Source organism: Flavobacterium sp. FG19 (genome assembly GCF_057809475.1).
In genome coordinates this window covers 115,344-230,686 of the sequence record NZ_JBMDKA010000004.1, presented here as the reverse complement: position 1 = coordinate 230,686, position 115,343 = coordinate 115,344, and the positions used below count along the sequence as shown (strand labels likewise).

The 115,343-nt window shown below is 35.5% G+C and carries 116 protein-coding genes and 2 pseudogenes (2 of these 118 cut by a window edge); 49 read left to right on the top strand and 69 right to left on the bottom strand.

From position 1 onward, the window contains the following. Positions 1–885 carry the 3' portion of an oxygen-independent coproporphyrinogen III oxidase gene (gene hemN, locus ACODST_RS06425; protein ID WP_488931292.1) on the top strand. 480 nt of this gene lie to the left of the window's left edge, so the window shows 885 of its 1,365 coding nt (coding positions 481–1,365); its start codon lies off the left edge, out of view; its stop codon occupies positions 883–885. Here hemN and ACODST_RS06420 read toward each other — a convergent pair. From ACODST_RS06420 to ACODST_RS06385, 8 genes are all read right to left on the bottom strand, one after another. Then, complete coding sequence (locus ACODST_RS06420; RefSeq protein WP_488931291.1) at positions 882–1,583, bottom strand: sulfite exporter TauE/SafE family protein; 702 nt, start codon at positions 1,581–1,583, stop codon at positions 882–884. The two genes, hemN and ACODST_RS06420, sit on opposite strands and share 4 nt — an antisense overlap. Before the next feature lie 234 nt (positions 1,584–1,817). Continuing rightward, the gene (locus tag ACODST_RS06415; RefSeq protein WP_488931290.1) at positions 1,818–2,267 is read right to left on the bottom strand and encodes a FixH family protein; all 450 of its coding nucleotides are present in this window, start codon (positions 2,265–2,267) and stop codon (positions 1,818–1,820) included. 13 nt (positions 2,268–2,280) lie between these two features. Next, positions 2,281–3,699 (bottom strand): cytochrome c oxidase accessory protein CcoG, encoded by a 1,419-nt coding sequence (gene ccoG, locus ACODST_RS06410; protein ID WP_488931289.1) that lies wholly within the window; start codon positions 3,697–3,699, stop codon positions 2,281–2,283. A gap of 15 nt (positions 3,700–3,714) precedes the next feature. Further along, positions 3,715–4,653, bottom strand: coding sequence for a cbb3-type cytochrome c oxidase N-terminal domain-containing protein (locus ACODST_RS06405; RefSeq protein WP_488931288.1), 939 nt, complete (start codon positions 4,651–4,653; stop codon positions 3,715–3,717). Position 4,654: 1 nt separating this feature from the next. Next, positions 4,655–4,849, bottom strand: coding sequence for a CcoQ/FixQ family Cbb3-type cytochrome c oxidase assembly chaperone (locus ACODST_RS06400; RefSeq protein ID WP_488931287.1), 195 nt, complete (start codon positions 4,847–4,849; stop codon positions 4,655–4,657). Positions 4,850–4,856: 7 nt separating this feature from the next. Beyond that, the gene (gene ccoN, locus ACODST_RS06395) at positions 4,857–7,043 is read right to left on the bottom strand and encodes a cytochrome-c oxidase, cbb3-type subunit I (protein WP_488931286.1); all 2,187 of its coding nucleotides are present in this window, start codon (positions 7,041–7,043) and stop codon (positions 4,857–4,859) included. 3 nt (positions 7,044–7,046) lie between these two features. Further along, positions 7,047–7,238, bottom strand: coding sequence for a cbb3-type cytochrome oxidase assembly protein CcoS (ccoS, locus tag ACODST_RS06390; RefSeq protein WP_488931285.1), 192 nt, complete (start codon positions 7,236–7,238; stop codon positions 7,047–7,049). 118 nt (positions 7,239–7,356) lie between these two features. Next, complete coding sequence (locus ACODST_RS06385; RefSeq protein ID WP_488931284.1) at positions 7,357–9,741, bottom strand: heavy metal translocating P-type ATPase; 2,385 nt, start codon at positions 9,739–9,741, stop codon at positions 7,357–7,359. Positions 9,742–9,948: 207 nt separating this feature from the next. On the opposite strand from ACODST_RS06385, the gene ACODST_RS06380 reads away from it, so the two are divergent. After that, the gene (locus tag ACODST_RS06380) at positions 9,949–10,629 is read left to right on the top strand and encodes a Crp/Fnr family transcriptional regulator (RefSeq protein WP_488931283.1); all 681 of its coding nucleotides are present in this window, start codon (positions 9,949–9,951) and stop codon (positions 10,627–10,629) included. 4 nt (positions 10,630–10,633) lie between these two features. Here the strand turns inward: ACODST_RS06380 and mazG are convergent, their stop codons facing one another. The 3 genes from mazG to def form a co-directional block, all read right to left on the bottom strand. Continuing rightward, a complete protein-coding gene (gene mazG / locus ACODST_RS06375; protein WP_488931282.1) occupies positions 10,634–11,404 on the bottom strand; it encodes a nucleoside triphosphate pyrophosphohydrolase in 771 nt (256 codons plus the stop codon). A 101-nt stretch (positions 11,405–11,505) separates the two neighbouring features. Then, entirely contained in the window at positions 11,506–11,991 is a 486-nt protein-coding gene (locus ACODST_RS06370) for a DUF5606 family protein (protein WP_488931281.1), read from the bottom strand. Positions 11,992–12,049: 58 nt separating this feature from the next. Continuing rightward, on the bottom strand, positions 12,050–12,640 hold the full coding sequence (def, locus tag ACODST_RS06365) for a peptide deformylase (RefSeq protein ID WP_488931280.1): 591 nt from the start codon (positions 12,638–12,640) through the stop codon (positions 12,050–12,052). Positions 12,641–12,839: 199 nt separating this feature from the next. Here def and ACODST_RS06360 point away from each other — a divergent pair, with 199 nt between their 5' ends. Further along, the gene (locus ACODST_RS06360; protein ID WP_488931279.1) at positions 12,840–15,062 is read left to right on the top strand and encodes an FUSC family protein; all 2,223 of its coding nucleotides are present in this window, start codon (positions 12,840–12,842) and stop codon (positions 15,060–15,062) included. Positions 15,063–15,096: 34 nt separating this feature from the next. On the opposite strand, the gene ACODST_RS06355 is transcribed toward ACODST_RS06360, so the two are convergent. The 6 genes from ACODST_RS06355 to ACODST_RS06330 form a co-directional block, all read right to left on the bottom strand. Further along, on the bottom strand, positions 15,097–15,666 hold the full coding sequence (locus tag ACODST_RS06355) for a cysteine hydrolase family protein (protein ID WP_488931278.1): 570 nt from the start codon (positions 15,664–15,666) through the stop codon (positions 15,097–15,099). A gap of 81 nt (positions 15,667–15,747) precedes the next feature. After that, positions 15,748–17,241, bottom strand: a complete 1,494-nt coding sequence (locus ACODST_RS06350; RefSeq protein ID WP_488931277.1) for a malate:quinone oxidoreductase — start codon at positions 17,239–17,241, stop codon at positions 15,748–15,750. A gap of 125 nt (positions 17,242–17,366) precedes the next feature. Further along, the gene (gene ruvX, locus ACODST_RS06345) at positions 17,367–17,783 is read right to left on the bottom strand and encodes a Holliday junction resolvase RuvX (RefSeq protein ID WP_488931276.1); all 417 of its coding nucleotides are present in this window, start codon (positions 17,781–17,783) and stop codon (positions 17,367–17,369) included. A 21-nt stretch (positions 17,784–17,804) separates the two neighbouring features. Continuing rightward, the gene (locus tag ACODST_RS06340) at positions 17,805–18,083 is read right to left on the bottom strand and encodes a type II toxin-antitoxin system RelE/ParE family toxin (RefSeq protein WP_488931275.1); all 279 of its coding nucleotides are present in this window, start codon (positions 18,081–18,083) and stop codon (positions 17,805–17,807) included. Further along, positions 18,061–18,339 (bottom strand): hypothetical protein, encoded by a 279-nt coding sequence (locus ACODST_RS06335; protein ID WP_488931274.1) that lies wholly within the window; start codon positions 18,337–18,339, stop codon positions 18,061–18,063. Before ACODST_RS06335 ends, ACODST_RS06340 begins: the two co-directional genes overlap by 23 nt. Positions 18,340–18,480: 141 nt before the next feature. Continuing rightward, a complete protein-coding gene (locus tag ACODST_RS06330) occupies positions 18,481–19,113 on the bottom strand; it encodes a PAS domain-containing protein (protein WP_488931273.1) in 633 nt (210 codons plus the stop codon). A 274-nt stretch (positions 19,114–19,387) separates the two neighbouring features. Between ACODST_RS06330 and ACODST_RS06325 the strand changes: the two genes are divergently transcribed. The 3 genes from ACODST_RS06325 to ACODST_RS06315 all read left to right on the top strand — a co-directional run bounded on the left by ACODST_RS06325 (position 19,388) and on the right by ACODST_RS06315 (position 22,151). Next, positions 19,388–20,203: a 2,3,4,5-tetrahydropyridine-2,6-dicarboxylate N-succinyltransferase gene (locus ACODST_RS06325; RefSeq protein WP_488931272.1), complete on the top strand. Its 816-nt coding sequence runs from the start codon at positions 19,388–19,390 to the stop codon at positions 20,201–20,203. Between the two features lie 106 nt (positions 20,204–20,309). Further along, entirely contained in the window at positions 20,310–21,374 is a 1,065-nt protein-coding gene (locus tag ACODST_RS06320) for a glycosyltransferase family 9 protein (protein ID WP_488931271.1), read from the top strand. Positions 21,375–21,377: 3 nt separating this feature from the next. Next, positions 21,378–22,151 carry a glycosyltransferase family 2 protein gene (locus tag ACODST_RS06315; RefSeq protein ID WP_488931270.1) on the top strand — a complete coding sequence of 258 codons (774 nt, stop codon included), beginning with the start codon at positions 21,378–21,380 and terminating at the stop codon, positions 22,149–22,151. Here ACODST_RS06315 and ACODST_RS06310 read toward each other — a convergent pair. Further along, positions 22,139–22,915 carry a Kdo domain containing protein gene (locus ACODST_RS06310; RefSeq protein WP_488931269.1) on the bottom strand — a complete coding sequence of 259 codons (777 nt, stop codon included), beginning with the start codon at positions 22,913–22,915 and terminating at the stop codon, positions 22,139–22,141. The genes ACODST_RS06315 and ACODST_RS06310 overlap by 13 nt on opposite strands. 85 nt (positions 22,916–23,000) lie before the next feature. Here ACODST_RS06310 and ACODST_RS06305 point away from each other — a divergent pair, with 85 nt between their 5' ends. Then, positions 23,001–24,074 (top strand): glycosyltransferase family 4 protein, encoded by a 1,074-nt coding sequence (locus tag ACODST_RS06305; protein ID WP_488931268.1) that lies wholly within the window; start codon positions 23,001–23,003, stop codon positions 24,072–24,074. Here ACODST_RS06305 and ACODST_RS06300 read toward each other — a convergent pair. Further along, positions 24,066–24,944, bottom strand: coding sequence for a hypothetical protein (locus tag ACODST_RS06300; protein WP_488931267.1), 879 nt, complete (start codon positions 24,942–24,944; stop codon positions 24,066–24,068). The two genes, ACODST_RS06305 and ACODST_RS06300, sit on opposite strands and share 9 nt — an antisense overlap. Before the next feature lie 140 nt (positions 24,945–25,084). On the opposite strand from ACODST_RS06300, the gene ACODST_RS06295 reads away from it, so the two are divergent. After that, positions 25,085–26,092: a glycosyltransferase family 2 protein gene (locus ACODST_RS06295; protein WP_488931266.1), complete on the top strand. Its 1,008-nt coding sequence runs from the start codon at positions 25,085–25,087 to the stop codon at positions 26,090–26,092. 2 nt (positions 26,093–26,094) lie between these two features. Here ACODST_RS06295 and ACODST_RS06290 read toward each other — a convergent pair whose 3' ends face one another. The 8 genes from ACODST_RS06290 to ACODST_RS06255 are packed head-to-tail and all read right to left on the bottom strand — an operon-like array spanning position 26,095 to position 33,019. Beyond that, a complete protein-coding gene (locus tag ACODST_RS06290; RefSeq protein ID WP_488931265.1) occupies positions 26,095–27,063 on the bottom strand; it encodes a glycosyltransferase family 2 protein in 969 nt (322 codons plus the stop codon). A gap of 7 nt (positions 27,064–27,070) precedes the next feature. After that, on the bottom strand, positions 27,071–28,240 hold the full coding sequence (locus ACODST_RS06285) for a glycosyltransferase family 4 protein (RefSeq protein WP_488931264.1): 1,170 nt from the start codon (positions 28,238–28,240) through the stop codon (positions 27,071–27,073). A gap of 6 nt (positions 28,241–28,246) precedes the next feature. Then, entirely contained in the window at positions 28,247–28,882 is a 636-nt protein-coding gene (locus ACODST_RS06280) for an acetyltransferase (RefSeq protein ID WP_488931263.1), read from the bottom strand. Continuing rightward, positions 28,882–29,892, bottom strand: a complete 1,011-nt coding sequence (locus ACODST_RS06275) for a 3-oxoacyl-ACP synthase III family protein (protein ID WP_488931262.1) — start codon at positions 29,890–29,892, stop codon at positions 28,882–28,884. The genes ACODST_RS06280 and ACODST_RS06275 overlap by 1 nt, the downstream gene beginning before the upstream one ends. Before the next feature lie 7 nt (positions 29,893–29,899). Continuing rightward, positions 29,900–30,643, bottom strand: a complete 744-nt coding sequence (locus ACODST_RS06270) for an SDR family NAD(P)-dependent oxidoreductase (RefSeq protein ID WP_488931261.1) — start codon at positions 30,641–30,643, stop codon at positions 29,900–29,902. After that, complete coding sequence (locus tag ACODST_RS06265; protein WP_488931260.1) at positions 30,643–31,731, bottom strand: aromatic ring-hydroxylating oxygenase subunit alpha; 1,089 nt, start codon at positions 31,729–31,731, stop codon at positions 30,643–30,645. The genes ACODST_RS06270 and ACODST_RS06265 overlap by 1 nt, the downstream gene beginning before the upstream one ends. Continuing rightward, positions 31,728–32,783, bottom strand: coding sequence for a 3-oxoacyl-ACP synthase III family protein (locus ACODST_RS06260; protein ID WP_488931259.1), 1,056 nt, complete (start codon positions 32,781–32,783; stop codon positions 31,728–31,730). The genes ACODST_RS06265 and ACODST_RS06260 overlap by 4 nt, the downstream gene beginning before the upstream one ends. Positions 32,784–32,788: 5 nt before the next feature. Further along, positions 32,789–33,019, bottom strand: coding sequence for a phosphopantetheine-binding protein (locus ACODST_RS06255; RefSeq protein ID WP_488931258.1), 231 nt, complete (start codon positions 33,017–33,019; stop codon positions 32,789–32,791). Between the two features lie 252 nt (positions 33,020–33,271). On the opposite strand from ACODST_RS06255, the gene ACODST_RS06250 reads away from it, so the two are divergent. Next, positions 33,272–34,348, top strand: a complete 1,077-nt coding sequence (locus tag ACODST_RS06250) for a DegT/DnrJ/EryC1/StrS family aminotransferase (RefSeq protein ID WP_488931257.1) — start codon at positions 33,272–33,274, stop codon at positions 34,346–34,348. Positions 34,349–34,381: 33 nt separating this feature from the next. Beyond that, the gene (locus tag ACODST_RS06245) at positions 34,382–34,954 is read left to right on the top strand and encodes an L-threonylcarbamoyladenylate synthase (RefSeq protein ID WP_488931256.1); all 573 of its coding nucleotides are present in this window, start codon (positions 34,382–34,384) and stop codon (positions 34,952–34,954) included. Positions 34,955–34,992: 38 nt separating this feature from the next. Here the strand turns inward: ACODST_RS06245 and ACODST_RS06240 are convergent, their stop codons facing one another. Beyond that, positions 34,993–36,117 carry a cysteine desulfurase family protein gene (locus ACODST_RS06240; RefSeq protein WP_488931255.1) on the bottom strand — a complete coding sequence of 375 codons (1,125 nt, stop codon included), beginning with the start codon at positions 36,115–36,117 and terminating at the stop codon, positions 34,993–34,995. 86 nt (positions 36,118–36,203) lie between these two features. On the opposite strand from ACODST_RS06240, the gene ACODST_RS06235 reads away from it, so the two are divergent. After that, complete coding sequence (locus ACODST_RS06235; protein ID WP_488931254.1) at positions 36,204–37,187, top strand: hypothetical protein; 984 nt, start codon at positions 36,204–36,206, stop codon at positions 37,185–37,187. 128 nt (positions 37,188–37,315) lie between these two features. Here the strand turns inward: ACODST_RS06235 and ACODST_RS06230 are convergent, their stop codons facing one another. Both ACODST_RS06230 and ACODST_RS06225 read right to left on the bottom strand, forming a co-directional pair. Beyond that, entirely contained in the window at positions 37,316–37,879 is a 564-nt protein-coding gene (locus ACODST_RS06230) for a DUF8465 domain-containing protein (protein WP_488931253.1), read from the bottom strand. Then, entirely contained in the window at positions 37,869–38,054 is a 186-nt protein-coding gene (locus ACODST_RS06225) for a hypothetical protein (RefSeq protein WP_488931252.1), read from the bottom strand. The genes ACODST_RS06230 and ACODST_RS06225 overlap by 11 nt, the downstream gene beginning before the upstream one ends. A gap of 104 nt (positions 38,055–38,158) precedes the next feature. Here ACODST_RS06225 and ACODST_RS06220 point away from each other — a divergent pair, with 104 nt between their 5' ends. Then, positions 38,159–38,443 carry a DUF2752 domain-containing protein gene (locus ACODST_RS06220; RefSeq protein WP_488931251.1) on the top strand — a complete coding sequence of 95 codons (285 nt, stop codon included), beginning with the start codon at positions 38,159–38,161 and terminating at the stop codon, positions 38,441–38,443. Positions 38,444–38,459: 16 nt separating this feature from the next. Here ACODST_RS06220 and ACODST_RS06215 read toward each other — a convergent pair whose 3' ends face one another. Then, a complete protein-coding gene (locus ACODST_RS06215; RefSeq protein WP_488931250.1) occupies positions 38,460–39,161 on the bottom strand; it encodes a DUF1003 domain-containing protein in 702 nt (233 codons plus the stop codon). 191 nt (positions 39,162–39,352) lie between these two features. Between ACODST_RS06215 and ACODST_RS06210 the strand changes: the two genes are divergently transcribed. The 4 genes from ACODST_RS06210 to ACODST_RS06195 all read left to right on the top strand — a co-directional run bounded on the left by ACODST_RS06210 (position 39,353) and on the right by ACODST_RS06195 (position 42,778). Beyond that, entirely contained in the window at positions 39,353–40,144 is a 792-nt protein-coding gene (locus tag ACODST_RS06210) for a serine O-acetyltransferase (RefSeq protein ID WP_488931249.1), read from the top strand. Positions 40,145–40,146: 2 nt separating this feature from the next. After that, positions 40,147–41,034, top strand: a complete 888-nt coding sequence (gene cysM, locus ACODST_RS06205) for a cysteine synthase CysM (RefSeq protein WP_488931248.1) — start codon at positions 40,147–40,149, stop codon at positions 41,032–41,034. 106 nt (positions 41,035–41,140) lie between these two features. After that, positions 41,141–42,127, top strand: a complete 987-nt coding sequence (locus ACODST_RS06200; protein ID WP_488931247.1) for an aldo/keto reductase — start codon at positions 41,141–41,143, stop codon at positions 42,125–42,127. A 255-nt stretch (positions 42,128–42,382) separates the two neighbouring features. Beyond that, positions 42,383–42,778 carry a hypothetical protein gene (locus ACODST_RS06195; protein WP_488931246.1) on the top strand — a complete coding sequence of 132 codons (396 nt, stop codon included), beginning with the start codon at positions 42,383–42,385 and terminating at the stop codon, positions 42,776–42,778. A 225-nt stretch (positions 42,779–43,003) separates the two neighbouring features. On the opposite strand, the gene ACODST_RS06190 is transcribed toward ACODST_RS06195, so the two are convergent. Then, the gene (locus ACODST_RS06190; protein ID WP_488931245.1) at positions 43,004–44,017 is read right to left on the bottom strand and encodes a sensor histidine kinase; all 1,014 of its coding nucleotides are present in this window, start codon (positions 44,015–44,017) and stop codon (positions 43,004–43,006) included. A gap of 196 nt (positions 44,018–44,213) precedes the next feature. Between ACODST_RS06190 and rlmD the strand changes: the two genes are divergently transcribed. From rlmD to ACODST_RS06175, 3 genes are read left to right on the top strand one after another with little or no spacing between them, the layout of a single operon-like run. Continuing rightward, the gene (gene rlmD / locus ACODST_RS06185) at positions 44,214–45,626 is read left to right on the top strand and encodes a 23S rRNA (uracil(1939)-C(5))-methyltransferase RlmD (protein ID WP_488931244.1); all 1,413 of its coding nucleotides are present in this window, start codon (positions 44,214–44,216) and stop codon (positions 45,624–45,626) included. A gap of 14 nt (positions 45,627–45,640) precedes the next feature. Next, positions 45,641–46,189 carry a DUF6452 family protein gene (locus ACODST_RS06180; RefSeq protein WP_488931243.1) on the top strand — a complete coding sequence of 183 codons (549 nt, stop codon included), beginning with the start codon at positions 45,641–45,643 and terminating at the stop codon, positions 46,187–46,189. Beyond that, positions 46,170–46,985 (top strand): DUF6048 family protein, encoded by an 816-nt coding sequence (locus ACODST_RS06175; RefSeq protein ID WP_488931242.1) that lies wholly within the window; start codon positions 46,170–46,172, stop codon positions 46,983–46,985. The genes ACODST_RS06180 and ACODST_RS06175 overlap by 20 nt, the downstream gene beginning before the upstream one ends. Before the next feature lie 69 nt (positions 46,986–47,054). Here ACODST_RS06175 and ACODST_RS06170 read toward each other — a convergent pair whose 3' ends face one another. The 3 genes from ACODST_RS06170 to ACODST_RS06160 form a co-directional block, all read right to left on the bottom strand. After that, positions 47,055–47,747 carry an aspartate/glutamate racemase family protein gene (locus ACODST_RS06170; RefSeq protein WP_488931241.1) on the bottom strand — a complete coding sequence of 231 codons (693 nt, stop codon included), beginning with the start codon at positions 47,745–47,747 and terminating at the stop codon, positions 47,055–47,057. A gap of 17 nt (positions 47,748–47,764) precedes the next feature. Continuing rightward, complete coding sequence (locus ACODST_RS06165) at positions 47,765–48,001, bottom strand: hypothetical protein (protein ID WP_488931240.1); 237 nt, start codon at positions 47,999–48,001, stop codon at positions 47,765–47,767. 343 nt (positions 48,002–48,344) lie between these two features. Next, positions 48,345–49,502 (bottom strand): THUMP domain-containing class I SAM-dependent RNA methyltransferase, encoded by a 1,158-nt coding sequence (locus tag ACODST_RS06160; RefSeq protein ID WP_488931239.1) that lies wholly within the window; start codon positions 49,500–49,502, stop codon positions 48,345–48,347. A gap of 133 nt (positions 49,503–49,635) precedes the next feature. On the opposite strand from ACODST_RS06160, the gene ACODST_RS06155 reads away from it, so the two are divergent. Beyond that, complete coding sequence (locus ACODST_RS06155) at positions 49,636–50,400, top strand: class I SAM-dependent DNA methyltransferase (protein ID WP_488931238.1); 765 nt, start codon at positions 49,636–49,638, stop codon at positions 50,398–50,400. A 92-nt stretch (positions 50,401–50,492) separates the two neighbouring features. Further along, positions 50,493–51,161: a ZIP family metal transporter gene (locus tag ACODST_RS06150; protein WP_488931237.1), complete on the top strand. Its 669-nt coding sequence runs from the start codon at positions 50,493–50,495 to the stop codon at positions 51,159–51,161. Positions 51,162–51,247: 86 nt separating this feature from the next. Here the strand turns inward: ACODST_RS06150 and ACODST_RS06145 are convergent, their stop codons facing one another. Both ACODST_RS06145 and ACODST_RS06140 read right to left on the bottom strand, forming a co-directional pair. Continuing rightward, entirely contained in the window at positions 51,248–53,638 is a 2,391-nt protein-coding gene (locus ACODST_RS06145) for a TonB-dependent receptor (RefSeq protein ID WP_488931236.1), read from the bottom strand. Positions 53,639–53,791: 153 nt separating this feature from the next. Continuing rightward, on the bottom strand, positions 53,792–54,934 hold the full coding sequence (locus ACODST_RS06140; protein ID WP_488931235.1) for a helix-turn-helix domain-containing protein: 1,143 nt from the start codon (positions 54,932–54,934) through the stop codon (positions 53,792–53,794). 165 nt (positions 54,935–55,099) lie between these two features. On the opposite strand from ACODST_RS06140, the gene murQ reads away from it, so the two are divergent. The 5 genes from murQ to ACODST_RS06115 all read left to right on the top strand — a co-directional run bounded on the left by murQ (position 55,100) and on the right by ACODST_RS06115 (position 57,341). After that, positions 55,100–55,912, top strand: coding sequence for an N-acetylmuramic acid 6-phosphate etherase (murQ, locus tag ACODST_RS06135; RefSeq protein WP_488931234.1), 813 nt, complete (start codon positions 55,100–55,102; stop codon positions 55,910–55,912). A gap of 90 nt (positions 55,913–56,002) precedes the next feature. Continuing rightward, complete coding sequence (locus ACODST_RS06130) at positions 56,003–56,224, top strand: DUF6095 family protein (protein WP_488931233.1); 222 nt, start codon at positions 56,003–56,005, stop codon at positions 56,222–56,224. Positions 56,225–56,251: 27 nt separating this feature from the next. Next, positions 56,252–56,482: a hypothetical protein gene (locus tag ACODST_RS06125; RefSeq protein WP_488931232.1), complete on the top strand. Its 231-nt coding sequence runs from the start codon at positions 56,252–56,254 to the stop codon at positions 56,480–56,482. Beyond that, positions 56,467–56,781: a type II toxin-antitoxin system RelE/ParE family toxin gene (locus ACODST_RS06120; RefSeq protein ID WP_488931231.1), complete on the top strand. Its 315-nt coding sequence runs from the start codon at positions 56,467–56,469 to the stop codon at positions 56,779–56,781. The genes ACODST_RS06125 and ACODST_RS06120 overlap by 16 nt, the downstream gene beginning before the upstream one ends. After that, positions 56,769–57,341 (top strand): pentapeptide repeat-containing protein, encoded by a 573-nt coding sequence (locus ACODST_RS06115; protein WP_488931230.1) that lies wholly within the window; start codon positions 56,769–56,771, stop codon positions 57,339–57,341. Before ACODST_RS06120 ends, ACODST_RS06115 begins: the two co-directional genes overlap by 13 nt. Positions 57,342–57,445: 104 nt before the next feature. On the opposite strand, the gene ACODST_RS06110 is transcribed toward ACODST_RS06115, so the two are convergent. Continuing rightward, the gene (locus ACODST_RS06110; protein ID WP_488931229.1) at positions 57,446–58,249 is read right to left on the bottom strand and encodes a DNA alkylation repair protein; all 804 of its coding nucleotides are present in this window, start codon (positions 58,247–58,249) and stop codon (positions 57,446–57,448) included. A 130-nt stretch (positions 58,250–58,379) separates the two neighbouring features. Here ACODST_RS06110 and ACODST_RS06105 point away from each other — a divergent pair, with 130 nt between their 5' ends. From ACODST_RS06105 to ACODST_RS06080, 6 genes are all read left to right on the top strand, one after another. Next, positions 58,380–58,730 (top strand): winged helix-turn-helix transcriptional regulator, encoded by a 351-nt coding sequence (locus ACODST_RS06105; protein ID WP_488931228.1) that lies wholly within the window; start codon positions 58,380–58,382, stop codon positions 58,728–58,730. A gap of 10 nt (positions 58,731–58,740) precedes the next feature. Continuing rightward, positions 58,741–59,316 (top strand): DUF1572 family protein, encoded by a 576-nt coding sequence (locus tag ACODST_RS06100; protein ID WP_488931227.1) that lies wholly within the window; start codon positions 58,741–58,743, stop codon positions 59,314–59,316. Positions 59,317–59,329: 13 nt separating this feature from the next. Then, on the top strand, positions 59,330–59,794 hold the full coding sequence (locus ACODST_RS06095) for a hypothetical protein (protein WP_488931226.1): 465 nt from the start codon (positions 59,330–59,332) through the stop codon (positions 59,792–59,794). Positions 59,795–59,937: 143 nt separating this feature from the next. Further along, positions 59,938–60,309 carry a DNA topoisomerase IV gene (locus ACODST_RS06090; protein WP_488931225.1) on the top strand — a complete coding sequence of 124 codons (372 nt, stop codon included), beginning with the start codon at positions 59,938–59,940 and terminating at the stop codon, positions 60,307–60,309. Positions 60,310–60,454: 145 nt separating this feature from the next. Then, positions 60,455–62,377 carry a DUF294 nucleotidyltransferase-like domain-containing protein gene (locus tag ACODST_RS06085; protein WP_488931224.1) on the top strand — a complete coding sequence of 641 codons (1,923 nt, stop codon included), beginning with the start codon at positions 60,455–60,457 and terminating at the stop codon, positions 62,375–62,377. A 1-nt stretch (position 62,378) separates the two neighbouring features. After that, on the top strand, positions 62,379–63,011 hold the full coding sequence (locus ACODST_RS06080) for a 3'-5' exonuclease (protein WP_488931223.1): 633 nt from the start codon (positions 62,379–62,381) through the stop codon (positions 63,009–63,011). Between the two features lie 233 nt (positions 63,012–63,244). Here ACODST_RS06080 and ACODST_RS06075 read toward each other — a convergent pair whose 3' ends face one another. The 13 genes from ACODST_RS06075 to ychF all read right to left on the bottom strand — a co-directional run bounded on the left by ACODST_RS06075 (position 63,245) and on the right by ychF (position 77,459). After that, entirely contained in the window at positions 63,245–63,400 is a 156-nt protein-coding gene (locus ACODST_RS06075) for a hypothetical protein (RefSeq protein WP_488931222.1), read from the bottom strand. Between the two features lie 178 nt (positions 63,401–63,578). Beyond that, complete coding sequence (locus ACODST_RS06070; protein ID WP_488931221.1) at positions 63,579–66,293, bottom strand: DNA gyrase/topoisomerase IV subunit A; 2,715 nt, start codon at positions 66,291–66,293, stop codon at positions 63,579–63,581. Between the two features lie 36 nt (positions 66,294–66,329). Then, entirely contained in the window at positions 66,330–66,893 is a 564-nt protein-coding gene (locus ACODST_RS06065; protein WP_488931220.1) for a hypothetical protein, read from the bottom strand. 3 nt (positions 66,894–66,896) lie between these two features. After that, positions 66,897–67,910, bottom strand: coding sequence for a PDDEXK nuclease domain-containing protein (locus ACODST_RS06060; RefSeq protein WP_488931219.1), 1,014 nt, complete (start codon positions 67,908–67,910; stop codon positions 66,897–66,899). A 123-nt stretch (positions 67,911–68,033) separates the two neighbouring features. Then, on the bottom strand, positions 68,034–68,633 hold the full coding sequence (locus ACODST_RS06055; RefSeq protein WP_488931218.1) for a hypothetical protein: 600 nt from the start codon (positions 68,631–68,633) through the stop codon (positions 68,034–68,036). Between the two features lie 22 nt (positions 68,634–68,655). Continuing rightward, the gene (locus tag ACODST_RS06050) at positions 68,656–70,524 is read right to left on the bottom strand and encodes a DNA topoisomerase IV subunit B (RefSeq protein WP_488931217.1); all 1,869 of its coding nucleotides are present in this window, start codon (positions 70,522–70,524) and stop codon (positions 68,656–68,658) included. Positions 70,525–70,686: 162 nt separating this feature from the next. Next, positions 70,687–71,862: a nicotinate phosphoribosyltransferase gene (gene pncB, locus ACODST_RS06045; protein WP_488931216.1), complete on the bottom strand. Its 1,176-nt coding sequence runs from the start codon at positions 71,860–71,862 to the stop codon at positions 70,687–70,689. Positions 71,863–71,938: 76 nt separating this feature from the next. Continuing rightward, positions 71,939–72,919 carry a transglutaminase domain-containing protein gene (locus tag ACODST_RS06040; protein WP_488931215.1) on the bottom strand — a complete coding sequence of 327 codons (981 nt, stop codon included), beginning with the start codon at positions 72,917–72,919 and terminating at the stop codon, positions 71,939–71,941. Then, on the bottom strand, positions 72,920–73,444 hold the full coding sequence (locus tag ACODST_RS06035; RefSeq protein WP_488931214.1) for an NADPH-dependent FMN reductase: 525 nt from the start codon (positions 73,442–73,444) through the stop codon (positions 72,920–72,922). It lies immediately after the preceding gene. A 109-nt stretch (positions 73,445–73,553) separates the two neighbouring features. Further along, on the bottom strand, positions 73,554–74,468 hold the full coding sequence (locus ACODST_RS06030; RefSeq protein WP_488931213.1) for a YihY/virulence factor BrkB family protein: 915 nt from the start codon (positions 74,466–74,468) through the stop codon (positions 73,554–73,556). Between the two features lie 147 nt (positions 74,469–74,615). Next, positions 74,616–75,290 carry a hypothetical protein gene (locus tag ACODST_RS06025; RefSeq protein WP_488931212.1) on the bottom strand — a complete coding sequence of 225 codons (675 nt, stop codon included), beginning with the start codon at positions 75,288–75,290 and terminating at the stop codon, positions 74,616–74,618. Between the two features lie 7 nt (positions 75,291–75,297). Beyond that, a complete protein-coding gene (locus tag ACODST_RS06020) occupies positions 75,298–75,975 on the bottom strand; it encodes a TIGR02117 family protein (RefSeq protein ID WP_488931211.1) in 678 nt (225 codons plus the stop codon). A gap of 389 nt (positions 75,976–76,364) precedes the next feature. Further along, the gene (gene ychF, locus ACODST_RS06015; RefSeq protein WP_488931210.1) at positions 76,365–77,459 is read right to left on the bottom strand and encodes a redox-regulated ATPase YchF; all 1,095 of its coding nucleotides are present in this window, start codon (positions 77,457–77,459) and stop codon (positions 76,365–76,367) included. Between the two features lie 297 nt (positions 77,460–77,756). Here ychF and ACODST_RS06010 point away from each other — a divergent pair, with 297 nt between their 5' ends. Then, positions 77,757–80,390, top strand: a complete 2,634-nt coding sequence (locus ACODST_RS06010) for a TonB-dependent receptor (RefSeq protein WP_488931209.1) — start codon at positions 77,757–77,759, stop codon at positions 80,388–80,390. A 58-nt stretch (positions 80,391–80,448) separates the two neighbouring features. Here ACODST_RS06010 and ACODST_RS06005 read toward each other — a convergent pair whose 3' ends face one another. The 3 genes from ACODST_RS06005 to ACODST_RS05995 form a co-directional block, all read right to left on the bottom strand. Then, positions 80,449–82,113 carry a leucine-rich repeat protein gene (locus ACODST_RS06005; protein WP_488931208.1) on the bottom strand — a complete coding sequence of 555 codons (1,665 nt, stop codon included), beginning with the start codon at positions 82,111–82,113 and terminating at the stop codon, positions 80,449–80,451. Positions 82,114–82,259: 146 nt separating this feature from the next. Next, complete coding sequence (locus ACODST_RS06000) at positions 82,260–83,420, bottom strand: hypothetical protein (protein ID WP_488931207.1); 1,161 nt, start codon at positions 83,418–83,420, stop codon at positions 82,260–82,262. A 170-nt stretch (positions 83,421–83,590) separates the two neighbouring features. After that, complete coding sequence (locus ACODST_RS05995) at positions 83,591–83,941, bottom strand: 4Fe-4S dicluster domain-containing protein (protein ID WP_488931206.1); 351 nt, start codon at positions 83,939–83,941, stop codon at positions 83,591–83,593. Between the two features lie 138 nt (positions 83,942–84,079). Between ACODST_RS05995 and ACODST_RS05990 the strand changes: the two genes are divergently transcribed. The 6 genes from ACODST_RS05990 to ACODST_RS05965 all read left to right on the top strand — a co-directional run bounded on the left by ACODST_RS05990 (position 84,080) and on the right by ACODST_RS05965 (position 89,041). Further along, complete coding sequence (locus tag ACODST_RS05990; protein ID WP_488931205.1) at positions 84,080–85,144, top strand: acyl-CoA reductase; 1,065 nt, start codon at positions 84,080–84,082, stop codon at positions 85,142–85,144. A gap of 93 nt (positions 85,145–85,237) precedes the next feature. Then, on the top strand, positions 85,238–86,308 hold the full coding sequence (gene serC, locus ACODST_RS05985) for a 3-phosphoserine/phosphohydroxythreonine transaminase (protein WP_488931204.1): 1,071 nt from the start codon (positions 85,238–85,240) through the stop codon (positions 86,306–86,308). A gap of 118 nt (positions 86,309–86,426) precedes the next feature. Further along, positions 86,427–87,377, top strand: a complete 951-nt coding sequence (locus ACODST_RS05980; RefSeq protein WP_488931203.1) for a D-2-hydroxyacid dehydrogenase — start codon at positions 86,427–86,429, stop codon at positions 87,375–87,377. 104 nt (positions 87,378–87,481) lie between these two features. Continuing rightward, a complete protein-coding gene (locus tag ACODST_RS05975; protein WP_488931202.1) occupies positions 87,482–88,045 on the top strand; it encodes a hypothetical protein in 564 nt (187 codons plus the stop codon). Positions 88,046–88,275: 230 nt separating this feature from the next. Continuing rightward, complete coding sequence (locus tag ACODST_RS05970; RefSeq protein ID WP_488931201.1) at positions 88,276–88,707, top strand: DUF6146 family protein; 432 nt, start codon at positions 88,276–88,278, stop codon at positions 88,705–88,707. Between the two features lie 31 nt (positions 88,708–88,738). After that, complete coding sequence (locus ACODST_RS05965) at positions 88,739–89,041, top strand: DUF6787 family protein (RefSeq protein ID WP_488931200.1); 303 nt, start codon at positions 88,739–88,741, stop codon at positions 89,039–89,041. Positions 89,042–89,184: 143 nt separating this feature from the next. Here the strand turns inward: ACODST_RS05965 and ACODST_RS05960 are convergent, their stop codons facing one another. Both ACODST_RS05960 and ACODST_RS05955 read right to left on the bottom strand, forming a co-directional pair. Then, entirely contained in the window at positions 89,185–89,484 is a 300-nt protein-coding gene (locus tag ACODST_RS05960) for a hypothetical protein (RefSeq protein ID WP_488931199.1), read from the bottom strand. A 93-nt stretch (positions 89,485–89,577) separates the two neighbouring features. After that, positions 89,578–90,297, bottom strand: a complete 720-nt coding sequence (locus ACODST_RS05955) for a phosphodiester glycosidase family protein (RefSeq protein ID WP_488931198.1) — start codon at positions 90,295–90,297, stop codon at positions 89,578–89,580. A 113-nt stretch (positions 90,298–90,410) separates the two neighbouring features. Between ACODST_RS05955 and ACODST_RS05950 the strand changes: the two are divergent. The 4 genes and pseudogenes from ACODST_RS05950 to ACODST_RS05935 all read left to right on the top strand — a co-directional run. Then, a pseudogene (locus ACODST_RS05950) lies at positions 90,411–90,623 on the top strand (ATP-binding cassette domain-containing protein); the annotation flags it as partial. Positions 90,624–90,839: 216 nt separating this feature from the next. Continuing rightward, positions 90,840–91,289: pseudogene (locus tag ACODST_RS05945) on the top strand (ABC transporter ATP-binding protein); the annotation flags it as partial. A 138-nt stretch (positions 91,290–91,427) separates the two neighbouring features. Continuing rightward, positions 91,428–92,192 (top strand): TIGR02757 family protein, encoded by a 765-nt coding sequence (locus ACODST_RS05940; RefSeq protein ID WP_488931197.1) that lies wholly within the window; start codon positions 91,428–91,430, stop codon positions 92,190–92,192. 102 nt (positions 92,193–92,294) lie between these two features. Continuing rightward, positions 92,295–93,644 (top strand): DEAD/DEAH box helicase, encoded by a 1,350-nt coding sequence (locus tag ACODST_RS05935; protein WP_488931196.1) that lies wholly within the window; start codon positions 92,295–92,297, stop codon positions 93,642–93,644. Positions 93,645–93,717: 73 nt separating this feature from the next. Here ACODST_RS05935 and ACODST_RS05930 read toward each other — a convergent pair whose 3' ends face one another. After that, the gene (locus tag ACODST_RS05930; protein WP_488931195.1) at positions 93,718–94,833 is read right to left on the bottom strand and encodes a lactonase family protein; all 1,116 of its coding nucleotides are present in this window, start codon (positions 94,831–94,833) and stop codon (positions 93,718–93,720) included. A 390-nt stretch (positions 94,834–95,223) separates the two neighbouring features. Between ACODST_RS05930 and ACODST_RS05925 the strand changes: the two genes are divergently transcribed. From ACODST_RS05925 to ACODST_RS05910, 4 genes are all read left to right on the top strand, one after another. Beyond that, a complete protein-coding gene (locus ACODST_RS05925; RefSeq protein ID WP_488931194.1) occupies positions 95,224–97,152 on the top strand; it encodes a BatA domain-containing protein in 1,929 nt (642 codons plus the stop codon). Between the two features lie 133 nt (positions 97,153–97,285). Further along, entirely contained in the window at positions 97,286–98,536 is a 1,251-nt protein-coding gene (locus tag ACODST_RS05920) for a dihydroorotase (RefSeq protein WP_488931193.1), read from the top strand. Positions 98,537–98,540: 4 nt separating this feature from the next. Continuing rightward, a complete protein-coding gene (locus ACODST_RS05915; RefSeq protein ID WP_488931192.1) occupies positions 98,541–98,867 on the top strand; it encodes a hypothetical protein in 327 nt (108 codons plus the stop codon). A gap of 113 nt (positions 98,868–98,980) precedes the next feature. After that, complete coding sequence (locus tag ACODST_RS05910) at positions 98,981–99,625, top strand: alpha/beta hydrolase (RefSeq protein WP_488931191.1); 645 nt, start codon at positions 98,981–98,983, stop codon at positions 99,623–99,625. 86 nt (positions 99,626–99,711) lie between these two features. Here the strand turns inward: ACODST_RS05910 and ACODST_RS05905 are convergent, their stop codons facing one another. From ACODST_RS05905 to ACODST_RS05895, 3 genes are read right to left on the bottom strand one after another with little or no spacing between them, the layout of a single operon-like run. After that, positions 99,712–100,143: a hypothetical protein gene (locus ACODST_RS05905; RefSeq protein WP_488931190.1), complete on the bottom strand. Its 432-nt coding sequence runs from the start codon at positions 100,141–100,143 to the stop codon at positions 99,712–99,714. A gap of 48 nt (positions 100,144–100,191) precedes the next feature. Continuing rightward, positions 100,192–100,695 carry a hypothetical protein gene (locus ACODST_RS05900; protein WP_488931189.1) on the bottom strand — a complete coding sequence of 168 codons (504 nt, stop codon included), beginning with the start codon at positions 100,693–100,695 and terminating at the stop codon, positions 100,192–100,194. Between the two features lie 12 nt (positions 100,696–100,707). Beyond that, positions 100,708–101,472 (bottom strand): MBL fold metallo-hydrolase, encoded by a 765-nt coding sequence (locus tag ACODST_RS05895; protein ID WP_488931188.1) that lies wholly within the window; start codon positions 101,470–101,472, stop codon positions 100,708–100,710. 90 nt (positions 101,473–101,562) lie between these two features. Here ACODST_RS05895 and ACODST_RS05890 point away from each other — a divergent pair, with 90 nt between their 5' ends. Continuing rightward, positions 101,563–103,023 (top strand): TonB-dependent receptor, encoded by a 1,461-nt coding sequence (locus ACODST_RS05890; RefSeq protein ID WP_488931187.1) that lies wholly within the window; start codon positions 101,563–101,565, stop codon positions 103,021–103,023. Positions 103,024–103,102: 79 nt separating this feature from the next. Here ACODST_RS05890 and bcp read toward each other — a convergent pair whose 3' ends face one another. Then, positions 103,103–103,555, bottom strand: coding sequence for a thioredoxin-dependent thiol peroxidase (gene bcp, locus ACODST_RS05885; RefSeq protein ID WP_488931186.1), 453 nt, complete (start codon positions 103,553–103,555; stop codon positions 103,103–103,105). Positions 103,556–103,857: 302 nt separating this feature from the next. On the opposite strand from bcp, the gene ACODST_RS05880 reads away from it, so the two are divergent. Next, the gene (locus ACODST_RS05880; protein ID WP_488931185.1) at positions 103,858–104,514 is read left to right on the top strand and encodes an endonuclease III domain-containing protein; all 657 of its coding nucleotides are present in this window, start codon (positions 103,858–103,860) and stop codon (positions 104,512–104,514) included. A 14-nt stretch (positions 104,515–104,528) separates the two neighbouring features. Here the strand turns inward: ACODST_RS05880 and ACODST_RS05875 are convergent, their stop codons facing one another. The 8 genes from ACODST_RS05875 to ACODST_RS05840 form a co-directional block, all read right to left on the bottom strand. Continuing rightward, positions 104,529–105,593, bottom strand: a complete 1,065-nt coding sequence (locus tag ACODST_RS05875; RefSeq protein ID WP_488931184.1) for a tetratricopeptide repeat protein — start codon at positions 105,591–105,593, stop codon at positions 104,529–104,531. 544 nt (positions 105,594–106,137) lie between these two features. Beyond that, the gene (locus ACODST_RS05870; RefSeq protein WP_165608771.1) at positions 106,138–106,281 is read right to left on the bottom strand and encodes a hypothetical protein; all 144 of its coding nucleotides are present in this window, start codon (positions 106,279–106,281) and stop codon (positions 106,138–106,140) included. Between the two features lie 50 nt (positions 106,282–106,331). Beyond that, positions 106,332–106,916, bottom strand: a complete 585-nt coding sequence (locus ACODST_RS05865) for an RNA polymerase sigma factor (RefSeq protein WP_488931183.1) — start codon at positions 106,914–106,916, stop codon at positions 106,332–106,334. A 309-nt stretch (positions 106,917–107,225) separates the two neighbouring features. Further along, positions 107,226–107,984, bottom strand: coding sequence for a glycoside hydrolase family 16 protein (locus ACODST_RS05860; protein ID WP_488931182.1), 759 nt, complete (start codon positions 107,982–107,984; stop codon positions 107,226–107,228). 78 nt (positions 107,985–108,062) lie between these two features. Beyond that, on the bottom strand, positions 108,063–109,727 hold the full coding sequence (locus ACODST_RS05855; RefSeq protein ID WP_488931181.1) for a family 16 glycosylhydrolase: 1,665 nt from the start codon (positions 109,725–109,727) through the stop codon (positions 108,063–108,065). An 11-nt stretch (positions 109,728–109,738) separates the two neighbouring features. After that, on the bottom strand, positions 109,739–111,337 hold the full coding sequence (locus tag ACODST_RS05850) for a hypothetical protein (RefSeq protein WP_488931180.1): 1,599 nt from the start codon (positions 111,335–111,337) through the stop codon (positions 109,739–109,741). A gap of 12 nt (positions 111,338–111,349) precedes the next feature. After that, positions 111,350–112,849, bottom strand: a complete 1,500-nt coding sequence (locus ACODST_RS05845; protein WP_488931179.1) for a RagB/SusD family nutrient uptake outer membrane protein — start codon at positions 112,847–112,849, stop codon at positions 111,350–111,352. Positions 112,850–112,860: 11 nt separating this feature from the next. After that, positions 112,861–115,343, bottom strand: the 3' portion of a protein-coding gene (locus ACODST_RS05840; protein ID WP_488931178.1) for a SusC/RagA family TonB-linked outer membrane protein. The gene runs 553 nt beyond the window's last position; the window shows 2,483 of its 3,036 coding nt (coding positions 554–3,036); its start codon lies off the right edge, out of view — the gene reads right to left on this strand; the stop codon is at positions 112,861–112,863.

Here is a 115,343-nt window from a genome sequence, read left to right as displayed (position 1 = left end):
GATTTGGGTTTTCGCCGGGTAAGTTTTGGTGTTCAGGATTACTCCGAAAAAGTCCAGAAAGCTATTAATCGTATTCAGCCTTTTCACAATGTGGCTAAGGTAACTTTCTGGGCCAAAGAAATTGGTTATAAATCTATTGGACATGATATTATTTTTGGTCTGCCATTTCAGACTCTGGAAGATGTAATTGATACGGTCGAAAAAACAAATTCAGTAAAACCCGACAGGCTGGCATTTTACAGCTATGCCCATGTGCCGTGGATTAAAGGAAACGGACAGCGCGGCTTTAACGAAGAGAATCTTCCTAAAGATGCTGAAAAAAGAAAACTGTACGAAACTGGAAAGCAGCTGCTTTCTGCCAACGGTTACCATGAAATAGGAATGGATCATTTTGCCCTTCCTTCCGACAGTTTATTTCATTCGGCACAAAACAAATCCCTGCATCGAAATTTCATGGGCTACAGCGCTTCAAAAACACAGCTTATGATTGGTCTGGGTGTTTCCTCGATCAGTGACAGCTGGTATGCTTTTGCCCAAAACACCAAAAATCTGGAAGACTATTACCAATTACTGGAATGGGACCAGCTTCCGGTTGTAAAAGGTCATATTTTGAATAATGAAGATCTTATCATCAGAAAACATATCTTAAACTTAACCTGTGAACTTGAAACTTCCTGGAGTCATGATTCTTTATATTTTGAAGAATTACCGGAAGTTTTAATGTCTTTAAAAGAAATAGAAAATGACGAGTTGATTGTAATTGAAAACAATACCATCAAAATCACTGAAGCCGGAAGGCCTTTTGTACGTAATATTTGTATGGCTTTTGATTTACATCTAAAAAGAAAGTCACCGGAAACAAACCTGTTTTCGATGACAGTTTAATGGCAGTTAGGAGTTCCCTGAACAAACAAACTCATAGTAGAGGGAGATAAATAGGGAATTCCTAATCCCAAACCTCTTAAAATAAACAAAACACCAATAATTACGGCCACATACGGAATTGCTTTCTGAATTTTATTTCGAAACGGAAGTTTTAGAAGTGAATTGATATACACTACTACCGTCATTAACGGAATAGTTCCTAATCCGTACAGCAACATATACAAAACTCCGTAGCCGGCGCTCTGCATGGCAATAGCCCCAAACAAGGCCACATATACCATTCCGCAGGGCAAAAATCCGTTTAACAAACCAATTGTAAAGAGCGATTTGTAGCTTTTCTTTTTAAACTGACTTCCTAAACTTGATTTTATTTTTGAAATTATCCTGTAAACCGGTTTTGAGAAATTATATCTGGCAAATACTTTTTCCGGAATTAAAACAATCAGGATCATAGCAATACCTATAAAAACAGACATTCTTTGCTGCATTCCGGCCAGAAAAAATCCTCTTCCGAGCAGTCCGAAGATTAACCCTATTGTAGAATACGCCGTTAATCGGCCCAGGTGATATGTTAAAATCTGAGTTACTTTCCTGGTTTCATTCTGATGATCCACAGGAAGCATCATGGCAATAGGGCCGCACATTCCTACACAATGCAGACTGCTTATAAGACCTAATATAAATGCAGAAAATAACATTTTAGCTGTTTTGATTTGATTTATGTATATTGACGTGAAGTCTTTTCAGGACATTTTTTTGTCGATGTCATTTTTTGCTACCCGCCTTTTGCTTCTAAAGAAGTAAATATACTGTCTTCATTTCTTTTGTTCTTTACCTGGACAGATCTCATAGAATTTTATATAAGACAGAGAAAAAGTGACCGTCTTTTGTCCGCAGGGACTATGTATCTAATCCTGAGCTCAGAATCGGAATCAGTTTACGTAAATGACCTCTTTAGTTAAATATTTTTTGCCGTCGTACTGCCATTCCATATTTACGTCCCAGCGGCCTTTGATCAACTTTTTGTGCGGAATAACTATAGAAGAATTATTTAAAGCAATTTGGGTATTAAAGTCAAACTTTTTGTTAGAAGGTCTGTACAGTAAAATATTTCCTTTTACTTTATCATTGTCAAAATTGGCAGGAAAAGTCACTTTTACGCCTTCTTCTTCAAACTTAATAACAGGTTTGTGCTGCAGATCATGCGCATTCTGAATACGTGCCATTTCTTCCTGAAAGTGGGAATCATGTTTGTAATATTCTTCTACAACCAGATCGTTATCATATTTACTATTTGACTGTACTTCAAAAACAAAGTATAAAATAAAGGTCATAAACAATCCAAATGCTATGACAATGGCGGTTCCCCAGTTAATTTTCATAATAATGCTGTTTTTAATTAAAACTTCGTGGTCCTAAGAAATTGGTTTTGGTAGTCTGAAGGAGTTCTTTTCCGTTATAGACTCCAATTTTTATATTGGTTTTATCGCTTTCTAACAGTACTTCATTTATTTCGATGAACAAAGTTCCCTGTGAAATACCTTCTCTTGGAACTTTGAAATGTGTTTTCCCAACATTTTTGATCTCACCTTTCTGATCGATCAGCTCAAAATGAATATCATTGTAATCTTTCATCGTTTTATTAACGATCTTATAGGTATATACATTACTGATTTTATCTCCTTTGTGCTGGAAAAGCTGACCAGGCAGACGCAGGATAACAGCCTGCACATCGGCTCTTAAAAACAGCATCCCCACAAAAATACTTAATAAGATACAAAGAACTGCTGTGTAACCTTTCATTCTGGCTGTAAACCTGAATGGTTCTTTTTTTGCAATTTCATCTTCAGAAGCATATCGAATAAGGCCTTTGGGCAGACCAACACTTTCCATAATATGATCACATTCATCTATACAGGCGGTACAATTGGTGCACTCCAGCTGCGTTCCGTTTCTGATATCGATTCCCATTGGGCAGACGTGGACACATTGCAGGCAGTCGATACAATCTCCTTTTCCGGTTAAGGCCCTGTCTTCTTTTTTATTAATTTTGGCACGCCCGGTTTCTTTTTCACCTCGTACAAAATCGTAAGCTACGTTTATAGATTTATTATCTAAAAGAACGCCCTGAAGTCTTCCGTACGGACAGGCAATAATACAAACCTGTTCACGAAACCAGACAAAAACAAAATAAAAGACTCCCGTAAAAATCAGCAGGGCAATAAAATTACTAGCCTGCTCAATAGGCCCCTGTTCCACCATTAGCAGTAAAGCATCGCTTCCTACTAAATAAGCCAGAAACACATTGGCAATAAGAAAAGAGATCAAAAAGAAAATTATCCATTTGGTTATCCTTTTCCTGATTTTTTCAGTATTCCATTCCTGTCTTGCCAGACGCTGCTGTGCGCCCCGGTCACCATCAATCCAATATTCAATACGTCGAAAAACCATTTCAAGAAAGATAGTCTGAGGACAAATCCATCCACAAAAAATCCTTCCAAAAACTACTGTAAAGAGTATTATAAACACAACCCCTACCAGCATTGAAATTACAAAAAGATAAAAATCCTGAGGCCAGAAAGGGAATCCAAAAATATTAAAACGACGTTCGAGTATATTGAACATCATAAACTGATTGCCGTTTACTTTAATAAAGGGATTTATAAATAAAATAGCCAGCAGTACATAACTGACTATTTTACGGTAATCATAAAATTTACCAGACGGTTTTTTAGGAAAAATAAATTTCCGTTTACCACCCTCATCTATAGTTCCAATGGTATCTCTAAAAGCTTCGTCTGGTAAATTTGACATGGTATTGTATTCTAATTATTTTTTAACTGCGGTACTATCTGCTGGTTTTGCTGCAGCGGCATCTGTTTTGGGAGCACTTTCATCAACCCACACATCCCCTTCAGGTTCTTTTGGATCTTTTGGATTACTTCCCTGTAATGAGAGAATATAACTTGCGACTTTTTGGATTTCTTTCGGTTTTAAAGTTCCTTTCCAGGAAATCATCCCTTTTCCGTCCCGGCCTCCGTTGGTAATCGTATGGAAGAGGTTTTTAATTCCTCCTCCTAAAATCCAGCGGTCATCGGTTAGGTTAGGCCCAATCTGTCCTCCGGCATCAGCTCTGTGACAAGCCGCACAGTTTGTGGTGAAGATTTCTTTTCCTGCTGCGAGACTTGGTTCATCCGTTAATAAAACCACTGTTTTTTCATCCATTAAATCAGGAGCTGTTTTTAGATATTCTTCAACATCAATTTTAGCCTGAGCCATTTCTTTTTTAAGCTCCATTTCCTGGTTATCCGCCCCTAAAACATCGTAACGAATCACATAGATTACACCAAAAATGATACAGATATAGAACAGATACACCCACCAAGGCGGTAAATTGTTATCCAGCTCTTTGATTCCGTCATAATCATGATCCATCAAAAGTTCACCTTCTTTTTCTATTGGTGATGTTTTAGTCAGCTTTTGCATCAGGTTTTTAAACCAGGTGCTTTCTTTTAAGCTTAGACTTTCTTCATATTCCTGTTTTGCTTTTTCTTCCGGTGACATTAACTGATACATCACTCTGTTTACAGCACTAAGTGTTATTTCAATTGCAATTAAAATGAAAAGAAAAACAAACAAAAAGACTGATATCATTGGATATTTTACAAACGCAGGTCTATCTCCTGAGTCAACAAAATATTCCATCAAACCAAAGACGATGAAGAAAATCAATGGCACTCTAACATATACTGGGAAAAACTTTTTCATTTTATCTATCTTTTGTAATTACAACAAGCCCTTCATCTAAAGGAATACTACTCATTTCCTGAATTTTATCTTTTCTATAGGAGAATACCCAAAAGCCTAATCCTACAAAGAAAAAGAAGAAAATCAGGAGGGAAATAATCGGGTATAATTCTACACCCGATATTGTTTCCATATTGTGTTTTATCTGCTCAAACATAATGCTGTTATTTAGAAGTTTCTTTTACTTTAATATCAGTACCCAGTCTTTGAATGTAAGCAATCAAAGCCACGATTTCCCTTTCGTTCATTGGAACGAATTTCTCTCCTTTTACAGCGGCTTTTTTACGGCTGTCTTCATAACTTTTTACAAAGTCAGGATCACTTTCAAGGCTTTTTTCGATTTTAAGCGCCTGATCTCTTAATGTTTTCTGAGCATTTGCAATATCAGCATCTTCATAGGGAACACCTAATGTGCGCATGGCTTTCATTTTTTTCTCTATCAGGGAAATATCTAAAGCTTTATTATCGAACAGCCATTTATAACCTGGCATTATTGAGCCGGCAGAGGTGCTTTGCGGATTCCACATATGGTTAAAGTGCCAGTTATCATTGTACTTACCACCTACTCTTAATAAATCCGGTCCTGTACGTTTTGATCCCCATAAGAATGGATGATCGTAAACAAACTCTCCTGCTTTTGACTGTACTCCGTAACGTTCTACTTCACTTCTAAACGGACGAACTGATTGTGAGTGGCAGCCTACACAGCCTTCTCTGATATATAAATCACGTCCTTCGAGCTCTAAAGGTGTATATGGTTTTACACTGGTGATGGTTGGTATATTGGATTTAACCATTATAGTAGGTACAATCTGGATAATACCTCCTATTAAAATCGCAATTGTAGCCAAAATGGTCAACTGGATTGGTTTTCTTTCTAACCAGGAGTGGAATTTTTCTCCTCTTACTCTTCCGCTGCTGATTCTTTGCAATGCAGGAGCCTGAGCTAATTCGTCTTCTACCGGAGCACCTTGTCTAACTGTCATAATAATGTTATAAACCAATGTCAGCATACCTACTAAGTACAAAGTACCTCCGATAGCTCTCATCCAGTACATTGGCATAATAGCCGTTACGGTTTCAAGGAAGTTCCCGTAAGTTAACGTTCCGTCCGGATTAAACTGCTTCCACATAGAAGCTTGTTGAAAACCAGCCACATACAACGGAATTGTATAAACAATAATCCCTAAAGTTCCAATCCAGAAATGGAAGTTTGCCAGTTTCTTAGAGAACAATTCACTCTTAGTCATTCGTGGAATCAACCAATAAATAATCGCAAAAGACATAAAACCATTCCAGGCTAAAGCTCCAACGTGTACGTGGGCTACGATCCAGTCTGTATAGTGCGCAATAGCATTTACATTTTTAAGAGATAACATTGGTCCTTCAAAAGTGGCCATTCCGTAACCTGTAATCGCTACTACAAAGAATTTCAAAACGGGTTCTTCACGAACTTTATCCCAGGCACCTCTTAGCGTTAAAAGACCGTTAATCATACCTCCCCATGATGGAGCGATTAACATTACTGAGAAAGCTACTCCTAAATTCTGTGCCCAGTTTGGCAAAGCAGAATATAATAAGTGGTGCGGCCCGGCCCAGATATAGATAAAAATTAAAGACCAAAAGTGAATGATTGATAATCTATAAGAATATACAGGTCTGTTGGCAATTTTAGGAACGAAATAATACATTAATCCTAAAAACGGAGTAGTAAGAAAGAATGCTACCGCGTTGTGTCCGTACCACCATTGTACCAAAGCATCCTGAACACCGGCATAAACAGAGTAACTCTTAAGACCTGAAACCGGAATCTCAATATTATTAAAAATATGAAGTACCGCAACCGTTACAAAAGTAGCCAGGTAAAACCAGATGGCTACATAAAGATGGCGTTCTCTTCTGCGCAGCATGGTTCCTATCATGTTAATTCCCATTACGACCCAGATCAGGGCGATGGCAATATCAATAGGCCATTCAAGTTCCGCGTATTCTTTTGAAGAAGTATAACCTAATGGTAACGTAATGGCTGCAGCGACAATGATGAGCTGCCAGCCCCAAAAATGCAGGTTACTTAAAAAGTCACTGAACATTCTTGCTTTTAATAAGCGCTGCATTGAATAATACATTCCTGCAAAAAAGGCATTCCCAACAAAGGCAAAAATAACGGCATTAGTGTGCAAAGGCCTTAAACGCCCGTAACTAAGCCACGAAATCCCGTCTGTTATATTGGGAAAAAGGTACATAACCGCTAAGGTCAGTCCCACTAACATACCCACAACCCCAAAGAGGATGGTGGCGTAAATGAATTTTTTTACAATTTTGTTGTCGTAATAAAACTGTTCCATTTCCATAATTTATACTTGTTTTTCTTCTGTTGGTGAATTATTATTTTGGGAAGTAATTTTGGTCTCGTCATCAAAGAGAATTCTGACTGAGGGCGTATAATCGTCATCATATTGTCCTGTTTTGACCGCAACAATAAAGGCAATAAAGAAACAGACTGCCACGAAAATACTTACTGAAATTAATAGATAAATAACACTCATACCGTAAATTTATGTTAACAAAATTACAAGGTCATCGGCGTTTAAAATATGATAATTATCATAGTCAAAGAAGAATGTTAAAAATAACAAAAATATCTTTACAAATTACTTTTAAAAATTATAATTTTCTGTTACTGAAATAGTTAGACATAAAAGTAACAAAACTTACAATGGTAATTGTACTCAATGGCATGATGATCGCAGCTACCAGCGGAAGAAGGTTTCCGGTGACTGCAAATGTGAGGCCGATAACGTTATACAGCAGTGATAAACCGAAGCTCATTTTGATGATCAAAATCGATTTATGAGAAAGCTTTAAGAAGTACTTTAATCGTGAAAACACTCCTGCATCCAGAATAGCATCACAGGCTGGTGAAAACACATTTACATTTTCGGAAACGGAAACGCCCACATTACTCTGCGCCAAAGCTCCGGCATCATTTAAACCGTCTCCAACCATCATTACATTATGGCCGGATTCCTGCAGTTTTTTAATAAATTCCAGTTTTTGTTCCGGTTTCTGATTAAATACCAGTTCAGTCCCTTCTGGCAGAATAGCTTCAAGGTTTTGCCGTTCGCCGTCATTATCCCCGGAAAGAACTTTAATATTATATTCTTTACTCAAAGAAGCAAATAATTTTTCCAAACCTTCACGATACTGGTTCTGAAATATAAATTTCCCCAGATACACCGTATCAATTTTGATATGCAGCGCTGTTCGTTCTATCTCTGATACTTCAGGAACAGGGCTTTCAACAAATGATGAAGATCCAATTTTTATTTCTTTTCCTTCAACAGAAGCTAAAATTCCTTTTCCGGTGATCTCCTCAAAATCATCTATTTTAATTCGTTTATACTCTGGTAAAAAATCATAGAGCATTCGGCTTAAAGGATGATTGGAACCTCTAAGGACATTTTTAATCAGCAGGAAATTTTCATCAGAAACTTTCGTTCCTTCATATACAATATTTGACTTTTTATTGGTCGTAATGGTTCCGGTTTTATCAAAAACAATGGTATCTACTTTGGCCAGCTGTTCAATCACAAGGGCGTTTTTGAGATACATTTTTTGTTTTCCCATTATTCTCAGGATATTACCAAAAGTAAACGGTGCCGTTAAGGCCAGTGCACAAGGACAGGCTACAATTAAAACGGCAGTAAAAACATTAAAAGCGGTATTAGCATCAAAGAAAATCCAGTAACCAAAACCGGCAAAAGCGATCAGTAATAAAATAGGCGTAAAATAGCGGCTTATGGCATCGGTAATGGTTTTATGTTTTTGCAGCACTTTTTTCTGAAATACTTCATTACTCCATAACTGTGTCAGATAACTTTGGGAAACCGAATGTAAAACTTCCATTTCAATCACTTTCCCGATCTGTTTTCCTCCGGCAAATACTTTATCGCCTGATTTTTTTGTAATGGGAACTGCTTCTCCGGTAACAAAGCTGTAATCAATCTCTGTTTTTTCGCTAATCAGGATACCGTCTACCGGAATCAGCTCCTGGTTTCTAATCAGTAAACGATCCCCTTTTAATACGTCGTAAATAGGTACACTTTCTTCAGACAAATCAGAATTAATTCGGGTAACAGCAATGGGAAAATAGGATTTAAAATCTCTTTCAAAACTTAAAAAACTATAGGTCTTGATCTGAAACATTTTTCCCAGCAGCATAAAGAAAACCAAACTTGCGAGACTATCAAAAAAACCGGGGCCATGATCCATAAGCATGTCATAGCTGCTGCGGATAAACATTACAATAATTCCGAGCGCTATGGGAATATCAATGTTGAGCATACCGCTTTTGATACTTTTATAAGCCGAAACATAATAACCGCTTGCTGAATAAAAGAAACTTGGCAGGGCCAGCAGAAAAATCAGTAACCTGAAGAATGGTTTATAACTGTCTAACCAGAATTCTTTCATTTCGAAATATTCCGGAAAAGAAAGCAGCATAATGTTTCCAAAACAGAAAAAAGCGACCCCGAGTTTGTAGGTCAGACTTCGGTCTACTTTTGTCTTTCCTGTTTCGTAATTTTCTAAACTAATATAAGGTTCATATCCTATCGAACTTAATAAATCAGCAATTTCTTTTAATGAAACGGTTTCGGAATTAAAGGTAATACGAACTCTTTTTTCAGGAAAATTAACCTGCGAAGAGCTTATTCCGTGCTGTAAACGGTTAAGGTTTTCCAGAATCCATATACAGGAACTGCAGTGAATATGAGGGATATTTAGGGAAACTATCGATGTATTTCCTTCCTGAAATTCAAGAATTTTAGCTTTTATAGAATCGTTATCCAAAAAGTCGTATTTGCCTTTGATATCGGATGGAGTGGCTCCGGGCGATTTTTCAAAATCATAATAACAGGTTAAATCATTCAGACTAAAGATTTCATAAACGGTTTTACAGCCTGTACAGCAAAACGTTTTTTCATCAAAATTGATTTCTTCATCTTTAGGGATTTCAAGTCCGCAATGAAAACAAGTCTGCTCACTCATAATTTGTTTTTTTAGTGGAACAAATATTCAAAATAAGTGCTGATTATAAATATGATAATTATCATATAAAACCGAAATCAAAATGCAATTCTAAGGTATGGAAATAAAGCCTTTAAATTGCATAATTCTAATTTTTGCAGATTTTTAATACCCGAAAGTAACTTTGAACCGCAATATTCGTTAATTTTGCACCAAACTTTATCTGCCATGAATAAATGTGATCAATGCATCGTTAGACAACTTTCATCATTAAAAGCCCTTAATAAAGAGGAAGTTGTAAAACTCGCTAATAGCAAAACAACCTATACCATTAAAAAAGGGGAAGCTATTTTTGAGGAGGGCGAAGTCACTAACGGCGTTTTTTGTGTAAAGGACGGTGTAGGAAAACTTTCTAAATTAAGTGCCAACGGAAAAGATCAGATCGTAAAACTTGTCAAATCCGGTGAGCTGCTGGGACAACGTTCTATGATTAGTAACGAACCTGCTAATTTAACCGCAAAAGCCATTGCAGATATGGAAGTCTGTTTTATTCCCAAAACAGAAATCATTCATTTTTTTAATAACAACAATCAGTTTTCTTTAAATTTAATGCAGTCTGTCTGCGAAGATTTAAAGGAATCAGAAAATGATAAAATTGCTTTAGTACAAAAAACGGTAAAGCAGCGTTTAGCAGAAACATTACTTCAGCTGCACGATGATTTTGGCGAAAACCCGGACAAAACACTAAAAGTACAGCTTACCCGGGAAGAACTTGCCGGAATAATCGGAACCGCAACCGAAAGCTGCATTCGTTTGTTATCTGACTTTAACAAACTGGAACTAATTGAATTAGCAGGTAAAAAAATTATATTAAAAAACGTAAAAGCCTTAAAAAAACTGGCTGATTAATTTTTTACTGTTTTTTAGCTTCATTCCAGAAAACATCCATTTCGGCCAGGGTCATATCCATTAACGGCTTTCCTAATTCGCTGGCTTTGTTTTCCAGATACTGGAAACGTTTTATAAACTTTTTATTGGTGCGTTCTAAAGCATCTTCAGGATTTACGTTTAAAAAACGGGCATAATTTATCATGGAGAATAAGACATCTCCAAATTCAGCTTCTATTTTATCCTGATCACCTGCCGTTACTTCAGCCTGCAGTTCGTTTAGTTCTTCCTGAACTTTATCCCAAACCTGATGCGGTTCTTCCCAGTCAAAACCTACACCCTTTACTTTATCCTGAATGCGGCTTGCTTTTACTAATGCCGGAAGACTTCTTGGAACACCTTCCAAAACCGATTTTTTGCCTTCTTTTAATTTCAGCTTTTCCCAGTTTTGTTTCACTTCTTCTTCATCCTTCACTTTAATGTCACCGTAAATATGAGGATGGCGGTGAATTAATTTATCGCAGATTTCATTGCAGACATCGGCTATGTCAAAATCATGGGTCTCTGAGCCAATTTTAGCATAAAAAACGATATGCAGTAATAAATCACCAAGTTCTTTTTTAACTTCATTCAAATCATTGTCCAAAATAGCGTCACCTAATTCATAAGTTTCTTCAATAGTAAGATGTCTTAGGGTCTGCAGGGTTTGTTTTTTATCCCACGGACACTGCTCACGAAGTTCATCCATTATAATTAATAATCTTTCGAAGGCTTTTAACTGAAGTTCTCTGCTCATTTTTTGAAGTTTTTTTTGAGATTGAAAGAAGTTGTAAAAATAAAAAATCCTGTCAAGAAAATCATCTTAACAGGATTAATATATTTTAATGCAGCCGACTGCTATTCTTCTTTTTTAGCTTTTGCTTTTTTAGCAGCAGGTGCTTTTTTAGGTTTTTCCTCAACAGCAGGAGCTTCTTCAGGAGTTTCAGCAGCTGCAGGAGCTAAATCTGTTACTAAACCTTTAGCCTGAAGCGTGTTGTACCAGCTTACTACTTTTTTAATATCAGAAGGATACACTCTCTCTTCGTCGTATTCAGGCAGAATTTCTTTAAAATAAGCACTCAAAGTTGCATTATCTTCTTTGTGAGATATCGCCTGACCTTTGTTTTCTTTAGCCGCAATTTTCTGCATTACCTCAGTCAACGGTTTTTCCCCTTCGTATGTATAGATCGAAATTTCAGATAATAAGCTTACGTTACTTTTTAAGTTTACTGTAATTTTTTTTCCATCCAATAATGATTCTGCCACAAAACCTGTACGAGTCTGTACTTTCAATACATATAAACCTGGTTTCCCAGAAATGGCTAAAATTTTGTCTAAATTCATGTTTATTAAAATTAGTATTAAGAATTTTTAATATTTTTTGATGTTCATCAGCAGAACATTATCTCCCTTTTTTAGCGGCGGCAAATTTCATTCGGTAATCCTGAAATGTTTTACCCTCAGTAATATTTTTTAATTTCTTCTGGATCAAACGCTTTTTCAAAGAAGAAATTTTATCTGTAAATAAAACCCCTTCTATATGATCGTACTCGTGCTGGATAACTCTAGCAATCAAACCGTCAAAAACTTCTGTTTTCATTACAAAATCTTCTTCACAATATTCAATGGTCACCGTTGGTTTTCGGTATACATCTTCACGTACATCCGGAATGCTCAAACATCCTTCGTTAAAACTCCATTCTTCCCCTTCTTCCTTAACGATTTTAGCATTGATAAAAGTTTTTTTAAATCCTTTTAAATCCTTTTGCTCATTCGCCGGCAGATCCTCATCATCGCTAAAAGGGGTTGTATCGATCACAAATATACGTACCGGAAGACCTATCTGCGGTGCAGCAAGTCCAACTCCGTAAGCATTATACATGGTTTCGTACATGTTTGCTATTGTTTCTTTTAAGTTAGGATACTCAGGCGTAATGTCTGTACCTACTTTTCTTAAAACAGGATCACCATATCCTACAATTGGTAAAATCATTTGTTTTTATTTAATGTTTTTGTAACGAAAACCAAATAAAATGGTTCTCATAATTCAGCTGGCAAAAATAATAAAAAATAGTCAACGAATGGTGTCAAAGCTATATTATAACATAATTTTTATGCGCCTCGGAAAACTCAACTATAATTATGCCAAAATATTTCGTACAATTCTTAACTTTGCTTGTAAACCTCATTATATGTTTGACCGCATCTCAAAATTCACAAACAGTACTTCTTTTTTAAACGCTTCAAAAGTAACAATTGCTTCGGTTGTGCCTGTTTTAATTTTGAATTTCCTGGGTCATTTCGAAATTGGTTTTACAATTGCCCTTGGAGCATTTTATACTTATCCCAGCGATATTCCGAGTTCGTTAAGCCATAAAATAAAAGGATTAATCGTAGCTTCACTTATTGTTTCAGGTGTTAATTTATTGGTAAACCTTGCTTACCCTTATCCTTTTTTATTTTACCCTTTTTTAGGTTTCCTGTTATTCCTTTGTTCCATGATTTCGGTTTACGGGCAGCGTGCCACATTGGTTTCGTTTTCTGCTTTGTTATCCATTTCACTATCATTTGGTCATTTGCATGAGGGCTGGGAAGCTTTTGAATATTCCGGTTTTATTTTTATAGGAGGAATTTTATACCTGATTGTTTCTCTTGTTTTTCATTTTGTACAGCCTTATAAATATATCGAACTGCAAATTGCAGAAGGGATAAAACTAACAGCAAAATACTTAAAACTGCGGGGTGATTTATGGAGTCCGGAGGCCAATCGTCAAAAGATAATTGAAAAACAATTAGCCATACAGGTAGATCTGAACCTGATTCATGAAGATCTGCGAAAAATGCTTATTGGCAATCAAAATACATCGGCTGCCACGAGCCAGAACCGTAAAATGCTTTTGGTTTTTATTACGCTGGTCGAAATTCAGGAACTGGCTTTATATACTTCTTTTGACCACAGTAAACTTCATGAAAAGTTTGCCAGACATCCCGAGGTACTGCGTACCTATCAAAATGTAGCTTATAAACTGGCTTCAACACTTAAGAAACTTTCTAAAAACGTACATCATATTGCCGTTTATGTCGATAAAAACGATTTGAAAAACGAGTTAGATGCCCTGGAATTTGCCATTTTTGATTACGAGAAAACTTTAGGAAAAGAGGAAGCGGCAGAAGGCGTTTTAATGCTTACCAATATGCTCAAATATGCCAAGAACCAGGTTGGCAAAATTAAAACTATTCAGCGAGCCTTATCGCTGGCGATGCAGTCTTATAAACTAAAAGACAAAGACAAGGAATTAGAAAAATTCTTAACACCACAATATTATCCAATACGAACGCTTATTGAAAATTTAAGTTATTCTTCTTCTATTTTCAGACACTCTATTCGTTTAACCATTACTATTTTGCTTGGTTTTATTCTGGGACAGTTTTTACATCTTCAAAATAATTACTGGATCCTGCTTACTATAGTGGTTATCATGCGCCCCGGTTACGGACTGACGAAAGAACGGTCTTACAACCGAATTTTCGGGACTATTTTAGGGGGAATTCTGGCTTTTGGAATTGTATCTGTTATTCAGAATCATGTTGCTTTAAGTATTTTCTCAATTGTCTGTATGCTTTTGGGAATTTCCTTCACGCAGATCAACTACAAAATAAGCGCAACATTTGTAACAATGTATGTGGTTTTTATTTACGGAATTTTAACTCCAAATGTGGTAGAGGTAATTCAGTTCAGAATTTTAGATTCTCTTGCAGGAGCGACTCTGGCTTTTCTGGCCAATCAGTTTTTATGGCCTGCCTGGGAGTTTATAAACACCCCTATCCATATTGAAAATGCGATCAGGGCAAACCGCAGTTATCTTAAAGAAATTGCTGATTTTTATAATCAGAAAGGCGAAGTACCTACTTCTTACCGATTATCGAGAAAAAATGCTTTTGTTGAAATTGGAAATTTAATGACGTCTTTTCAGCGTATGATGCAGGAACCTAAATCAAAGCAGAAAACAATGCCTTTGGTTAACAAACTGGTGGTTCTAAATCATTCGCTTTTGTCTGCATTAGCCTCCTTATCAACTTACATCCAATCGCATCAGACTACATCTGCTTCAGATTCCTTCAACTATATTATAAAAACCATTTTATCTAATCTGGACAACTCTATTTCTATTTTAAGAAACGAAACGATCATAACCGATACTTTTTTTGATAAAGAAGATGTGACCTTACAGTTTGAAGAACTGAAACGCAGAAATTTTACACGTCTGGCAACAGATGACGAACTGGACAAAGAAACCCGTCAGGCGAAAATGCAGGAAGCTTCAATGGTAATTGAGCAGTTAATCTGGATGAGCAACCTTGCGGAAAAAATTCTGAAAATAACAAAAGAATTAAAAGCGGTAAAGAACGATTAAAACCTTCAATTCTTCTGTTTACTTTATTTTTCATTTAAATACTCTGCTTTACAAAAGCTGTGATTACTACAGCAGCAAACTCATTATTTAAACTTGCCAGAGCAGTTTCATGAATTAATTCTGCCGAAAACTCTTTCCCGTCGGCTCCTTTTTTATTAAAGGCCGCCGTCGCATCCGAAACAACGAAAACATCATACCCAAAATTCCCGGCCATTCTTGTTGTTGTCGAAACACAATGATCTGTTGTTAAACCAACAATTACTACTGTTTTAATTCCAGTATTATCCAGCTGCTCTTTTAAATTTGTTCCAATGAAGGCACTGTTTACATTCTTTTTAATAACAATTTCATCTACAGTTGGTTTTACCAAATCTTTAAATGCATTTCCTGCGTTATTTTCATTTAATAATGAATCTGGATTTGAAGAGCAATGCTGAATATGAAAAACAGGAAGATTATTATCTCTCCATAATTTTAAAATTGCAGCTACATTCTCTTCTGCATTTATATTATTCCTTTGTCCGCCCCAATATTCAATATCATCAAATCCTTTTTGAATATCAATTAAGATTAATGCCGGATTAATTGTTTTTGAAAGTGTCATATCTTTATTTATTAAAATTAAAAAAGGACTCAGTTATTTACAAACTAAGTCCTTTGGTTTTATTTACATTCGAAATTGTAATTATTTTATTTTTAAAACTTCGGCAGTATGTTTTCTCATTTCTGCTAAAAGTTCCGGTTTATCATTCAGCGTTTTGCCGTAAGAAGGAATCATCGTTTTCATTTTAGATTCCCATTCCGGTGATTTTATCTGATTGGTAAAACATCTGCTTACCAGATCAATCATGATCCCTACGGCTGTTGATGCTCCCGGAGAAGCACCTAATAATACAGCTAAAGTTCCGTCATGCGTATTAATAACTTCTGTTCCAAATTCTAAAACTCCTCCCCCGTTTTCACCTTTTTTAATTACCTGAACACGCTGTCCTGCTTTTTCAAGTTTCCAGTCTTTGGAACGGGCAGACGGAAGGTATTCACGAAGCGCTTTCATTCTGTCTTTTGGAGACTGACGAACCTGTTCAATCAAATATTTGGTAAGAGGGATATTATGATAACCCGCAGAAAGCATTGGGATTAAATTGTTTGCTTTGATAGAAAGCGGAAGATCTAAATAAGAACCATTTTTCAGGAAACGTGTCGAGAACCCGGCAAAAGGCCCAAAAAGAAGTGCTTTTTCGCCATCAATCACACGGGTATCAATATGCGGAACCGACATTGGAGGTGCTCCAACACTCGCTTTTCCATATACTTTTGCCTGATGTTTGGCAATTACTTCCGGATTAGTACATTTTAACCATTGTCCACTCACAGGGAAACCACCGTAACCGCGTCCTTCAGGAACATCGGCTTTTTCTAATAATGGCAGCGAACCTCCTCCTGCTCCAATAAATACAAATTTAGTGTAAGCTTTGCGTTTTTGTCCTGTTGACAAATCCGTGATTTTAATTCTCCAGGATTTATCCTCACGCTGTCTTAATTTTTTAACCTCGTGATTAAAATATAGTGTAACACCGTCTAATTTTTCAAGATAATTAAACATGCTTCTTGTTAAAGCTCCAAAATTAACATCGGTCCCCATTTCCATATGAGTTGCAGCCAATTTTTCGTCTGGCTCCCTTCCTTCCATCACAAGAGGCATCCATTCTTTCAACTGATTAAAATCAGTACTGAATGTCATATCTGCAAAAATAGGGTTGCTTTGCAGTACTTCGAATCTCTTTTTCAGATATTCTACATTTTTATCTCCCCACACAAAACTCATATGAGGAACACTTTTAATAAAATTTTCCGGAGAAGGAACTTTATTCTGCTGCACTAAATACGACCAAAACTGACGTGAAATTTCAAAGGATTCCGCTATGCTGATTGCTTTTTTAGGATCAATACTTCCATCTGGCTTTTCCGGAGTGTAATTGAGTTCACAAAAAGCTGAGTGACCGGTTCCTGCATTATTCCAGGCATCTGAACTTTCGGCAGCTGCCACATCTAATCTTTCGTAAATTTCAATTTTTATATCGGGCTGCAGCTCTTTTAAGATTAATCCAAGAGTTGCACTCATGATTCCAGCTCCAATAAGCACTACTTCACTACTGGAACGTATTGTATTGTCAGGCATAACAGTAATTTGTTTTAAAAGTGCAAAGGTACTTTTTTCAATCGCAAAAAAAAACTAAATTTTACATGATAAAAGTTAGAAAACTATAATTTTTTCTAAAAAAAGAAAATTAACCCGAAACCAGCTTAAAAACGTTTAGAAGAAAGATAATCCTGAAGCATGATAGTGGCCGAAATTTCATCGATAAGCCCTTTATTCTGGCGCTGTTTTTTACTCAGGCCGCTGTCAATCATCGTCTGAAATGCCATTTTTGAAGTAAAACGTTCATCACCGCGAATTACTTTCATATCCGGAAAAATATTAGAGAAGTGTGTTACAAACCCGTTAATTACAGAAGCACTTTCTGAGGGCTGCCCGTTCATTTGTTTTGGTTCGCCAATCAAAACCGCTTCGACTTTTTCTTTCGCAAAATAATCTTTTAAAAAATCAATAAGCGTATGAGTGGGAACTGTAGTTAAGCCGGAAGCAATAATCTGCATTTCATCCGTAACCGCTATTCCGGTTCTTTTTTGTCCGTAATCTATAGAGAGAATTCTTGGCATTTTATTTTTTGTCAAAATTACTTAAAATAATCGATGCTTTAAACCCCCCAGAACATAAACAATTTGTTGTTGAGGGTCAACTTTTACGATTACAGTATACCCTTTAAAAGTAAAATCACGAAAGTTTTCATCTTCAAAATATATTGATTTTTTAAAACGAAAAGGATCCGTCAATTCTTTTTTTATCTCTTGCAGAAGTTCATTTTTGAATTTTCTGGCTGCTATCGGTTTATCTCTGGAAATAAAATGAACAATATCATTTAAATCATAATTAAACTCAATCGTTAGCTTTATCTTCATATTTAGAAATCGTATTCTCAAGCAAAACATCTAATTCTTCAAAGGTACTGTACTGAGCTGTTCCATTGGCTATTTTTTCAGCACGTTCTCTCAATCTTTTCTTATTTTCATCAAATTCCGGATCTTCTACAGTTATCTTTAGTTCATCAGAAGAAAAAGAACTCAAAAAAGTCAGGATTTTTTCTTTAATCTCAGGCTGAAACTCTAATCTGATTGCTTCCATAATACTTTCATTAACCATACAAATATAATTCATTTGCACTGATGTTTTTTAAATTTAACGCGCTTTAAACCAAAACCAGCTGGTTCGACAAAATACAAAACCAAAAGGCCTGTCCTGAAAAAATTCAAAACAGGCCCGAACCTAAATATTTAAAGAACTAAAAATTATGCTTGTTTACCGGTTAAATAAGCGGCCGAAGAAACCTCTGTGTTCTTCTTCCTCTCCATCCTGCTCTTCTTCATAATGCGCAAATTTGGCCTGATTTTTTTCGTGTTCAAAGATCAGTTCTTTGATATACTCAACATAGCTTCTCTTTTTTTCTTCTAAGAAACCTATTAAATATTTCTCACTGAATTCAACTCCGCTTGCAGCTTCAATCTGAAGCAGTTTTTTATATAAAGGCTCAATGTGCATGGCAATAACTTCGTGAGGCACTGCCTGTCTTCTGCCAAAATAATTCACAATAACTCCGTTTTCATCTCTTGCAATATCAAAATCAGTAATAACCCAGTAATATCTTCCTGATTTTGCCAGGTTTTTTACAATAGCATGAAAGTTTTTTCCATTTTTAAGGTTTTCCCAAAGCACTTTAAAAATAACTTTAGGCATATCAGGGTGGCGGATGATATTATGCGGCTGTCCCATTAATTCGTAATCTTCATAACCACAAACATCAACAAAAACTTCATTGGCATATTCGATAATACCAAAAGCATTTGTTTTGCTCATAATTACCTGTGTTTTATCCCAGGTCACCTCTTTGTCTATTACAGTAACGGGAGTTCGGGGTTGATTCTCTTGATTCATGTTGTGTAGAAATTAATATGTTTTTGGATTGGTATTTTGTAATTCCCCTTTGTAAGAATTAATTACACAAAAGTAGAATGAAGAAAAAGGTTAAAATCTGACTTTTATCATATTTTGATATAAAAAAACCGTTAACAGCCAGTAAACAAAAGAAAGCATTTTTGAAAACCTGTCTTATCAAATTAAACACAAAATGTTATACTTGTAACATTTTCAATCCGGTTTGCTTTTTTGCTTTTCCTTAAATACGTTATCTTTGCCAAAAATTTAAATTATGAATTCTTTACAGACTATAATTGAACAAGCCTGGGAAAACAGAGCTTTATTACAAGAAACTGCTACAACTGAAGCTATCAGAGAAGTGATCGAACTGGTAGATGCAGGAAAATTACGTGTTGCTGAACCGGCTGGTGACAAATGGCAGGTAAACGAATGGGTTAAAAAAGCAGTTGTAATGTATTTCCCAATTCAAAAAATGGAAACATGGGAATCTGGTATTTTCGAATATCACGATAAAATGTTACTTAAAAGAGGTTATGCTGAAAAAGGAATTCGTGTAGTACCTAATGCTGTTGCCCGTTACGGAGCTTATATTTCGAGCGGTGTAATTTTAATGCCTAGTTATGTAAATATTGGTGCTTATGTTGACGAAGGAACTATGGTAGACACCTGGGCTACAGTTGGAAGCTGTGCACAAATTGGTAAAAACGTACACTTAAGCGGTGGAGTTGGTATTGGTGGTGTTCTTGAGCCATTGCAGGCTGCTCCGGTAATTATCGAAGACGGTGCATTCATCGGATCACGCTGTATTGTTGTTGAAGGTGTTCACGTAGGTAAAGAAGCCGTTCTTGGCGCTAACGTATGTTTAACTGCTTCGACAAAAATTATTGATGTTACGGGTGATGAACCAGTGGAAATGAAAGGTTATGTACCTGCCCGTTCTGTTGTAATTCCCGGAAGTTATACTAAAAAGTTTGCTGCCGGCGAATATCAGGTACCATGTGCTTTAATTATTGGTACACGTAAACCTTCTACAGATTTAAAAACTTCATTAAATAATGCACTTCGTGAATACGACGTTGCCGTATAATTTTTAGAAAAACAAATTAAAAAATCCAAATTCCGATCTTAATCAATTGGAATTTGGATTTTTTTTGCTTCAATTTGTACCTCTTACAAAAGATTAAAATTTTCAGATGAAGATACTTGTTATTCAACAAAAAATGATTGGCGACGTTTTAGTCAGCAGCATTATCTGCAATAATCTAAGAACAGCCTATCCTGATGCCCGGATCGATTATCTTGTTTATGCCTCTACCACTCCTGTTTTAGAAGGTAATACAAACATCGACAACATTATTTTATTTGAAGAAAAACATAGAAAAAGTAAAAAAGAACTGCTTAATCTGGCCTTTCAGATCCGAAATGAGAAATACGACCTGCTAATTGATGCGTATTCTAAGCTGGAAAGCTGGCTGCTGGTTTTATTAAGCGGTGCCAGGCAAAAAATCTCTTATAAAAAACCGGGAAGAAATTTTCTGTATACCAACAATGTTCCGTTTGAACCTTTTCCTAAAACCAATTTAGGTCTGGCTATCGAAAGAAGACTGTCCTTATTGGAGCCTCTTAACCTGAAAATAAAAATTGATCCTATCCCCAAATTATTTGTTTCTGAAAAAGAAAAACTGGAGGCTGCTGCTTTATTTGAAAAACATCAAGTTCGAAAAGACAGAAAAACAATCATGATCAGCCTTTTAGGCAGCGAGAAATTAAAAACCTATCCGCTTGAATTCATGTCAGAAGCAGTAGATTATATTGCAGATCATGCCGATGTTAACATACTGTTTAATTATTTCCCTAAACAGCTTGAAGAGGCCAAAACTGTTTTTAATGCCTGCAAACCTTCTACCCGGGAAAAAATCTATTTTGATTTGCTGGGCGGCGATTTACGATCGTTTATCGCTATTATGAATCAATGTGACCTGATTATTGGAAATGACGGCGGCGCAATCAATATGGCCAAAGCACTGGAAAAACCTTCATTTATAATTTTCTCTCCCTGGATTGAAAAGAAAATCTGGGCTACATTTGAAGACGGAATCCACCATCTTTCGGTACATTTAAAAGATTATCGCGAAGATCTGTTTGAACAGAAATCCGAAAAAATGCTGAAAAAAGAAGCTTTGTCTTTGTATCAGGAATTTAAACCCGACTATTTTAAGGACAAAATTGAATCATTTCTGAAAAACAACATCAAATAAAAAATGATCTCAGCTCCAAAACCACTTTTGTCGGCATTATTAATTACCTGCAATGAAGAATCGAATATAAAAGCAGTTCTTGATAATTTAGCTTTTGCCGATGAAATTATTGTTGTAGATTCTTTCAGTACAGATAAGACTTTTGAAATAGCTTCTGGTTATAAAAACGTAAAAATTGTACAGCGGGCTTTTGATAATTTTGCCCTGCAGCGCAATTACACCATCAATTTAGCTTCTCATCCCTGGATTCTTTTTATAGATGCCGACGAGCGTTTGACGCCTGCTCTTCAGGAAGAAATTACTTCTGTGATCCATCAGGAAAAAAGTGCTTCAGCTTATTATATGCGAAGGGATTTTATTTTTGAAAACCAAAAAATACGTTTCAGCGGCTGGCAGACCGACAAAATTATCCGTCTCTTTAAAAAAGAAAATGCCCTGTATAACAGTACTAAAATTGTACATGAAAAACTGATCGTAAACGGAGAAATCAAAACATTAAAAAACAGGCTTACACACTATTCTTATTCTAACTATACGGCTTATAAAGAAAAAATGTTTTTTTATGGCAGATTAAAAGCCCGGGAAGAGTTATCAAAAAATACAAAACCATACTTTTTTCACTTTTATATCAGGCCGGCTTTTCAGTTTTTAAACCAGTATATTTTTCGGGGCGGTATTTTAGATGGTAAAAAGGGATTTATTGTCTGCTATCTGAATGCCCTTAGTATAGCTGTACGATTTCAGGAACTCAAAAAACTTAAAAATCAGGATTTATAAGATTTCCAGAACTTAAGTTTCTTTTTAAGTCTTTTCTTTCTGGCAAACTCTTCCTGAAAGTTTGCTGTTGCTTCCCACATTTTTTCGAAAATTTCGCTTTCTGTTTTATCTGTATAAAACTTAGCATATTCATTACTCATTACCGCAATCATTTCTTTTTTGGGTGTTAAGCGGCTCAGGTTTTTCATACGCTGCTCAAAACTCATAGATTCATGAAAATTCATTCGGTTCAGATCGACTAAAAAGAAATCATAACGATTATTGTCTCTTTTTTTGATTAAGGTGTTTCCGGGTGAATGATCAAGAAACTCTACTCCTTTTTCATGCAGATCAAAACTAAACTTAGTAAACTGTCTTAAAATAACATCATGATCCGGATAATCCGGAATTTCTACCAGTTCTCTATAGGTAAGCTCTGTTACCAGATGCTCACTTACATAATAGCTGTCTTTTAATCCTGCTGCATTAAAATTTTCAAGAAAAGCAATAGGTTCCGGCGTTCCAATTCCTTTTTCCAGCAAAATTGTGGCATATTCAAAAGAACGTCTTGCTTTTGATTTTCTAAAGTATCGATAGGCAATCTTATTCACGATATTGGGAATCTTAAAGGATTTAATATTAATCGTTTTCCCTTCCAGATCAAACAATTTTATCTTGTTACGGTCCCCGTTTCCAAAAAGTTCTCCTGACGAATGAAACGCTTTGATTTTGTCCAGAACAGAGGATTTATTATTTTCGAAAGAAGGGCTTACTTTAAAATTCATCAGTAGTTTTTTATATAGCAACAAAAATACATATACGAATTAAGACTTCAAATTATTATTGTATTTTCGTAAAAAAAGAATTTTAATGTCATCAAAAAGTATTTTTCTCGAAACACATAATATCAGTAACAGAGCATCCGGTTTAGGAACTTTTAACTACGAATTAATCAAAGGATTGTCTGAATTGGATCTGGGCGGTTTTGAATTAACCTTAAACAGTTCGAAACCTGAACTTCTTAAAGAAGAATTCAAAGACAAGTTTAAATACCATAAGTACAGCAGTCTTTCACGTCATCCGTTGTTCCGAATTCGAAAAAAATATGATTTATGGCATTCTGTAAATCAAAACATTAAAGTGGAACCTTTTTACAATCAGAACTATCTGCTGACTGTTCATGATATTCATTTTGTAGAAGAGGTTACTGATGACAAAAGCCACAAATTGAAAAAGCTTTTTAAAAAGAAACTGGAAAGATCTACCGCTATCACCTATATTTCAGAATTTGCTAAAAAACATACGCATGAGCATTTCGATGTTCCGGATGTTCCTGAATATGTTATTTATAACGGAAACCCTATTTCTACTTTGCTGGACACATCGGCTTTTGTTTCGAATGTCCCGGTTGATAAACCGTTTTTTTACACCATTGGAGATTTCATAGAAAGAAAAAATTATGGTGCAATTATCAGGATGATGAAATTAATTAAGGATTTTAATTTAATCATTTCAGGCAACAACAATAAAAAATACGGAGAAGAAATCCGAAAATTAATTGACGATAACGGTTTAGGAAGTCAGGTTTTTTTAACCGGAAAAGTATCTGATGAAGGAAAACAGTTTTATATGAAAAACTGTACGGCCTTTTTGTTTCCGTCGATAAGGGAAGGTTTTGGACTTCCGCCCATTGAAGCGATGAGTTTTGGCAAACCTGTATTTTTATCTGATAAAACCTCATTACCGGAAATTGGAGGCGAAGTTTCAAATTACTGGAACAATTTCGATCCGGAATATATGAAAGACATTCTTTTTAACGGATTATCTCATTTTGAAAACAACCGAAACGAAATAGAAGATCATCTGAAAAAAAGAGCTGCAAGTTTCGACTGGAAAATTGCAGCTTCGGAATATCTTACTGTTTACAATGAAATACTAAAATAAAAAAGTTTTTTTCCTTATATCTTTAAACCATTGCCCTAAGTTTTTTCTCCAGATATAAAAATCGGAGGGCAATACTTTAAAGAAATCAAGGTTTTCTTTGATTTCGTTAAAAGTGGACCCTTTTACAAAAGCCAGTTTCTTCCATTTATGGGATTCCATATAAAAAAAGTTTCGCATGCTTTTATAATTCTCTTCATTTACGGTTTCCCATTTGTGTAAAAACTCTTCTTTATTGATATCGGTATCATGCCCCCAATTATTGAATTTCATTTCCAGCTCTTCTTTTGTTCTGGAAATACATTCATGTAATATAGGCCCTTTAAAGTAAATAATCCTTTTACGGGTCTGTCTTCCTACTTTATAACTTGGAAAATTAGTAGCCACCATTATTTTAGTCGGCTTTTTAACATACAGCACTCCTTTATCTAATCTTTTATAAAGATTGATAAGGCATGGCGAAATCTGCACCTGATTTTGCTCCGGATTGTCCAGAAAATGGTTCTTAGATTTCAGGAATTTTACAAATTTCTTAAAATCCAGAAAGTACTCATCTGCATCCAGCTGAATAAGCCAGTTGCCAATTCCCATTTTTTCAGCCAGTATTTTTCGTTCAAGAACCTCACATTCCATACTGGTTAATTCCGGGTGGTAAAAATTATCTTCTAAAATTTGTACTTTAGAATCAACATCAATAGCATTTAACCATTGGAAAAAATCATCTTCAATTACAAAAGACTCACCTTTCCAGGTTTTCCTATCTTTATCAATTGCTAAAAAAATTGAGTCAGATTCATTATATATTTGTGGAATAGCAATTTTAAGCAATTCATAATCATACGACACTAAAAATCCGACTTGAATTTTTTTCATTATTAATTTGTTAAGGGCAAATATTTAAATTTGTAGGGCAAAGATATAAACATTCCGAAATTATCTACAAGATTTACTTTTGATTTTCTTAAGATAATTTTAACTTAAATTCTATCTTTGCACTTTTTAAAACAAAAACCATGCTAGAACCTGAAATTTCAGTAATAATGCCTGTTTTTAATGCCTCTGAATTTTTAGAAGACAGTATTAACAGCATTTTAAACCAAACCTTCTCAAACTTTGAACTTATTGTACTAAATGATAAATCTACCGATTCAAGTTTAGACATCATCAACAAGTTGAAAGTGAAAGACAGTCGGATTGTTTTGATTGACAAGGTTCAGAACATGGGGCCGGCAAACCTGAGAAATGAAGGAATAGACATAGCAAAAGGTACATTCATTGCCTTGATGGATGCTGACGATATCGCTTTACCAACCCGTTTTGAAAAACAAATCACCTTTTTAAAGAATAACCCTGACACTGGCCTTTGTGGTACCGGATTTACTTTTTTTGGTTCTCAGAGCAAAACTATACATCATTCTGAAAAACACGATGCGATAAAAGTTTCTTTTTTACACAGCTGTAACATTGGCAACCCAACGGTTATGTTTAGAAAAGAAATTCTGGGCAGTCTAAAATTTGACAATGACTTTGTTCCTGTTGAAGATTATGATTTATGGAGCCGCTTGTTATCTAAAACAAAATTTTATAATATCCCTGAATCTTTACTAAAATACAGACAGCATAGTACCAATATTAGTAAAACAAAAATTGACAATGTCAACAGATCTGTCAAAAAGGTTAAAGTAAATCAATTACAAAATCTTGGAATAGATCCTTCTGATGAAAAAATTGATTTTTATTTAAATGCTGTTTCCCTGCAAAAAAAACTATCATCAAAAGACATTACGGAAACTATAAAAAGTTCAAAATTTTTACTCTCTCAGAATGAAACCATTGGATATTTTGACCAAAAATTACTTGAAAATCATATCCATAAAATCTTAATCCGTTCCATTAGAAACGCAGCAGACTATAATCTTTCTTTCTACAAACTTCTAAGTGCAAAAGAGAGTGATTTGTTCCGTAAAATAAACATACTGGATAAAACAATCCTTTACTTAAAATGCTTAAGCGGAAAATAAGATTACACGGCTGATTTTATATAGCGCCAGAAATATTTCATCTTTAACAAGAATGAAGCTTCTTTAAAGAATTCTTCAATTACGTTATCCAGCATCTCGTCCTTTTTCTGCTCCTTCTTTTTCAATTTTAAAGCCTCAAAAGCAGAGGCTTTTAAAAGGGCCTGTTTGACTTTTTTAATATTATTTGTCCGGGATTCGGGTATATTATGAAAAATCTCTTTTATGTTCAAATAGGACGAATGACGTTGAAAAAACAGTGACTTTAAAGAAAAAATCCCTCCTTCGTGCCATCTGTAAACCCCTCCCTGAAAATTCAGAAATGCACCTTTCCCATGGCGCAGAGCCATTGCGTAAAGCGTATTATCCTTAAAATATTCATATTTTTTAAACTGTAAAGGTTCAACAGCGTCCTTTCTAAAAACGGTCGTTAAAGTGTAAGTACAATAAGGCGTAAAAATATTATTGAAATCTATTGTATAAACGGAAGAAGAAAATTCTTTAAAATTATTCGGAATTAGTTCTGTTTCCTTTTTAGTAAGATAATCTGTCCAGGTAATTACACACTCCTTATTTTCCTCTAAAAAATCTACCTGTTTCTGTAATTTAGATTGATCAATCCAATAATCATCGCCTTCACATAATGCAATATATTTTCCCTTTGCCATTGGAAAAGTAATCTCGCCCCAAATATTTACATTTTTAGAATATTGATTTTCTTTTTGTAAAACTGTTTTAATGATCAAAGGATACTTATCAGCATACTCTCTGATTACGGCAGCAGTGTTATCTGTAGAGGCATCATCATGTACGATAATTTCAAAAGCAAAATTTGTTTCCTGAATTAAAAAACCTGTCAGGGCCTCCCCTATAAAATTACCGTGATTGTAGGTTGTACATATAATACTTACCAGAGGACTTTCATTATTTGTCCAACTGGAAATAATACTATTCTGATCTTTGATATTTTGCAAAATATTATTAGGATATTGTGTTATTATAAATCTTAGTCATTTTCTCTATAAATGCTTTTGAGCCAAATTTGGCAATAGCGTTTTCTGAAATTAATTCCGAATCAAATTGCAGTTCTTTATTGAATATTTTTAAAATAGCATCCGCTATTGCTTCAGAATCTTTTATGGGTACAATTATCCCATTTTTATCCGTTATAAATTCGTTTACACCTCCGGATTGGGTAGTGATTACAGGAACTCCGGCAAAAAGCGCTTCTAAAGGCGAAACCCCGAAAGTTTCACAAAGGCTTGTAAAAACAAAAACATCGGTCTTTTTTAAAGCGCTGATAATTTCAGACTTTGAGGCTATTTTTACAATTTCAACTTTTATGTTTTTAAAATTAAAGCCTGAAATTAAGTTATTAATTTCTTCTCCAAAATCTTCCCCCCAGGCATTTGTTCCGATCCATGTAAATTTAATTTTCTGAGAATTAAGATCATCAATTACCTTTAAAGCTTTTAATGCGGTTATTTGATCTTTAATTGGTGTATATGCCCCAACCGTCAGAATTTCAAAGTATTCGCTTTTGCTTCTGTTTTTTGAGTTAAATATTTCCTCATCAACAGTATTGCCGACATTTATAAAATCAATAAAGAAATAATTCGTAGCAAATTGTCTGACAACGTCATTACTTACCACTAAATTAAATTTTGCATTTTTTAATGTCTTATCAAGTCTTTTAACTTTTTTCTTAATTACATTGCGCAGTGTTAACTGATTGTGTTCGGTAATTATATAGGGAAGCTTATGTTTTTCATGATAACTCAAAGCCCATAAAGCAGCATCAAAAACACTCTGCGCATGTATCAAATCAATTTTAAATTTATTTTTCTCCAGATATTTGTTCAGAATAGCGAAACTCCTTTTCTCTATTAACCTTAAAAACCAATCTGCTTTAAACAATTTAAATACAGGGTAATATATATATACTATTGTAAATTTATCTTCGTAGTTATAAGTCTCTGTACTATAAATTTTCTTTATATTTTTCGGCTTCAATTTTAACGGCCTGAAATTTACCAGCACAAAATTAAAGTTACCACTAAGTAATGCTGCCTGTTCCATAAAGAAACTCCCCAGGTTTAATTCATAATCAAGCCAGGAACAAATCATCAATACATTTTTTTTCGTATTCATCTTATTCTAAAAATCAAGTTTTTTAGCCGGAATGCCAAAAACAGTTGTATTTTCTTTTACGTTTTTGATCACCATACTGCAGGCACCCACAGTCGCTCCTTTTCGCACAATAATATGCGGCAGCACGGTAGCGCGGGTATTCAGGGTTACTTCTTCTTCAAGCACTGCAAAACCGCCTGTAAAAGAATAAGAACTTAAATGTGCCCATTTGCGAATAACAGTATCATGTCCGAGGCCTGTATATCCCTGTATCGTAACAAAATCTTCAATAACACAGTCATTGCTGATATTGGCATACATAAAAACCAGAAGTCCTGTACCCACCACAGCATTGGTATTTAGTTTAGTAGAAGGGTGAATTAGATTTATAAAACGACCTCCTTTTGCCAGAATCAGTTCTGCATAGTGTTTTTTCCATTGTACCGTTCCCAGTGCGCAGACAAAAACATCATTTTCTTCAATTTCGTAATTTTCTACAGAAGAAATAATGGGCGGATAATTCTCAAAACCATCAAGAGCATCTGCTTTGTCATCTAAAAATCCTTTTATAACATACTCAATATTATAACCGGAACATTGTGTGGCAAGGTCGTATACTTCACGGCCAAATCCTCTGGCTCCTATTATTATTAAATTTTTCATTATTCAATTATTAGATTACAGGCTCCCCAGGAATATCCAACTCCAAACCCTGCCAATACCACATTTTTGATATTAGACAGTTTTTCCTGCTTTTGAGCCTCATACAAAGCAATTGGAATAGTCGACGAAACAGTATTACCACAATGTTCCATTGCGATAAAAAACTTCTCTTCGGGAATTTTTATTTTTTTCCTCAAATGATTCAGCATATACCTGTTGGCCTGATGAAAAACAAAAAGATCAATATCTTCCTGAGACAAATTGGATTTTTCTAAAACTGACTTGGTCAGTTTCGGAACAAATTCTCCTGTAAAATTAAAGATCTCGGCTCCGTTCATAAACAGGTTTTTATCATTTCTGACATTACCAAATTCATCCTGAATATCCTGATTTTCATTAGAAACCGGAAAACGCATGCCGCCTTGTTTTACAATCAGATTCTCTGCCCCTTTTCCATCTGTACCAAAAACAAAATTTCCTACAGAACAAAAGCCTTTTTCACTTGTTATCAAAGTGGCTGCCGCCGCATCTCCAAAAATGGTCTTATTACTTTTATCTTTTGGGTGAATAAATTTTGTATAGGTTTCTGAAGTAATTAACAAAATATTCTTTGCCATTTCTCCAGCAATAAGCCCTTTTGCCAGACTTAACCCGTATACAAAACCGGAGCAGCCCAGATTAAAATCTAAAGCACCAATCGACGTGCTGAGTCCCAGTTTGTCCTGAATAATACAGGCAGTTGTGGGTAAAAAATAATCAGGGCTTTGTGTACAGAACAACAGATAGTCAATTGATGATCTGTCTATATGGTGTTCTGCAAACAGTTTTTCTGCTGCTTTTACAGCCATATCTGATGAAAACTCATTATCTGCACTGATATGGCGTGAGCTGATTCCTGTTTTAGAGCTTATTTTTTCAATATCCCATTCCGGAAATTCCTGATTAATTAAATCATTAGACAGGACTGCTTCCGGCAGATAATAGGATATAGCTTTTATATTCGCTTTCATCTGCAGTTTATATTGTAGAAGTTCTTCCTCCGTCTAAAACGATATTCTGGCCTGTAATCCAGCTGCTGGCTTCTGATAATAAAAACACAATTGGATTAGCAACCTGTACCGGATCTCCGTATCCTAACGGATATTTTTTTTCATCTTCCTGAATAACCTCCAGTGAGAGGTTTTCAATAGATTTTGAAGTAATTTCTGTTTTTACCATTCCCGGGGAAACACAATTTACGCGGGTTCTGCTAATAGCAAATTCATTGGCCCAAACTTTAGAAATAGCAATTAAAGCCCCTTTACTGGCTGCATAAATTCCGTTTCCTTTCATACCAAACAATCCTGCTATCGAAGATACCAGCACAATCGAACTGCCTTTATTGATTTTTTTCTTTTTAAAAATCAGGTTAATCAGATAAGCGATGGCATCAAAATTTATGGTCCGCATTTCATTCATTAATTCTTCTGAATAAAATTTTACAGGAGCAAGTGCCACCACTCCGGCTGAATGAACCACTCCGTCAATATTTTCAATGGTATCTACGATCCTTTTAATATCCTCCATTTTAGATAAATCAGCAGCTATAAAACTATGCTCACCGCCGCACTCTGCTATTAGTTTTTCCAGGAAATCATGACGTCTGGCAATGGCAATAAAAGTTCCGCCCTGTCTGGCAATCGCCGTACAAGTCTCATAACCAATTCCTGAAGAGGCACCGGTTACCAATATTTTCTTTCCTGATAAATCAAATGGATTCATTATAACTCTTTTTGTTCTTTTTGTTTATTGAAATAGTCATAAAACTTTAAAATTCTAAATTCTTCGTCACCAAATATTGGGGAATGGTCTTTAAAATTTACCAGATTAGACTGAATATTTTCGATAATTTTTTTGTCTTCATTTAAAACCAGGTCTAAAGATTCATTAGAACTGTTGTTTATAAAATCGATTATATTTTGTTCTGATTCGCTTAATTCTTTGTCAAATTTTGAAGAAAAATAACGAACTCTCAAATTGGTCTTTGAAGGCGATTCGGGAAGCATAAAACCGTAGTAAAAACCTTTTCCTTCTACAGTACTAATAAAAGCATTAGGATAAATATAAAAATGAAGATATCCCTGTGGTTTGAAAGTTCTGCCCGAGAGGGATTTTTCAATTATCTTATTTGGCTTTACCTCTTCTCTTTTAGGAAACTCGCACCAGCTGTGCGCTTCAAAAAAATCAAATTTTTCCGGAGGTACAGAGCCAAATCCCATTTTGGCAAATGAATTTTCATGGACCGAAGTACAATGATAACACTCCAGTACATTTTCAACCAGCAGTTTCCAGTTTACTTTATGTTCAATTACATAATCGATGGTTTTTGAACCGTAATGCCGGCTTATTTCCTGAAGTGGTTCAAATACATTACCCAGGTATTCTTCCAGTGTTTTATGAAACTTATCGTTTAATTTCAAAAAAACGAAGTCACCACAAAAAGCCACTTCGTATTCTTTTAACTTTAATTCATTTATTTGGTCTTTTTCGAACGAATTACGACACATCAGCCCTGCTACATTTCCTTTTTTGCCATATGTCCAGTTGTGATATAAACACGACGAAACCCTGTTTCCGTATGGTTCTTCATGTATGGTATTAAACCTGTGGAGGCAGACGTTTTGGAAAGACTTGATGACACCGTTATAATTTTGGATAAAAATCTTGTTTCCATAATACTCATAAGTCACAAAATCGTTATTATCTGCCAGCTCATTTTTATGAGCCGCCAGTATCCACGATTCGTTAAAAAACAGAGATTTTTCTTCCTGATAAACAGTTTCGTCTATGTAGCTTAAATTCTTTATCATATTTCTATCAAATCAGAAATCACAACATTATCCAGCCTTATTCTGGCTGTTCCCCATGACAATCCCACTCCAAAACCACAAATAATCAAATCCTTGGTTTTACCGGTTAAACTTTCTTTTAACTGAGCTGTTATTGTTAACGGAATTGTAGCCGATGAAGTATTACCAAACTCTTTTAAAGAATAAGGTACCTTTTCAACCGGGATTTTTAATTTTTTAACGATCATTTTGTTCATCATCAAATTAGCCTGATGAAATACAAAATAGTCTATCGCTTCTTTATCAATAGCGAAGTGTTCTACCAGCTTATTTACGGTTTTAGGAGCCTGTGAAATCCCAAAACCAAAAACATCCATTCCGTCCAAAACCAGATTGCAGGCATTACGGCTGATTCCTTCTTCATTGGTTTTTACCTGAAGAGAATCTTCGTTTATTCTGTTTCTTGAACCTCCGTCCGGAATAATTATGGCTTTGTACCCAGAGCCGTCTGTACCCAGATCAAAAAGCATTTTTTCTGCCTTTTCATCTAATTCAAATGCTGTAGCGCTTCCTCCATCACCAAATAACGGTACGGTACTTTTATCTGTTTTTGAAAGCAGTTTTGTACTGGTATCTCCTGCCAGAAGCAGTCCTTTTTTTAATCCGGATGCTTTCATCATTCCAGCAAGTATCGACATACCGTAAACATAACCAGAACAGCCCAAAGGCACATCAAATGCAATGCAGTTAGTAGATAATCCCAGTCGGTCCTGAAGAATTGCAGCAGAAACCGGTAAAATATAATCGGCCGTCTGCGAAACAAAAACCAGAATTTCGATTTCGTCTTTCTGCCAGTTTAAATCGGTAATCAGTTTTTCGGCAGCTTCGCAGCACAAATCAGAAGTACAGATTTCTTTTGTTACAACGCGGCGTTCTTCAACCCCTGTTGCCTCAATGAATTTTTGAATCTCTTCTGCAGTCAGTATCTCCAGATCGACATTTCGTTCCAGATTTTTAGGAACACAGCAGGAAATCCCTTTTATTGCAATATCAGTAACTGAAAAAGCAGCCATTTTATTTATGCTTTATTTTTAATGATTTCGAAGATGTCCTGTAATGAATTAGAAGATTTAATTTCATCTCCTGTTAATTTTACATCATATTCCTCATCTGCCATAGCAATTAATGAAAGAGCCGTTAATGAATTCCATTCATCCAGATCTCTAAAAACAGTTTCCTGCGTAATTAAAGCTGCATCAGTATCATCTAAAATATCTGCAAAATTTTTCAAAAAAGCGTTGATTTCCATAGTAATCGTAAATTTATTTTGTGTTCATTTTTTTTATATTAATTGTACCCAATATCAAAAAACATCCTGTTAAAGAAACAAAAAAACATAAACCATTGTTAACCAATTGTATTAACAGGAAGTTTTACCTCTTAAAATGTTATAATATTCAGTTATCTCAAAAATTAAGGTTTCTTTTCCTAATTTTACCCCGCAAATATAACAATAGTTTACCCTCTAAAGGTAAATTCACCTCACTAAATAGATAATTAAATGATTCCGGTAACCAAAACTTTCTTACCCCCGCAAGAAGAATACAACTTATATGTAAAACGAGCATGGGATAAAGCCTGGCTTACTAATCGCGGCGAACTAACCCTGGAACTGGAAGATAAGCTTAAAAAATATCTGGATGTCAGCAATATCATAATTACCAATAACGGCACCATCCCTATTCAGATTGCACTGAAACTATTTGGCAAAAACGGAGAGATCATTACAACTCCTTTTTCTTATGTAGCTACTTCGGCAGCTATTGTGTGGGAAAACTGCAGCCCGGTATTTGTAGATATACATCCTGAATATCTAACCATTGACGAAACCAAAATAGAAGCAGCTATAACCCCAAAAACCACTGCTATTTTAGCAACCCATGTTTTTGGAAACCCATGCGAAACTGACGCTATTGAAAAAATTGCAAAAAAACACAACCTAAAAGTGATTTATGACGCGGCACATTGTTTTGGCGTTACCTACAACAATCAGTCGGTATTTAATTATGGAGACGTAAGCACCTGCAGTTTTCATGCTACCAAATTATTCCATACCGGAGAAGGCGGTGCAATGTTCTGTAATGATCCTGAACTTTACCATCAATTGTATTACAGTCATAATTTTGGACATAACGGTCCTCTGGCCTTTCATGGCCTGGGGATAAACGCTAAAATATCAGAACTGCAGTCGGCTATGGGACTTGCGGTATTACCTTATATGGACCATATTGTGTCTGAAAGAAAAAAAGCGGTTGATTTTTATAATCAAAACCTAAATTCTGAAACGATCCAAACGCTGAAAATAAGAGAGAACACGCAATGGAATTACAGTTATTATCCTGTAATTTTTAAATCGGAAAAAATATTATTAAATGTTTTGGAGGTTTTATCGAAGGAAAATATCATTCCAAGACGTTACTTTTATCCTTCATTAAACACCATTGAATATACCAAAGGAACTGAAATGCCAATTTCAGAATCTATCGCTTCACGAGTTTTATGCCTGCCGCTTTATGCAGGTATTTCTGAAGAAGATCTGAAAAAAATTGTTACTATCATAAATACAGAAACCGCATAACAGCAAAACTGTTATCCTCAAATATTTTAAGTCATGAGCCAGGATATCAATACTGAAGTTCACAACGCATACGAAGTTATTAAAGAAGGCGGCATTATACTTTATCCAACCGATACGGTTTGGGGTATTGGCTGCGACGCTACTAATCCGGATGCTGTTGCCAAAATTTACAAATTGAAACAACGTGCCGAAACACAAAGTATGATTGTGTTAATGAACGGCGAAAAAATGATGTACAACGTTTTTAAAAACATTCCCGAAGTAGCGTGGCAGATTATCGATTTATCTGAAAAACCAACCACTTTAATTCTGGATGATGCTCAAAATGTTGCTCATAACATTATTGCTGCCGATAAATCACTGGGAGTCCGACTTGTAAAAGAACCTTTCTGCTACAAACTAATGGAAAGAATGAAAAAACCTTTGGTTTCTACTTCTGCCAACATCTCAGGACAGCCAACTCCGGCTGCTTTTAAGGATATAAGTCCCGAAATTATTAATGGTGTTGACTATGTAGTAAAATTAAATCAGGATAAAGTAAACGGAAAATCTTCTACCATTATAAAACTAACCAATGACTCACAGGTAAAAGTGATACGTAAGTAGATTTTAGATTGTATATTTTTAAAATTTGAGCCTTAAAACTAAACTGTTTTCAGGCTCTCGATAAGCCAGTCAATATCTTCTCTGGTGTTATAATGACTAAATGAAATTCGGAGATTGGGAAGTTTTAAATCATTCTCCGAAAGCATTTCTTTTAATACATGCGACGGTTTAATACTTCCGGACTGGCAGGCACTTCCTCTGGAAACCGCAATTCCTTTCATATCCAGACTAAACAAAAGCATTGCCGTTTTATCCGGTGAAAACGGCAGGGTAATATTGATGATATTGTAAAATTCCTCTTTTCTTCCGTTAATTCTAAATCCGGAAAAATGAATTTCTAACTGTTCAATCAGATAGTTTTTTAAGTCCGAAATATAGTTTCTTTCCTCATTTAAATGTTCATAGGAAAGCGATAAGGCTTTTGACATTCCGGCAATCTGATGTACCGCCTCTGTTCCGGCACGAAGTCCTTTTTCCTGTTCACCTCCAAAAATAAGAGGCTGCAAGCCTGAATTTTTACGAATAAATGCAAACCCCACTCCTTTGGGTCCATGAAATTTATGTGCACTGGCCAGAATAAAATCTACCGGAGTTTTTTGAAGGTCAATTTCTGTTTTTCCAACAGATTGTACCGTATCAGAATGAAACAAAGCATTATACTGTCTGCATATAACACCCACCCTGTCTAAATCTAAAACAGTTCCGGTTTCGTTATTAACGTGCATCAGGCTGACTATCGTTTTTTTATCATCGGATAACAAATTCGATAGATGAGTCAGATCAAGGGTTCCGTCCGGATTAACATTCACATAATCGATCTGAACATTATAATCAGACTGTAATGCCAAAACCGTGTACAAAACGGCATGATGTTCTATACGGGAAGTAATGATACGTTCTACTTTAAGGTCTTCAACAGCCGATCTCAGAATCCAGTTGTCTGCTTCGGTCCCGCCGGAAGTAAACAATATTTCCTGCGCCGAACAATTTAAATGCCTGGCAATATTTTTTCTTGAAAGTTCTAAAATTGTTTTTGCATTTCGTCCAAAACTGTGTGTAGAAGACGGGTTACCAAAATCATCTGCCATAATTCTGGTCATTTCCTGAATGACTTCCGGACGCATAGCAGTTGTTGAAGCGTTATCGAGATATACTTTTTTCATTAATGCAAAGTTATAAAATATCAATTGTCTAATCTTAAATATCAATTGCCAAATTTTTCACTATTTTTGGCACAAATAAAATTACGATGAAAAAATATGCAAGCCTTCTATTACTGGCTCTTTTCTTAAATGGCTGCGACGACGGGGATCTAACGGTTGACACTATTAATTTTGATTCTGTTAAACCTGTAAGCTGCACCACTACTTCGACAGATGTTACTACCCCTATTTTAATATATAAACTTAAAGATCAGGAATCCTTAATACTTCAGCTCCCTCTGGGCAGTATTCCAACAGACGCTACACCTGTGGGAGAACCTGTAGAATATGCTATAAACAACAGTACTTATCGTGTTCTTTACAGAACTTATGACGGAAAAGTGGCAACCGATAATATTTGTGGAACTATCCCTCCTACAACTCCAAAAGTGACCGAGGAATGGTATGCCTCGGACGGAATCATCGAAATCAATACAACTGCAGTACTTTCTACCACTGTAAGAGAAGACGGAGGTACCCGTATCGATAATTACAGTCACAGTATTGTATTCAGAAATCTTACTTTTATGAAACCTTCAGGACCGCAGGTTCAGGAAGAATTTGTTTTTGGAACCTACACTACAGCACCGGAAAGCATGAACTTTACTTTTGATTCGGCAAAAATCAATCAGTGTACTACTTCCGGGCAGGTTTACAACTATAACACGACATCATCAATAACGATTGACAATATTGATGCTGATCTTATTAAAAAAGAAACCGGTACGAGAACAGGTGAGATTAGTTCTACCTCAAATAAAGTAAATTACACTACCTATAAAAACGGAGCTGTTACTGATAGTTATTTCTGCCAGACTACTACACCAACCACTCCGGCGGTCAATACTGTATGGGCAGGTGTTGCAGATCAAATTGGTACTATTGAAGTTACTACCACAAAAGTGGGCGAAGGAGCTGCCGCCGTTTACTATCATACCGTAACTCTTCAAAATGTAACTCTTCAAAAAGGAAACAGTACATTTTTACTGGCCAAAAGTTTCGTTTTAGGTGTTATAGAACAAACTGAATAATTATATTTTTCTCTAAAAAGAGAACTTTTATATTCTTACAAAAAAAACATCCGTTTTTCATTGATTCTACTTTTAAAATCATTTTGAAAAACGGATGTTTTTTTATTCAAATCTGGTGTTTTAAAGTTCTAAAACGGATCGTGATTTACATTCTGACGTATAAAAATTTCAGTCGCCCCTAATCCGTATTTTTGATAGTTAGCATCCTGAAAATGAATTCCGTCATAACGTCCTAATAAAAAATCAAGTTCGGCTTTTAAAATTCCTTCACCCACACCGTGTATAAAAACAATTTTAGGAATCCGGTTTTTAATGGCAAATTCAATATGTCTTTTTGCCGTTTCTGTCTGCAGGGTCAGAATATCATAATTTGACATTCCCCTTTTATTTGGAACCAGTTTTTCAATATGCAGATCAAATTCCGGGGCCGCAGCTTCACGTTTGTCTTTCTTTTCCTTAACAAAACTTCTCGGTTTTGGTTCTGCTTTCTCTTTTTTAACTTCATCTAAATCAACTCTTTTGATAGAATTCATTAAACTACTGGAATCCTGTATTTTAATCAGCTCATTGACTAAAAATGTCATCACAAATCCATCTTCTGTTTCTATAGAAACTTCATTATTTTTAACAGATAACACTGTTCCGTTTATTGCCTCGTCCAGTACCGAAACTTTATCTCCTTTATTCAGCATCTTTTTCCTCCTTTTCCTGATTTTTACTTGGTGTTTTTGCACTTAACTGCATCATGCCGTACATAAAAACAGCAATGGCAATTACCATAATATAGATATTTTTCTCTTCTGATACCTGTTCATATAATGCCACCGAAATAGCAAGTATCATAATTAAAATTTTAAAAGTTTTCATTTTCTAAAGTTTGGGATTTCAAATGTATAAAACTTTAAACAGAAGTTTCCCGTAATTGAAAGGTTATCGGATATTTTTTTGTAAAATTGTAAAAAAGTTATACCGTGAATATAGAGCAATATATGATCCCCTGCCTTTTCAAAAAACTATTGGGTTTTGAGTGTCTGGGCTGTGGTTTTCAGCGTTCGTTATTCTTACTTTTTCAGGGTGAATTTTCGGCCGCCTTTAAAATGTATCCTGCCATTTATACGACTCTTTTATTTTTAATTTTACTGGCTTTGTATTTTTTGGACACCAGCCGGAATTATAAAAAAATTATATGGAAAGCTGCCGGAATCAATATCCTGTTTATGTGCCTGGGGTATTATTACAAACACTTTTATCTTTGATTTTTTTTTTCATCATTTATTTCTTAATCTGATTTAAAATATCATTCATCATTTCGATCTGCACCTTTTGAATTTCAATTAATTCCTGCTGCTGGTGCATAATTAAATGGTCTATTTTGTCATGGATCATTCTGATTTCAAGTTCTGATTTCAGGTTAATCATATAATCCTTTTTGGCACGATTACGGTCTTTCTCTTCCTGACGGTTCTGACTCATCATAATGACTGGTGCCTGAAGTGCCGCAATACAGGACAAAATCAGGTTTAACAAAATAAACGGATAGGGATCAAAACCTTTGTTAAGCAAAATGTACACATTGGAACCAATCCAGACACCTATAAAAATGATGAACGAAATGATAAAAGTCCAGCTTCCGCCAAAATCGGCCACTTTATCGGCTACCCTCTGCCCCAGGTTTCTTGTTTCATCTTCATCTTCTACTATACTGACAATCGATTTATCTTCTTTTAAAGACGAAATAACGCTTTTTTCAAGATCTGAAAGCATTCCGATTTCTGTCGACAGATAATTGGAAATATACCTCTGTCGGTATTCATTGAGTTCCTGAACCGAAATACAGTCGTCATCACAAAATGAAGGATGGTCCTTTACAATAAGACTTAAGATAGGATCATGAATGGTTTTTCCACAGATTTTTTCGCTTACCGGAAACGACATATCGGAAATAGCACTTTTAAAAGTTGGATTGTTTTTCATTTTTCAGAAATTTTACAGGCTAATTTACGCAAATAACTTCTTAAGAAATTTATAAAACATAACCATTTATCAGGCTGTAATTTATCACAAATCAAATTCAGAGCAGAAAATTTCTTTAGTTAATTCGTGTTCTTATTTACAAAAAACGCCTTACTTTTAACGTTTTAAATTATCCATTCAATTTTATCCTTGTGACAAAAGAAAACATCATACAAAACATTAAAGCTTTAAAAAGCCATTCCCATATAAATTACGGTATCAAAACCAAAACAGAAGACTTTACCGAAAAGCTTTTTTATACTCTTTTTGATTCCAATGCAGCTCTTGACGAAAGTATAGACGAACTTGAAATACGCTTTAAAGAAATAGCGGTTCTGGCCTGCAAAAAACCTGAAAATCTATGCGAATCCATCTGGGACCGGTTTGTTGAAAAACTTCCTGGTGTATTAGAAAAATTAAATCAGGATGCAGAATACATTCTCGAAAACGATCCGGCCTCTAACAGTATAGACGAGGTTTATCTGGGGTATCCAGGCTTTTATGCTATTGCCATCTACAGGCTGAGCCACGAATTATACCACTTAGATTTGTTGTTGTTTTCAAGGTTAATGAGTGAATACGCGCACCGAATTACCGGAACTGATATTCATGCAGGAGCCCATATCGCATCGCCTTTCTTTATTGACCATGCTACCGGGATTGTTATTGGCGAAACAACAGTTATAAAAAAACATGTAAAAATCTATCAGGGAGTAACTCTGGGAGCTTTGAGCGTAAGCAAGGAAATGAAAAATGCCAAAAGACACCCCACCGTTGAAGCCAATGTCTGCATTTATGCCAATGCCACTATTTTAGGCGGTGAAACTATCATTGGAGAAAACAGTATTATTGGCGGAAACTCATGGGTAACCAAATCAATTCCTGCTGATTCTATCGTATTAAATACCACTACTACAGAAGTTAAAATAAAAGAAAAAAAGTAAAAATGGGTCCACAAAAGCTACTAAACCTGATTGGAAACACTCCTTTAATGGAAACCGTCAATCTGGTTCAAAATAAAAACGTAAAACTTTTACTGAAACTGGAAGGAAATAATCCCGGCGGAAGTGTAAAAGACCGTGCTGCCTACAATATGATTGCCGCTGCTCTTGAGAGAGGTGATATTAAAAAAGGAGATAAATTAATTGAGGCAACAAGCGGCAATACAGGAATTGCATTAGCCATGATCGCCCAATTGTTTGGTATAGAAATAGAACTGGTTTTACCGGAAGATTCTACAAAAGAACGTACACAAACCATGCGTGCTTACGGTGCTACAGTAATTTTAACCCCAGCCGAAGAAGGAATTATTGGTTCCAGAGATTATGCTGATAAAAAAGTGGCACAGGGCGGTTATCTGATGCTGAACCAGTTTGCTAATGACGACAACTGGAAAGCACATTATAAAACAACAGGACCTGAAATCTGGAATGATACAGAAGGAACCGTAACCCATTTCGTTTCGGCTATGGGAACTACCGGAACTATTATTGGAACTTCGACTTATTTAAAAGAAAAAAATCCGGCGGTTCAGATTATTGGAGCTCAGCCAAGCGACGGATCACAGATTCCCGGAATCCGTAAATGGCCTCAGGAATATTTACCCAAAATATTTGACGCTTCAAAAGTTGATACGGTTGTCGATGTAAGTGAAGAAGAAGCCAGAGCCATGACCAAAAGGCTGGCAATCGAAGAAGGCGTTTTTGCCGGAATGAGCAGCGGCGGCTCTGTAGCTGTAGCGCTTAAAATTGCAGAACAGTTAGAATCAGGAGTCGTAGTAGCTGTAATTTGCGATCGGGGCGACCGTTATTTGTCATCGGATTTGTTTGATTAATTTTTTTAAAGGCTCAAAATGCAAAGGTGCGAAGGTTCAAAGTTTTCCAAATCTTTACCCGAAACCTATGTAACTTTGAACCTCTGAACCTTTGTAACTAAAAAAAATGAACTACAGAAAACTAGGAAAAACCAATTTTAATATATCTGAAATCTCCCTTGGAACCTGGCAGGTTGGAGGAAAATGGGGTTCGGGATTTAATGATAAAACAGCTGATGAACTTATCAATACTGCCATTGACAATGGAGTCAACTTTATTGACACTGCCGATGTTTATGAAAACGGTCTGAGTGAAACTGCTGTTGGAAGGGTCGTTCGTTCGCGCTCTGAACGTATTTATGTGGCCACAAAATGCGGACGTCAGATTAACCCGCATGTAAACGAAGGTTATCAGCCAAAAGTTTTACAGCAATTTGTTGAGGACAGTTTAAAAAGAACCGGTCTGGAAACGCTTGACCTTATTCAATTGCACTGCCCGCCTGCTGAAGTGTATTATCGCCCTGAAATATTTGAAATGTTTGACCGTTTAAAAGAACAGGGGAAAATTTTAAATCTGGGAGTAAGTGTCGAAAAAACGGAAGAAGCCCTAAAAGCAATCGAATATCCAAATGTGACAACAGTTCAGATTATCTTTAATTTGTTTCGTCAGCGTCCTTCGCAGTTATTTTTCTCTGAAGCACAGAAAAAAGATATCGGAATTATTGCCAGAGTACCTTTAGCCAGTGGACTTTTAACAGGCAAATTTGATTCGAAAACTGTTTTTGATACTCAGGACCATCGCAATTTTAATCGTAACGGTGATGCTTTTGATAAAGGGGAAACTTTCTCAGGAATTGACTACGATTTAGGTTTAAAAGCGGTTGAAGAATTAAAAGCTTTATTCCCGGGAACTGAAAATCTGGCTCCGATTGCTCTGCAGTGGATTTTAAGTTTTAATGAAATCAGCTGTATAATTCCAGGAGCTTCAAAAGAAAGCCATGTACTTTCGAATTTATCGGTTTATGATCTTCCGGCATTAAGCACCGAAAAAATAGCCGCAATGAATAAAATATACGAAGAATATATTAAATCTTCGGTTCATCATCTTTGGTAATTCTTAAACCATAACCTCTGTCACAAAAGAGGTTCAACTCTATATTTCTAAGTCGTTTTATGAGGATTTCCCTTATCGGCTTAGAAATTTTCTTTTTAGCCATAGTCTGTTATCCTTCGAAGATACTCTTTTAAGATTTTTTCTAAATTATAAATACCCGCAAATTTATCAGAATATATTTGCTGCACCGCACGCAACCATTTCACCCTCAAAACATCTTACTAATAAAACTAACCTGTTAAAACTTCACTAACCATGAAAAAAATAAGTTTTATGATGCTTGCGGCATGTCTTGTATTTGTATCCTGCGACAGCAGCGATGAAGGAAACAATAAAGACAATGAACTACAGGGACTCGAAAAAATGCGGGAAGAAATTACAACGCTTTCTTTAGTAAACACCAAAAACTGCACAAACCCCGAGGAATGGGATTTTACAGCACTCAGCGCCAGTGCCTGCGGAGGTGATGCTGCTTTTATTATTTATGCAAAGAGTATAGACAAAGAAGCATTCCTTGCTAAAGTCAAAAAATATAAGGAGGCTCAGGCAGCTTTCCACACAAAATGGAGTATTGCAGCACCCTGCGATATTATTGTGGCACCAAAAGGAGTACAATGTACGGATGGTAAACCAGTATTGTCGTATCAATAACAGTTTTAAACGGCCGGGTTTCGATATTGTTTTTTTTATTTGTTCCGAAATCCGGCTAACCAGAATAAAAATCTTTCTTACTGTCACGCAGCCTTTTTACAGCTAATACATCTTTACAATATAAATATAAACAACATTACATATGAAAAATATACGCTTTATTATGACCATTATATGCCTGTTATTCCTTGATGACGAAGATTTGACAGAAGAAGGAATACAAGACTAAAGTTCGAATTCAATTTTAAATTCGGCCCCTTTATTTTTACCTTCACTGGCAGCACTCAGTCTGCCTTTGTTTTTTTCGATAATCTTTTTACATAAATAGAGCCCGATTCCGGTCGAAGATTCATTGGCAGTTCCTAGTCGGCTCATTTTAGTAAACTTTTTAAACAATTCGTCTATCTGATTTTTATCAAAACCAATTCCCCTGTCAGATACTGTGATCACGACATTCGAATTCTCCTGGTAAATCCTGGCTTTAATTTCACTGTCAAAATAAGAGAATTTTACCGCATTGCTGATCAGGTTTACAATAACCTGAACCAAAAGGCCTTCATCAATTTTAAGTTTAACCTCATCGATTTCAACGCTCAGATTCAGAGTAATGTTCTTATCTATCAAACGCTGTTCGACCTGTTCATTTATAAAAGGCTGTATTTTTTGAAAAGAAATAGTTCTTAGTTCCTGATTTATTTTTACAATCTGATCCTGTTCTTTTAGCAGCTTAATAAAATTTTCAATATAACGAAACTGCAGATTGGTCGATTCGCAAATTAAATCGGCCAGGTGTCTGACAGATTCCGACGGATTTTCACTTAATATCAGTTTTGCCAGTCCCTGCGGATTTCCGGCAAAATTCTTTAAATCATGCGAAAGCATATAAATTAAATCCTGTTTCTCGTTGATAAAACTTTCTGATTCATAAATGGATTCCTGAATATTACACATCAGCAGTCCTGCTTCATCTGAATATTCTGTGGGAAGAATAGACAGTTTTCGGTTGTTTCGGTAATCGTCCAGTGATCTGGAAGCAATAGAAATGGGTTTTATTAACTGCTTTAAAACCAAAAGCGTAACAGCTGTTGCCAGCAGCGTCATAATCAGGGCGAAAATCAAAATAGAAGTTGGTGAGATCGAATGATCCGAATAAAGTACAAAAAATAAAATTCCGATCAGGGGAATATGGATTCCTATAAAAGCGACAAAAAGAAATTTAAGCGCATAGCTTTTTTTCAAAAAGCCTATTTGTGAAAGATTATGATACAATTTCATAAAAATATAACAATACTATAGGTTATAATTGTAGTATTGGGGCGTAATACTAATAAACAAAGTTAACCTTTAAAGTTAATTAAACTAGCAAATTACACAAATTGATAAAATATTATGAAAATAAAATTTGTAAAAGTTTACAAAGGCTTATTTTTGCGCTATGGGAAGAAAAAATACAGACAAAGTTGTCTTTCATCAAATTCAGGTTCTGGATGCCGGAGCCAAAGGAGTATCAGTAGCAAAAGCTCCTGACGGAAAAGTAATCTTTATTCCAAATGTAGTTCCGGGTGATGTTGTCGACGTACAGACATTCAAAAAAAGAAAAGCATATTACGAAGGAAAAGCCGTAAAATTTCACGAGTTATCACAACACAGAGTAGAGCCTGTTTGCGAACATTTTGGTGTATGCGGCGGATGTAAATGGCAGAATATGAAATACAGCCAGCAGCTGCATTTCAAACAAAACGAAGTAAAAAATCATTTACAGCGTATCGGAAAAGTAGAACTTCCTGAATTCGAAACTATACTAGGTTCTGAAAAACAGTTTTTCTACAGAAACAAAATGGAATTTTCGTTTTCAAACAGCCGCTGGTTAACCGAAAAAGAAATTGGAAGTACTGAAGACTTAGGAAACAGAAATGCTTTAGGTTTTCATATTCCGAAAATGTGGGATAAAATTCTGGATATCGAAAAATGCCACCTTCAGGAAGATCCTTCAAATGCGATCAGAAACGAAATCAGAGCTTTTGCCAATAAACATAATTTAGCTTTTTTTAACCCAAGAGAACATTCCGGTTTACTACGAACCCTCATGATCCGTACCGTTTCTACAGGAGAAATCATGGTTTTAATTCAGTTTTTTGAAGATGACAAAGCCAATCGTGAGCTGGTATTAGATCATATTTACGATAAATTTCCGCAAATTACCTCTTTACAGTATGTGGTTAATGCAAAGCAAAACGACACTATTTACGATCAGGACATACAACTTTATAAAGGAAGAGATTATATCCTGGAAGAAATGGAAGGTTTAAAATTCAGCATCAATGCTAAATCATTTTATCAGACCAATTCTGATCAGGCGTACGAACTTTACAAAATAACCCGCGAGTTTGCCGCATTAACCGGAAATGAGACCGTTTACGATTTATACACCGGAACGGGAACCATTGCCCAGTTTGTTTCCAAAAAAGCAAAAAAAGTAATTGGAGTAGAAAGTGTTCCTGAAGCAATTCTGGATGCTAAAGCCAATGCAGAACGCAATAATATTACCAATTGTGAGTTTTTTGTTGGAGACATGAAAGTAGTCTTTAACGAAGCCTTTATTGCCCAGCACGGAAAACCGGATGTTATTATAACAGATCCGCCAAGAGACGGGATGCACGCAGCAGTAATTGACCAGATTTTAAAAATCGCTCCTAAAAAAGTGGTGTATGTAAGCTGTAATTCGGCCACTCAGGCACGTGACCTGGCTTTAATGGACGAAAAGTACAAAGTAACACGTGTTCGTCCGGTTGACATGTTCCCACAGACACATCATGTTGAAAATGTTGTACTTTTAGAACTTAGATAATTTAGAAATTGTAAATGAAAAAAATAATCTCCCTTTTATTGCTTTTTACTTTTGGATTATCCAGCTGTGAGAAAGATGATATTTGCGATGCCAATACACCTACAACTCCCAGATTAGTAATCAAATTTTATGATATTGATGATCCTTCTACCCCTAAAAACGTCAACAATTTAAAAGTTGTAGGTGTTGACGGAGGTGATGAGAACGGAATTATTTTCAATGAAAATGGTACTTCGGAAACAAAATACCTTACCAGCGGCAATACGATATCTCTTCCGTTAAGAATTGATTCGGATTCCACTTCTTATAAATTAATTTACAATGCTACCAGTACCAATGCCAATGCGGACATAATTACTTTTAACTACTCACGTCAGAGTGAATATGTTTCAAGGGCCTGCGGATTTAAAACTACTTTTACACTTAATCCAAGTAATGCAGCTGCTCCTGATTATGTCCTGAAAGATGAAGATGGCGGTAATGGTTTATGGATCAGAATTGTTAGTTTAAACACACGTAACATCGAAACAGAAAATGAAACACATGTTGAAATATTATTTTAGTCTCTGCGTTTTATTTTCAATTTCTTTTGGGCAGGCTCAGGAAATTAAAGATTCTACAGCAGTAAAAAAAGAAATTATTACGGAGAAGCCTAAAACAACGGCTTCAAAACCGGCTCTTCAGCCGGTAAAAAATGACAGTGTTCCTCCTGTAAAAACAGATCGTTACGGCTTAAGAGTGGGTGTCGATTTATACAAACTGACCAGAGGTTTTTACGACAAAGACTATAAAGGAGTTGAATTTACAGGAGACTGGCGTTTAACCAAAAAATATTACATCGCTGCCGAATTAGGTTTCGAAGATAAAACTACAGACGACGACCGCTTAAACTCAACCGCAACAGGAACTTATATCAAAGGTGGTTTTGATTACAATTTGTATGACAACTGGCTTGATATGGAAAACCTTATTACGATTGGCTTAAGAGGAGGTTTCAGTTCGTTTAGCCAGACCTTAAACAGTTACAAAATTTATAACCCAAATCCGTATTGGGGAGAACAGCCTGCTATTACATCCAACCAAAAATACAATGGTTTAACGGCTGCCTGGCTCGAAGTAGCTTTAGGGCTTAAGGCAAAAGTGTTTAATAACATATTTGTTGGTTTTGGTGTACAGCTGAAACTGCTGGCTATGAACAACAAACCATCCGGTTTTGACAACCTTTACATTCCGGGCTTTAACAGAACCTACGACGGAAGTTTTGGTGTAGGATTTAATTACACGGTATCGTATTTTATTCCAATATACAAGAAAAAGACAATACTGCCGGAGATCAAAAAAGAAGCTCCTAAAAAGTAATTTTTTAATAAAAATAAAAAGCCGCAAATTGGATGAATTTGCGGCTTTTTATTTTTATAAGATTACTAATTAAGACAACTGAAATGCGACAGCAGCCTTTGCATGTATTAAAGTCGTATCAAAAACAGGCACTGTTACATCTTCCGGTTTTATTACAAGCGGAATTTCGGTACAGCCCAAAATAATCCCCTCTGCTCCGTTTGTAATCAATTCGGATGCAATTTCAAGATAACGTCTTTTGGTTTCGTCTGTTACGATTCCCCGGCCTAATTCTTCAAAAATGGTATAATGGATAAAATCTTTATCTGCTTCACTAACCGGAATTACAGCTTCAATACCCTTATCTGCCAGTTTATTTTTAAAGAAATCCAGTTCCATAGTAAACTTAGTTCCCAGCAGTCCAACTTTTTTAAGCTGCTGTTTCTGGATTTCAACAGCGGTTTCTACGGCAATATGAATCACCGGAAGACCAATGGCTTCCTGCAGTTTATCTGCAATCAAATGCATGGTATTGGCACATAAAACAATTGCTTCTGCCCCGCCCGATTTCAGGAACTCACAGCCTTTTAAAAGCATAATAAAAGTCGAATCCCAATCGTTATTGTCGTTATTCTTTTTAATATCAGCATAATTAAAAGAATAAACCAGACATTCTGAAAAGTTTAAACCTCCCAGCTTTTCGTTTATTCCCAGATTGATGAGTTTGTAATAGTCTGTGGTAGAAACCCAGCTTATTCCGCCAATAAGGCCAATTTTTTTCATATTACTGATTTTAAAAATCATCCAATTTCTTTAACGCCTTTAATAAAAATCCATCTCATAAAAAGTTTCTCACCGTCTTTTGTCCTTACGGCCCTAAACTGAGGTGCCAAAATAGTACCGGCCACAAATGCCGTTACAGGAATCCAGATTCCGGTTAATCCGGTATAATTCGCAATTAGAAACCGGGTCAGAAGAAACAGCACTGCAAAACAGGCCAATTGGTAAAAGAAAGCTTTTAGTTGTAGTTTAGTCATTTTTTTTTTAAGTTGCTAAGGTTCTGAGATGCTAAGGAGCTGAGTTTTTTTTCTCTTACTGCTTAAATGCCCGGAAACTTAATTGTTTTTTTAAAGTTGCTAAGGTTCTGAGATGCTAAGGGACTGAGTTTTTTCTCTCTTACTGCTTAAATGCCCGGAAACTTAATTGTTTTTTTAAGTTGCTAAGGTTCTGAGATGCTAAGGGACTGAGTTTTTTTCTCTTGTTACTTAATTGCTCAAAACTTAATATTTTTTAGTTGCTAAAATTCTAAGACACCTATTTTTTTCTCATATTGCTATTACAAAATATCTTAGCCACTTAGTACCTTAGCATCTTAGAAACTTAGACCTGAAATTTCGTTCTCTTACTTCCCTCGTACATTTCGTATTTTACCAGACGCGCTTCCAAACTTCCGTTAAAGAGTTTTATTTTTCTGGAAGGTTTTAAGCCCACAAATTTTAAAGCTTCTAAATTTGCCGTGATGAACCAGGCATTGGTTCCGGGATAATTCTTCTTCAGAGTATCTCCGATGTTTTGATAAAAACGTTCCATATGAATGTCTAAACGCTCATCATAAGGCGGATTAAAAACGATATGCAGTTTGCCTTCCGTTTCTTTTTCAGAATCAAAGAAATTTCCCGTATCTATCGTAACATAATCTTCCAGATTGGCATTTCTGATATTGTCTTTGGCTTTACTAACGGCACTTGGTGCTTTATCAAATCCTTTTATGGTATAATGAAACTCTCGTGTTTTTTTCATTAAACTGTCTATGATTTTATCGAACAAATCATTATCCCAGTCTTTCCATTTTTCGAAAGCAAATTCCCTGCGGTTGATATTAGCCGGAATATTGCAGGCAATCATAGCTGCTTCTGCCAGAAAAGTCCCTGACCCGCACATTGGATCCAAAAAGTGGCTTTGTCCGTCCCAGCCTGATAACAAAAGGATTCCCGCTGCCAAAACTTCGTTTATAGGCGCAATATTCGTAGCAGTTCTGTAGCCCCGCTGATGAAGGGAACTTCCGGAAGTATCTAAAGAAACCGAAACCTGATCTCTGTCGATATGAATATTAATCCTTAAATCGGGATGCTGTTTATCGATACTCGGGCGCTGTCCCGTTCTTTCTCTAAACTGATCGACAATAGCATCCTTACATTTCTGTGAAACAAATTCAGAATGATTAAAATAAGTAGAATGAACAGTAGTATCGATCACGAAGGTCTGATTAGCATTTAAATATTTAGACCAGTTTAAACCCGAAATCCCTTTATACAATGCCTGCTCATTATTGGCCCTGAACGAATAAATGGGTTTCAGGATCTTCAAAGCTGTTCTAAGCGATAAATTGGCTTTGTACATAAAGCCTTTATCTCCTTTAAAACTTACCATACGTACGCCTGTTTCAACTTCCTGTGCTCCCAGTGTACGCAGTTCTTTCTCCAATATTTCTTCAAAACCAAAAAAACATTTGGCTATCATTCTAAAGTTTTCTTCCATTTTTTATTGCTGAATTACAAAAAATCCATCTTCTCCATCAGCCTGTAAGTTTACAGGTATCGCAGCGAAATAGTTATTTTTCGGCAAAAATACACTAAATTTGCCGGACTTTGAATTAATTGAAATAGAATAAATGTCTGAAGCACCCAACTCATCAGCACCAAATCAGGAAAGAAATACCGAAAACTGGTTTACATCATGGTTTGATACTCCGTATTATCATATCCTTTATAAGGACAGAAACTATAGAGAAGCCCAGATTTTTATGGACAACCTGACGCATTATCTCAATCTGCCTGAAAAAGCAAAAGTATTGGATTTGGCCTGCGGAAAAGGACGTCATTCTATTTACTTAAATCAGCTGGGCTATACTGTTCTCGGAGCCGATTTATCTGAAAACAGCATTGCCGAAGCCAGCAAAAACAGCAACGAATACCTGCATTTTAAAGTGCACGATATGCGGGAACCGTTTGAAGAAAAATTCGACGCTATTTTCAACCTTTTTACCAGTTTTGGCTATTTTGAAAACGACGACGATAACTTAACAACCCTGAAAGCCATTAAAGAAAGTTTATCTGAATACGGCTTTGCGGTTATTGATTTTATGAACGTCAACCAGGTAGTCGAAACTCTGGTCCCGGAAGAAGTTAAAACGGTCGACGAAATCGACTTTCATATTAAACGATATGTACAGGACGGCCATATTTTTAAAGAAATTGATTTTGAAGATCAGGGCCGGAAATTCCATTTTACTGAAAAAGTAAAAGCTTTAACCCTAAAAGATTTCCAGGATTTAATGGATGAGGCAGGAATCTATCTTTTAGATATCTTTGGAGATTACAAACTCAAAAAATTCCATAAAACCGAAAGTGAAAGATTAATCATGATTTTTAAATAGCGTTTAATCGTTGAACTGTTGATCTGTCTGCCACTTCAACAAACCAGCAAAGCCGATTAAACAATGAAACAAATTAACGATTAAACAAAAAAATGAACTATCTACTCCCTTTATTTTCTGTACTTTTAGGATATAGTGCGGCTTTGTTTTTAAAACCAAAAAACAAAACCAATTTAAAGTTACTGCTGGCTTTCAGCGGTTCTTTTTTACTGTCATTAACCGTGATGCACCTGTTACCCGAAGTTTACAGTTCTCATAATCACAAGATTGGTTTGTTTATAATGGTGGGGATTTTGTTCCAGATTATTTTGGAATTTTTCTCAAAGGGAGCAGAGCACGGGCATGTTCACGGACATGCAAAAATGTCTCAGATTCCATGGCTGCTTTTTATCAGTTTGTGCGTACATGCTTTTTTAGAGGGGTTTCCGGTAAGCCATCATCACGATCTGGCGGTTGGCATTGCCATTCACCATCTGCCTATTGCGGTAATATTAACCACCTTTTTTATCAATGCTGATCTTAATAAAAAAGCCATTTTTGCTTTTATGCTCACTTTTGCCATTATGACCCCGCTGGGTACAATCGCATCTGAATACCTGGCCTTTTTAAATGATTATTATACCGAAATTACAGCCATAGTAATTGGTATATTATTCCATATTTCCTCTACCATTATTTTTGAAAGCAGTGAAGGACACAAATTCAATGTTGCCAAAGTTTCGATGATCGTACTCGGGATCCTGTTAGCATTCTTTCTATAAATTTGTTTTTCAGACAGGAATACCTAAAAGGTTTTTTAAACCTTTTAGAACATCCTGCCCCTTTTAATTTCAATTATCTAATTGTCTTATTTATTTCCGGTTCGTTTTTTCTCTTCTTTATTTCCAAAATCTCGTTCCTGTACTTTAATCTTTTTATTTCCGAAATTATAAGTCGCCGACAGCCTCGCGAACCGGTTACTTTCATTCTGGCTGTAGATTTGCTCTACCCCGTTTACAATCGATTTATAGCCTTTTAAATAAGACGTATTAAAAAGATCGTTAATTAAAAACGTCAGCTGAAGGTTGTTTTTCATAAAACTCTGTCTTATAGCGATATTCAATCCTGCCATATACCCTATTTCGTACAATCCTTTTCTGAACGGAGAACTGTAAAAATACTCCAGCTGCAGTTTTGTAGTTTCACCCAGGGAAACTGTATTTTCAGTTGTAAAATAAAGCTGTCCGCTGTTAGAAGGAACGGCATTTATCCCTGAAATAAATCTCGTTTCAGATCCTAAAAAATAAAGTGAAGTTTGCGTTTCAAACCAGTCTGTTACTTCTGCCGAATAACTCTCTCCTATTCCAAAAGAACTTTCATTATAATAATTCTCTCTTGTTATTACCTGCGTATTAATCTCCGGATCTGAAGTAAAAATGACGCCATAACCTTCAGTCGTCCTGTTAAAGAAAATATTCGTTCTCAGATTCTTTTTAAAAGAATACGTAAAATCAAAATTATTGCTGAAAGAAGGTTTTAAAAAAGGATTCCCTTCTGAATAACTATTACTGTTGATATAAGATCGAAACGGATTCAGCAATCCAAATCCCGGACGGTTGATACGTTTTCCATATGTAAAATTAAAACCGTGGCGCTCATTTACCTGATAATCCAGATACAAACTCGGAAAAAGCTTCAAATACTCGTTTTTAACTTCCTGTTCCAGAGTTTCAGAATAACCGTTTGTCTGCGTATTTTCTACTCTTAATCCTAACTGAACCGAGAATTTATCGCTGATTTTTTTATTCCCGTTTATATAAACGGCCTGATTGTTTTCTTTGTATTCAAATGCATTCGACTGATTCAGATCCAATTCCGGAATTCCTGAAATGGTATTGTAATAAAACACATCGCTGCTGCTTTTTATAAAACTTACTTTTCCTCCATAAGACAAATTCATAGCTTTCATAGGATGTTCGGCATCTGCTTTAAGGCTGAAATTGTCAATATTCTGGTTCGAATTGTTTCTCGCCGCCTGATTCGTATGCTGATAAGTTCCTTGAGGTGAATAGGATCTTGCGATAAAATTTTTATCAAATTTTGAATCGTAAGTAAAATAATCCATATCAACACTTATTTTTCTTCCTATTGAATCCAGTTTTGAAATTAAATGAGCATTATAAGTACGGCTTCCTGAATATTTGTTATTAAAACCTTTATTTATAAGCAGTGAATCTATTGAACCGGCAGTATTAAAAATCCTGATCAGCGTATTGGAAGTCATGTCCGGACGGTAACTTTCATTGAGATACTGAACCCCAATTGTCGTTTTACCCGAAATATCATAATCTAAAGAGAAACGTCCTGAAATACTATTTTCTTTCTGTTTGGAAACATCTCTTAATTCCCAGAGCCCCGCCGGGTAATAAATATCCAGATCTTCTGTATTATTCGTGTTTCCAACACGTCCGTTTCCACTAAAAGCAAAGCGGAATTTATTTTTATTATAGAAGAAGCTGTTTCTTAAAGTATAAATTCCATATTTGTTTTGATCGTAAGAAACTGTTACTGCGTTTTTCCAGGAATCACTCGTCCCTTTTTTCATGATAATATTAATAATGCCGCCTGTTCCGTTTGCTTCATATTTAGCAGGCGGATTGGCAATTACCTCAATACTTTTAATATCATTTGCCGAAACTGATTTCAAAAAACTGTTTAATTCTTCGCCCGATAATTCGATCATTCTGCCATCGATCATTACCCTTGAAGCCCCCTTTCCTAAAATCATGATGGTATTGTTCTGCACTACAACACCCGGAGCCGCATCAACAGCACTTAAAGCATCTCCTGAAACGGCCGAAATATTATTCTCGACCTTATAAACCACTCTGTCTATTTTTTGTTCAACGGTTTTCCTTTTGTTTTGAATGACCACTTCATTTAAATGAGCTGTCGTCTCCTGTAAAACGATCTCTCCCAAATCAATATCTCTTTCAATGGAAATTTCTTTTTCAAATTCTGAAAACCCTAAAAGACTAATTTTGATTTTATGATTCCCCTTTTTAATACTGATTTCAAATGTTCCGTCAAATCCGGTCGTGGTTCCGTCAATAATTTTTCCTTCTGAACTCCATATCGTCACATCGGCCCATTCTAAAGGCGCTTTGCCATTTGATGTTTTTCCTTTTATTTTGAAATTGGTCTGTGCTAAGCAAAATAAAGGCAGTAATAAAAAGATAAGAAGATTTGACTTTTTCATAATTTCTAATGTTAACTTGTTCGATTAATTTGAAGCAAAGCTCTGTTAGAAATTTTCGGAATTCGACCGACAAAAAAAAGTCGAACCATTTTCTTCTCCGGAAATTGGTTCGACTTTATTAAGTATGAAGTACGACTTTTTACAAACCGCTTACTATGAGGCGCTTCTGTAAGCCGTCGGAGTTAAATTGGTGTATTTTTTGAACGAAGTATTAAACGACGATTTGGAATTAAATCCAACTTCATACAGAATTTCCAGAACCGTCAGCTCTTTTTTTGAAGGGTCTTTTAGAATACTCATCGCTTTTTGAATACGGTATTCATTCACAAAATCAAAAAAATGCTGATTCATATGATGGTTTATTAAAACTGATAGATCCCGTACCGGAATATGAATCTGGTCTGCGAGCTCCTGTATGGTAAGCGACGGATTAAGATAAGGTTCTTTATCTGACATATAATCTCTTAAAATTGAAATCTGCTCTTTTATCAGATCGTTCTGAACCGGTTCAGCTTCCGGCTTTATTTCTGTTTGAGGAAGAATATCCTTAGTCAGCGTTAATTTAGAATTAATACCCCTGAAAAGTTCCGGATGGTTTAAGGCCTTCATAATAAACCAGCAGGTAATAAGCAGTGCAATGCTGCCCACAAGCACATTGGCCCAAATAAAAGTTTCCTTAAAATCGGTATAACGCAGTAATGTTTTTAATACCACAATTATATGTGCAATAAGAAAAACGGCTGTCATCTGAAAAAGCCATAGATAGGTTGAGAAACCGGCATTAGCATAATTTTCCAGATAAAGTTCTTTATACTTCTTTAAAATCAAAAACACTCCCACAATGTAAAAGACATACTGAAACTCTGTTATGGCATGAAAAAACAACATTTCGGGCATTTGATTATGCACTTTAAAAAACTGTATTTTCCCGATCTCATCTGCCAGATAAAACCGGGGCAGAAAAACTAAATTAATGACTAAAAAAGGAGCGGTATGCATCAGGTGCTTCCATTGTAACCTGAAATCAGAATAACATACAGCCAGAACAAAAAGATAAAATAGCGGCATTCCTAACAAGCAGGTGGTCCACCGAAAAACTTCCAGATTGAGCTGATCTTCAATAAAATCATACACAAAAAAACCACTGAGATCGATGGCTGCCAGAATAAAAAAGAAAGCAAATAAACGATTAGCCAGTTTATTTTCTGTTTTTACGGTAAAAAGAAAAAATGCCAGAAGAAAAGACACAAAAACAGCGATCCAGGCAATTCCGTTTAGAAAATTTAATTTATCCATTTGCAGAAAAAATTAAACAAATATACTATTTTAGTTCATTTAATGAGGATTTCAGAACGCATTTGCGACATGCCAAATAAAATTAAAAAGATCTTTAAATCTTTGATCCTTTACAGGATTGAAATAAAAAACACTAATTTTGACCCCGTCTAAATCATACTAAAAATGACATTTACAAAAACCACAGAACAAGCCTCCAAATATGAACATTTAGAAAAAATGTCTGTTCATGAATTGCTCGCCAATATTAATCAGGAAGACAAAACGGTTCCTATTGCGGTTGAAAAAGCACTGCCGCAGATAGAAGCTTTAATTCCGGAAATTGTAACCAGTCTCAAAGCCGGCGGAAGGTTATTTTATATTGGAGCCGGTACTTCAGGCCGTTTAGGTATTGTAGATGCATCAGAATGCCCGCCTACCTTTGGTGTTCCGTTTGATCTGGTTAACGGGATTATTGCAGGCGGAGATACGGCTATTCGCCGTGCAGTGGAGAATGCAGAAGACAATCCAACTCAGGCATGGATCGATCTGCAGGAGCATGCTATTGGTGTAAATGATGTTGTTATCGGGATTGCAGCTTCGGGTACAACCCCTTATGTTATTGGAGGTTTAGAGACTTGTAACCAGAATAATATCATAACCGGATGCATTACCTGTAATGCAGGAAGTCCGCTGGCCCAGACTGCAAAATACCCTATTGAAGTGGTTGTAGGCCCTGAATTTATTACCGGAAGTTCCCGTATGAAAGCCGGAACAGCACAAAAACTGGTTTTAAACATGATTTCAACTGCCGCGATGATTCAGCTTGGAAAAGTAAGAGGCAATAAAATGGTAGACATGCAGTTAAGTAATGTAAAACTGGTAGACCGCGGCGTGAAAATGATTATGGGAGAAATCCCGGTTTCGTATGACGAAGCATCTGAATTATTAAAGAAATACGGAAGCGTAAGAAATGCTGTTGACAATTACAAGGGATAAACAATAGCAAAATGCAGCAAACCCAATAACCTATAACTCATAATTCATAACTCATAATTCATAACTCATAACTCATAACTCAAAAAAAAAGTGGCAACAAACAAACAACTATTAGGAAAAGGATTAAGATATTTAATGGGGGCCCTTCCGTTAATGTTTCTTGGCCCATCCCTGATTTATAATGCTTTTATGAATCAGCATACCAACTGGCACTATCTGGTTCTGGGAATTGGAATTGCGGCCTGTCTGGGTTCGATGTTTTTGATCTTTTTAGGATTGAAAATCATCATGAAAGGTTTGTTTAATGATTAATTTGTATCTTTATTAAAATTCTTCGTTATGAACTTACAAGCAGAAATAAACTGGATTCATCAGGAAATAGATAAAGTAAAAGATCCTTCATTTGTAGAAAAATTAAAACATCTTCTACAATCAATAAATAATACTGCTGCTGACTCAGATGAAGCTTATAATTTAGATATTGAAAATGCCCTCAATAATATTAAAAAAGGAAATTTTTATACTGAAGATGAAGCTAAGGAAATTGCCAAAAAATGGGGAAGAAAATAATATGGTCAAGCAATGCCTTAAATCAGTTAGAAGATATTCATTTTTACATTTTCTTTGAAAGCAAATCAGTTACAATTGCCGATAAAGTTGTGAATACTATTTTTGACAGTACCAAAATACTAAAAACAAGTCCGGAAATTTACAAACTGGATAAGCAAAAAAGCAACAATGACGGTAGTTTTAGAGTGTATTCTGTTTATGATTATGCTGTTTCTTATCAAATTACAGAAGAAATCATTTACATACTGCGGGTACGCCACAATGCAAAAAAACCAAAAAAACATTCATGGAAAGTCTAATTCACATTCAGAAAACATTTGAGAAAGTTGTTTATATCGACAAACGAATAAACAACAGAGAGTTTGAAGATTGTGTCTTTAAAAACTGTGATTTTTCCAATAGTAATTTCGGTTCCAACACTTTTCTGGACTGCGAGTTCATTGACTGTAATTTGTCTATGACCAGTTTAACCGGAACTAGTCTGAAAAATGTCATTTTCAAAAATTGTAAACTCTTAGGAATTGCTTTTAACGAATGTGACGATTTTTTATTTCAGGTACATTTTGAAGACTGTACTCTGGATTATGCCTTGTTTTCCAATAAAAAAATGCCCAAAACCAAGTTTATCAATTCTTCAGTAAGAGAAGTTACTTTTATTGGAACTAATTTAACGAGTTCTGTTTTTGAGAATTGCAATCTTGACGGGGCTATTTTTAACGAAACACAATTGGCCGGAGTCAATTTTAAAACGGCTTACAATTATAAAATTGATCCCGAATTCAATCCGATGAAAAAAGCGCAGTTTTCTACTGAAGGAATCGTTGGGCTTTTGGATAAATATGACATTAAAATTGTTTAAAAGTTGCCACGAATTGCACGAATTTACACAAATTATAGCTAAATGATTTTTAAAATAAAAATGTAATTCGTGAAAATTCGTGCAATTCATGGCAAAAAACAAAACTACTTTTCGATTGTTCGCAATGCTTTTTTAATAATATAAAGCGTTTCTTTTGTGGGACTTTCTTTTTTCCATTTTTCGCATAAATCTTTTACAAAATCCGGTCTCGTTTTACTGGCATCATTGAGCCAATTCCCTACACTGTCCTGAACATACTTAGAACAATCAGACCTCAGAGCATTTAAAATCTTTAAGCCTGATTCCGGTTCTTTTTTCAGTTTTTCAATATGTTCACACCAAACACCTCTTGGTCGGGTAGCTTCAGTTGCAAAACGTCTGATATTTTCATCTTCACTGGAAGTCCAGCCCAATAAAATTTCCAAACTTTTCTCTAAATTTTCTATAATACCGGAACGAATTGCCAGCCATGAAATTTCCCTCACACCAAAATGTTTATCGGCAGCCAGAAACTGAATTTGCTCTAACATTTCTTCAATTGTAAGCTCTTCTTTTTTTCCAATTGTATAAGCAGACCAGCATCGAACTACATCCGATTTATGTCTTGAGATTATCGAAAGTACATCTGTATCGTTATTAAGAATTGATTCTGTTAATATTCCTGTACCAATTGCTTCATTTATGGTGTTTACGGTTTGTTTTTTCAAATTTCTGATATCCGTTAAAACAGGTTCCAGATATTCTATTCGATCAGACTCTTTCAGTACATTTTCTAAAAGCTTAATCTGATTCACCGCCAGCCATTCTACCAGATTTGCTGTCTCGATTTCACCGTTATTTAACTGTTCTAAAACTGAATTCGGAATATCTTTTGTCGATCGTGCTCCTTTACGTTTTATTTCGTTCATAGTTTTCAATTTGACTTGCTTAATGGTCTGTTATGCTTAAAATTTTGATTATTTTTGTAAAGATCGGAAAGCCTGATAACACTGGCAATACCGCATATTTTTATCCCATAGGGATATAAAAGTCAATTTTATGCAAACAAAGGAACGAACTGCCGAAAATAAAATCTGTCCATTAGAAATTGCCGTCAATACCATTAGCGGAAAATGGAAAATTCCTATCGTTTGGCAGATCAGTCAAGGTAAAAAAAGGCCAAGCGAATTTTTAAGAGGAATTGCCAAAGTAGACCGGCGTGTTTTAAACCAGCAACTGAATGAAATGGTCGAAGATGGTATTTTAATAAAACAATCTTTTAATGAAGTGCCACCCAGAGTAGAATATTCACTTACTGAAACTGGGAAACAGCTGGTTGAAATACTCTGGAAATTAAATGACTGGGGAAAAATATTGCTTTCTGAAAACAAAACAGAGCATCAATCTTAAAATAAAAATCATGAAAACGGAGGAATCTTATTTAGAAAGCGTTAAAAAGCAGTTTTTGTATTATAAAATGCTTGGCGAAAAAGCGATCGATCAGCTTGAACCAGCGCAGCTTTTTGTTTCGTTTAATGATGACACTAACAGTATTGCCACCATTGTAAAACACATTTCAGGAAATATGCTTTCGCGCTGGACGGATTTCTTAACTTCTGATGGCGAGAAAGAATGGCGAAACCGGGATGCCGAATTTGAAAATGATTTAGTGTCTAAAGAAGAAATTTTAGAAATCTGGGACAAAGGCTGGAACTGTCTTGAAAATGCTTTAGAAAGTTTACAACCTGAACAGCTTTCGGATATAATTTATATTCGAAATGAAGGTCACACGGTTATTGAGGCCATTAATCGTCAATTAGCACATTATCCTTACCATGTCGGGCAGATTGTTTTTTATGCCAAACAATTGAAAAACAGCGAGTGGATCAGCCTGTCAATTCCGAAGAATAAATCGGGAAATTATAATGCTGAAAAGTTTGCCAAAGAAAAAGAAATCAAGAACTTTACCGATGATGAGCTTAAACGCTTAAAATAAGATATCTCCAAATATGAAATCAAAAGACAACGAAACGCATCATTTTCTGCCTAGTGGCGAATGGGAAGGATTTTATTGTTATTCTAATTCACCTTCACAACATAAAATGTCGATTGAATTACGTTTTGCCAATTCAATTATTACAGGTTCCGGAATTGATGATGTGGATTCCTTTCGATGGAACGGTTCTTATAATTTGGAACATTTTAAACTGAAAATGGTCAAAACTTATCCAACACATATCATTAATTATGCTGGAGATATAGACGAAAACGGCATTTGGGGGCTTTGGGATAATCCTGAAGACCTGAGTTTTTTTGCTGATTTTTCTCCAAATGTACTTAAACAAGCCCAAGCGATGACAAAAGGAGGTTTTCATATCTGGCCCAAATCTGTAAATAATGAATCTAAAGAGGAAATGCGGGAAGAAGTCAAAGAATCCAAAAAACTAAAAGAATTTTATATTCAAAAAGTCTAATCATAATACAACTATATATTATTTTCCTAATGCCCAGCCCTGATTGTCCCGAAGTTTCGGGAAAAATCCTTTTTATTTAAAAAAAAATAAAAAGATTGAAATGGAAAGCGGGATTAGCTTCTAAAAAAAACAACTTAATTAAAATGAAAAAAATACTATACTTATTTCCTATACTGGCTTTAGTATCCTGTTATAACGCAGAGCATAACTGTAAAGATTTTAAAAACGGAAAATTCAGATTTGAGTTTGAAGTTAATGGTGTTAAAAAAACGACCTTTTTCGAGCGTAAAGACAGTATCGAAATTGAAACTTTTGAAGGAAAAACGGATACTGCGGCCATACGCTGGGTAAGTGACTGCGAATATGTTTTGCAGAAAAAACATCCTAAAAATATGGCTGAAGAAAAAGCTATCAGCATGAAGATTCTAACCACTTCAAAAGATTCTTATACTTTTGAATTTGGAATGGTAGGCTCCGAAGAGAAACAGCGCGGAACCGTTCATAAAGTTGATTAAATAATAAAAGCTTTTTTTGCTACAAAGGCACAAAGTCACAAAGAAATAAATCCTTGGCGTCTTTGTGCCTTTGTGGCAAATTATTATAACGTGTTTCTTTTACATTTCTATTTAAAATAGTATTTTAGAACTCTAATCTAACCTCATGAAAAATACGATTTCACAAAGAGTTGCCGACTTTTTAAAGAATTATCCGCCTTTTAATTTTCTGCATCCTATGGATCTTGAGAAACTGTCGGAACAGATTTCTATTGTTTACAAAGATAAAGATTCGGTTATTTTTGCCGAAAACGATAAAACACATGATTCCTTTTATGTGGTTCATAAAGGTGCCGTAGCGCTTAAAAAGAGTACCAAAAACACAGTTCTGGATATGTGCGACGAAGGCGATATATTCGGTCTGCGTCCGCTTCTTGCACAGGAAAACTACATTATGGAAGCCGTGGCACATGAAGAAAGTATTTTATATGCCATTCCAATTGCTGTTTTTAAACCTTATGCACTGGAGAACCGGAATGTGGGAAACTTCCTGATCGAAAGTTACGCCTCTAATACCCGAAATCCGTATTCTGATATTCATAAGGACAAATTGTACGGCGATGACGATTTACTGAATGAAAACCGTCATACCAATAATGATTCTTTTGATCTGACTCCGATTAAATACTCAAAAAAAATTGTGACCTGCAGTCCGTCGACCACTGTCAAAGACATTGCAAAAATCATGAATAAAAAGAAAGTGGGGGCTATTTTAATCGTGGATGAAATGCTGCCCATTGGAATTTTAACAGACAAAGACCTTCGAAACAAAATTGTGACGGGAGAATTTCCTATAACGACTACAGCCGAAACCATCATGACCAAACCGGTTATTACGTATCCTAAAAAAATGACGGTTACAGAGGCTCAGATGGCTATGATGAAAAGCAGCATCAGCCATTTATGCCTTACAAAAGACGGTACCATAAATACAAAAGCGGTCGGAATTTTATCCAAACACGACGTTATGGTAGCACTTGGAAACAATCCGGCTGTTTTAATCAAAGCCTTAAAAAGGGCCAAAAAAGCAAAGGAAATAAAACCAATACGAAATCAAATTATGCAGTTGCTTCAGGGATATCTGGATCAGAATATCCCAATGACTTTAATTGCTAAAATTATAACGGAACTAAACGAAGCCTGCACCAATCGTGTCATCGAAATTTGTTTAGAAAAAATGAGCAGTCCGCCGCCGGTAAAATTCGCCTGGCTGGCACTTGGAAGTCAGGGCCGAGGCGAACAGATGCTGCATACCGATCAGGACAATGCTATTGTATATGAAAATGTCAATGAAGTTTTCAGGGATGAAACGAGAATCTACTTTTTAAAACTGGCTTCCCTCGTAAATAAAGGGCTTTTTGATATTGGTTACGATTACTGCCCGGCCGAAATGATGGCTTCTAATCCAAAATGGTGTATGAGTCTGGATGAATGGAAAAGCCAGGTACATCACTGGATTACCAATCCCGGAAAAAATGAAGTATTATTATCCTTTATATTCTTTGATTACAGTAAAACGTATGGAGATGCTGAAATTGTAGACCAGTTATCCGAATATATCTTTGAAGATGTAAAAGCTAATCCTATATTTTATATGCATTTAGTGAGCGGAGCTCTGCAAAGCCCTTCTCCTACTGGTTTCTTCAGACAGTTTTTAGTCGAACAGGACGGTGCTAATAAAGACAATTTTGATATTAAACGAAGAGCTTTAATGCCGCTCACAGATGCAGCAAGGCTTTTAATTCTGTCACATTCAGTTAAATCAATCAGTAATACCGCGGAACGTTTTGAAAAGCTTGCTGAACTGGAACCAAACAACCGCGAATTGTATTTATCGTGTTCTTATTCGTTTAAAGCTTTATTAAAATTCAGAACGAAACAAGGACTGCTGCATCACGATTCGGGACAGTTTATTGCTTTGGAATCCCTTTCTAAAATGGAAAAAATTAAACTGAAACGTACATTTAAGACTATTAAGGAACTCCAGGAATTAATTTCGGTACGCTTTAACATCTCAAATCTGGTATAATATGGGATTATTCAGTTTTTGGAAAAAAGAAGAAAACCTGTTCGATGAAAGTATCACCATCGAAGAAACACGATTTGTTGTTCTGGACACAGAAACAACAGGATTTGATTACGAAAATGACCGTATTTTGTGTATTGGTGCACTGGTATTGCAAAACGGTACTATTTCGGTTCAGGACAGCTTTGAAATGTATTTACAGCAGGATCACTATGATAAGTCGACTGCCCAGATTCATGGTATTTTAAAAGATCTTCTCGTTAAACGCCCCAGCGAACTGGAGGCTTTACAGCAGTTTTTAGATTTTCTTGGCGATTCGATAATAATTGCCCATCACACTATTTTTGATGTAACCATGATCAATAAGGCATTAGAAAGAAACGGCCTGCCGATGCTCAGTAATAAAACTCTGGATACGGCATATTTATACAAAAGAACCTTAATTAAATCGCATTTGTTTGAACGAAAAGACCACTACACGCTGGATGATCTGGCGGATAAGTTTGATATTTCCAAAAAAGACCGTCATACTGCCCTGGGCGATGCTTACATAACAGCCATCGCTTTTTTAAAAATTGTAAAAAAATTAAAGGAGAAAAAAAATATAAATTTATACCAGCTTTTTAAATCTGCCTAATCATACAAAAAAACGCCGCAAATAGACTTTTCGGCGTTTTTACAGCAAGTTTATACTATTTGGTTATCTCTTCCTCCTGAAAAAATCGCTTTCTTTATTAAACAAGTAAATCTTATTGTTTTTCAGACCTGTTTTACTAAACATTCCCAAAGAATCCGGTTTTCTGTATAACTGTTTTTCTGCGTAACCTTCTTTTTTCAAAAGTATCCGACAATCCGTTTTAGACTTGATTATTACAATAAAACAGCCGGAACTATCAGTACTCCATTAACATTTACAAAAACATTATTCAACGGCTTTTCTGTATCGTAATCATAAATACTGCCTGAAAATTTTTCATTAGTACAGCTGTAAAACAAAAATGCAATAAAGATGACTTTCTTTTTCATATACAGGATCAGGTGCTTATTATTGTTTGTTCTTATAAATCAAAAAAACCAAATATAAGCCGGGTGTATTTTATACCAAATCCAGAATAAATTTTAAAAATATAATTATAGGGTATTTAACTTTTGAATTTCATGATATAAAAAACGCTGAGAAATAAATCTCAGCGTTTTCTGTTGCTTATTCTAAAACCAGGCCTATCTGGCCATCGTCGTCTAATTCTGTTTCAACCGGATCATCTTCTGAGATTTCTACTTTTTCCGGAACTTCTTCAACAGGTTCTTCGTATGGAAGCGGTTCCAGCAGATTAACTTGTTTTAGCTTTTCAGTTGTTAACTGGTTCCCAAGAGCTTTAAAACCTTTTACAGCTATAAAATCTTCCACATCAATATGTAAATCGTCTTTTTGAACGCCTTTCACTTTTGCAAAAACCAACTGTGCTAACGGGCGATAATCTGTCGAAACGATTTCTAACTGAGAATTTGGATGATCTGTAATAAAACTTTCTTCTTTTCCTTCATTTTCAACCAGGAAACGTTTCAAGAAATAACGCTCTTTTTCTCCATCGTAATAAATCGCCGAAATTGGTTTTTTAGGTTTCCACTTTTCCAGGACTATCATATCTTCCTCAAAATGAGTGGACAATTCCGGAATGATCACCTTCAGTTTTCCAGACTGGCTGATTACTAATATTTTGTCTGTTGGTTTAAACTCACCCAGCAGTTCTCCTCTCGCATCAACGTTCAGACGTTTTACGGTATCATCAAACCAGACTTTTCTTGGCAGTAAAGTCGAAATACCTTTTTCTTTTAATTCAATCTTTTTGATTGGATATTTGGTTACTAAATTTCCTTTAGAACCACGTCCTTTGATTGCCAATTTAGCAAAATCAATATCGAATTTCAGTTTTTTAATCGTTCCCACCTGACGCAATAAAATAGTAACCACCTCAGCTTCTCCATTTGGATTGTGTGAAAAATAAACAACTTGAGAACCATTTGTTCCGTTTGTTAAATCGTAAGCTTTATCACGTGTTACACCGGTAACATTAAAACGCTTTATATACGACGGCCCCGATTTACCATCACGGTACATCATATTATAAATGGTACGTTTATCATTTTTATCAAAAACGGCAGCGTGTATAATGTCTTTTCCTATAAACGTTTTGGCATCTACTTTTGTGATCATCAATGTTCCGTCGCGTAAAAACACGATCACATCATCAATATCAGAACAATCACCAATATATTCGTCTTTCTTTAAACTTGTTCCAACGAAACCTTCTTCACGGTTTACATATAGTTTTGTGTTTCTTAAAACTACTTTTGTAGCCTCAACGTTATCAAAAACACGAAGTTCTGTCTGACGTTCACGGCCTTTCCCGTATTTCTCTTTTAATTTGGTAAAATACGCAATGGCAAAATCGGTAAGATGTTCTAAATTGTATTCTACCTCTTTCATCTCGTCTTCTAACTTAGCGATTAAATCATCTGCTTTATCAGAGTCGAAACGGGTGATACGAATCATCGGAATTTGAGTCAGTCTTTGTAAGTCATCATCGTTGATTTCTCTCACGAATGATTTTTTGAAAGGCTCAAACCGGTCGTATAAATATTTGTAAAGTGATTCTCTGTCTCCGTATAATTTGAAGTCGATATACATTTCTTCACGAATAAAGATTTTTTCTAAAGTAGAAAAATGCCATTTATTTCGTAATTCCTCTAACTGAATTTCTAATTCCTGACGAAGCAAATCAACGGTTCTGTGTGTTGAGATTTTCAACATTTGAGAAACCCCAATAAACAACGGTTTATTATCTTCGATCACACATCCCAAAGGTGCAACAGATGTTTCGCAGCCTGTAAACGCAAACAAAGCATCAATAGTTTTATCTGGTGAAACACCCGGGAAAAGATGAATTAAAATCTCAACATCGGCCGCCGTATTGTCTTCAATTTTCTTGATTTTGATCTTGCCTTTTTCATTGGCTTTCAAAATACTGTCGATTAAACTTGATGTATTGGTCGAAAACGGAATCTGCGTAATCACCAGCGTATTTTTGTCTAATTGCGAAATTTTAGCACGCACACGCACACGACCGCCACGCATTCCGTCGTTGTAATTGGAAACGTCGGCAATGCCCTGAGTCATAAAGTCCGGATAAAGCGTGAATGGTTTTCCTTTTAAAATTTTAATCGAAGCATCGATTAATTCATTGAAGTTATGAGGTAAAACTTTTGTAGATAAACCAACCGCAATACCTTCAGCCCCCTGAGCTAAAAGAAGAGGGAATTTTACCGGAAGATTAATTGGTTCTGCTTTTCTACCATCATATGATAGTCCCCATTCTGTAATTTTAGGAGAATATAAAACCTCCAAAGCAAACTTAGATAAACGTGCCTCAATATAACGGGGTGCTGCTGCACCGTCACCTGTTAGAATATTTCCCCAGTTTCCCTGACAGTCTATTAATAAATCTTTCTGACCAATCTGCACCATAGCATCACCAATACTGGCATCTCCGTGTGGGTGATACTGCATGGTGTGACCTACAACATTGGCAACTTTATTATAACGACCGTCATCCAACTCTTTAAGCGAGTGCATAATACGACGCTGAACAGGTTTAAATCCGTCCTCGATAGCAGGAACAGCACGTTCCAGGATTACGTACGATGCATAATCCAGAAACCAGTCTTTATACATTCCGGTTACTTTGGTAATAACGTCTTCTCCTTCTTCTTCCTGATTTTCGTAAAAATGTGCTCCTTCAAAATGTTTACCTTCACCATCAATCACATCATCATCACCATCCTGAATGTTATCCAGATTGTCATCTGAATTATTTTCGTCTTCGTTTGGAATTATGTTATCGTCTTCTTCGTCTTTCATTTTTTATGCTGAATTTATCTCAGTAAACTATTTATTTTATTCGTAATTATCGTCAAAATATTTGATTCCTGCTTTTCTAAAAAGCTCTTCCATTTGACTAAAGCAATAGCCATTATAATTTGCCAGATTTTTTGATTCCCTAAAACCTCTACATCCTAAACAAAGTTCTTTATAACCAATTATTCTGTTTTTTTGATCTCTGAAAAGTATCATATGTCGCGGCATATAACAATCTGCTGGCAGCTCTTGTACTTTACAACTATCCTGAGACATAAATTCCAATAATTCTGATTTCAATACGGAATTTAATACTACTCTCTCTTTTACCTGTGTACTGTCAAAATTCAATTTATAATCAACGACAAGGTCTTTTGTATATTTATTACTTTTTTCTTCTGTACTTTTTTTATCCCATCTCATTCGGTCTTCATAAGATAAAATCTCTACTTTGGATAAATCCTTTAAAGGAAAATCTCTTATTTTGATTACTTCGCTTTTTGATTTAATCTCACTAGTTTTCTCAATTACGATTGAAGATTCTGTACTTTCTTTTTTACAAGAAATTAGACCTAAAATAATGAATAAAAATACTCTCTTCATCCGTTAAATTATATTACTTTCTAATAATTCTTTTAAAGCTTCAACACTTGGTAAGACAGTTTTGTATTTACTGGCAAAAATCTGTTCATTATTTTCAGGCAATGTATATTTTACTACGGCTTCACTTTTATTTTGGCAAAGAACAATTCCAATGGTTTTATTTTCATCTTCCAAACGCATTTCTCTGTCGTAATAGTTTACATACATTTGCATTTGCCCTAAATCCTGATGTTTTAATTCACCTATTTTAAGATCAATAAGAACAAAACATTTCAATATTCTGTTATAAAAAACTAAATCAATTCTAAAATGTTTGTCATCAAAAGTAATTCTTTGCTGTCTTCCAACAAAAGTAAAACCGTGACCTAATTCTAATAAGAAATGTTCGAGTTTATTAATGATTTCTTCCTCTAACTGCGATTCTGAATATTGGTGCGATTCAGGCAATCCTAAAAACTCAAGTATATAAGGATCTTTGATAATATCTTTTGGTTTTTCAATAATCTGACCTTCTTCTGAAAGTTTTAAAACACCTTCTTTATCTCTGCTTAAAGCTAATCTTGTATAAAGTGCCGTATCGTATTGACGTTTTAGCTCCCGAACACTCCAATTATGTTTTTCGGATTCTATTTTATAAAACCGTCTTTCTTTTTCATCATCAATTCGCATTAAAAAAATATAATGACTAAAAGTCAATGTGAAAAATGAAGATAAAGTTTGATAATCTGGTCTCTTGAATTCCGCAGACACTGTCTGCGCTTTTTCAGATTCGAATTCCTCAGTCAGTGACTGCGTTTTTTGAATTTCCAAAATCCGAGACAGTGTCTCGGATTTTGAGAAAGTCAAAAAGAGCTTCCTCATATTTTCTAAATTATCAATAGAAAAGCCTTTTCCAAACTCTTTAGTCAAATGTTCAGAAAGTCCCTTTAGTAGTTGCTTTCCATATCCTGCCCTATCTTTTCCATTTTGTTCTTCTTCAACAATAATTCTCCCTATTTCAAAATACGTAATGGTCATAGTTGAATTTACGGTACGCAAAACTTGCTGTCGGGCATTTTGCAATAACTCGGCAACCTGCTGAAAAATGACTTTATTTTGAAGACCGTTTGGCATTTCAATATTCTAAATTATAGAACTATACTAAATTTTTACTTTTTTCAACGTTTTCAAACTATCTAAAAATCTTCTTTCTTTTTCTTCCTTTTCTTCTGAATCAACAAAATATTTGATCCCGTTTTTTTTGAAAAAGTCTTTCACATCATCATTACAATAATTCCAATTTCCCTTAAGATTGTTAGAAGATTTAGAAGTTCCGCATTCAAAACAAAGTTCAATATGTCCAATAATTCTATTTTTATTATTATAAAAAAGAATCAAATTTCTTGGCATATAACAGCTTGAATAAGGAGCAACATCACCCTCAACTTTACAATGATATTTAATCAAATCAAACAATTCTTTTATTTGATTTTCCTCCAACAACAGAACTTTTTCGTTAATCATTGAAGTGTCAAAATCTATCTTATTATTTCGAATAATTTCTTCTCTATGCCTTAATGTATCCCAAGCTAACCGATCTGGATAAGAAAATATTTCAACTTTTTTAATTGATTTCAATTCAAATTCAAAAGCATCGGAATAATCTATTTCTCTTTTGTTTTTAATTTCATCTTCAAAACCTTTATTTCTATTACATGAAAATAAAGTCGGAATAATTACTAAAACTAAAAGCTTCTTCATTAAGCTAAAATTCCAAAAAAACTTAAGCCTCTTCAAGCTCATCAATCTCCACCTTCAGATTTTTGATAATAAACTCTTGCCTGTCTGGTGTGTTTTTACCCATATAGAAAGATAACAACTGCTCAATTGAAGTATTTTTATCCATCATAATCGGATCCAGACGAATGGTGTCTCCAATGAAATTTTTAAACTCATCCGGCGAAATCTCTCCCAAACCTTTAAATCGGGTGATTTCCGGTTTTGGTTTCAGTTTCTCGATGGCGTCTTTTCTTTCTTCGTCAGAATAACAGTAAATTGTTTCTTTTTTGTTTCGAACCCTGAAAAGCGGTGTCTGTAAAATATACAAATGTCCTTCTTTGATTAATTCCGGGAAAAACTGAAGGAAAAACGTAATCAACAGCAAACGAATGTGCATTCCGTCGACATCGGCATCGGTTGCGATCACGATGTTGTTGTAACGTAATTTTTCCAGTCCGTCTTCGATATCTAATGCAGCTTGAAGCAAGTTGAATTCTTCGTTTTCATACACGATCTTTTTAGACATCCCGTACGAATTCAAAGGTTTACCACGCAAACTGAAAACCGCTTGTGTATTCACATCACGCGATTTGGTAATCGATCCGGAAGCCGAATCTCCCTCGGTGATAAAAAGTGTACTTTCTAAGTTTCTCGGGTTTTTGGTATCAGGAAGATGCGCACGGCAGTCTCTTAATTTTTTATTGTGAAGATTCGCTTTTTTAGCACGATCTGTCGCCAGTTTTCTAATTCCTGATAATTCTTTTCTTTCACGTTCCGCCTGAAGAATTTTACGTAGTAAAGCTTCGGCTGTCGGCGGGTTTTTATGCAGGTAATTGTCCAGTTTCGTTTTGATGAAATCGTTAACGAAAGTACGAACAGAAACTGCAGGCGTTCCATCATCAGAACCCATATCGGTAGAACCTAATTTTGTTTTGGTCTGAGACTCAAAAACGGGTTCCATTACTTTAATACTGATCGCACTTACAATCGATTTACGAACATCTGATGCCTCGAAATTCTTATTGTAAAATTCACGAATCGTTTTTACAACCGCTTCACGATACGCCGCTAAGTGCGTTCCTCCCTGTGTTGTATTCTGACCGTTTACGAAAGAGTGGTATTCTTCACTGTATTGCGTTTTACTGTGTGTCAGTGCAACTTCAATGTCGTGGTCTTTCAGATGAATAATTGGATATTCCAAATCTTCTTCATTGATCGTTTCTTCTAATAAATCACGAAGCCCGTTTTCTGAATAGTATTTTTCTCCATTAAAAATAATGGTCAAACCATTGTTTAGATAACAATAGTTTTTTACCATTTTGATTACATACTCTAAACGGAATTTGTAGTTTTTGAAAATCGTTTCGTCTGGCGTAAAAACAACTTTTGTTCCTTTGCGTTTGGTTGTATCAATTACATCTTCTTCTAAAACTAAGTTTCCTGCCGAAAACTCCGCTCCTTTTTGTTTGTCATCACGAACCGATTCTACACGGAAAAATGTAGAAAGTGCATTTACCGCTTTTGTTCCGACACCATTTAGACCAACCGATTTCTGAAAAGCTTTAGAATCGTACTTTCCTCCTGTATTCATTTTAGAAACTACGTCGACTACTTTTCCTAACGGAATTCCACGTCCGTAATCACGAACAGAAACTGTTTTGTCTTTGATAGATACTTCGATAGTTTTACCGGCACCCATAACGAACTCATCGATACAGTTGTCTAAAACCTCTTTTAAAAGAATGTAAATACCATCATCCGGTGATGATCCGTCCCCTAATTTCCCGATGTACATACCCGGACGCATACGAATATGTTCCTTCCAATCGAGTGAACGAATATTATCTTCGTTGTATTGATTTTGCTCTAGCATAAATGAATTTAGGATTTTTTGCTAATGTACCATTTCTCGGCAAAAAATGAAAGCGTATTTCTTTTTTGTTATGAATAATAACAGTTTAAAATCTATTTAAATTGATTTTAAAATAAAACAGGTGGTAAAATTATAAAAAACTGCTTTTTCAGCAAAAAAATACTATTTGATTCCCAGTACTTCTTTTGCCAAAGCAATCATTTCGGGGGTTCCCGTATTTTTGTTTTTTTCGTCTGAAAGTTTTACCACTCCCTGCCAATGTACATTATCGGGTTTTGTATCGGTTAATTTTATGACCATATTCATGGCGGGGAGACCAACATCATTAGTAAAATTTGTTCCTATTCCGAAAGACATTTTTATCTTGTCGTGACAGAAACTGGCAATTTTTTTTACTTTTTCATAATTAAGTGAATCCGAAAAAACAATAGCTTTTGATTTTGGATCGATTCCCATTTTGGCATAATGTGAAATCACTTTTTGAGCAAATTCAATCGGATCGCCGCTGTCGTGACGAACACCATCAAAAAGTTTGGAATATTTTTTATCAAAATGACTGAAGAATATATCCGTTGTATAGGTATCTGTTAAAGCTATCCCAAGATCGCCACCGTACACTTTTGTCCAATTCTCAAGGCTCACAAAATTTGCCATCTGAAAACCATACTGCGCCGCATGAAACATAAACCATTCGTGTGCATGTGTACCTAAAGGCCTTCGGTTGTTAACCATTGCAAAATGCACATTACTGGTTCCTATAAAGCTGTGCCCTCCATTTGTTCGGAGTGTTTCATTTATCAAATCGTGTACTTCGTAAGAATGACGACGTCTTGTTCCAAACTCTAGTATAGAAACACCTAGTTTATTATAATTGTCAATTTTGTCTTTAGTCACCTTTTTAATGGCATCATCATTCAGACGAATTAAATGATTCGATTTATAAAAAAGCTCCGAAATCAAAGCCATCAAAGGAACTTCCCATAAAATAGTTCGGTACCAAAATCCTTCAACAGTAACTTTTATTTCTGAACCTTCCTGACTAATCTGTACTTCAGACGGATCAAAACTATACCCTTGCAGAAAATCTAAATAGGTAGGATCCAAATAAGGACAATAATGTGCTAAATAATGTTTTTCTTCTTTTGTTAAACGAAGATCTGCCATTGCATCTACAGAACTTCGAAGTAATGCTGCAAATCCCTCAGGAAAAATATGTCTGCCCCGGTTTATAAATCCGTAACGCACTTTGGCTTTTGGAAAAAGTTTAATTACCGCATGCTGCATCGTGAATTTATAGAAATCATTGTCTAAGATTGATTTCAGAAAAGTAGTTTCCATGGCGCTCAGATTCGAATCATTACCTGCTAAGATACGGCAATTTTGGCAAAAGAAGAAAAAGCGAAATCTTAATCCATTATTTCAAAGCTATTTTAAAAGAAACGACACTATTACCATCTACAAAAACAGTAATGTAATCGCCTATATTGCTATCCATTAGAATTTGAAATTCTAAACCTCCCCGCTTCTCTTTGGGATTTTGAACTTTAACAGGCTGATTTCTTTTGTTTAAATAGAAAACCTGATTTGATTTTGATACGTTTTTGATTTCAACTGTAATTTTATCACCATTTCGGACTTCAATTATTCCTGAATCCGGCGATTTAATTTTATAATCTTTTTCGATCGTGGTATTGTAAATCAAAGGACCGTTTAGAAAGTCTTCTTTATTTAATCTGTCACCTAAAAAAGTTCCGGAATCCGGGAAATGTTTAGCGAAGAAATAATCGGGATCAGTATCGAAATAAACAGGATTAAAATCGTTTACCATTTGTCCTTTACTACTGTCATAATAGCCTTGTCCCCAGGTTACATCAATCAAACGCCATTTTTTATCAATCAAAACCATATTCCAGGCATGATTGGATGAAGTGTTTTTTCTTCCGATATCCCGCACTGAAATCTTAGAATCGCCACGAATGATTTCACATTTAATTCCCATCAAAGAAGCCAAATGCTGATACAAAGCTGTAAAACCTTCACAAACCGCTTTTTTTGATTTAAAAGCTTTCTGAATCAGGTTATCATTCAATTGTTTTATTTTTCGCTCCTTCTCTGCTTCGGTAGAATAACTGAAACCCTGAACTTTCGGGGGATTCAAATACGCATTATAATCATACCTTATATTGAAGGCAATCCAGCTGTAAACAGCACGTGCACGTTCTGCATCCGAATCAAAATCTTTTTCGATTCTTTCAGCTAATTTTTCGGTGCTGTCAAAACTTTTAGGGTATTTAGCAACTATTTTATCAACTTCACTAATCTTTTGAGAAAAAGTAAAATTGATAAAAAGGATATTTAGTAAAAGGAAAATTAGGGCAGTCTTTTTTTGTGGCATTTAGAAATTTGATTTGATAATATCTTTCAGTTCATTATCTAACTCCGTGTTAGAAATTTTATTTTCCTGTAAATCAAAATTCGAGCCAAATGCTGGTAACGAAAAACTCCCTTTAATTTCTGCACCATAACGAGGGAAAAGATTCTGTGCAATTCCTAAAACAGACGCGCCTCCTCTTCCTCCTGGTGAAGTAGCCAATAACAACATTGGTTTGTGCTGAAAAACATCTTTTTCAATTCGGGAACTCCAGTCGAAAACATTTTTGAAAGCAACAGAATAGTTTCCGTTGTTTTCTGCCATGGAAACTACTAAAACATCAGCTTCTTTAAGTTTGCCTAAAAAAGCTTTTGCCGCTTCGTGCTGACCTATTTCTTTCTCTAAATCAACACTGAATACCGGCATTGCAAAATCATTAAGATCTAAAACCTCAACATCGGCATTTTCGAACAGACTTGATGCATATACCGCTAAACGTTTATTGATTGACTGCGTACTGTTACTTCCTCCAAAGGCTACTATTTTCATATGTGGTATTTGTTTTTTATTGAAACCATATAAGTTATATAAGAAAATTTAAGTTTCTACTTTATTCCTGATGAATTAAATGAACTTATATAACTGATATGGTTTACTATTAATTTTCTATTTCAAAAATCTCTTTTTGTATTTCTACAGAATAATCATTTGGTGAAATACTGCCGCCAAAAGCTTTTGCATACACTTTCGTAAATTCTGCCCCAAAATATAAAATTATGGCCGAATAATAAACCCAGACCAAAATTATTATTACAGAACCCGCTGCCCCGTAAACACTGGCAACAGTCGAATTTCCCAGATAAACACCAATAGCAAATTTACCTATCATAAATAAAACCGCAGTGCTGGATGCTCCAATAAAAGCATCTTTCCACTTAATAATTCCATCTGGTAAAGTTCGGAATATAATAGCGAAAAGCAATGTAATACTGGCAAAAACAATTAGCAGATTAACCACGTAAAAAAGATAAACAGTCGTATCCGGAAAATACATTTTTAAACGGGCATTTAAAAGATCTAATGTTGCATTGACCATTAAACTGACCAGCATTAAAAATCCAACTGAAACGATCATCGAAAAAGACATTAATCTGTTTTGAATGAACTTTTTTAAACCTTTGTTTGGCTTTGCTCTTAATCCCCAAATATAATTTATCGAACTCTGAATTTCAGCAAAAACCCCGGATGCCCCAATTAACAGCATCACAATACCAAATACAGTGACAAAAACATTACTGTCTGATAACTGAACATTCTTGATTGCCTCCTGAATCTGTACCGCAGCATTATTTCCAACCAGCCTGTTGATCTGACCATATAACTGACCTGTGACTGCCTCTTCCCCAAAAAAGAAGCCACAAATAGTAATGATAATAATCAATAAAGGAGGCAAAGCAAAAATGGTATAATAAGATAACGCCGCACTGAGCTTTATAGCATTATCGTCGTTAAATTCTAAAAATGTCGTTTTTAATAAATACCAGGTTTTTGAAAAGATATTTTGATTTTTCATTTGCTGATTTTTTGATATTCACTCAAATTTACGCAATAATCAAAAATCCTTATTTCTTGTTTTTATACGATATTTTATATTTTTCCCATATCTACCAACGATATATTCCTAACGGAATATTTTTTCTTATTCCTGACAGAATATTATTTATTTCAGGACTTTTGTAAATTCCCGATCGTAACCTAGCTTTTTAATTTTTAATATTTTTTTGAACTCACTTCTACTTGGCTTGATTAAATATGAAATCGAATCGAGCATTTCCCCTTTTATCTTAGTGACAGAATCAAGTGTTTTTAAATCCTGTCCTTCATAAAATCTTTTAAATTTTATAGTGTTATTTTGAACTGACAAAATTTGAATATCCCAAAATATAGAATCTTTTCTACTCAGAATTAATTGACCATCCATTCGTTTTGCTTTTTGATTAAGTGAAAACCTAAACAAAGTATCTATGTGCTTTTGCATTAATTCTATTGAATCGCCTTTTGAAAGCATATCATATTTTTCTTTTGTATCTTTTGATATTAATTTGCCATCAACAATATCATATTCTGTCTTTAACGAATCCAATGCAAGTCTATGAAGTTTAAATTTACGGAAGTATTCTTCCAAAATTCTATCTTCTTCAATTCTAATAAAAGTTGAATCATTATTTGCATATAGTCCTTTAAATCTATTTGGAAAATGATCTAATTCGGAATCTTTTTCAGGCTGTGGATTTTCAAAATAAAAAGACATACAATTTACACAAGCTGGAGCATCTGCTTTTTTGCAGGAAATAATTACTACCGCTATAATTATAATCAAAAATATTCTATTCATGATAAGATTATTTATAATGACAAAAAATTCCTTTATCATAAACCGTCCACAAGCTTGCTTTTTGGTTCGCTGCTTTTAGTGCATTATTTGCCCAGGTATTGCAGGTATAAAAAAGACTATAACTTCCTTTGGCTTCATAAAAAGCATCTTTTTTTCCGTAGCTGTGCCCTTCTATCCATTCCGGATGAATCGGATTACTAAAGCTGTTGGAAATATAACTGACTAAACTCTGGTAATCTTCTTTTGAAATTAAAATACGCTTACAATCCTCACCTTCCTTTAATTGTTTGAAAAATGTCGTATGCATGGCTGAAGAACTAATTCCGAATGCGGCTTTTAAAGCGGTACTTGCTTTTAAATCCGACCATTCGGGTGTGTCGAGATAAAAGCCTTTGTCGCCCCAGCCAAAAGCAATATAATTCATTAATGAATCTTTGGATTGGGTTTGATTAAACTGAATTTCATTTCGCCAGTCTTTAATTTCGTTTTTAATTGGAACCACAATATCGGTATGAACACCGTTGGAAAGAATGTAAATCGGAACTGAATTTTGTTCCTCTGTCTGCGCGATATCTGAATTGACTGTTATTTTAGAAATCAGATAAACAGATAGTACGTAAAGCACCAGAAAACCAAAGATTCCGAAAAGGGTCCAGCCCGCAAATTTGAAAGTTTTTTTTAGCATTTTGATTAGTGTATTTTAGATTAGTAATTGGTTGATTTTTCAGTAACCAATTTTTAAGCCAAAAAATTTACTTGCTGAAAATAGCACGCGGATTTTACTGATTCGCCTTCGCGAAAGCGCGGATTTACAAGGATTTTTTTTTTAAAACTACAACTCAGACGTATAGTTTGTCATTTCAACGAAGGAGAAATCCTCACAAGTAGCTCCACAATCTAAATCGCCAATCTTTGTAGAGTTTCCAGCGAAGATTTCTCCTTCGTCGAAATGACATACTATCCACAAAACAACCTATTCAAGAGACTTATAAAAACAAAAAAACTGCTGAATCTCTCCAGCAGTTTTGGTCTATTCTCTTTATTCTTTATTCTATCTTCTCAAAAAGAAAAAAATTAAACGTTGAAACGGAAATGCATCACATCACCATCTTTTACAACATATTCTTTTCCTTCTACTCTGAATTTTCCGGCTTCTTTTGCTTTTGCCTCAGAACCGTACTGAACGTAATCATCGTATGAAATAACCTCAGCACGGATAAATCCTTTTTCAAAATCGGTGTGGATAACTCCGGCTGCTTGCGGCGCAGTTGCTCCAATATTGATTGTCCAGGCACGAACTTCTTTTACACCAGCTGTAAAGTAAGTCTGCTGTTTTAATAATTTGTAAGCTGCACGAATTAAAACAGATGCTCCCGGCTCTTCCAATCCCATATCTTCAAGGAAAACCTGACGCTCTTCGTAGCTTTCTAATTCTGTGATATCTGCCTCTGCTCCTACTGAAAGTACAATAACTTCTGCTTCTTCATCTTTTACTAATTCACGAACCTGATCTACATATTTGTTTCCGCTTACGGCAGAACTTTCGTCAACATTACAAACATATAAAACCGGTTTTGCTGTGATTAACTGAAAAGCTTCCATTAAAACTTCTTCGTCATTATTTTGAGGAATAACTGTTCTGGCCGATTTAGCCTGTAAAAGAGCTTCTCTAATTCTGTTTAGTAAAGCTTCTTCTGCCTGAGCTTCTTTATTTCCGGTTTTTGCAGCACGTTTTACTTTTTCTAAACGTTTTTCGATCGTTTCCAAATCTTTTAACTGCAATTCGATATCGATCGTTTCTTTGTCACGAATTGGATTTACGTTTCCGTCTACATGCACGATATTATCATTATCAAAACAACGTAAAACGTGAATGATAGCATTACACTCTCTGATATTTCCTAAGAACTGATTTCCAAGACCTTCTCCTTTACTTGCTCCTTTAACTAAACCTGCGATGTCTACAATATCAACAGTAGCCATTTGTACACGCTCTGGTTTTACTAATTCCTCCAGTTTGTTAATCCTTGGATCCGGAACGTTTACCACACCAATATTAGGTTCAATTGTACAAAACGGAAAGTTAGCACTCTGCGCTTTAGCGTTAGATAAACAATTAAATAATGTTGACTTTCCAACATTCGGCAATCCTACAATTCCTGCTTTCATTTGTTTGTTTCGATTTATATTTTATCTGGTACTTAAACTATTAGCACCTTAACTTTTACTATTCTCTGCGAATATTTTATGATGTATACGCTTTTTTGATTTCTGCCAAAATGATATTTTTTGGCTTTAAAATTTTGCAAATATAAGATTTAATAGCTCTTGCCGGAAGTAAAAATGTGCATTAATACAATTTTAAGGTTATTCTTAAAAATTTTTAAACTTTTTATTAAGCTTTTGTTAAAAAATAGTATTTTTATAGAAATTTCCAACAAAAAACAAACCAAAAAACCAACAACCATGAAAAAGATTGCATTATTTTTATTTCTGCTGAATTCAGCATTTCTTTTTGCACAAAAAGAAGTCTCGGGCATCGTAAAAGATAAAACAGGTACACCGCTTCCGGGTGTAAATGTGGTCGAAAAAGGAACTTCTAACGGGGTTTCTACCGATTTTGAAGGCGGTTATAAAATAAAAGTTAAAGAAGGCGCTACCTTAGTTTTTAGCTATGTAGGATTCTCTACAGTCGAAAAATCAGCTTCCGGCGATAAAATTGATGTTTTTTTAGATGAAAGCACAGGTCAGGTTTTAAGCGATGTTGTCGTTACCGGTTCAAGAAGTACCAAAAGAACTGTTGTAAACTCCGCTGTACCTATTGATGTGATCAGTGTGAAAGATGTTACAACACAGAGTGGTAAAATTGAAATCAATCAGCTGCTTCAGTATGTAGCCCCTTCTTTCAATGCTAATAAACAATCAGGTTCTGATGGTGCCGATCACGTTGATCCTGCCTCTTTAAGAGGTATGGGACCAGACCAGACACTCGTTTTAATTAATGGAAAAAGACGACACCAGTCCTCTTTAATTAACTTATTTGGAACCAGAGGCCGTGGTAATACCGGAACCGATTTAAATGCTATTCCGGCAGCTTCTATCAAAAGAATTGAAATTTTACGTGATGGCGCCGCAGCACAATACGGCTCTGATGCTATTGCCGGTGTAATTAATATTATTACAAACGATAATGTCAATGAACTGACTGGTTCCGTAACCTATGGTGCTTTTAACACGCATGCACAGGGTGACTTCCTTCCCGGAACACCAAATACCAAAGGATATAGATTAGACCAGGACGGAAATGGAAATTCGTACGGAAAAGATCAGGATTTTGACGGAGGTTCGGTAAGAGTTGCGGCTAACTACGGTGTTGCGCTGGGAACTAAAGGCGGTTATGCCAACTTTACCGGAGAATTCCTAAATAAAAACAAGACCTTACGACCTGCTTATGATTTCAGAAAAGGTTTTGGTGATGCCAGTATGCATGGTGTAAATTTATTTGCTAATCTTGCGATCCCTATTTCTGATAAAACAGAGTTTTATGCCTTTGGAGGAAGTAATTTCAGAGATACTGATGCTTATGCTTTTACCAGAAATGACGGAGAAAGAGTCGTAGAATCTGTTTATCCGGGTGGTTATACTCCTAGAATTACTTCTAAAATCAATGATAATTCAGTTGCTGCCGGAATCAAAACCCAATCTTCGGGAGGATGGAAATTTGATCTGAGCAATACTTTTGGTAAAAACAAATTCCAATACGATATCAAAGGAACGATAAACGCTTCACTGGAAGAAAAATCTCCGCATGAGTTTGATGCCGGAGGACATAGTTTACTTCAAAATACGACCAATTTTGATATTTCTAAAAACTACGACAGCGTTCTCAACGGATTTAATATTGCATTCGGTACAGAATTCAGAGTAGAAAAATTTGAAATTTTTGCCGGGGAAGAAGGTTCTTATGCTACTTACGATACTAACGGCGTTCCTATTACTGACCCAACTACTCAAAGTGCTCCTATTGATCCTGTTACAGGAGAACCAAGACCTGGAGGTTCACAGGGATTTCCGGGATACAGCCCTGCCAACGAAGTCAACGAAAGCCGCACCAACTTTTCTTTATACGCTGACGGAGAGCTTGACGTAACCAAAGCATTTATGATTAGTGCCGCTGCCCGATATGAAAATTACAGCGATTTTGGAAGTACAATAAACGGAAAACTGGCTTCAAGACTGAAACTGGGTGAGCATTTTAATTTAAGAGGTTCTGTCAGTACCGGTTTCCGTGCCCCCTCTTTAGCACAAATTTATTACAATTTACGCTTTACAAATTTTAATGCCAGCGGAGCAACTGAAGTTTTACTGGCACCCAATGACAGCCCGGTTACCAGAGCTTTTGGAATCGACAAACTAAACGAAGAAAAAGCAGTAAACGGTTCTTTGGGATTCACCGCTTCTTTTGGCGATTTTACCGCAACTGTTGACGGTTATTACATTAAAGTAAAAGACCGTATCGTACTTACCGGATATTTTGATGCCAGCTCTTTAAATCTGGGGGTTTCTGAAGCGCAGTTCTTCGTAAACGGAGTAGATACCAGCACACATGGTCTGGATTTGGTTTTGTCATGGAAAAAAACTTTTGATTTTGGACATTTAGGAGCAACATTAGTTGGAAACATCAACGATATGAAAATTGACAAAGTAAAAAATGGCAATTTAGACGAAGCTACTTTCTTCGGAAAACGTGAAAAAGCCTTTTTACTGGCTTCGGCTCCTGATAATAAATTTGGTTTAAACCTAAACTATTCTAAGAGTAAGTTTGATGCCGGATTAGCCTTTACCCGTTTCAGTAAAGTAGTTCTGGTTGATTATGCTGATGAAGACGATGTTTACAACCCAAAATTAGTAACCGACCTGACTTTCGGCTATCAGTTTACTAAAAACCTTAAACTAAGCATCGGAAGCAACAACTTGTTCAATGTATACCCAACAAAACAGGATGAACAGGGAAATACAGAAGCCGGAGGTTACTGGGATGCCGTACAAATGGGATTCAGCGGGGCTTATTACTACGCCAGACTTGGATTTAATTTCTAATTTATATTTTTAACTAAACGAAAAATCCTGAGTATGATACTCAGGATTTTTTTGTTCATTACTTCAGGATATCCTGATAAGCAGACCAGCCTGCTGCTGTTTTATAAGCTTCTAAACTGCCATCCGGCACCTTTATCTCTTTTATTTTTGGACAATTATAAAAAGGCAGTAAACTGGAATTCGTTACAGGAGGCTGTTCAGGATTCATAGTTACATTTACCAATTCACTATTATCTGCAAAAGCATAATAATCGATACCAGTTACACTATGAGGTATAACCACACTGGTTAAAGCATGACAGTAACGAAACGCATTAGACCGGATTGTAACAACACTAGCAGGTATTACAACTTCGGTTAATTTTTTACTGTAGGAAAAGGCCAGCTGGTCAATTACTGTAACGGTATTAGGAATTGTAAATATCCCTGCTTTAGCATTTGGATAATACAAAAGTGTTTTTATATTTTTATCATACAAAACTCCATTTACAGCAGTGAAATTGGGATTTGATTCTGCTACCGCAAAAGAAACAAGGGAAGGGCAATCTATAAAAACACCAAATCCAATAGAGGTAACACTGCCCGGAATTGAAATCCCTGTCAGGTTCTGACAGTCCCTAAAAGCATTGTGTTCAATACTTTTAATATTGTTTGGAATAATTATACCAGTGAGACTGCTGCAGCCGGAAAACAATTCTGATTTTATCACGGAAAGTCCTTCAGGAATAGTAACATTTGTCAGCGATGAACAATCATAAAAAGCCCTGCTGTCAATACTGGTCACTGTATTAGGAATAACAATACTTTTTAGCCCGGAACAATAAGCAAATGCGTGCGAACCAATACTTACAACACTATTGGGTATAGTAACACTGGTTAAACCCGAGCAATATTGAAATGCATCTGATTCAATAGACAAAACTCCTTCCTGAAGTGTAATATTTTCCAAACCTGTACAATCCATAAAAGAATTCATTTCAATCGTTGTAACACTCCCCGGAATTACAATGCTTTTTAAACCAGAACAATCATTAAAAGCTCTTAAACTAATGATCTTAATACCATCGGGAATAATCACATCAAGCAGTTCTGTTCTGTCCTCAAAGGCCGAAACACCAATTATAGTAACGGGATAACCGTTAATACTTTGAGGTATCGTAATGCTGAACTTATCCGGTGTGGTTAAACTTGTCCATAACTCAGACAATCCTGTAATGGTTACTTCGGGATTAACTCCTTCTGAAATTTCATAAGTAAACAGCATTTCGTTGGTTACAACCGTCGGATTGAGCGATACAACGGAGATATTATTATCCAAAAAAAGATCTCGCTGCTCAGCGGCTATAGAAGCCTTATTGGTATAATCGCCGGAAGGATTTACACGAACAACAAGGGTTAAAACGGCTTCAGCTGAATTGGCCAGATCTCCTATACCCCATTTTCCGGTTTCATAATTATACTCTCCAACTGTCGTTTCACTGCTGATAAAAGTATAACCCGCAGGGATATTATTAGTTACCACCACACCAGAAGCATCCAGCGGTCCTTTGTTTTGAGCGGTAATAGTCAGGGTAACATTTGTACCGGTGTCCGGCGTATCTGTATTTACCACAGCGATAACGTTTAAATCTGCTGTATTGGACGGATCGTCATCATTTTTATCACAGGACAATACCGCCATGGCAACCAGCAAAAAAATAACTCTTTTAAAATGTAACTTCATAATGTTCATATTTGCTAAAATAGTTTTGTTGTTCTATAAAAATTCAGACAAAACTAACTTGTTGCAGGAACAAAAAAATCACTATAAATGAGTATATTTTATAAAAAAAAATCCCGAGTAAAACTCAGGATCTTCTGTTTATCTAATTACAATTTAAAGTCTAAAGAAGCAATAATGGCTTTTTCTTCATCGGTGGCTACGAATCCTGAAATATCCCAGTAGTTCGTCATGATTTTATTTTTCTTATTAAAAAGGGACTTCTCTTTAAAAACATCACTTTCCTTATAAGTAAAGTTCTGCCGGTTAAAAGCCGTTGTGGTGAAACTATTACGAACCTGGATTTTCTTTACCTGCTGGTCTTTCAAAATAAGGTCATACCCTATTTCTTCATTGGAACTCAGTAAATAATAATCTTCACCATCCTGCCTGTAATCTACCTTTATATACGACCTAGTAATATTTTTAGAGTTTACCGCCGTTTTTTCTTCTATTTTATCCAGGTTCTGAGGCGTAATGTCAATCGTAAATTCAACTATCAGCTTCTTCTCCGGATCGTAAATGATTTCAAAATTATCTATGGCTTCCTTGACTTTATCCAGAGGTGTAATTTTCATTACATAATAATCTTTATTCTTAGCATGACCTCTTATAATAAAATCATACTCTTTTTTTGCTTTTGGATCCAGCAGCGGTTCAAAATATTTAAAATCGGAGTAATTCTTCATGATATTATTCAAATCGTACCCTCTTAAATCGGCACTCACATCCGTTTCCAGCAGTCCGTACGATCTGTTTTGTTCTACCAAAAGAGTTGTAGAAGGTTTTCCTGAAAACTGAAAATTGACCAGTCCGTCATTATAATAGGAGTATTTATTATCCAGCATAAAAAACTCTCTTACATATACTTTCAGCCTGTAAGACGAAGCCAGTTTTTTGGCCGAATTGGAAACGATTTTCTGAAGGACTTTCTGCGGCGCCTGTTTCGACAATACAATTTCGTCCAGTTTCGTGTTTTTATTGTTCAGATAAACCACAAAATCATTCTCTTTTAGAGAAGCCCATCGAATCGTTACACTTTCATAATTGGTTTCGGAAACCTCAATATTAGAACCTCCGCTTAATACAAAAGTTACTTTACCGTCTTTATTAGACAACAGGATTTGTTTCGTTTTTAAAACCACAACCATTGCGTTTTCGACAGGAAGAAGTGTTTCTATATCCTTTACAACTATAGAATACTCTTCACTTTGTGCCCAAACACTTACCTGGTTAAGCAAAATGACAAATAAAAGTAGTAATCTCTTCATAGTGGTATTGTTATTTTTGCAACTAAAGTATTATTTTTTTAACAATAATGCAACTCTTAAAAAAATAAAACATTCGTTATCAACAAACTAACTTTCACAAATACCTGATATCAGGGACAAAAAAAATCCTGAGTTACTACTCAGGATCTATTTAATTTAAACAGGTATTCTTACTCATTATGCAGGAATGCCTGTCTTTCTAATAAAGTTTCTTCATCTTCTACGTGATTATCATCAGGTACACAACAATCAACAGGACAAACGGCAGCGCATTGAGGCTCGTCATGAAAACCTTTACACTCCGTACATTTTCCGGGAACAATATAATAGATTTCATCCGAAATTGGAGTCTGTGCTTCTTCAGCATCAATCTCCGTTCCGTCAGGTAAAACTATTGTTCCGTTTAGACTGGTTCCGTCTTTATATCTCCAGTCGTCTGCTCCTTCATATATTGCTGTATTCGGGCACTCTGGTTCGCAAGCCCCGCAATTAATACATTCGTCGGTTATAATTATTGCCATTGTTTTCTTCGTTACATGTTAAAGTTACAGGTTTTGGAAGCATAAAATTCTAAAGATTTTATTCTGCTTTGCCTTATAACGTAATATAGCTTATTTTTGTCGCAAAATTACAATCAAAACAATTCATAAGCAAACATTATGACATTAGAAACAAAAAAAAGTGTTTTTGTTGAATTAGGAAAATTTTTAAGTCAGTTTTCTGAAAACGGATCTGTGCCAAAATCTGACGTTTTATATAATGATCTCTTTTTTGATGATTTCGAAAAACTCATTCACCTGTCGCAGTCACATAATGGCTGGTATACTCCGGAACAGGTTTATTTTGCCGTTCGTTCCTGGGCACAGGCCCTGACGAAAGAAAATATTGAAAAATGGGTTTCAGCTTATGATTTTACGTCAAACCCAAAGGAACAAACTGTTGCTTTGATCCTTGCCGGAAATATTCCGCTCGTAGGTTTCCATGATTTTCTTTCGGTTCTTATTACCGGAAATAAAGCCTTGATCAAAACATCTTCAAACGATCAGCATTTACTGCCTTTTTTAGCCAAATATCTCATTGCTGTCGATGAAAATCTCAAAGACAAAATCACTTTTGCGGAAGGAAAACTGGAAAATTTTGATGCCGTAATCGCAACAGGAAGCAATAACACAGCCCGTTATTTTGAATATTATTTTAAAGACAAACCTTCTATAATAAGAAAAAACAGAAATTCGGCTGCCGTTTTAAACGGAAAAGAAACACAGGAAGAACTGGAAGCTTTAGGCGAAGATATTTTCAGGTATTTTGGATTGGGATGCCGTAATGTTTCCAAAATTTTTATACCAAAAGGTTATTCATTTGAGGCGTTTTTTCAGGCTGTTTTCAAATATCAGGATGTGATACAATATGAAAAATATGCGAACAATTACGATTACAACAAAGCGGTATTTTTAATGAGTAATTTTAAACTCATTGACAATAACTTTCTTACTTTAAAAGAAGATGCAAGCTACGCTTCTCCTATCTCAAGTGTCTTCTATGAATACTATGAAAATCTGGAAGACTTACAATCGCGTCTTGAAACCGATAGCGATCAAATTCAGTGTATCGTAAGCAGCAATTTAATCAAAAATAGTATTGCCTTTGGCCAAACTCAAAATCCGCAATTGTGGGATTACGCAGATAACGTTGATACTATAACGTTTTTGTTAACAACAAAGTAAAAAATTGTTTAATTATTTCGAATTATTTATCGCTTTTTCAGCTCCTATTACCGAAATTTGCATCTTTAAAATTTTCGACTATTAACAACAACCATGAAAAAACACAACTACAGCGCAGGACCTAGTATTTTACCTCAGGAAGTTTTTGAGAAGGCATCAAAAGCAGTTTTAAATTTTAACGATTCAGGATTATCTATTCTTGAAATTTCGCACCGAAGCAAAGATTTTGTGGCTGTTATGGATGAAGCTCGTTCGCTGGCTTTAGAATTATTAGGACTTCAAGGGAAAGGATACCAGGCCTTATTTTTACAGGGTGGTGCCAGTACTGCATTCTTAATGGCTCCCTATAACTTAATGAAAGAAAACGGAAAAGCGGCTTACTTAGATTCAGGAACGTGGGCAACTGCGGCAATCAAAGAAGCGAAACTTTTCGGTGAAACTGTTGTCGTAGCTTCTTCAAAAGAAGACAATTATACTTATGTTCCAAAAGGTTACGAAATTCCGGCCGATGCTGATTATTTCCACTGCACCAGTAACAATACCATCTTTGGAACACAAATGCAGGAATTCCCGTCGACTAACATTCCGGTAGTCTGCGACATGAGTTCTGATATTTTTTCACGTGTACTGGATTTCTCCAAATTCGATATTATCTATGCCGGAGCTCAAAAAAATATGGGACCTGCAGGAACTACTTTAGTAGTAGTAAAAGAAGAAATCTTAGGTAAAAACGGAAGAACAATTCCTAGTATGTTAGATTACTCTAAACATATTAAAGCAGACAGTATGTACAATACACCATCTGTTTTTGCTGTTTATGTTTCTCTTTTAACCCTGCAATGGATTAAAGAAAAAGGAGGAATCGCTGCTGTTGAAAAACTAAACAACGCAAAAGCGGAATTACTTTACAATGAAATCGACAGAAACCCATTGTTTAAAGGGGCTGCCAAAGTTGAAGACCGTTCTAAAATGAACGTTACTTTCTTATTAAACAACCCTGATCATACAGAAACTTTTGACGCTTTATGGAAAGCTGCCGGAATTTCAGGATTACCAGGGCACCGTTCCGTAGGCGGTTACAGAGCTTCTATTTACAATGCTATGCCAATCGAAAGCGTTCAGGTATTAGTAGATGTAATGAAAGATTTAGAAACAAAAATTTAAAAATTAAAAGATTGAATGATTTAAAGATTTAGTACATCTCTGTCATTTTATCCAATCAAACAATTCAGATTGAATATTTTAATTATTAAATTTTTTCAATCTTTAAATATCACAAAAAATGAAAGTATTAGCAAATGACGGAATTTCTAAAAGCGGAATTCTGGCCTTAGAAAAAGGAGGATTTGAAGTTATCACTACAAAAGTAGCTCAGGAACAAGTAGCTAATTATATAAACGAAAACAATGTTGACGTAATTTTAGTGCGCAGTGCAACTAAGGTTCGTAAAGATATCATCGACGCTTGTCCTGGTATCAAAATCATCGGACGTGGTGGTGTTGGTATGGACAACATTGATGTGGATTATGCTAAAAGCAAAGGAATCCATGTAATTAACACTCCGGCTTCTTCATCAGAATCTGTGGCGGAGTTGGTATTTGGACATTTATTTTCCGGTGTTCGTTTCTTACACGATTCTAACAGAAATATGCCTCTTGAAGGAGATTCAAACTTTGACGGTCTGAAAAAAGCGTACGCTAACGGAACTGAATTAAGAGGAAAAACTCTTGGTATTGTGGGTATCGGACGTATTGGACAGGCTACAGCAAAAATGGCGCTTGGACTTGGTATGAAGGTTATCGCTGCTGATAGTTTTATTCCGCAGGTTGACGTAAAAGTTGAGTTTTTCGACGGGCAGTCTGTTACCACTACTATCGTTTCACAATCTTTAGAATCTTTATTTAAAGAAGCAGATTTCATTACCTTACACGTTCCTGCTCAGGATGGTTACATCATTGGCGAAAAAGAACTTGCAATCATGAAAGATGGTGTTGGAATCGTAAACTGTGCCCGTGGCGGTGTAATCGACGAAGTAGCTTTAGTAAAAGCTTTAGACTCAGGAAAAGTAGCTTTTGCAGGTTTAGACGTTTTTGAAAACGAACCAAAACCGGAAATGGCTATTTTAATGCACTCTAAAATCTCTTTGACACCTCATATTGGAGCTGCTACAGGAGAAGCACAAGACAGAATTGGTACTGAATTAGCTTCACAGATTATTACTTTGTTAAGCTAACAAACTATAATTAAATAATTTAGAAGGGATTTATTAACACTGATTAATAAATCCCTTTCTTTTTTTAATTAAATTTGATATTCTAATCCATAAATCTCTTAACCATGTTTGAACAATTAACCCAATTAGTACAGCAATACGGAGGCGATGCAGTTGTAAACAACAGCGCTGTCCCAAACGAACATAACGAAGCAGTTATAAACGAAACCGGCAGTTCTATTTTTGAAGGTTTAAAAAAAATTGCCTCAGAAGGCGGAGGTGAACAATTAGCCGGTTTATTTAACGGAAATTCGCCCATAGACAGTTCTAATCCTGTCGTACAGCAGATTTCCCAGCAGTTAAGCGGTACTTTAGGCGAGAAATTTGGTTTAAACAGTACCGATTCTTCAGGAGTAGCGTCAAACATGATTCCACAGATTTTAAATTCATTGGTAAACAAAGCCAAAGATCCTAACGACAGTAGTTTTCAAATCTCGGATATTATCAATTCGATTTCAGGAAACAGCGGACAGGCATCTGGGATTATGGATACGATTTCAAAATACGGAGTCCAGTTCGGTCTTGACCAAAACAACGACGGAAAACTGGACGTAACTGATGTACTGGTGGTAACCAAAAGCAAAGGCGGTATTGCCGGATTTATCGGAAAATTATTTGGAAGTAAATAATCATAGAGTGACAAAGGTTCATAGTTGCAAAGGCTCAAAGGCTTAAACCATTTTAAGAAATGTTCTAAAAACAGATTGCAGTGCAATCTGTTTTTTTATGAACTAAAAAAACGCCGCCAACCTCTGAACCTCTGAACCTCTGAACCTTCACAAGAACCTCTTTACAAACTGTTAAATAGCAGCACCTTTCTGTCATTTATTTGTACTTTTAAGCATCAAAAGCATACGTCATGAAAAAATGCCTTTCCATACTAGCCCTTCTGTCTGTAATTATAGCCTGTTCTACTGCATCGCAGAATATTGCCGGAACGGCTAAATCCTCCGGGACAGGCAGTGACACGATCCGTATTGCTAATGATTCTCTGGAATATGAAGTTATCATAATTGATAACGGATTCAATTACTGGCTTGCTTCAAGAGCTCTTCCCAGAGGATACTATTCTCTTCCTTATCTCGAAAATAAAAATTATCTGTATGTAACAGAATGGAACAACAGAGTCAGACAACCTCAGGTTTACAACCCGGGTTTATACGAAATGCTGATCGATTATCGTCCGGAAATTCATTATGGGTATGAAGTAAATTACTTAATTTATAATTATATGATTTATTTTCAAAATACTTACAAACAAAAGCTCTGGGGTAATGTTCCTTCAAGATAATATACTATATTTGTAATCATTACAAATAACAATGGAGAGATTAAAGAAACGCTGGGGAATTACCTCCAATTTACAAGCCATCATCATACTTACCGTTTTTGCCATTACCGGATCGGCATCGGCCTGGCTGTCTAAACCTTTCTGCGTTTGGCTGGGCATTACCAAAGAAGATTTTGGAGGCTGGTTTACTTTAATTCGTCTTATTATAATTTTCCCGATTTATCAGGTTTTATTAGTAGCAATCGGAACTGTTTTCGGGCAGTTTAAATTCTTTTGGAACTTCGAAAAGAAAATGCTTAAAAACATGGGACTTGGTTTTTTATTTAAAGACTAAATTTCTCCCGTTCACATAATACTGTTGGTTTTCCATAGTATTTTCTTTTTTTACCCTTTTTCTTCACCACACACCAAAAAAAGTTTTAATACAATAAAAAAGAAAAGGTCTGTTTCATTTTAAGAACAGACCTTCTTATGTTTTTAATCAAAATTATTAGACTGCCTGCTAAAGAAATAAGTATAAATCCAGGTAAGGGTAAAGGACGGAATCACATCTGTAAACGGGATTACCTCCTCAATAAAAGTCAGCACGCTGGCCACCTTTCCTACTCTTCCTTTATACATTCTGCTCATAATAATAGCGGCAATGGGAGCCCAGATCACATCTGAAAACTCACCAAGCAGCGGAACCGAAAAAGAAATCATACCAATTCCGTCCAGAATCAGACCTATCAGTAATTTTGACATTCTGTTATCGTCTACAACTTTTAAATCCTGCATCTTAAGTTTTATTTGAGTTTATTCGAAATTAAAAATAATTCACGAAAGTTGTTTTATTTCATTATTAAATTTAATTTCTTAATTGCCATATTTTTAGTTCTTTTTTGTCACAGCAAATAACGCTCCAAAATCGCCGTCGGTCTGCAGCCAGTTTTGCGACGGAAGATACACCCTGGATACAAAGCCATCCAGATAAAGCGCATTTTTACAGCCTAAACTTTTAAAATAATTCGCAAAATCATAGAAATTTATTCCCTTTTTGGACAATACAAAAACGACATTTCCATCTGGCAGAATCCCTACTCCGTTTCTGATGTTTGTGTTTTTAGAACCTTCTTTAAAAGCAGAATGTATATGACCATCTATAACCAGCATGGGGCCGGATTGTGTCGCAAATTCAATTTCCTTATTAATCCTGAATTTTTCTGTTGTACAAATCTCAGCCGTTTTTTTAGCCGTAATAAAAAACACCCCATTTGGTTTTAGATAAAAATTCCCATCGGCGCTGGCAGTATCTAATGGAACTAACATTTTTTGCTTTTCGATATAAAGTCCCTGAGGAGAACGATCTGTTTTATACATTCCGGCATTCATTACAAAATCTAATTTTAAATGCTGTGCCGCTGACCAGAGCCTGAAATTTTCTATACTCCCAAACCGTTTTCCTTTTTCATCTTTCCAAAACAAGCCCAGATTTTGTTTTTTAACATCTACTTTATACGTTAAAAACAAATCCTCTGAATAGTGTCCGGCACTGATAAAAGCAAGTCCAGCTCCTGTTAAAAATACAAACAGAACTATTTTTAATTTCATTTTTCTAATTATTAAATGACTAAAAGCAAACGCAAGTTACTTCATAAAATTCTGTTATAACTCATTTTTATATCGGCAGATTCTTCGTTTCTTTGTAAAAACAGTTTCACTCAATGATACACGCAAAAAACATACATAAATTCTACGACAAACTTGAAGTTTTAAAAGGAGTTGATTTACATATAAAGAAAGGCGAAATTGTTTCGATTGTAGGAGCTTCCGGAGCGGGAAAAACAACTTTACTGCAAATACTGGGTACTCTGGACAAACCTGAAAGAAATTCTGATTCTTCCCTGACTATAAACGGAAAAAACATACTGGCGCTTCAGGATATTGAAACAGATACTTCAAAACAGGAAAAGACATTTAAAATCATAACCTGGACGGGTTCTCTTTACACCATACTTCTTGTTGTTTTTTTAGTATTCTTCAAAACCAAAATATTCGACGATACACTTCGATACATCGTAAGCGGAGTTTTGCTTTTACCTGTTTTTTTAATGCTGGTATATTACAGCCGGTATTTTAAAAAGAAAAGCAGACAGGATAAAACACTATCTGAATTCAGAAATTTAAACCTTGGTTTTATTTTTCAGTTCCATCAGCTTCTTCCGGAATTTACGGCTTTAGAAAATGTTTGTATTCCTGCTTTTATGGCCAATAAACCCAAAGCTCAAACTGAAAAAGAAGCCAGAAAAATATTAGAATATCTGGGATTATCCCACAGAATAGATCACAAACCCAATGAACTTTCGGGCGGTGAACAGCAGCGTGTTGCCGTTGCAAGGGCTTTAATAAACAAACCCGATGTAATTTTTGCCGATGAACCCTCCGGAAATCTGGATACTCATTCTGCCGAAAATTTACACCAGCTCTTTTTCCAGCTTCGTGACGAGTTTGGACAGACCTTTGTCATCGTAACACATAATGAAGAATTAGCCAATATGGCCGACAGAAAATTAGTGATGGTCGACGGTCAGATTAGTAATTAAAGAGTTAGAAGCTGTTCCTGCTCTATGCTATTGCCCGACAAATAAAACCACGACTAAAAAGCTTTGTTTTTCTAAATCGGGAGATGCCGTTCCATCAGGGGTAAAGTATTCTAATACATTAAGAAGATTTCATTTAAAATGAACCAAAAAGAACTCAAAGAATTTCTCGACGAGAAAGTGATCCAATATAACAATCAGGACTTTATTGAAAGCGATCCTGTGCAGATTCCGCATCTTTTTACCCAAAAAGAAGACATCGAAATTGCCGGTTTTTTAAGTGCTTCTATTGCCTGGGGGAATCGCAAAATGATTATTAAAAATTCGCATAAAATGATGGAATTAATGGGCAGTGCACCTTACGATTTTGTCATGTCCCACACAGAAGAAAATCTGGCTGACTTAGAAACTTTTGTGCATCGGACTTTTAACGGAAAAGATCTTGGAGGTTTTATCAAAGGACTGCAGCATATATACAAAAACCACAACGGACTCGAATCTGTCTTTGCCAAAAATAAGGAAAAAGACAGTCTGCAGAAAAGCATAAGCGAATTTAAAAAAATCTTTTTTGAGATTGATCATTTACCCAGAACCCAGAAACACATTTCGGACCCGCTGAATAATTCGGCTGCCAAACGTATCAACATGTACCTGCGCTGGATGGTGCGTCAGGATGCCAAAGGAGTCGATTTAGGAATCTGGAAATCAATTTCACCTGCGGTACTATCCTGTCCGCTCGACGTACATTCCGGAAATGTAGCCCGAAAACTGGGAATTTTAGAACGTAAACAAAACGATGCCAAAGCACTGGCCGAATTAGACCGTAAACTTCGCGAAATGGATGCTTCCGATCCGGTAAAATACGATTTTGCTTTGTTTGGTCTGGGCGTTTTTGAGGGATTTTAACTCTGAAAACAAACACATTAACCTATCATTTTATTAGAAGATTCGAAATTCTTAGTGATCTAACGGTCATTTTAATGTACATTTGCAAAAATTTTTAAGCAGATGAGCACTTTCGAAAAATTCAATCTTCCAAAATCATTACAAAAAGCTATTGACGAAATAGGTTTGGTCACTCCTACTCCTATTCAGGAAAAATCTTTCTCTGTAATCATGTCTGGACGTGATATGATTGGAATTGCACAAACCGGAACCGGTAAAACATTTGCGTATTTACTCCCGCTTTTTAAATTATACAAATTCACCAATACTAATACGCCCAAAATCGTAATCCTGGTGCCAACCCGTGAATTAGTAGTTCAGGTAGTAGAGGAAATTGAAAAACTGACAAAATACATGTCAGTTAAAATACTTGGAATTTACGGTGGTGTTAACATCAACACACAAAAGAAAGCTGTTTACGAAGGTGTTGACGTTTTAGTAGGCACACCGGGACGTACTATGGATCTGGCTTTGGATGCGGTTGTACGTTTTGATGAAACACAAAAACTGGTAATTGACGAGTTTGACGAAATGCTGAACCTGGGATTCAGACCACAGCTGACTTCACTTTTTGCAATGATGAAAACCAAACGTCAGAACATTTTGTTCTCTGCAACTATGACGGATGAAGTAGACGAGATCTTAAATGATTATTTTGATTTTCCGGAAGAAGTGACATTGGCACCTTCAGGAACTCCTCTTGAAAAAATTACACAGATTACTTACAATGTTCCGAATTTCAATACCAAAGTAAATCTTTTAAAATATTTACTGGAAACCAATGAAAATATGAATCGTATTTTGGTTTTCGTGAACAACAAAAAGATTTCAGATATGCTTTTCAATCGTATTGATGAACTTTTTGAAGGACAATTTGGTGTTATTCATTCCAACAAATCTCAAAACTATCGTTTGAGTACTATGGCCGAATTTCAGGAAGGAAATCTTAGAGGTCTTATTACAACCGATGTTATGGCAAGAGGTTTGGACATTTCAAATATTACACATGTAATTAACTTCGAACTTCCTGAAGAACCTGAACTATACATGCACAGAATTGGCCGTACAGGCCGTGCAGATACCACCGGAACTGCTATTAGTTTTGTTTCTCCCAGAGAAGAAGAATTCAAAATTGCGACAGAACTTTTAATGGATCAGGAACTTGAAATCGCTGATTTTCCTGAAGAAGTTGAAATTTCAGAAAAGCTAATTGAAGCTGAAAAAGACAAATTGCCGAGAAAATTTTTATTGAAAAAACCGAAACTGGAAGGTGAAGGTGCTTTTCATGAAAAATCAAAAAAGAACCAAAAAATCAATTTGGGAGGCCCTTCCAAAACCAAAAAGAAAACGCATGGTTCTGTTAACAGAAATATGCTGAAAACAAGAAATAAAAAGAAGAAAGACGGTAAATAAAATAGTCGCGGTTTGCAGTCACAGTATCCAGTACATTAAAACTGAGAACTGTGACTGAGACTGCGACTGAAAACTATATCTTCGTAAATACAAGCCCTACCGGCGAACACAACTGGATTCGTTTTCCTGTATCCGTCAGTTGACCTGTTGTACTGTCTCTTTTAAAAATTACAATATCATTGGTATACTGATGTCCTACTAATACATAGTTCCCGGTTGGATCAATAGCAAAATCCCTCGGACCTTTACCCTGTGTAATTACCTGCTCTACCTGTTCGATCACACCTGTTTTAAGAATTTTATAAACCGTAATCGAATTAGCGTCTACACGATCTGTAACATATAAAAAGTTTCCGTCAGGAGAAATTTTTATCGCGGCCGCGCCTGTTCCGCCTTTAAATCCTTTTGGAAGAATACTGGTTTCGCCAATCACTTTCAATGTCGCGGTTTTAGCATCATAGCTAAAAGTGGTTAATGTAGCATCCAGTTCCTGAATCAAATACACAAACTTGCCGTCTTTACTAAAAGTTAAGTGTCTTGGTCCGCTTCCCGGTTTTACATCCACACTCCCTTTTAAAGTTAGTATTTCATTTTTAGAAACCGGATTGTACTTATAAATAAAAACTTTATCCAATCCTAAATCGTTAACCAAAACAAATTTTTTATCCGGAGAAAAAGCTACCATATGTACATGCGCTTTTTCCTGACGCGCCGCATTTGGTCCTTTTCCTGAATGCTGAATTAACTGCTGAACTTCAGAAATACTGCCATCCGGGTTTTTCTTGTACACGACAATACTTCCTCCGGAATAATTAGCTGCAATTACATTTTTATCATCATTGATCAAATGACAAGGATCAGCTCCCAAAGCATCATTTTTGTTTAAAAGCGTGATTTGTCCTGAAGGAGCATCATAATTAAAAGCACTTACCGTACTGTGATCGCCGTTTTCATTTACAGCATAAATAAATTTATTATCCGCCGAAACCGATAAATAACTAGGACTCACTACGCTTTCTGATGATTTTTTTAGTTTAAAATCGCCTGAATTGGAATCAAATTCATAAACGTAAATTCCGTTACTCTGGCATGTATTGGTATAGGTGCCCACTAAAAGATTAAATTTATTCTGAGCCTTTGCAGTTGTGACTGCCAAAGCCGAAAATAGTATCAGATATATTTTTTTCATAGTTTGTTTTTTTTGAATTCGCTAAAATAAGGAATAATATCTCTCTGAAACAGTTTCTTTGTTACAAAAGAAATTACAAAAGTTACATTTTTTTGTTGTTTTCTGAACCTTATAAGTTATATAAGTTCATTTTAGTTTTGCTGTTTAAATACTCTCGAATATCAAATGCAGCCGGTAATTCTTAGTATATTACTTGCTGGAATTTAATCCCCTGAATTATTTAAGTTTCGCTTATAATCTCTTACAGGAAGTTATGTGCTTTAAAATAACTCCTCAATATATAATCCACAATCTCTTAACGGAACCTATAGGGTATAAATAATTTAATTTGTATTTTTGAACCTGCATCTTCGCGAAAAATAAAACGTAGCGAAGTAAATCAAAGCCAGAATGCATTTTAAACATCCCGAAATTCTATATTTTCTGTTTTTGCTGATTGTTCCAATTTTGGTTCATTTGTTTCAATTAAGACGTTTTAAAACTTCTTATTTTACCAACGTTCGCTTTCTGAAAGAACTTGCCATTCAGACCCGAAAAAGCTCTAAAATCAAAAAACGATTGCTGCTCGCAACACGTTTATTACTGCTTGCCTGCGCCGTTATTGCGTTTGCCCAGCCTTTTTTTGAAGCCAAAGACAGTAAAAATGCCGCCAACGAAATGTATATCATTCTTGATAATTCCTTTAGTATGCAGGCCAAAGGCAAAAAAGGGGAATTGTTAAAACGTGCCGTTCAGGAATTACTGGAAAACACTCCTGAAAACACTTCTTTTTCGCTTCTTACCAATACCGAAAACTTCTGGAACACGGATATTAAATCTTCTAAAAGCGCTTTACAGAACTTAAAATACAGTGCCGTACCGTTTGAACTTTCGTCGATTATGGCTAAAGTAAAAGCGCATAAATCTGCCCATAAAAAAGATATTGTCATTATTACAGATGCTGTTGGTTTAAAAGAAAACGATATTAAAAATATCGACCCGACAGAAAAACCGTATTTCATTATTCCTGAAGCAGAACAGAAAAACAATATTTCTATTGACAGCGTTTACATTCAGCAGACTTTGGAAAATTTCTACGAGATCAGTGTAGATTTATCGGCTTATGGCGACGATTTTAAACCGGTTTCTACTGCTCTTTACAATCAAAACAAACTAATTGCCAAAACGATCCTGAATTTTGATTCGAAGAAAAAGAAAATCAACTTTACCATTCCCAAAGAAGCTTTTCATGGTTATGTTTCCATTGAAGACAACGGACTTGCTTATGATAACAAATTGTATTTCAGTATTTCCAAAAACAAAAAAACAAATGTAATCAGTATTGGTGAACCGGAAAAAAGCAATTTTTTGGCGAGGATTTATACTGCTGCAGAATTCAATTATAACAATTACGCCATCAGCTCACTGGACTACAACAGTCTCGAAAAACAAAACACCATCATTCTTAATGAGCTGGCTGAGATTCCACAGGCTTTACAAACTACTTTAAAAGCATTTGTTTCCAAAGGAGGCAGTCTCGTAGTTATTCCATCTGAGAAAAGTTCGGTTTCCAATTTAAACTCCTTTTTGGGTAATTTTGGAAAAATTCAGTTTAATGCCTTAAAAACCGGAAGCAGACTCATTACCAAAATCAACTTTGATCATCCGTTGTTTTCGGGTGTTTTTGAAAATAAAATCACGAATTTCCAATATCCTAAAACCAACAGTTCATTTGACATCTCAAGCCCGTATCCGGCTGTCTTGTCTTATGAAGACCAAAGTGCTTTTGTTATGGCAGTTCAAAATCCAACAGGCGGAATCACCGTTTTTTCGGCTCCAATAAATACTGCAAATTCTAATTTCCAGCAGTCGCCTTTAATTGTTCCTTTGTTTTACAAAATAGCACAGAACAACCAAAAAACAGGTATCAATGCCCTGACAATTGGAAATAACCAGCCTTATTTTGCTGATGTTTTACTCACAAAAGACGCCATACTGGAAGTAAAAGGTACAGAGGATTCCTTTATTCCCGTTCAGCAGATTATGAACAACAAGGTAAAACTAACCTTTAATGATTTCCCGGAAACAGCAGGAAATTACAGTATTTTTGATAAGAAAGAATGGGTCGAAAACCTAAGCTTTAATTACAAAAGAACCGAAAGCGATTTAAGCCAGGTAAACACGAATGTAGTTTCTGATTTTAAAACCTCAGATACCATTTCAACTATTTTTAATACCCTGCAGACCGAAAGAACTGACAGTCAGATTTGGAAATGGTTTGTTATCTTTGCACTGTTATTTTTAGCATTAGAAATGGCAATTATAAAATTTGTCAAGTAGTTTTTACCATTAAGGCATTAAGAGAATTAAGCTTTTCCTCTATTAACTTAATTTCTTCATGGTTTAAGAAAATTAAGCTCTACTGTTTTTAAAATAATTTTTAGTGTTTCAATAAAAATAAATTTCTCTACATATGAAAATACTCATCAAAAGCGCCAAAATTATCGACTCTAAAAGTCCGTTTCATAACCAGACCGTTGATCTTTTAATTGCCGATGGGATTATAGAAAAAATAGGAGTTTCACTTCCTAATGACGATGCTGAAGTCGTACGATTTGATAATCTTCATGTTTCTCAAGGCTGGTTTGACAGCAGTGTTTCACTGGGTGAACCGGGTTTTGAAGACAGGGAAAACATCTCAAACGGATTGCATACAGCTGCCAAAAGCGGTTTTACAGCAATTGGTTTACAGCCTAATTCCTTTCCTGTTATCGACAATCAGTCTCAGGTAAATTTTGTAAAAAACAAAGCAAACGGTTCGGCTGTTGAGATTTTCCCGATTGGTGCTTTAACCAAAGCCAGCGAAGGAAAAGATATGGCAGAACTTTACGATATGAAAAAAGCCGGAGCCATTGCTTTTGGAGACTACAATAAAAGTATCGATAATGCCAATATCCTGAAAATCGCTTTACAATATGTACAGGATTTTGACGGACTGGTAATTGCTTACTCTCAGGATCCGAATATTAAAGGAAACGGTGTTGCCAACGAAGGAATTGTTTCTACAAGATTAGGTTTAAAAGGTATCCCTAATCTAGCCGAAGAACTGCAGATTTCGAGAAACTTATTTTTACTGGAATACACAGGCGGAAAACTTCACATTCCCACTATCTCTACTGCCCGGTCTGTTGAATTAATCAGAGAAGCGAAAGCAAAAGGCTTACCTATCACCTGCAGTGCTTCTGTACATCATTTAGTTTTAACCGATGAAAAACTGGACGGATTTGATACCCGTTTCAAAGTTACGCCGCCATTGCGTACCGAAGTAGACAGACAGGCATTGCTAAACGGAATCGCAGACGGAACCATCGACATGATTACTTCTGACCACAACCCAATCGATATTGAATTCAAAAAAATGGAATTTGATACCGCTAAAAATGGAACCATTGGTTTAGAAAGTGCATTTGGAGCTTTATTAACTGTTTTGCCAGTTGAAACAGTTGTAGCCAAATTAACTTCAGCGAGAAACGTTTTTGGCTTAGAAAGCAATACAATTGAAGAAGGGGCAAAAGCCAATTTTACTTTATTTACAACAGAAGGAAAATCAACTTTTACGAAAGAAAACATCCTTTCAAAATCTAAAAATTCTGCTTTCCTTGGAACCGAAATTAAAGGCGCTGTTTACGGAATTCTAAATCAAAATCAACTTGTTACCCAATAATACAATGAACAACACAGTCGAAGAAGGAAAATCAATTGCCATTACAAGCTACATTCTCATCATCGGGGTTTTAATTGCCATGTCGATGAATTCCGAAAATAAAAACAGTTTTGCTTCTTTTCATATCCGTCAGGCACTGGGTCTATCCCTAACTTTTATTTCCCTGGGAGCTATCATCAGTAATTTTGACAGTTTTTTTATCACCTTCCCTATGTGGATCTGTATTTCAATTCTCTGGACTTTTGGTATTTTCAATGCTATTCAGGGACAAATGAGACCGATTCCGTTAGTTGGGAATTTATTTCAAAAATGGTTTAAAAAAATCGGATAGATTTTTAAATTTAAAAATTTAAAAAGTCAAAAACCTGATAAAACCTGATAAAGCCTGAGAAACAAAGGAAAACTCATAACTTATAACTCAAAACTCATAACTTTTCCTAAAAAATGAATCTGTCATTAGAATATAAAATAAGAGAACCAAAAGTAATTTTAGACAAGAATCCGCTTTTATTATTGTTACACGGATATGGAAGCAACGAAGCTGACTTATTCTCTTTTGCCTCTGAGCTTCCGGATAATTATTATGTAATTTCAGCAAGAGCGCCTTATGATTTACAATATGGTGCTTATGCCTGGTACGCCATTAATTTTGATGCCGACCAAAATAAATTTTCTGATAATGAGCAGGCTAAAACTTCAAGAGACATCATTGCTAATTTTATTGATGAATTAGCAGCAAATTATCCTATTGACGCTGACAATGTCACTTTAATCGGATTCAGTCAGGGATCTATTTTAAGTTACGCCACAGCGCTTTCTTATCCTGAAAAAATTCAGCGGGTTGTAGCCATGAGCGGTTATTTTAATGAAGAAATTATAAAAGAAGGTTTCGAAAATAACGACTTCAAAAACCTGAAAATATTTGCTTCGCACGGAACCGTTGATCAGGTTATTCCAGTTGAATGGGCCCGAAAAACTCCGGCAGTTTTAGAGAAACTAAATATTCCTCTTACCTATAAAGAATATCCTGTAGGGCACGGAGTTGCTCCTCAGAATTTCTTTGATTTTAAAAATTGGCTGATAAATTAGTGATCAGTGTTCAGTATTTTTAGTAATCAGTTGAAAAAAATCCAAGCGGCTGAACACTAAAAATACTGAACACTGAATACTAAAAACTATTCTCCAGTATAAATTATCTTCCCCTCTTTCTTCAAAACATAACCTTTCCAGGGAATCAATTCGAAATTATCTTTTTTCCAGGAATCGCCTTCAGATTTTCTTTCCAGAATAATAGATTCTTTTTGAGTATCTAAGAAAAGCTCTGCTTTATCTCCATCAAAAATTACATAAGAAACTGTAGAATATGTTTTTTTACCATCTTCAGCATGATTCAGTCTTGTGCTGTTTTCAAAAACTCTTATACATTCTTTTTTGAGCTTTGACCACGTATATCCCGCAGAAGCTTTACAACCATGATCATCAGCATCTGCTCCAACTAATACTTCTTTTTGAGGTTCTTTTAAAATCTGATTTCCATTTTCCTGAGATACCTTTTTAGCACAGGAAAAAATACTCACAATGATCAAAAACAAAAATATCCTTTTCATAATCCTAATAGTTTTAAACTGAACAAAAAAAAATAGGATTATAAAATCCTATTTTTGATATAACCAGGTTTGATTTACTTCAAAGGTAATGTTATCGTCGTTATCAACAAAGTATTTTAACAAGACTTCTCCCCAAAGTTCACCATTACTGTAATCTGCAATTATCCATCGGTGGTTTAAAATCTTTACTTTATTGATGATAAATTTGTTTGGTCCAATCTGATCCTGCCCGGTATAAGGATTCCCTTTTGCATCTGCATTATAGTCCAGTAATTTTTCTGTGACAACCGGAATCAGTTTTTCGTATAAAATTACTTTTCCTCCCGAAGCACTGTTATCAAAATAATTTTGGGCGTTTTCATTATGTTCCAGAGAAAAATAATCAGCTTCAGTCAGTTTATTGGATACAAGACTGATACTATCTCTTAGTTTTTTGGTAGTTTTCTCATATCTTTCCTTCTCAAATTTTACCTCACGGCTATAGAACATATAAGTAAAAACATTCATTAATATCGCCAGGATAAAAAGATAAAGCATTAAGGATTTTTTCATTTTGTGGTATAATTAAATTGTAATTTCTAAATTGTCATAGGCCAGAAAAACATTTTCAGGAAGTTGTTTCTGTACTTCTTCATGAAAACCTAAAACATGACTTATATGGGTTAGATATGCCTTTTCGGGTTTTACCAGATTAATAAAATCCAGCGCTTCCTGAAGGTTAAAATGGGTGTCATGAGGTTCAACACGAAGGGCATTGACCACCAAAACTTTTAATCCTTTCAGTTTTTCAATTTCATCGTTTTCAATTGTTTTTACATCTGTTAAATAGGCAAAATCATCGATACGATATCCAAAGACCTGCAAATCACCGTGCATGGCATTTATGGGAATTGCTACTTTATCGCCGACGGCAAAAGGTTTGTTATTTTCAACTTCGATTGTTTTTACACTTGGAGCGCCCGGATACTTATTTACGGTTTCAAAAACGTAATCAAAACGGCGTCTCAGATTTTCCAGAACTCTTTTGTGTCCGTAAACCGGAATTTCGCCCTGTCTGAAATTATACGGCCGGATATCATCTAAACCGGCGGTATGATCTGAATGTTCGTGTGTAAACAAAATGGCGTCGAGTTTACGGCAGCCGCAGGATAACATCTGCTGTCTGAAATCAGGGCCGCAATCGATTACAAATGAGTGCTCGTCCCACGTAATCCATATGGACACGCGGAGCCTTTTATCCTTAGCATCAGTGCTTTTGCAAACGGGATGATCGATTCCGATGATAGGAATGCCTTGAGAAGTACCTGTACCTAAAAAATAGACCTTCAATTGAACTTAATTTTTTTACAAAAATAGGATTATTTCTCTTTCATTAGAAGGCTAATTTACTAACTTTGTAACAAATCTATTTAAAATAAAATGGGTACAGAAATAAAACTCAAAGGTGACAAGGTCATCGAACAGATTCCCTCTATAAAAGACAAAGCTTTACGCATTAATTTAAACGAAAATATTTACGGAACATTTGCTGAAATTGGCGCTGGACAAGAGACTGTCAGACATTTTTTCAGATCCGGAGGTTCTTCGGGAACTATTGCAAAAGCAATGTCTGCCTATGATAAAGATTTTAGTGATGCCGTTTACGGAGCCGAAAACGACGGAAGATATGTTACCGAAGAGCGTTTAAAAAAAATGCTTACGCACGAAGGCCAGATCATCGAAGAGCGTTTAAGCAGAGAAAAACATCCTACCAAACTTTTCTTCAGCTACGCCAATACGGTAGCTACAATAGATTTTGCCAAACAATTTAAAGGACATGGCTGGGTTGGAATCCGTTATCAGATTGAACCAGACGAAGCTTATAACGAAATTATCCTCCACATCCGTTTTAAAGAAACCGATGCCCGATTACAACAGGAAACACTTGGAATATTAGGGGTTAACTTAATTTACGGTGCTTTTTACAAATACAACGATCCAAAACGTTTACTTCGTTATTTATACGATCATTTAGATAAAGATCAATTAGAGATTGATACCATCAACTTTTCAGGTCCTCGTTTTGCTGACGTTGATAACCGTTTGATGAGTTTACAGTTGGTTAAAAACGGAATGACTGATGCCGTAATGTTTAATCCGGAAGGAAAAAACATTCTGCCGGCAGCTATTTTGTACAAAAAGAACCTTTTAGCCTTAAGAGGAAGTTTCCGTCCGGTTACGAAAGTAAATATGGATATGTATGAGAAATCCTTAAAAATGTTTCTTCAGGAAAATAAGGTTGAAAAAAGCAATACACTGGTTGTTTTCGAAATTACACTTTCTAACCTGCGTTCTGATGGTGAAATTGACGAACGTGACTTTATGGACAGAGCCGAATTACTTTGTTCACTTGGACAGACCGTAATGATTTCAAATTTCCAGGAATACTATAAAGTTGTTGAATATTTTGCCAATTACACCAAAGCCCGTATGGGACTGGCAATGGGTGTAAATAACCTGGTGGATATTTTCGACGAGAAATATTACCGTCACTTAAGCGGAGGAATTCTGGAAGCATTCGGAAAATTATTCTACCGCGATATGAAAGTATTCTTATATCCAATGCTGGATGAAGACGGTACTTTAATGAACTCTAACAACCTAAAGGTACATCCAAGAATGAAAGAATTGTACAAATTCTTTAAATTCAACGGAAAAGTGGTTGATATTGAAGATTACGATCGTGATATTCTGGATGTGTTCTCCCGGGAAGTTCTAAAAATGATCAATCAGGGCAAAAAAGGCTGGGAACCAATGTTACCGTCCGGTATTGCAGAATTAATCAAAGAACACCATCTTTTTGGATACCATCCTCAGAAAGAACTGGAACAGAATATATAATACAAAAGCCTCCATATGGAGGCTTTTGTATTTTAACTTTCAGCCTCAGTTTTGCAAGACTGAAAACTGAAACTTAAAACTATTTCAGAATCTGTGAAGCGTGTTCTTTTGTTTTTACTTTTTCGATTACTTCTTCGATAATTCCTTTTTCATCTATTATGAAAGTAGTTCTGTGAATCCCATCGTATTCTTTTCCCATAAATTTCTTTGGTCCCCAAACTCCGAAAGCATTGATAACCGATTTATCTTCATCTGCAAGTAACGGAAAAGGAAACTCGTATTTGTCTTTAAATTTTAATTGTGCTTTCTGGCTGTCAGCACTTACTCCTAAAAGTTCATAGTTATTAGCTTTAAAACGCTCAAAATTATCTCTCAAATCACAAGCTTCTGCTGTACAGCCTGGTGTACTTGCTTTTGGATAAAAGAAAACTACTAGTTTTTTCCCTGCATAATCTGCCAGTTTATGTGTTTTTCCGTCCTGATCTGTTCCTGAAAAATTGGGCGCTTTATCTCCTGCTTTTAATGTTGTCATATGTTTTTAATTTTAGATTGTTGATTTTAGATTTTTTTTTAAGAATACAGAATAAAGAGTATAGATTCTAGACTTTTCCACTCTTAACGTATAACTTATTAACTTATAAATTTTTCATGCCCCGGATTGAAGTAAAAACCCCGGAATTGTGGTAGTTTACATTTTTTGTATTTAAAAAGCGACCAACGGAAGCTCTTTTAAATACTTAAAAATGTTACTAACACAATGAGGAGTTGAAACAAAAAGCCGGATTAGGCACATCATCAAAATTATACTATTTTTACGGGATTAAAAAAACTAAAATGAATAAAGAAGCTCGTGTACAATTTGTTATCGACAAATTAAAAGAACTCTACCCTACCATACCTGTTCCGCTTGATCATAAAGACCCATACACCCTTTTAATTGCTGTTTTACTGTCGGCACAATGTACAGATGTGCGTGTAAACCAGATTACGCCTTTATTATTTGCTAAAGCGGATAATCCGTATGATATGGTTAAAATGTCAATTGAAGAAATAAAGGAGATTATTCGTCCGTGTGGTTTATCACCAATGAAATCCAAAGGGATTCATGGTTTGTCTGAAATTTTGATTGAAAAACACAACGGAGAAGTTCCCCAGAGTTTTGAAGCGCTTGAAGCTCTTCCGGCTGTTGGTCATAAAACAGCAAGCGTAGTTATGTCTCAGGCGTTTGGAGTTCCTGCTTTTCCGGTAGACACGCATATTCATCGTTTAATGCACCGATGGAACCTTTCGAACGGAAAAAGTGTCGCGCAGACTGAAAAAGATGCGAAACGATTATTTCCAAGAGCATTATGGAACGATCTGCACCTGCAGATTATCTGGTACGGACGGGAATATTCTCCGGCCAGAGGATGGAGTCTGGAAAAAGATATTATCACCAGAACCGTTGGAAAAAAATCTATAATAGAAGAAGCTGCTAAAAAGAAGGCTTAGCAGCTTCATTATATTTACAAACTGCCTTTTAAGGCATTGTATTCATTTGTCATGTCCAGCGATCGGTATACTCCTAAAAGAGTTTTTGCCGCATCGGTATTTTTAGGCTCAATGCTAAGTGCTTTTTTAAGATACGGAATAGCGCTTCGGGCTACATCGTCTTTTTGGGCATTTAATTTATCGTACTTCTGCATTTCAGCCGCACTGGTTCCCAAAGATGAAATTTCATCGGCTAAATCTTTTTTAATCTGCAGTTTAAGATACGCCATATTGATATAGGCATCAATATAATTTGGATCCAGTTCTAAAACATAATTGTAAATAACCTCTGCTTTTGGATAATCCTTTTTTTCCATGTAAGAATACGCCAGGTTATTGTTTACATCGATTTTCTTTGAAGGAACTGACTCCGTTCTCGGCTTTTCATAAAGTCCCTGCTGAATAGCTGATTCTCTTGCTTTTGGCGAAATAAAAACATCTTCTTCTTTTGTTTTTTTATTGGTAGCCAGATACAAAACTCCTTTTCCAGAAAAATTGATCTTCTTTAAAATTTCATAATATTTAACAGCGGAGTCATAATCCTTGGCATTAATAGCTGAAGAAGCTGCATTGAACAGGTTTAAAGTGTCTTTTTTATCAAACAAATATACTTTGTAACTTTTCTCGGCACTTTCTTTGAATCTTTCCGCTTTAAAATCGGCCATAGCGCCATTAACAAGACTGGATTTCATTTCTTTTAAAGCAGCATTGGCCTTAACTGTAAATTTGAATTTACCGGATTCATTTTCGTATAAAAAAACATCCTGATAAGCCTGCGACGCCAGTGTGAAGTTATTTGCGGCATCTATATTTTTGACTGCCAGGTCTTTCAAAACATTTCCTTTTAAAAAATAATAATCGGATTTGTCTTCATCAGAAGCATTCAGTATAAGATATTCTGTTTTGTTTAATATTACCAAAGATTCCTGACTTTTTCCTTTATCGTACAAAGACTGTGCTTCCTTGATTTGTTCTTTTTGAGCCAACGCCCCTGCACTCATTAGCAGCAGGCATGACAGCATTCTAAATTTCTCTTTCATTTGCGGTTAAGTTTTTGGTGGTTAAATGATTCTTGTAGTTGTTTTGAGGCATAGTAATACAGAAAGATTTGCTGTCATCTCGAAAACAAAATAACACTCAAAGACTTACTTTCTCACTATTTTTTGATCAAAATATTTTCTGGTGCAAATATTTCTGTCAAAAATCAAATGAACATTAAAACTTAACAAACAGCGACTGGTAATTTTTCTTCATAATGTTTTTGGTTTTGGATTAGGTGTTGAATTAAAAGCTTTTTTATATCAAAAACATTCATTAAAGCTATTTTTGATAAATAAAAAATTACTTTTTAACTAAAATAAAATTAAAAACCAAATAAACACACAAAATTGAAACAAAATATTAAATTTTAACAAAACACAGACAAAACAGCAAAAAAAACTTATAAAAATAGGTACCGTATCAAACTTTCGAGCATAAAAAAAACTCACTATCTGTATCTGCATACAAATAGTGAGCTTTTAACCAAAAACGACCATTTGGTTTTTCTTTCAAAATAAACATCCGGCCAGAAAAGCGGGCTGTTTAATTAGCTATTATTTCAAAACTTTTATCTTCAATTTTCACAACTTTTAAGGCTTGTGAGTAACTTAGCAAAAAAGAAACTACTTCTTTTTTAGGTTTTAAATCTTTTGAAGCTAATGCTTTCTTTGAGTAAATTTTCGCCATACCATGAAAATGTTTTATTACAGTATAACGGACTTATATTCAAATTAGTATTAGCTGGTCAAAATAATTTGATGTTTGTCTATAATTTTTCTCAGATTCATCAGGGCATAACGCATTCTTCCTAATGCTGTATTAATACTTACATCTGTTAATTCCGAGATTTCCTTAAAACTCATATCCTGATACATTCTCATAATAAGAACTTCTTTCTGATCATCAGGAAGCTCTTCTATCAGTTTTTTCAGATCTACCTCAACCTGATCCAGGATCATTCTGCTTTCAATGTTTAAGCTGTCATCTGACATAATAGAGAAAATCGAAAACTCTTCGGTTTCTCTGTACATTGGCATTTTTTTGGTTTTTCGGAAATGGTCTACGATTAAATTGTGTGAGATACGCATTACCCATGGAAGAAATTTTCCTTCTTCGTTATAGGAATTGCTTTTTAAAGTTTTAATTACTTTAATGAAAGTGTCCTGAAAAATATCATTTGAAATATCTCTATCAGCAATCTTAGAATAAATAAATCCGTATATTTTAGATTCATGTCTTTTAATTAATGTTGCAAGGGCACTTTCATTGCCATCAACATAATTTTTTACTAATAGAGCGTCTGGAATATGCAGATCAGCCATAATACTACTTTTTTAGTTTTAATAATTGGAGTAATTTTCTAAAAAGTAATTTTATTGTATAGGCTTTTCTTTTTTGGAGTTATGTTAATATTGTGATCAAATTTAACAAATAATTATTTTATAAAACAAACAAATGTCATAATAATTAACAATAAATCGTTAAGTTTTTGGTTACAATGTTTTATTTAAGGGTATATTGTTAAAAAAACACCGCTTTTAAAAAATCAAAAAACAGTTGTAAAAAACTCATAATTAAACATTTAAGACATCTACAACTGTTTATTTTTTTATTCTGTAACACCTTCTTTTCTATTGATATACACGTACATAATCGACGTAGTATTTTTGAGGAAAAACGGAGTCATCTACTTCAGGACCTCCAAAATTGCCTCCAATAGCTAAATTTACAATAATATAAAATGGCTTATCGAATGGCCAGGTATCTTCATTTTTTACTTCAGGATTAAAGGTATATACGAGGGTAGTATCTACAAAAAAGGCTATTTTATCCTTATCCCATTCAATGGCATATACATGATATCCTTCTTCAATATTGGGAAATTCTGTCCTCTTGGTATTGATTGTATTTCCGTGACTGTCCTGCGTATGAAGAGTAGTATACACCATGTGAGGATCTCTTCCGATATATTCTAATATATCTATTTCGCCTGTTTTTGGCCATTTTACTTCATCAATATTAGCACCTAACATCCAGAATGCCGGCCATAAACCATGTCCTATCGGCAGTTTTGCCCTGGCTTCAATCCGGCCGTATTTAAACTCTTTTTTACCTTTGGTCGTGATTTTAGTCGAAGTATATTTTTCTCCTTCTTTTCTGGCTTCAATTACTAAATTCCCATCTTTAAACTCGTGGTTGTTTGTGGTATAAATCTGTCTTTCGTTATTTCCCCAGCCGCAAAGATTAGGACAGCCGTCTCCGGTTTCAAAATTCCAGACTTTTTCGTTTAAAGTTTTTTTATTAAAATTTTCTTCCCAAACCAGCTTCCTTTTAGTCTGCTGCGCAAAGGAAAAACTGCTGATCAATAAAACTAAAATTACTTTTTTCATGCTTTTATATTGACGTTTAAAACATAAGAAGGCCAGTCGCAAAACTGACCTTCTTACTAAAATTCCTAATTAATTAACCTATTGATAAACTCTCACATAATCAACCTCCATTGTTGACTGTGAAAAAGCACTATCAATATTACCTCCCATATTACCTCCCATAGCAACATTCAGAATTATGAAAAAGCCGCTGTTAAAAGGCAGTGATGCGTTATTCTGCACCGTATGTATTAATACATCATCTGCATATATTGCTATTGAAGCAGGGCTCCAGATTGCTTTATAAACATGAAACTCTGTTGAAACATTTGGAATTGTTTTAGAGCCGGTATCGGCAGTTCCACCTGAACGTCCAGGATAGTGCAGGGTTCCATGAACAGTGTTCTGGCTGTTCCCTACATGTTCCATGATATCAATTTCACCACATTCCGGCCATGTTTTTGTTGCATAATTTTGTCCCAGCATCCAGAGAGCCGGCCATGTACCGCCTCCGGAAGGCAGTTTGGCACGTATCTCAACTTTTCCGTAAGTGAAAGAATATTTACCATCTGTTTTAATTCTGGCAGAAGAATACTCTGCTCCTCCTGAAGATTCTTTCTTAGCGGTAATTTTAAGAAATCCACCCTGAACTATTACATTAGAAGCTGAATTGGTATAATTCTGCTTTTCATTATTTCCCCAGCCGCCATCACCTCTTCCAAGATCATAGCCCCATTTAGCAGGATCCGGTGCACCGTCAGTATCAAAATTTTCTTCCCATACTAAGTTGGTATAATCTGTCGTTGGATTTTGATTTGGAGGTGTCGTAGTAAAAGTATGATACCATGCCAGTGCCGGGTTTCCTCCCATTACTGCTCTTACTACCATACGGTTAGCGGTAAGTGATAAAATCTCGTAAGAGCTTTGACCAATATAATACCCCATAAATCCGCCGTCAGAGAAGTTCATTGTTGTTCCTCTTGTCTGCTCGGCATGTTTAGGATTTGCCATTACAACTGACTCAGAAGGACTTAACGAAACTGTTTTCAGTCCACCCGGATTATAACTTAAACACATGTCTTCTGTTAAACCTGATGCTCCTCCAACACTTCCAAAATCTTTATTAAAGAATGTGGCACCGCCATTGTTTAATTGGAATTTAAGCTGATCACCATCCAGTGAGAAAGTCAATTCGTTATCATATAAACAGCTGCTGTTTGGAGAGGCTGCTTTTTCAAATGCACCCGCACTGTAGTAATTAGGGAAGAAATTTTTCGTTGCATCTCCGTCATTTTGTCCTACACCAAGATGGCCTGGCTCTGCTGCTGCCCAATACCATTTTTTTGTTGTTCCTCCTGTCAATAACTGTACAGCTTCTTCATCACTAAAATCACTTTGTACCTCAACATCAATAGTTGTACTCGTTGCTATTCCTCCTTTTCCGGAAGCAATTACAGTAACTGTATAAACATTAACACCCGTTTTGGTAAATCTTTTTGTGAATTTTCCTGTTGGAGCACTGTCTGAACCACCATCCGGATAAACATATTTAAACGAAATAGCTCTGTCTGCAGTTGCCGTGAATTTTACAATTCCAGATCCATCTCCATAAGGAGCATCAGCTGTTTTTCCAACAATTTCTGCAGTTACCTGCAGATTTGTTGGTGTATCTATTGATCCAAATGTGTAATCATCTTTCTGACACCCCATCATCAAGACAATCGTAAATAAGGATACTATCTTTATAATTATTTTTTTGCTCATGATTTCTTGTTTTAATTGGATTGTTTTATATCATCAAAGTAATAAGCCGCTCCGGTTCCGGTTTGTCCAAAATCAGGAAACAATATCACTCTGTCATACTTAATGCTTGTATCGAAAGAAGCGGCACTTGTAAGATCAAATGTCAAAACTTCCCACGCATTGGTTGTGGTAGTCGCTGCATGAACTTCAAAATTTACACTTGGATTTCCGTTTCCATCTTTTGGAGAGGTTGAAAGCTCCATTTTATATAAGATATCAGCTCCCGCTTTTGGAGACCATACCAGTACTTTTACTTTCGTACCTTTTGTAAAATCTATCGTATTTTCTAAGTTTAAACTTGCTCCTGCCCAGGTTTCTGCACCATTCTTTTTATCCAGTTTTACTACTTTATCAGAAAGATTCAATCCGGTTTTATTAGGATTTGTAACTACTGAAGCATCCAGATTTCCAAATCCGCCCCATGAATAAGTCAAATCCGCCGATTCAAAATCAAGTGGCAATGCAATTGATTCTGCTGCCGTTTTATAGAAATAAATGTTATCCAGATAGACATTCTTACCTGCCGGTATTCCTACTAATTTCAATTGGAATATATCATTAACAGTCATCCCCTGACTTGTAAATGCTGAAATAGGAATTTCTAAACTTGTCCATTGATTCAATGTCAGATCGCTTGTCACCGGTCTTTCTATCGGACCTGGTTTGATCAGAGATATTTCAAGTTTGTCTAAATCAGCAGTCCATACGTCCACGTGTAAATATTCCATTCCCGAAACATCAATCGTAACATTATCTGCCAGTGCAATTCCCTGATAATTCAGATTTGTATAGTTCAGCATTTTATCTCCATTCAGGTCAAATTCAGAATAACCAGTTGACTGTCCCCAGTTTGGATAGAAATTAGTTCCGGCAACGTCTGTATATTTTGAACTGTAAATCGAAATAACATCTCCTGCCTGTCTGCCCGGCTGCGCCGGTGCCGATGTGGTTGGATTCAGTACTAATTTGGCCGTAACTTCTTCAGTATGCTCAGTAGTCTGAATAGCGGCACTTTTGGAAACCACTCTAATTGTATAAACTCCCGGTGCCTGATAAGTATAAGAAACAGCTTCTCCATTATTAGCCGAAACCGGATCAGGATGTCCTGCTTCTCCAAAATAAACATCATAAAACAAAGCAAAATCAGCGGTTGCTGTAACAGTTATTTTATTAGAAACTAACAAATCGTTTGTTACTACTACTACTAAATTTTCCGGGGCTTTGAATGAAACTACTACTTCTTTTTCAACTTCGGTAGTTTTTCCGTTTAACCCTACTGCTATAATTTTAGATTTATAAACCCCTTCTTTATAAATATGAGAAACTGTTTTTCCAGTATCAAATAAATCAGAAACCGGACTTCCATCGCCAAAATCAACTTTATACTGTGTTGCTCCTTCTCCTTTTGGAAGGAAAGTAACTTTTCCTGTATTATCCTGTGTTACGGTTGTTAAGGCCGAAATATTGGCAGGAGCCGCTATACCATCTAAATCAATATCCAGATCATCGTTTGCACAGCCAATCATAGCGGCTAAAACGAATAGATTTATTATATAATATATTTTTTTCATAATTGCTGTTTTTTAGTATCCAGGATTTTGTGCCCAGTTTCCGTTTGCAAACTGAATTTCTTCAATAGGAATCGGGAATAATTCGTTTTTATTCGCTTTAAAACCGTCTATTTTTCCAGCAGCCGTTCCAGTTCTCACCAGATCAAAGAAACGATGTCCTTCTCCAAAAAGCTCCAGTCTTCTTTCTGCTAAAATATTATCGGTCAAAGCAGCGCCCGATGTTGCAACATCATGATTTGTATCACCAAAAGCGCGTCTTCTTACTAAATTAAGATAGGTTCTGGCTTTCCCATCATCAATTCCTCCTCTGTTATAGGCTTCTGCAGCCATTAAAAGCACATCAGCATAACGAATAGCTCTGTAATTGTTTGGGTTTGTTAAATTTAAATCTCCCTGAGCTTCATCGCTTCTTTTTCTTGGAAGGTATTTTCTATTAAAGAAACCGGTATCTTCATTTCCTTTTCCGAATTTAATACCATTACCATTATCGTAAGATGCATTAGCTTCTGCCCAGGCGTTGATGTCAAGAATAGCTACATCTTTACGTTTATCACCTGATTGAAATGCATTTGCTGATTCCTGAGTTGGAACATTGAAACTATAACCTGAAGAAAATAATGGCCCTGAATAATTACGAATACCATTAAAACCTACTGCTACGTTTCCTTCACTACACTGCAGACATGGAAATCCTGCACCTTCTACATCTGTGTACTGAATTTCAAAAACAGATTCTGAACCGTTTTCTCCTGCAGCTTCAAACATTGCATTATAATCTGTAACCAAAGAATATTTCTGTGATGTAATCACGGCTTCTAATGCCTGAGCCGCCTGAGCATATTTATTTTGATACAGATATGCCTTTCCTAACAATGCCTGAGCAGCACCTTTTGTTACACGTCCTTTTTGAGATGCATTTGGAGATAAATTTTCAGACGCAAAAATCAAATCAGCCTCTATTGAAGCATACACTTCCTGAACTGATGAACGCGGTATGATTTTTTCATCTCCAATTTTAAATCTTGCATCTCCTTTCATCGGAATTCCGCCAAACCATTTAACTAACTCAAACTGATAATACGCTCTTAAAAAACGTGCTTCTGCAATGACCTGGTTTCTTCCTTCAAAATCTGTCTTATCCTTAAATTCAAGAATATAATTTGCTCTCTGCACACCGGCAAACATCCAGTTCCAGATGTCTTTTAAGTTGCTGTTTACTGGTGTATGGATCATATCATCAATCTGCTGAAAACCAATAACGTCTGTTGGACTTTCTCCGCCGCAAAGTGTATTATCTGAAGCAATTTCTCCTAATAAAACATTTACATACGAAGCCTGAAGTAAATCGTAAGCTCCAATTAAAGCGTTGTCATATTCTTCTTTCGAATTAAAATAATTCTCGGAATCTATTGAATATTCCGGTTTTGGATCTACAAACTCATCTGAACATGAAGTACTCACGATGGAAAACAGAGCCAAAGTTATAATAGGTATAAATAAATACTTTTTCATTTCAATTTAAATTAAAAATTAACGTTTAAGCCCAATAAATAAGTTCTTGGGATTGGATAGAAACCATAATCAATTCCTCCTCCAATTGGAGCTCCGTTTGAAGCACCCGGATCAAAACCTTTATATTTTGTAAAGGTGTAAAGATTATTTACCCCTGCATACAATCTTAACTTAGAGATTGCGGCTCTTTGAGATATTGCCGGGTCCAATGTATAACCAATCTGTACATTCTGAATTCTAAAATAAGAAGCGTCTTCAATAAAATAGTTTGAAAAAACATTATTTGTTGTAGCACCTGTCGTTACTCTCGGAGTCGAATTACTTGTACCAGGTCCCGTCCATCGGTCTAAAACATAATTCAAACGATTGGCATCAGAAAGTGTTCTTTCATAATTACGCACCATGTCATTTCCTACAGATGCAAATGTAAACACAGCAAAATCAAGTGCCTTATAATTCAATTGCAGATTAAAGCCCATGGTTGCATCCGGAATTGGATCACCAATATTAGTTCTGTCTTTTGTATCTATAACGCCATCTCCATTTACATCAACATAACGAATATCTCCGGGTGCTGCATTTGCTCCTAAAGCTAATTGCGAAGGGTGCGCATCAATTTCTGCCTGATTCTGGAAAATTCCATCTGTTTTGTATCCATAAAAATACCCCATAGGTTTACCTATTTCCATTCGTGAAGGAGCCGGCTGTCCTACACCAAAAGCACCTCCTTCAAGAAAACCTGTTCCGTTGTTTACTTCTGTAACTTCATTTTTAAGGAAAGTTACGTTATATCCCACACTAAAAGAAAATGCGTCTGATAGTTTCTCTTTATAATCGATTGAGAATTCAAAACCGGAATTTTTTACCGTACCTGCATTTAAAGTTGGGGCACTCGCACCTGGTGCACCTGTACCGTTAATTCCTGAAACCGGAATATTTGGTATGAGCAGATCTTTTCTGGTATCAATAAAATAATCAGCTACAATAAATACTTTGTCATTTAATATTTTTAAATCCAAACCAACGTCAAATTTTTGAGCTTCTTCCCATTTTAAATCCGGATTTGGCGTTTGTCCATTTGCTGTTCCGTTAACTAAAGTCTTATCGAATACATAAGTAGCTTCACCTGTTAATAATCCTAAATAACCATAGTTAGGAATCTGGTCGTTCCCTAATGTACCATAACTGGCTCTTAGTTTCAGGAAATTAACAAATTTAGGCTGTCCGAAAAAGTTTTCGTCAGATACGACCCAACCTGCAGTAAAAGAAGGAAAGTAACCTACTTTATTCCCTGGACCAAATCTTGTAGAAGCATCTCGTCTGATCATGGCAGAAAGCAGATATTTACCTTTGTAATCGTACTGAAGTCTTCCAAAATAAGAAAGTCTTCTCTGATCATATACATATGAGCTGTTGGTCAGCGTTTCTGATGTTCCTTTTGTTAAAGAAATATCTGCATTTTCCCAAAGATTATTTGGTACATCAAAACCGGTAGCATAAAGACCATTACCCCATTGTTTGTAAATCGTTGTTCCTAAAGTCCCGGTAATATTATGTGCATCTGCAATTTTTGCATTGTAAGTACCAAAAAGGTCAAATGAATAATCATTATCATTTACAGCTCCTTGGGTAACGGAACTTCTTTGTACATCAAAAACTTTTCCGCCGTAGCTGATTTTTTTTCCAAAAACTCTGGATTCACTATTTGAAGTATTAAAACCTATTGAACTTGATAATGTAAAGCCTTTGAATAGTTTAAAATCCAGACCAAAATTACCATTTAACTTTTTGTAATTGTAATCATTATACGTGTTGGCAATTTGTGCTAACGGATTAATAATTTCAGTTCCTAAACCAGCTGTACTCGGCACTAAAGTAAAAGTCCCGTCAGCATTATATGGTTTTAGGGTAGCCGGAACGTTTAATGCATTAAAAAGAACTGATCCTAAACCATTTTCGTTTAATGTTTTTCTGGTAAAATAAGTGTAGATAACATTTGTTTTTAGTTTGATTCTGTCGCTTAAATCTGCTCCTAAACCAATTCTGGCAGTATTTCTTAAAAAACCTGATTTATCACCGCCAACGATACCTTCCTGATCTAAGTGAGAACCACTAACAGAATAGGTAATTTTTTCGGATCCTCCCGAAATAGTCAAATCATTACTGATTATGGGAGCCTGCTGAAAAACTTCATCCTGCCAGTTAGTTCCTTTACCAAGTGTACTAACATTTGGATAAGGCAAATCTCTTCCTCCATTAGCATAACTTTCATTTAAAAGCAATGCATATTCTGTAGCATTTAAGGTTGGCAGCTTTCTTGATGTTTCCTGAAAACCTGTATAACTGTTAAAAGAAACTTTAGTCTTAGAATTTTTTCTTCCCATTTTGGTCGTAACCAAAATAATTCCGTTTGCTCCAATAGTTCCGTAGATTGCAGCCTGAGCATCTTTTAAAACAGTAATGGTTTCAATATCGTTAGGATTTAATAAACCAA

Coding starts and splice junctions, on each gene's coding strand:
- ACODST_RS06420 (WP_488931291.1), bottom strand. CDS start 1,583: ATGTTATTTTCTGCATTTATATTAGGTCTTATAAGCAGTCTGCATTGT.
- ACODST_RS06415 (WP_488931290.1), bottom strand. CDS start 2,267: ATGAAAATTAACTGGGGAACCGCCATTGTCATAGCATTTGGATTGTTT.
- ccoG (WP_488931289.1), bottom strand. CDS start 3,699: ATGTCAAATTTACCAGACGAAGCTTTTAGAGATACCATTGGAACTATA.
- ACODST_RS06405 (WP_488931288.1), bottom strand. CDS start 4,653: ATGAAAAAGTTTTTCCCAGTATATGTTAGAGTGCCATTGATTTTCTTC.
- ACODST_RS06400 (WP_488931287.1), bottom strand. CDS start 4,849: ATGTTTGAGCAGATAAAACACAATATGGAAACAATATCGGGTGTAGAA.
- ccoN (WP_488931286.1), bottom strand. CDS start 7,043: ATGGAAATGGAACAGTTTTATTACGACAACAAAATTGTAAAAAAATTC.
- ccoS (WP_488931285.1), bottom strand. CDS start 7,238: ATGAGTGTTATTTATCTATTAATTTCAGTAAGTATTTTCGTGGCAGTC.
- ACODST_RS06385 (WP_488931284.1), bottom strand. CDS start 9,741: ATGAGTGAGCAGACTTGTTTTCATTGCGGACTTGAAATCCCTAAAGAT.
- ACODST_RS06380 (WP_488931283.1), top strand. CDS start 9,949: ATGAATAAATGTGATCAATGCATCGTTAGACAACTTTCATCATTAAAA.
- mazG (WP_488931282.1), bottom strand. CDS start 11,404: ATGAGCAGAGAACTTCAGTTAAAAGCCTTCGAAAGATTATTAATTATA.
- ACODST_RS06370 (WP_488931281.1), bottom strand. CDS start 11,991: ATGAATTTAGACAAAATTTTAGCCATTTCTGGGAAACCAGGTTTATAT.
- def (WP_488931280.1), bottom strand. CDS start 12,640: ATGATTTTACCAATTGTAGGATATGGTGATCCTGTTTTAAGAAAAGTA.
- ACODST_RS06360 (WP_488931279.1), top strand. CDS start 12,840: ATGTTTGACCGCATCTCAAAATTCACAAACAGTACTTCTTTTTTAAAC.
- ACODST_RS06355 (WP_488931278.1), bottom strand. CDS start 15,666: ATGACACTTTCAAAAACAATTAATCCGGCATTAATCTTAATTGATATT.
- ACODST_RS06350 (WP_488931277.1), bottom strand. CDS start 17,241: ATGCCTGACAATACAATACGTTCCAGTAGTGAAGTAGTGCTTATTGGA.
- ruvX (WP_488931276.1), bottom strand. CDS start 17,783: ATGCCAAGAATTCTCTCTATAGATTACGGACAAAAAAGAACCGGAATA.
- ACODST_RS06340 (WP_488931275.1), bottom strand. CDS start 18,083: ATGAAGATAAAGCTAACGATTGAGTTTAATTATGATTTAAATGATATT.
- ACODST_RS06335 (WP_488931274.1), bottom strand. CDS start 18,339: ATGAATTATATTTGTATGGTTAATGAAAGTATTATGGAAGCAATCAGA.
- ACODST_RS06330 (WP_488931273.1), bottom strand. CDS start 19,113: ATGAATCAAGAGAATCAACCCCGAACTCCCGTTACTGTAATAGACAAA.
- ACODST_RS06325 (WP_488931272.1), top strand. CDS start 19,388: ATGAATTCTTTACAGACTATAATTGAACAAGCCTGGGAAAACAGAGCT.
- ACODST_RS06320 (WP_488931271.1), top strand. CDS start 20,310: ATGAAGATACTTGTTATTCAACAAAAAATGATTGGCGACGTTTTAGTC.
- ACODST_RS06315 (WP_488931270.1), top strand. CDS start 21,378: ATGATCTCAGCTCCAAAACCACTTTTGTCGGCATTATTAATTACCTGC.
- ACODST_RS06310 (WP_488931269.1), bottom strand. CDS start 22,915: ATGAATTTTAAAGTAAGCCCTTCTTTCGAAAATAATAAATCCTCTGTT.
- ACODST_RS06305 (WP_488931268.1), top strand. CDS start 23,001: ATGTCATCAAAAAGTATTTTTCTCGAAACACATAATATCAGTAACAGA.
- ACODST_RS06300 (WP_488931267.1), bottom strand. CDS start 24,944: ATGAAAAAAATTCAAGTCGGATTTTTAGTGTCGTATGATTATGAATTG.
- ACODST_RS06295 (WP_488931266.1), top strand. CDS start 25,085: ATGCTAGAACCTGAAATTTCAGTAATAATGCCTGTTTTTAATGCCTCT.
- ACODST_RS06285 (WP_488931264.1), bottom strand. CDS start 28,240: ATGAATACGAAAAAAAATGTATTGATGATTTGTTCCTGGCTTGATTAT.
- ACODST_RS06280 (WP_488931263.1), bottom strand. CDS start 28,882: ATGAAAAATTTAATAATAATAGGAGCCAGAGGATTTGGCCGTGAAGTA.
- ACODST_RS06275 (WP_488931262.1), bottom strand. CDS start 29,892: ATGAAAGCGAATATAAAAGCTATATCCTATTATCTGCCGGAAGCAGTC.
- ACODST_RS06270 (WP_488931261.1), bottom strand. CDS start 30,643: ATGAATCCATTTGATTTATCAGGAAAGAAAATATTGGTAACCGGTGCC.
- ACODST_RS06265 (WP_488931260.1), bottom strand. CDS start 31,731: ATGATAAAGAATTTAAGCTACATAGACGAAACTGTTTATCAGGAAGAA.
- ACODST_RS06260 (WP_488931259.1), bottom strand. CDS start 32,783: ATGGCTGCTTTTTCAGTTACTGATATTGCAATAAAAGGGATTTCCTGC.
- ACODST_RS06255 (WP_488931258.1), bottom strand. CDS start 33,019: ATGGAAATCAACGCTTTTTTGAAAAATTTTGCAGATATTTTAGATGAT.
- ACODST_RS06250 (WP_488931257.1), top strand. CDS start 33,272: ATGATTCCGGTAACCAAAACTTTCTTACCCCCGCAAGAAGAATACAAC.
- ACODST_RS06245 (WP_488931256.1), top strand. CDS start 34,382: ATGAGCCAGGATATCAATACTGAAGTTCACAACGCATACGAAGTTATT.
- ACODST_RS06240 (WP_488931255.1), bottom strand. CDS start 36,117: ATGAAAAAAGTATATCTCGATAACGCTTCAACAACTGCTATGCGTCCG.
- ACODST_RS06235 (WP_488931254.1), top strand. CDS start 36,204: ATGAAAAAATATGCAAGCCTTCTATTACTGGCTCTTTTCTTAAATGGC.
- ACODST_RS06230 (WP_488931253.1), bottom strand. CDS start 37,879: ATGCTGAATAAAGGAGATAAAGTTTCGGTACTGGACGAGGCAATAAAC.
- ACODST_RS06225 (WP_488931252.1), bottom strand. CDS start 38,054: ATGAAAACTTTTAAAATTTTAATTATGATACTTGCTATTTCGGTGGCA.
- ACODST_RS06215 (WP_488931250.1), bottom strand. CDS start 39,161: ATGAAAAACAATCCAACTTTTAAAAGTGCTATTTCCGATATGTCGTTT.
- cysM (WP_488931248.1), top strand. CDS start 40,147: ATGGGTCCACAAAAGCTACTAAACCTGATTGGAAACACTCCTTTAATG.
- ACODST_RS06200 (WP_488931247.1), top strand. CDS start 41,141: ATGAACTACAGAAAACTAGGAAAAACCAATTTTAATATATCTGAAATC.
- ACODST_RS06195 (WP_488931246.1), top strand. CDS start 42,383: ATGAAAAAAATAAGTTTTATGATGCTTGCGGCATGTCTTGTATTTGTA.
- rlmD (WP_488931244.1), top strand. CDS start 44,214: ATGGGAAGAAAAAATACAGACAAAGTTGTCTTTCATCAAATTCAGGTT.
- ACODST_RS06180 (WP_488931243.1), top strand. CDS start 45,641: ATGAAAAAAATAATCTCCCTTTTATTGCTTTTTACTTTTGGATTATCC.
- ACODST_RS06175 (WP_488931242.1), top strand. CDS start 46,170: ATGTTGAAATATTATTTTAGTCTCTGCGTTTTATTTTCAATTTCTTTT.
- ACODST_RS06170 (WP_488931241.1), bottom strand. CDS start 47,747: ATGAAAAAAATTGGCCTTATTGGCGGAATAAGCTGGGTTTCTACCACA.
- ACODST_RS06165 (WP_488931240.1), bottom strand. CDS start 48,001: ATGACTAAACTACAACTAAAAGCTTTCTTTTACCAATTGGCCTGTTTT.
- ACODST_RS06160 (WP_488931239.1), bottom strand. CDS start 49,502: ATGGAAGAAAACTTTAGAATGATAGCCAAATGTTTTTTTGGTTTTGAA.
- ACODST_RS06155 (WP_488931238.1), top strand. CDS start 49,636: ATGTCTGAAGCACCCAACTCATCAGCACCAAATCAGGAAAGAAATACC.
- ACODST_RS06150 (WP_488931237.1), top strand. CDS start 50,493: ATGAACTATCTACTCCCTTTATTTTCTGTACTTTTAGGATATAGTGCG.
- ACODST_RS06145 (WP_488931236.1), bottom strand. CDS start 53,638: ATGAAAAAGTCAAATCTTCTTATCTTTTTATTACTGCCTTTATTTTGC.
- ACODST_RS06140 (WP_488931235.1), bottom strand. CDS start 54,934: ATGGATAAATTAAATTTTCTAAACGGAATTGCCTGGATCGCTGTTTTT.
- murQ (WP_488931234.1), top strand. CDS start 55,100: ATGACATTTACAAAAACCACAGAACAAGCCTCCAAATATGAACATTTA.
- ACODST_RS06125 (WP_488931232.1), top strand. CDS start 56,252: ATGAACTTACAAGCAGAAATAAACTGGATTCATCAGGAAATAGATAAA.
- ACODST_RS06120 (WP_488931231.1), top strand. CDS start 56,467: ATGGGGAAGAAAATAATATGGTCAAGCAATGCCTTAAATCAGTTAGAA.
- ACODST_RS06115 (WP_488931230.1), top strand. CDS start 56,769: ATGGAAAGTCTAATTCACATTCAGAAAACATTTGAGAAAGTTGTTTAT.
- ACODST_RS06110 (WP_488931229.1), bottom strand. CDS start 58,249: ATGAACGAAATAAAACGTAAAGGAGCACGATCGACAAAAGATATTCCG.
- ACODST_RS06105 (WP_488931228.1), top strand. CDS start 58,380: ATGCAAACAAAGGAACGAACTGCCGAAAATAAAATCTGTCCATTAGAA.
- ACODST_RS06100 (WP_488931227.1), top strand. CDS start 58,741: ATGAAAACGGAGGAATCTTATTTAGAAAGCGTTAAAAAGCAGTTTTTG.
- ACODST_RS06095 (WP_488931226.1), top strand. CDS start 59,330: ATGAAATCAAAAGACAACGAAACGCATCATTTTCTGCCTAGTGGCGAA.
- ACODST_RS06090 (WP_488931225.1), top strand. CDS start 59,938: ATGAAAAAAATACTATACTTATTTCCTATACTGGCTTTAGTATCCTGT.
- ACODST_RS06085 (WP_488931224.1), top strand. CDS start 60,455: ATGAAAAATACGATTTCACAAAGAGTTGCCGACTTTTTAAAGAATTAT.
- ACODST_RS06080 (WP_488931223.1), top strand. CDS start 62,379: ATGGGATTATTCAGTTTTTGGAAAAAAGAAGAAAACCTGTTCGATGAA.
- ACODST_RS06075 (WP_488931222.1), bottom strand. CDS start 63,400: ATGAAAAAGAAAGTCATCTTTATTGCATTTTTGTTTTACAGCTGTACT.
- ACODST_RS06070 (WP_488931221.1), bottom strand. CDS start 66,293: ATGAAAGACGAAGAAGACGATAACATAATTCCAAACGAAGACGAAAAT.
- ACODST_RS06065 (WP_488931220.1), bottom strand. CDS start 66,893: ATGAAGAGAGTATTTTTATTCATTATTTTAGGTCTAATTTCTTGTAAA.
- ACODST_RS06060 (WP_488931219.1), bottom strand. CDS start 67,910: ATGACCATTACGTATTTTGAAATAGGGAGAATTATTGTTGAAGAAGAA.
- ACODST_RS06055 (WP_488931218.1), bottom strand. CDS start 68,633: ATGAAGAAGCTTTTAGTTTTAGTAATTATTCCGACTTTATTTTCATGT.
- ACODST_RS06050 (WP_488931217.1), bottom strand. CDS start 70,524: ATGCTAGAGCAAAATCAATACAACGAAGATAATATTCGTTCACTCGAT.
- pncB (WP_488931216.1), bottom strand. CDS start 71,862: ATGGAAACTACTTTTCTGAAATCAATCTTAGACAATGATTTCTATAAA.
- ACODST_RS06040 (WP_488931215.1), bottom strand. CDS start 72,919: ATGCCACAAAAAAAGACTGCCCTAATTTTCCTTTTACTAAATATCCTT.
- ACODST_RS06035 (WP_488931214.1), bottom strand. CDS start 73,444: ATGAAAATAGTAGCCTTTGGAGGAAGTAACAGTACGCAGTCAATCAAT.
- ACODST_RS06030 (WP_488931213.1), bottom strand. CDS start 74,468: ATGAAAAATCAAAATATCTTTTCAAAAACCTGGTATTTATTAAAAACG.
- ACODST_RS06025 (WP_488931212.1), bottom strand. CDS start 75,290: ATGAATAGAATATTTTTGATTATAATTATAGCGGTAGTAATTATTTCC.
- ACODST_RS06020 (WP_488931211.1), bottom strand. CDS start 75,975: ATGCTAAAAAAAACTTTCAAATTTGCGGGCTGGACCCTTTTCGGAATC.
- ychF (WP_488931210.1), bottom strand. CDS start 77,459: ATGAAAGCAGGAATTGTAGGATTGCCGAATGTTGGAAAGTCAACATTA.
- ACODST_RS06010 (WP_488931209.1), top strand. CDS start 77,757: ATGAAAAAGATTGCATTATTTTTATTTCTGCTGAATTCAGCATTTCTT.
- ACODST_RS06005 (WP_488931208.1), bottom strand. CDS start 82,113: ATGAAGTTACATTTTAAAAGAGTTATTTTTTTGCTGGTTGCCATGGCG.
- ACODST_RS06000 (WP_488931207.1), bottom strand. CDS start 83,420: ATGAAGAGATTACTACTTTTATTTGTCATTTTGCTTAACCAGGTAAGT.
- ACODST_RS05995 (WP_488931206.1), bottom strand. CDS start 83,941: ATGGCAATAATTATAACCGACGAATGTATTAATTGCGGGGCTTGCGAA.
- ACODST_RS05990 (WP_488931205.1), top strand. CDS start 84,080: ATGACATTAGAAACAAAAAAAAGTGTTTTTGTTGAATTAGGAAAATTT.
- serC (WP_488931204.1), top strand. CDS start 85,238: ATGAAAAAACACAACTACAGCGCAGGACCTAGTATTTTACCTCAGGAA.
- ACODST_RS05980 (WP_488931203.1), top strand. CDS start 86,427: ATGAAAGTATTAGCAAATGACGGAATTTCTAAAAGCGGAATTCTGGCC.
- ACODST_RS05975 (WP_488931202.1), top strand. CDS start 87,482: ATGTTTGAACAATTAACCCAATTAGTACAGCAATACGGAGGCGATGCA.
- ACODST_RS05970 (WP_488931201.1), top strand. CDS start 88,276: ATGAAAAAATGCCTTTCCATACTAGCCCTTCTGTCTGTAATTATAGCC.
- ACODST_RS05965 (WP_488931200.1), top strand. CDS start 88,739: ATGGAGAGATTAAAGAAACGCTGGGGAATTACCTCCAATTTACAAGCC.
- ACODST_RS05960 (WP_488931199.1), bottom strand. CDS start 89,484: ATGCAGGATTTAAAAGTTGTAGACGATAACAGAATGTCAAAATTACTG.
- ACODST_RS05955 (WP_488931198.1), bottom strand. CDS start 90,297: ATGAAATTAAAAATAGTTCTGTTTGTATTTTTAACAGGAGCTGGACTT.
- ACODST_RS05940 (WP_488931197.1), top strand. CDS start 91,428: ATGAACCAAAAAGAACTCAAAGAATTTCTCGACGAGAAAGTGATCCAA.
- ACODST_RS05935 (WP_488931196.1), top strand. CDS start 92,295: ATGAGCACTTTCGAAAAATTCAATCTTCCAAAATCATTACAAAAAGCT.
- ACODST_RS05930 (WP_488931195.1), bottom strand. CDS start 94,833: ATGAAAAAAATATATCTGATACTATTTTCGGCTTTGGCAGTCACAACT.
- ACODST_RS05925 (WP_488931194.1), top strand. CDS start 95,224: ATGCATTTTAAACATCCCGAAATTCTATATTTTCTGTTTTTGCTGATT.
- ACODST_RS05920 (WP_488931193.1), top strand. CDS start 97,286: ATGAAAATACTCATCAAAAGCGCCAAAATTATCGACTCTAAAAGTCCG.
- ACODST_RS05915 (WP_488931192.1), top strand. CDS start 98,541: ATGAACAACACAGTCGAAGAAGGAAAATCAATTGCCATTACAAGCTAC.
- ACODST_RS05910 (WP_488931191.1), top strand. CDS start 98,981: ATGAATCTGTCATTAGAATATAAAATAAGAGAACCAAAAGTAATTTTA.
- ACODST_RS05905 (WP_488931190.1), bottom strand. CDS start 100,143: ATGAAAAGGATATTTTTGTTTTTGATCATTGTGAGTATTTTTTCCTGT.
- ACODST_RS05900 (WP_488931189.1), bottom strand. CDS start 100,695: ATGAAAAAATCCTTAATGCTTTATCTTTTTATCCTGGCGATATTAATG.
- ACODST_RS05890 (WP_488931187.1), top strand. CDS start 101,563: ATGGGTACAGAAATAAAACTCAAAGGTGACAAGGTCATCGAACAGATT.
- bcp (WP_488931186.1), bottom strand. CDS start 103,555: ATGACAACATTAAAAGCAGGAGATAAAGCGCCCAATTTTTCAGGAACA.
- ACODST_RS05880 (WP_488931185.1), top strand. CDS start 103,858: ATGAATAAAGAAGCTCGTGTACAATTTGTTATCGACAAATTAAAAGAA.
- ACODST_RS05875 (WP_488931184.1), bottom strand. CDS start 105,593: ATGAAAGAGAAATTTAGAATGCTGTCATGCCTGCTGCTAATGAGTGCA.
- ACODST_RS05870 (WP_165608771.1), bottom strand. CDS start 106,281: ATGGCGAAAATTTACTCAAAGAAAGCATTAGCTTCAAAAGATTTAAAA.
- ACODST_RS05865 (WP_488931183.1), bottom strand. CDS start 106,916: ATGGCTGATCTGCATATTCCAGACGCTCTATTAGTAAAAAATTATGTT.
- ACODST_RS05860 (WP_488931182.1), bottom strand. CDS start 107,984: ATGAAAAAAGTAATTTTAGTTTTATTGATCAGCAGTTTTTCCTTTGCG.
- ACODST_RS05855 (WP_488931181.1), bottom strand. CDS start 109,727: ATGAGCAAAAAAATAATTATAAAGATAGTATCCTTATTTACGATTGTC.
- ACODST_RS05850 (WP_488931180.1), bottom strand. CDS start 111,337: ATGAAAAAAATATATTATATAATAAATCTATTCGTTTTAGCCGCTATG.
- ACODST_RS05845 (WP_488931179.1), bottom strand. CDS start 112,849: ATGAAAAAGTATTTATTTATACCTATTATAACTTTGGCTCTGTTTTCC.